Source organism: Ralstonia sp. PBBBR1, assembly GCF_002256165.1.
Lineage (GTDB): Bacteria > Pseudomonadota > Gammaproteobacteria > Burkholderiales > Burkholderiaceae > Ralstonia > Ralstonia thomasii.
The window spans coordinates 114,583-229,925 of the sequence record NZ_NKIL01000005.1; the positions used below are offsets into that span (position 1 = coordinate 114,583).

The 115,343-nt window shown below is 65.1% G+C and carries 92 protein-coding genes, 3 pseudogenes and 1 riboswitch (1 of these 96 running past the window's edge); of the genes and pseudogenes, 50 read left to right on the forward strand and 45 right to left on the reverse strand.

The genetic code is table 11. The annotated features are described in order from the left end of the window. From CFE42_RS09235 to CFE42_RS09255, 5 genes are all read left to right on the forward strand, one after another. On the forward strand, nt 1-91 hold the end of the coding sequence (locus CFE42_RS09235) for a collagen-like triple helix repeat-containing protein (protein ID WP_004627385.1). Its footprint begins 1,268 nt before the window's first position; only the last 91 of its 1,359 coding nucleotides appear in the window; its start codon lies beyond the left edge, outside the window; its stop codon occupies nt 89-91. A gap of 266 nt (nt 92-357) precedes the next feature. Beyond that, complete coding sequence (locus CFE42_RS09240; protein ID WP_004627388.1) at nt 358-2,043, forward strand: ShlB/FhaC/HecB family hemolysin secretion/activation protein; 1,686 nt, start codon at nt 358-360, stop codon at nt 2,041-2,043. Nucleotides 2,044-2,174: 131 nt separating this feature from the next. Further along, the gene (locus CFE42_RS09245; protein ID WP_004627389.1) at nt 2,175-3,428 is read left to right on the forward strand and encodes a helix-turn-helix transcriptional regulator; all 1,254 of its coding nucleotides are present in this window, start codon (nt 2,175-2,177) and stop codon (nt 3,426-3,428) included. Nucleotides 3,429-3,732: 304 nt separating this feature from the next. Further along, on the forward strand, nt 3,733-5,820 hold the full coding sequence (locus CFE42_RS09250; RefSeq protein ID WP_004627392.1) for a bifunctional diguanylate cyclase/phosphodiesterase: 2,088 nt from the start codon (nt 3,733-3,735) through the stop codon (nt 5,818-5,820). Nucleotides 5,821-6,233: 413 nt separating this feature from the next. Next, nucleotides 6,234-6,542 carry an H-NS histone family protein gene (locus tag CFE42_RS09255; protein ID WP_004627393.1) on the forward strand — a complete coding sequence of 103 codons (309 nt, stop codon included), beginning with the start codon at nt 6,234-6,236 and terminating at the stop codon, nt 6,540-6,542. Between the two features lie 120 nt (nt 6,543-6,662). Here CFE42_RS09255 and CFE42_RS09260 read toward each other — a convergent pair whose 3' ends face one another. The 4 genes from CFE42_RS09260 to CFE42_RS09275 form a co-directional block, all read right to left on the reverse strand. Then, on the reverse strand, nt 6,663-8,204 hold the full coding sequence (locus CFE42_RS09260) for a methyl-accepting chemotaxis protein (RefSeq protein WP_004627396.1): 1,542 nt from the start codon (nt 8,202-8,204) through the stop codon (nt 6,663-6,665). 180 nt (nt 8,205-8,384) lie between these two features. Then, nucleotides 8,385-9,812 (reverse strand): PAS domain-containing protein, encoded by a 1,428-nt coding sequence (locus CFE42_RS09265; protein ID WP_004627397.1) that lies wholly within the window; start codon nt 9,810-9,812, stop codon nt 8,385-8,387. A 38-nt stretch (nt 9,813-9,850) separates the two neighbouring features. Then, nucleotides 9,851-10,876 carry a UDP-glucose 4-epimerase GalE gene (galE, locus tag CFE42_RS09270; protein ID WP_004627399.1) on the reverse strand — a complete coding sequence of 342 codons (1,026 nt, stop codon included), beginning with the start codon at nt 10,874-10,876 and terminating at the stop codon, nt 9,851-9,853. Between the two features lie 167 nt (nt 10,877-11,043). Continuing rightward, entirely contained in the window at nt 11,044-12,024 is a 981-nt protein-coding gene (locus CFE42_RS09275) for a tyrosine-type recombinase/integrase (protein ID WP_004627401.1), read from the reverse strand. Between the two features lie 110 nt (nt 12,025-12,134). Between CFE42_RS09275 and CFE42_RS09280 the strand changes: the two genes are divergently transcribed. The 4 genes from CFE42_RS09280 (at nt 12,135) to otsA (ending at nt 16,844) form a co-directional block, all read left to right on the forward strand. Next, nucleotides 12,135-12,296 carry a hypothetical protein gene (locus CFE42_RS09280; protein WP_238563718.1) on the forward strand — a complete coding sequence of 54 codons (162 nt, stop codon included), beginning with the start codon at nt 12,135-12,137 and terminating at the stop codon, nt 12,294-12,296. Nucleotides 12,297-12,403: 107 nt separating this feature from the next. Further along, nucleotides 12,404-14,455 (forward strand): NADPH-dependent 2,4-dienoyl-CoA reductase, encoded by a 2,052-nt coding sequence (locus tag CFE42_RS09285; RefSeq protein WP_004627405.1) that lies wholly within the window; start codon nt 12,404-12,406, stop codon nt 14,453-14,455. A 161-nt stretch (nt 14,456-14,616) separates the two neighbouring features. Next, nucleotides 14,617-15,417 (forward strand): trehalose-phosphatase, encoded by an 801-nt coding sequence (gene otsB, locus CFE42_RS09290; RefSeq protein ID WP_004627408.1) that lies wholly within the window; start codon nt 14,617-14,619, stop codon nt 15,415-15,417. Then, a complete protein-coding gene (gene otsA, locus CFE42_RS09295; RefSeq protein WP_004627410.1) occupies nt 15,414-16,844 on the forward strand; it encodes an alpha,alpha-trehalose-phosphate synthase (UDP-forming) in 1,431 nt (476 codons plus the stop codon). Before otsB ends, otsA begins: the two co-directional genes overlap by 4 nt. Here the strand turns inward: otsA and CFE42_RS09300 are convergent, their stop codons facing one another. The 3 genes from CFE42_RS09300 to CFE42_RS09310 form a co-directional block, all read right to left on the reverse strand. Beyond that, nucleotides 16,845-17,621, reverse strand: coding sequence for a Mut7-C RNAse domain-containing protein (locus CFE42_RS09300; RefSeq protein ID WP_004627413.1), 777 nt, complete (start codon nt 17,619-17,621; stop codon nt 16,845-16,847). Nucleotides 17,622-17,768: 147 nt separating this feature from the next. Continuing rightward, nucleotides 17,769-18,026, reverse strand: coding sequence for a hypothetical protein (locus CFE42_RS09305; RefSeq protein ID WP_004627416.1), 258 nt, complete (start codon nt 18,024-18,026; stop codon nt 17,769-17,771). A gap of 97 nt (nt 18,027-18,123) precedes the next feature. Further along, complete coding sequence (locus tag CFE42_RS09310) at nt 18,124-19,068, reverse strand: LysR family transcriptional regulator (RefSeq protein WP_004627418.1); 945 nt, start codon at nt 19,066-19,068, stop codon at nt 18,124-18,126. A gap of 339 nt (nt 19,069-19,407) precedes the next feature. Here CFE42_RS09310 and CFE42_RS09315 point away from each other — a divergent pair, with 339 nt between their 5' ends. From CFE42_RS09315 to CFE42_RS09340, 6 genes are all read left to right on the forward strand, one after another. Continuing rightward, complete coding sequence (locus CFE42_RS09315) at nt 19,408-20,499, forward strand: alpha/beta hydrolase (protein WP_004627420.1); 1,092 nt, start codon at nt 19,408-19,410, stop codon at nt 20,497-20,499. A 115-nt stretch (nt 20,500-20,614) separates the two neighbouring features. Further along, nucleotides 20,615-21,937, forward strand: coding sequence for an efflux RND transporter periplasmic adaptor subunit (locus CFE42_RS09320; protein WP_004627421.1), 1,323 nt, complete (start codon nt 20,615-20,617; stop codon nt 21,935-21,937). Nucleotides 21,938-21,966: 29 nt separating this feature from the next. Next, nucleotides 21,967-25,173, forward strand: coding sequence for an efflux RND transporter permease subunit (locus CFE42_RS09325; RefSeq protein WP_251471187.1), 3,207 nt, complete (start codon nt 21,967-21,969; stop codon nt 25,171-25,173). A gap of 25 nt (nt 25,174-25,198) precedes the next feature. Next, nucleotides 25,199-26,767 (forward strand): efflux transporter outer membrane subunit, encoded by a 1,569-nt coding sequence (locus CFE42_RS09330; protein WP_274521281.1) that lies wholly within the window; start codon nt 25,199-25,201, stop codon nt 26,765-26,767. A 253-nt stretch (nt 26,768-27,020) separates the two neighbouring features. Beyond that, nucleotides 27,021-27,707, forward strand: a complete 687-nt coding sequence (gene modB / locus CFE42_RS09335; RefSeq protein ID WP_004627431.1) for a molybdate ABC transporter permease subunit — start codon at nt 27,021-27,023, stop codon at nt 27,705-27,707. Next, the gene (locus tag CFE42_RS09340) at nt 27,704-28,447 is read left to right on the forward strand and encodes an ATP-binding cassette domain-containing protein (RefSeq protein ID WP_004627433.1); all 744 of its coding nucleotides are present in this window, start codon (nt 27,704-27,706) and stop codon (nt 28,445-28,447) included. The genes modB and CFE42_RS09340 overlap by 4 nt, the downstream gene beginning before the upstream one ends. A 2-nt stretch (nt 28,448-28,449) precedes the next feature. Here the strand turns inward: CFE42_RS09340 and CFE42_RS09345 are convergent, their stop codons facing one another. From CFE42_RS09345 to CFE42_RS09360, 4 genes are all read right to left on the reverse strand, one after another. Then, on the reverse strand, nt 28,450-28,947 hold the full coding sequence (locus CFE42_RS09345) for an NAD(P)H-dependent oxidoreductase (RefSeq protein WP_004627435.1): 498 nt from the start codon (nt 28,945-28,947) through the stop codon (nt 28,450-28,452). 7 nt (nt 28,948-28,954) lie between these two features. Continuing rightward, complete coding sequence (locus CFE42_RS09350) at nt 28,955-29,767, reverse strand: TOBE domain-containing protein (RefSeq protein ID WP_004627437.1); 813 nt, start codon at nt 29,765-29,767, stop codon at nt 28,955-28,957. Nucleotides 29,768-29,825: 58 nt separating this feature from the next. Continuing rightward, the gene (locus CFE42_RS09355) at nt 29,826-30,329 is read right to left on the reverse strand and encodes a DUF6622 family protein (RefSeq protein WP_004627439.1); all 504 of its coding nucleotides are present in this window, start codon (nt 30,327-30,329) and stop codon (nt 29,826-29,828) included. Nucleotides 30,330-30,452: 123 nt separating this feature from the next. Further along, on the reverse strand, nt 30,453-33,203 hold the full coding sequence (locus tag CFE42_RS09360; RefSeq protein ID WP_004627441.1) for an EAL domain-containing protein: 2,751 nt from the start codon (nt 33,201-33,203) through the stop codon (nt 30,453-30,455). Nucleotides 33,204-33,917: 714 nt separating this feature from the next. Between CFE42_RS09360 and CFE42_RS09365 the strand changes: the two genes are divergently transcribed. From CFE42_RS09365 to CFE42_RS09380, 4 genes are all read left to right on the forward strand, one after another. Beyond that, a complete protein-coding gene (locus tag CFE42_RS09365; RefSeq protein ID WP_004627443.1) occupies nt 33,918-34,316 on the forward strand; it encodes a hypothetical protein in 399 nt (132 codons plus the stop codon). Further along, nucleotides 34,313-34,744 (forward strand): hypothetical protein, encoded by a 432-nt coding sequence (locus CFE42_RS09370; protein WP_004627445.1) that lies wholly within the window; start codon nt 34,313-34,315, stop codon nt 34,742-34,744. Before CFE42_RS09365 ends, CFE42_RS09370 begins: the two co-directional genes overlap by 4 nt. A gap of 52 nt (nt 34,745-34,796) precedes the next feature. After that, nucleotides 34,797-35,714: a helix-turn-helix domain-containing protein gene (locus CFE42_RS09375; RefSeq protein WP_004627447.1), complete on the forward strand. Its 918-nt coding sequence runs from the start codon at nt 34,797-34,799 to the stop codon at nt 35,712-35,714. Nucleotides 35,715-35,868: 154 nt separating this feature from the next. Beyond that, nucleotides 35,869-36,309, forward strand: a complete 441-nt coding sequence (locus CFE42_RS09380) for a universal stress protein (protein WP_004627449.1) — start codon at nt 35,869-35,871, stop codon at nt 36,307-36,309. 59 nt (nt 36,310-36,368) lie between these two features. Here the strand turns inward: CFE42_RS09380 and CFE42_RS09385 are convergent, their stop codons facing one another. From CFE42_RS09385 to CFE42_RS09395, 3 genes are all read right to left on the reverse strand, one after another. Next, nucleotides 36,369-36,944 carry a Spy/CpxP family protein refolding chaperone gene (locus tag CFE42_RS09385; protein WP_004627451.1) on the reverse strand — a complete coding sequence of 192 codons (576 nt, stop codon included), beginning with the start codon at nt 36,942-36,944 and terminating at the stop codon, nt 36,369-36,371. A 105-nt stretch (nt 36,945-37,049) separates the two neighbouring features. Beyond that, nucleotides 37,050-37,709, reverse strand: a complete 660-nt coding sequence (locus CFE42_RS09390) for a response regulator (RefSeq protein ID WP_004627453.1) — start codon at nt 37,707-37,709, stop codon at nt 37,050-37,052. Next, nucleotides 37,693-39,249, reverse strand: coding sequence for an ATP-binding protein (locus CFE42_RS09395; RefSeq protein ID WP_004627455.1), 1,557 nt, complete (start codon nt 39,247-39,249; stop codon nt 37,693-37,695). The genes CFE42_RS09390 and CFE42_RS09395 overlap by 17 nt, the downstream gene beginning before the upstream one ends. A gap of 272 nt (nt 39,250-39,521) precedes the next feature. Here CFE42_RS09395 and CFE42_RS09400 point away from each other — a divergent pair, with 272 nt between their 5' ends. Both CFE42_RS09400 and CFE42_RS09405 read left to right on the forward strand, forming a co-directional pair. Next, nucleotides 39,522-40,301: an AraC family transcriptional regulator gene (locus CFE42_RS09400; RefSeq protein ID WP_004627456.1), complete on the forward strand. Its 780-nt coding sequence runs from the start codon at nt 39,522-39,524 to the stop codon at nt 40,299-40,301. A 94-nt stretch (nt 40,302-40,395) separates the two neighbouring features. Beyond that, nucleotides 40,396-41,313, forward strand: a complete 918-nt coding sequence (locus CFE42_RS09405; protein WP_004627458.1) for a DMT family transporter — start codon at nt 40,396-40,398, stop codon at nt 41,311-41,313. Here CFE42_RS09405 and CFE42_RS09410 read toward each other — a convergent pair. Both CFE42_RS09410 and CFE42_RS09415 read right to left on the reverse strand, forming a co-directional pair. Then, nucleotides 41,310-42,890 carry a TerC family protein gene (locus CFE42_RS09410; RefSeq protein ID WP_004627460.1) on the reverse strand — a complete coding sequence of 527 codons (1,581 nt, stop codon included), beginning with the start codon at nt 42,888-42,890 and terminating at the stop codon, nt 41,310-41,312. The two genes, CFE42_RS09405 and CFE42_RS09410, sit on opposite strands and share 4 nt — an antisense overlap. Before the next feature lie 123 nt (nt 42,891-43,013). Continuing rightward, nucleotides 43,014-44,405, reverse strand: coding sequence for a cytochrome-c peroxidase (locus CFE42_RS09415; protein WP_004627462.1), 1,392 nt, complete (start codon nt 44,403-44,405; stop codon nt 43,014-43,016). Between the two features lie 274 nt (nt 44,406-44,679). On the opposite strand from CFE42_RS09415, the gene acpA reads away from it, so the two are divergent. After that, nucleotides 44,680-46,842, forward strand: a complete 2,163-nt coding sequence (gene acpA / locus CFE42_RS09420; protein WP_004627464.1) for an acid phosphatase — start codon at nt 44,680-44,682, stop codon at nt 46,840-46,842. Between the two features lie 65 nt (nt 46,843-46,907). On the opposite strand, the gene CFE42_RS09425 is transcribed toward acpA, so the two are convergent. Further along, a complete protein-coding gene (locus tag CFE42_RS09425) occupies nt 46,908-47,156 on the reverse strand; it encodes a dodecin (protein WP_004627468.1) in 249 nt (82 codons plus the stop codon). Between the two features lie 352 nt (nt 47,157-47,508). Here CFE42_RS09425 and CFE42_RS09430 point away from each other — a divergent pair, with 352 nt between their 5' ends. Then, nucleotides 47,509-47,787, forward strand: a complete 279-nt coding sequence (locus CFE42_RS09430) for a hypothetical protein (protein WP_004627470.1) — start codon at nt 47,509-47,511, stop codon at nt 47,785-47,787. 18 nt (nt 47,788-47,805) lie between these two features. On the opposite strand, the gene CFE42_RS09435 is transcribed toward CFE42_RS09430, so the two are convergent. Further along, nucleotides 47,806-48,162 carry a DUF3175 domain-containing protein gene (locus CFE42_RS09435; protein WP_004627471.1) on the reverse strand — a complete coding sequence of 119 codons (357 nt, stop codon included), beginning with the start codon at nt 48,160-48,162 and terminating at the stop codon, nt 47,806-47,808. Between the two features lie 152 nt (nt 48,163-48,314). Between CFE42_RS09435 and CFE42_RS09440 the strand changes: the two genes are divergently transcribed. From CFE42_RS09440 to CFE42_RS09450, 3 genes are all read left to right on the forward strand, one after another. Continuing rightward, a complete protein-coding gene (locus tag CFE42_RS09440; RefSeq protein WP_004627473.1) occupies nt 48,315-49,613 on the forward strand; it encodes an MFS transporter in 1,299 nt (432 codons plus the stop codon). 139 nt (nt 49,614-49,752) lie between these two features. Continuing rightward, nucleotides 49,753-51,801, forward strand: coding sequence for an ATP-binding protein (locus CFE42_RS09445; RefSeq protein ID WP_024542573.1), 2,049 nt, complete (start codon nt 49,753-49,755; stop codon nt 51,799-51,801). 267 nt (nt 51,802-52,068) lie between these two features. Next, nucleotides 52,069-54,498 (forward strand): penicillin acylase family protein, encoded by a 2,430-nt coding sequence (locus tag CFE42_RS09450; protein WP_004627477.1) that lies wholly within the window; start codon nt 52,069-52,071, stop codon nt 54,496-54,498. 327 nt (nt 54,499-54,825) lie between these two features. Here CFE42_RS09450 and CFE42_RS09455 read toward each other — a convergent pair whose 3' ends face one another. Beyond that, on the reverse strand, nt 54,826-55,752 hold the full coding sequence (locus CFE42_RS09455) for a sugar kinase (RefSeq protein WP_004627480.1): 927 nt from the start codon (nt 55,750-55,752) through the stop codon (nt 54,826-54,828). 12 nt (nt 55,753-55,764) lie between these two features. After that, nucleotides 55,765-57,042, reverse strand: a complete 1,278-nt coding sequence (locus CFE42_RS09460) for an amino acid deaminase (protein WP_004627481.1) — start codon at nt 57,040-57,042, stop codon at nt 55,765-55,767. Nucleotides 57,043-57,204: 162 nt separating this feature from the next. Between CFE42_RS09460 and CFE42_RS09465 the strand changes: the two genes are divergently transcribed. The 5 genes from CFE42_RS09465 to CFE42_RS09485 all read left to right on the forward strand — a co-directional run bounded on the left by CFE42_RS09465 (nt 57,205) and on the right by CFE42_RS09485 (nt 62,083). Next, nucleotides 57,205-58,074: a MurR/RpiR family transcriptional regulator gene (locus CFE42_RS09465; RefSeq protein ID WP_024542574.1), complete on the forward strand. Its 870-nt coding sequence runs from the start codon at nt 57,205-57,207 to the stop codon at nt 58,072-58,074. Between the two features lies 1 nt (nt 58,075). Beyond that, on the forward strand, nt 58,076-59,560 hold the full coding sequence (locus CFE42_RS09470) for an amidohydrolase family protein (RefSeq protein ID WP_004627485.1): 1,485 nt from the start codon (nt 58,076-58,078) through the stop codon (nt 59,558-59,560). A gap of 42 nt (nt 59,561-59,602) precedes the next feature. Then, on the forward strand, nt 59,603-59,989 hold the full coding sequence (locus CFE42_RS09475) for a RidA family protein (RefSeq protein ID WP_004627486.1): 387 nt from the start codon (nt 59,603-59,605) through the stop codon (nt 59,987-59,989). Between the two features lie 80 nt (nt 59,990-60,069). Continuing rightward, nucleotides 60,070-61,422, forward strand: coding sequence for a gluconate:H+ symporter (locus CFE42_RS09480; RefSeq protein ID WP_004627488.1), 1,353 nt, complete (start codon nt 60,070-60,072; stop codon nt 61,420-61,422). 34 nt (nt 61,423-61,456) lie between these two features. Then, nucleotides 61,457-62,083, forward strand: coding sequence for a bifunctional 4-hydroxy-2-oxoglutarate aldolase/2-dehydro-3-deoxy-phosphogluconate aldolase (locus CFE42_RS09485; protein ID WP_004627491.1), 627 nt, complete (start codon nt 61,457-61,459; stop codon nt 62,081-62,083). Between the two features lie 34 nt (nt 62,084-62,117). On the opposite strand, the gene ribB is transcribed toward CFE42_RS09485, so the two are convergent. Together ribB and CFE42_RS09495 are read right to left on the reverse strand one after the other, a co-directional pair. After that, a complete protein-coding gene (gene ribB / locus CFE42_RS09490) occupies nt 62,118-62,843 on the reverse strand; it encodes a 3,4-dihydroxy-2-butanone-4-phosphate synthase (protein WP_004627492.1) in 726 nt (241 codons plus the stop codon). A 126-nt stretch (nt 62,844-62,969) separates the two neighbouring features. After that, nucleotides 62,970-63,125, reverse strand: a riboswitch (FMN riboswitch). 98 nt (nt 63,126-63,223) lie between these two features. Beyond that, nucleotides 63,224-63,350: pseudogene (locus CFE42_RS09495) on the reverse strand (Zn-dependent hydrolase); the annotation flags it as partial. A gap of 138 nt (nt 63,351-63,488) precedes the next feature. Between CFE42_RS09495 and CFE42_RS09500 the strand changes: the two are divergent. Then, complete coding sequence (locus CFE42_RS09500; protein ID WP_004627496.1) at nt 63,489-65,183, forward strand: glycosyltransferase family 39 protein; 1,695 nt, start codon at nt 63,489-63,491, stop codon at nt 65,181-65,183. Between the two features lie 85 nt (nt 65,184-65,268). On the opposite strand, the gene CFE42_RS09505 is transcribed toward CFE42_RS09500, so the two are convergent. From CFE42_RS09505 to CFE42_RS09515, 3 genes are all read right to left on the reverse strand, one after another. Then, a complete protein-coding gene (locus CFE42_RS09505) occupies nt 65,269-65,694 on the reverse strand; it encodes a DUF333 domain-containing protein (protein ID WP_004627497.1) in 426 nt (141 codons plus the stop codon). Between the two features lie 106 nt (nt 65,695-65,800). Beyond that, on the reverse strand, nt 65,801-67,087 hold the full coding sequence (locus CFE42_RS09510; RefSeq protein WP_004627498.1) for an ATP-binding protein: 1,287 nt from the start codon (nt 67,085-67,087) through the stop codon (nt 65,801-65,803). Next, complete coding sequence (locus CFE42_RS09515; protein ID WP_004627499.1) at nt 67,071-67,802, reverse strand: response regulator; 732 nt, start codon at nt 67,800-67,802, stop codon at nt 67,071-67,073. Before CFE42_RS09515 ends, CFE42_RS09510 begins: the two co-directional genes overlap by 17 nt. 253 nt (nt 67,803-68,055) lie before the next feature. Here CFE42_RS09515 and CFE42_RS09520 point away from each other — a divergent pair, with 253 nt between their 5' ends. The 5 genes from CFE42_RS09520 to CFE42_RS09540 all read left to right on the forward strand — a co-directional run bounded on the left by CFE42_RS09520 (nt 68,056) and on the right by CFE42_RS09540 (nt 78,106). Continuing rightward, nucleotides 68,056-69,444 carry an MdtA/MuxA family multidrug efflux RND transporter periplasmic adaptor subunit gene (locus CFE42_RS09520; RefSeq protein ID WP_004627500.1) on the forward strand — a complete coding sequence of 463 codons (1,389 nt, stop codon included), beginning with the start codon at nt 68,056-68,058 and terminating at the stop codon, nt 69,442-69,444. A 57-nt stretch (nt 69,445-69,501) separates the two neighbouring features. Next, nucleotides 69,502-72,636, forward strand: coding sequence for an MdtB/MuxB family multidrug efflux RND transporter permease subunit (locus CFE42_RS09525; protein ID WP_004627501.1), 3,135 nt, complete (start codon nt 69,502-69,504; stop codon nt 72,634-72,636). Further along, nucleotides 72,633-75,734 carry a multidrug efflux RND transporter permease subunit gene (locus tag CFE42_RS09530; protein ID WP_004627502.1) on the forward strand — a complete coding sequence of 1,034 codons (3,102 nt, stop codon included), beginning with the start codon at nt 72,633-72,635 and terminating at the stop codon, nt 75,732-75,734. Before CFE42_RS09525 ends, CFE42_RS09530 begins: the two co-directional genes overlap by 4 nt. A gap of 2 nt (nt 75,735-75,736) precedes the next feature. Continuing rightward, nucleotides 75,737-77,242, forward strand: coding sequence for an efflux transporter outer membrane subunit (locus CFE42_RS09535; protein WP_004627503.1), 1,506 nt, complete (start codon nt 75,737-75,739; stop codon nt 77,240-77,242). A gap of 300 nt (nt 77,243-77,542) precedes the next feature. Continuing rightward, nucleotides 77,543-78,106, forward strand: a complete 564-nt coding sequence (locus CFE42_RS09540; protein WP_004627504.1) for an acyloxyacyl hydrolase — start codon at nt 77,543-77,545, stop codon at nt 78,104-78,106. 78 nt (nt 78,107-78,184) lie between these two features. Here CFE42_RS09540 and CFE42_RS09545 read toward each other — a convergent pair whose 3' ends face one another. Further along, complete coding sequence (locus CFE42_RS09545; protein WP_004627505.1) at nt 78,185-79,525, reverse strand: sensor domain-containing diguanylate cyclase; 1,341 nt, start codon at nt 79,523-79,525, stop codon at nt 78,185-78,187. Between the two features lie 651 nt (nt 79,526-80,176). Here CFE42_RS09545 and CFE42_RS09550 point away from each other — a divergent pair. Further along, a complete protein-coding gene (locus CFE42_RS09550) occupies nt 80,177-80,659 on the forward strand; it encodes a hypothetical protein (protein WP_004627506.1) in 483 nt (160 codons plus the stop codon). A 16-nt stretch (nt 80,660-80,675) separates the two neighbouring features. On the opposite strand, the gene CFE42_RS09555 is transcribed toward CFE42_RS09550, so the two are convergent. Next, complete coding sequence (locus CFE42_RS09555; protein WP_004627507.1) at nt 80,676-81,188, reverse strand: GtrA family protein; 513 nt, start codon at nt 81,186-81,188, stop codon at nt 80,676-80,678. A gap of 119 nt (nt 81,189-81,307) precedes the next feature. Here CFE42_RS09555 and CFE42_RS09560 point away from each other — a divergent pair, with 119 nt between their 5' ends. Then, a complete protein-coding gene (locus CFE42_RS09560; protein ID WP_004627508.1) occupies nt 81,308-82,213 on the forward strand; it encodes a flagellar brake protein in 906 nt (301 codons plus the stop codon). Nucleotides 82,214-82,437: 224 nt separating this feature from the next. Beyond that, nucleotides 82,438-83,853 carry a bifunctional diguanylate cyclase/phosphodiesterase gene (locus CFE42_RS09565; RefSeq protein WP_004627510.1) on the forward strand — a complete coding sequence of 472 codons (1,416 nt, stop codon included), beginning with the start codon at nt 82,438-82,440 and terminating at the stop codon, nt 83,851-83,853. Nucleotides 83,854-83,909: 56 nt separating this feature from the next. Here CFE42_RS09565 and CFE42_RS09570 read toward each other — a convergent pair whose 3' ends face one another. Next, the gene (locus CFE42_RS09570) at nt 83,910-85,478 is read right to left on the reverse strand and encodes a methyl-accepting chemotaxis protein (RefSeq protein WP_004627512.1); all 1,569 of its coding nucleotides are present in this window, start codon (nt 85,476-85,478) and stop codon (nt 83,910-83,912) included. Nucleotides 85,479-85,769: 291 nt separating this feature from the next. Here CFE42_RS09570 and CFE42_RS09575 point away from each other — a divergent pair, with 291 nt between their 5' ends. After that, entirely contained in the window at nt 85,770-85,910 is a 141-nt protein-coding gene (locus CFE42_RS09575; RefSeq protein WP_004627513.1) for an entericidin A/B family lipoprotein, read from the forward strand. A 76-nt stretch (nt 85,911-85,986) separates the two neighbouring features. Here the strand turns inward: CFE42_RS09575 and CFE42_RS09580 are convergent, their stop codons facing one another. Then, on the reverse strand, nt 85,987-87,678 hold the full coding sequence (locus CFE42_RS09580; RefSeq protein ID WP_004627515.1) for a phospholipase D family protein: 1,692 nt from the start codon (nt 87,676-87,678) through the stop codon (nt 85,987-85,989). 185 nt (nt 87,679-87,863) lie between these two features. Between CFE42_RS09580 and cls the strand changes: the two genes are divergently transcribed. Together cls and CFE42_RS09590 are read left to right on the forward strand one after the other, a co-directional pair. After that, nucleotides 87,864-89,297, forward strand: coding sequence for a cardiolipin synthase (gene cls, locus CFE42_RS09585; RefSeq protein ID WP_004627518.1), 1,434 nt, complete (start codon nt 87,864-87,866; stop codon nt 89,295-89,297). A 92-nt stretch (nt 89,298-89,389) separates the two neighbouring features. Continuing rightward, a complete protein-coding gene (locus tag CFE42_RS09590) occupies nt 89,390-90,652 on the forward strand; it encodes an MFS transporter (protein ID WP_004627521.1) in 1,263 nt (420 codons plus the stop codon). A gap of 56 nt (nt 90,653-90,708) precedes the next feature. Here CFE42_RS09590 and CFE42_RS09595 read toward each other — a convergent pair whose 3' ends face one another. The 9 genes from CFE42_RS09595 to CFE42_RS09635 form a co-directional block, all read right to left on the reverse strand. Further along, entirely contained in the window at nt 90,709-92,079 is a 1,371-nt protein-coding gene (locus CFE42_RS09595) for an MATE family efflux transporter (RefSeq protein ID WP_004627523.1), read from the reverse strand. Then, nucleotides 92,076-92,690, reverse strand: a complete 615-nt coding sequence (locus CFE42_RS09600; protein WP_004627525.1) for a DUF2239 family protein — start codon at nt 92,688-92,690, stop codon at nt 92,076-92,078. The genes CFE42_RS09595 and CFE42_RS09600 overlap by 4 nt, the downstream gene beginning before the upstream one ends. 110 nt (nt 92,691-92,800) lie before the next feature. Next, nucleotides 92,801-95,554: a nitrate reductase gene (locus CFE42_RS09605; RefSeq protein ID WP_037043604.1), complete on the reverse strand. Its 2,754-nt coding sequence runs from the start codon at nt 95,552-95,554 to the stop codon at nt 92,801-92,803. 293 nt (nt 95,555-95,847) lie between these two features. Beyond that, entirely contained in the window at nt 95,848-97,080 is a 1,233-nt protein-coding gene (locus CFE42_RS09610; RefSeq protein WP_004627528.1) for an FAD-dependent oxidoreductase, read from the reverse strand. Between the two features lie 39 nt (nt 97,081-97,119). Continuing rightward, nucleotides 97,120-97,458 (reverse strand): nitrite reductase small subunit NirD, encoded by a 339-nt coding sequence (gene nirD / locus CFE42_RS09615; protein WP_004627531.1) that lies wholly within the window; start codon nt 97,456-97,458, stop codon nt 97,120-97,122. 26 nt (nt 97,459-97,484) lie between these two features. Beyond that, a complete protein-coding gene (nirB, locus tag CFE42_RS09620; protein WP_004627533.1) occupies nt 97,485-100,040 on the reverse strand; it encodes a nitrite reductase large subunit NirB in 2,556 nt (851 codons plus the stop codon). Between the two features lie 14 nt (nt 100,041-100,054). Then, nucleotides 100,055-101,377 carry an MFS transporter gene (locus CFE42_RS09625; protein ID WP_004627536.1) on the reverse strand — a complete coding sequence of 441 codons (1,323 nt, stop codon included), beginning with the start codon at nt 101,375-101,377 and terminating at the stop codon, nt 100,055-100,057. A 384-nt stretch (nt 101,378-101,761) separates the two neighbouring features. Continuing rightward, entirely contained in the window at nt 101,762-102,055 is a 294-nt protein-coding gene (locus CFE42_RS09630; RefSeq protein WP_004627538.1) for a hypothetical protein, read from the reverse strand. Nucleotides 102,056-102,216: 161 nt separating this feature from the next. Beyond that, the gene (locus tag CFE42_RS09635; protein WP_004627540.1) at nt 102,217-102,471 is read right to left on the reverse strand and encodes a GlsB/YeaQ/YmgE family stress response membrane protein; all 255 of its coding nucleotides are present in this window, start codon (nt 102,469-102,471) and stop codon (nt 102,217-102,219) included. A gap of 208 nt (nt 102,472-102,679) precedes the next feature. On the opposite strand from CFE42_RS09635, the gene CFE42_RS09640 reads away from it, so the two are divergent. From CFE42_RS09640 to CFE42_RS09655, 4 genes are all read left to right on the forward strand, one after another. Further along, nucleotides 102,680-103,240, forward strand: coding sequence for a GbsR/MarR family transcriptional regulator (locus tag CFE42_RS09640; protein ID WP_004627541.1), 561 nt, complete (start codon nt 102,680-102,682; stop codon nt 103,238-103,240). 15 nt (nt 103,241-103,255) lie between these two features. Continuing rightward, nucleotides 103,256-104,629 carry a cytochrome ubiquinol oxidase subunit I gene (locus tag CFE42_RS09645; protein ID WP_004627544.1) on the forward strand — a complete coding sequence of 458 codons (1,374 nt, stop codon included), beginning with the start codon at nt 103,256-103,258 and terminating at the stop codon, nt 104,627-104,629. Next, entirely contained in the window at nt 104,626-105,657 is a 1,032-nt protein-coding gene (locus tag CFE42_RS09650) for a cytochrome d ubiquinol oxidase subunit II (RefSeq protein WP_004627546.1), read from the forward strand. The genes CFE42_RS09645 and CFE42_RS09650 overlap by 4 nt, the downstream gene beginning before the upstream one ends. Before the next feature lie 260 nt (nt 105,658-105,917). Continuing rightward, the gene (locus tag CFE42_RS09655; RefSeq protein WP_004627548.1) at nt 105,918-106,349 is read left to right on the forward strand and encodes a PGDYG domain-containing protein; all 432 of its coding nucleotides are present in this window, start codon (nt 105,918-105,920) and stop codon (nt 106,347-106,349) included. Between the two features lie 4 nt (nt 106,350-106,353). Here the strand turns inward: CFE42_RS09655 and CFE42_RS09660 are convergent, their stop codons facing one another. Further along, nucleotides 106,354-107,283, reverse strand: coding sequence for a hypothetical protein (locus tag CFE42_RS09660; protein WP_004627549.1), 930 nt, complete (start codon nt 107,281-107,283; stop codon nt 106,354-106,356). A gap of 184 nt (nt 107,284-107,467) precedes the next feature. Between CFE42_RS09660 and CFE42_RS09665 the strand changes: the two genes are divergently transcribed. Further along, nucleotides 107,468-108,364 carry an oxygenase MpaB family protein gene (locus tag CFE42_RS09665; RefSeq protein ID WP_004627552.1) on the forward strand — a complete coding sequence of 299 codons (897 nt, stop codon included), beginning with the start codon at nt 107,468-107,470 and terminating at the stop codon, nt 108,362-108,364. Nucleotides 108,365-108,375: 11 nt separating this feature from the next. Here CFE42_RS09665 and CFE42_RS09670 read toward each other — a convergent pair whose 3' ends face one another. Together CFE42_RS09670 and CFE42_RS09675 are read right to left on the reverse strand one after the other, a co-directional pair. Beyond that, complete coding sequence (locus CFE42_RS09670; protein WP_004627553.1) at nt 108,376-109,956, reverse strand: MDR family MFS transporter; 1,581 nt, start codon at nt 109,954-109,956, stop codon at nt 108,376-108,378. A 90-nt stretch (nt 109,957-110,046) separates the two neighbouring features. After that, entirely contained in the window at nt 110,047-110,994 is a 948-nt protein-coding gene (locus tag CFE42_RS09675; protein ID WP_009240557.1) for a LysR family transcriptional regulator, read from the reverse strand. Between the two features lie 127 nt (nt 110,995-111,121). Here CFE42_RS09675 and CFE42_RS09680 point away from each other — a divergent pair, with 127 nt between their 5' ends. After that, on the forward strand, nt 111,122-111,748 hold the full coding sequence (locus CFE42_RS09680) for an FMN-dependent NADH-azoreductase (protein ID WP_004627558.1): 627 nt from the start codon (nt 111,122-111,124) through the stop codon (nt 111,746-111,748). Nucleotides 111,749-111,891: 143 nt separating this feature from the next. On the opposite strand, the gene CFE42_RS09685 is transcribed toward CFE42_RS09680, so the two are convergent. Then, nucleotides 111,892-112,038, reverse strand: a complete 147-nt coding sequence (locus tag CFE42_RS09685) for a hypothetical protein (RefSeq protein WP_004627561.1) — start codon at nt 112,036-112,038, stop codon at nt 111,892-111,894. A 425-nt stretch (nt 112,039-112,463) separates the two neighbouring features. On the opposite strand from CFE42_RS09685, the gene CFE42_RS09690 reads away from it, so the two are divergent. Then, nucleotides 112,464-112,595, forward strand: a complete 132-nt coding sequence (locus CFE42_RS09690) for a hypothetical protein (protein WP_004627564.1) — start codon at nt 112,464-112,466, stop codon at nt 112,593-112,595. Nucleotides 112,596-112,632: 37 nt separating this feature from the next. Here the strand turns inward: CFE42_RS09690 and CFE42_RS09695 are convergent. The 3 genes and pseudogenes from CFE42_RS09695 to CFE42_RS09705 all read right to left on the reverse strand — a co-directional run. After that, nucleotides 112,633-112,989, reverse strand: a pseudogene (locus tag CFE42_RS09695) (peptidase S1); the annotation flags it as partial. Between the two features lie 688 nt (nt 112,990-113,677). Then, nucleotides 113,678-114,133: pseudogene (locus CFE42_RS09700) on the reverse strand (protease pro-enzyme activation domain-containing protein); the annotation flags it as partial. Nucleotides 114,134-114,265: 132 nt separating this feature from the next. Further along, complete coding sequence (locus CFE42_RS09705) at nt 114,266-115,324, reverse strand: hypothetical protein (RefSeq protein ID WP_004627570.1); 1,059 nt, start codon at nt 115,322-115,324, stop codon at nt 114,266-114,268. Between the last annotated feature and the right edge of the window lie 19 nt (nt 115,325-115,343).

Genomic DNA, 115,343 nt, shown 5'->3' on the forward strand with positions numbered 1-115,343 from the left:
AGGTGCGGCAACACCGCTGTCTCCGGTCACCGGCGCGGTGGGCGGTCTGCTGGGTACGGTGGGCACCACACTAGGCGGCACGCGCCACTGATCCGCGGTCCACGCTTCGGCGGACCGGCTAACACGCCAGTCCGCCGCTGTCGCGTTTCAAACGCATCGATGCCGCGCAATGCGGCATCGTCATTGGGCTGGCTGCCACGCACCTATCACCCCAGTATCTACTTGGGCCGTTGCGTCGCGTGAACGCTCGCTCAATGTGTTTTGTTGTAAAGCACCATGTCTCGCGGTTATCGTTTGATGGAACGCGCGGCTGCACGGCTTCGCGACACTACAAACGAAATCACGGAGGAGACAGGCGTGCGGACCACCACCATGCGGTTGGCCCTGGCCACAGGCGTAGCACTGACCGGCCCGGCACTGAGCTGGGCCCAGAGCAGCCCCACTCAAGGCAACCCGATCGACACGCTTCCCAAGGTCGATACCTCCCGTCCGCCCCAGCAGAAGATCCAGGTGGAAGTGCAGCGGCCGAATCCGGCACTGGAAAACCTGCTCGCCACGCATCTCACACCGACCAAGTTCCAGATCGAAGGCGTCAAGACGCTGCCGTTTCCCGAGGTCGCTGCGCATTTCGCGCCGCTGGCCGGGCACGACGTGACCGTCGCGCAACTGCTGCAGGCCGCCAACGATGTCACCAAGCTGTATGCCGACCGCGGTTTCCCGCTCTCATTTGCTTTCGTGCCGGCACAAACGTTTGAAGGCGGTGTCGTACGCGTCACCGTGGTCGAAGGCTATGTGGCGCGCATGCGTATCGAGGGCACACCCGGGCCACTGGAAGACCGCCTGCGAGAAATCTCGCAGCGCCTGATGAATGAGAAGCCCCTGCGCCGCGAAACGTTCGAGCGCGTCACCGGCGTGCTGGCGCTGCAACCCGGCGTGCAGATCACCGCGACTGTGCAGCCGCCCACCACCACCGATGGTGCGAGCGAACTCGTGTTGAACGTGAAGCGCCAGCCGTACACGATCGGCACGGGCATCGAATACCGTTCGCCGGGTGTGCGGGCCATCATTACGGGCACGCTCAATAGCGTGACGCCGCTGGGCGAGCAGATCACCGTCTCGACGCTGCAACCGCGCGGGTCGGATCATGAGACGTTCTACTCGGCCTCGTGGGCTCAGCCAATCGGCACCGACGGGCTGCTGGCCAAGCTCACGTGGTCGCACTATCGCGGCATGCCCGAGAATCTGCCGCTGGAGCAACTGGGCTATCAATCGCGCTACCTGACCGACACGCAACGGCTCGGGTTGTCATTGAGCTATCCGGTACTGCTGTCGAACACGCGCAACCTGATGGTGACGGGCACCTTCTACGGCAACGACGACAAGCAGCGCTACAACCCGCAAGTCACCACGCTCCCGCAAACTGAGCTGGATACCAAAGTCCGCGTGGCCGGCGCCGAGGTGCTCTATACCGAAATCAACCCGGGCGAGACTCGACGTGTGTCGTTGGGCTTATACCAAGGCATCAATAGCTTGGGCGCCGGCAAGGCCGCCTCGTCCAACGCCAAAAACGATGTTGACCTGAGCTTCCTGCGCACGCGCGTCACCGCCAGCGAAGCCCACGACTTGCCCCTGGGCTTTGGCGTGGTGGTGTCGGGGGCAGCGCAGTACAGCGGCGCGGTGCTTCCATCGTCGGAGCAGATCAGCTTTGGCGGACGCTTCTTCGGTCTCGCCTATCCGGCCGGTGAAGTGGCAGGTGATCGCGGCTGGGGCGCATCGGTGGAAATCAACCGCGCATTCCAGGTATCGATGGACTATCTGAAGACCGTGCAACCTTACCTGCTGTACGACACCGCAAAGGTCTATTCGAACGCAGGCACGCTGGTGCATGATCAGCTCGGCTCGATTGCCCTGGGCGTGCGCTTCTCCGATCGGAAGTACTACACGCTGGACTTGGCCATCGCGCGTCCTGTGGGAGACAAGCCGATCAACTCAAGCTCGCGCAGCCTGCGGTTCAACGCCGCCTACACGTACCAGTTCAACTGACGCACGCCGGTATCGTGAACATGTGCACGAATTTTTTATATTTTTTATATTTTCAGCGCTGAAAGTCGCCCATACTCCCCTCTCAAGGGGGGGATACATCGCCGCCGGAATTTGGGAGCATCGAAAGCGGAATGTTAAGTTTGTCCAAAGAGTTGCCGATTACCACAGAAGTCGCGCAGAACAACAATAATCATGACAGCGACGGCGGCATCACGCCGCAACACGCCGACAGCAAGGGATTGCACTCTGAGCTGTCGCAATACGCACCGGGGGCCATCATGCTGCAACGTCTATCGGATGACGCAGAATTCCATCGACTCGTCGATACCATCTACGAGGCGGTACTCGAGCCTGCGCAGATGCCGATCGCCCTGGCCCTGCTTTCTGTGTATGCCGGCGCCGAAAGCGCACACTATTTCGTCTGGGACAAGCACACCGACACGCCGCGCCACGGCGTTTCGTCGGGCTGGTGCCAGCACTGCCCGCAGCCGGGCCACTGCAACAGCTTCTGTCACGATCCGCAACTGCTGAGCGCCGCGCCGCCCGAAGAGACGCCTTCGGCAGGCATGACACTGATCGATACGCCCGACATGCGCGTCACGATGCGCCTGCGCACGCGCGACGACGATGCATCGGAAGTCAGCACCATCGAACGCGAAACCCGCCTGCAGCGCGTGCTGCCGCACCTGCAACGGGCTGCGCGCATGCAGCAGCGCAATCTTGAGCTGAACGAACTCGCCGCACTCGGCATGGCCGGGCTGGATACGCTCGACTTCGGCGTGATGGTCATCGAGCGCACCATGCGCGTGAAATACGCCAACGCCTGGGCGCGCACGATGACGACGGAAGACGACCGCTTGTCGCTCGATGGCAGCCTGTTGCATTCGGCTGATCACACACACGACGCGGCGCTTCGCAACCTCATCGAACATGCTGCCGGGTCACTCGGCGTACAAGGCGCGGCCGGTTCGTGGATGTACCTGGCGCGCGATGGCCGCCCGGTACCGTTCATTGCCACGCCGCTCACGCCTTCCGATGCGATGCGTTCGGCCTGGGCCTCGCCGCTGGCGCTGGTGCTCGTCGGCAACTCCGAGGCACGGTCCGTCATGGACGCCGGCGTGCTCGCCTCGCTCTTCGGGCTGACCAACAAGGAATGCATCGTCGCTGCACGGCTGGCCGCAGGCGAAACCCTGCAGGAAATTGCCGAGCGCGAATTTCTCTCGCTGCACACGGTGCGCGTGCATATCCGCGACATCCTGCGCAAGACCGGCACGCATCGCCAGTCTGAGCTTGTGCGCCTGCTGCATCTGTTGCCCAGCGTCGATCTGGAACGTGCTGGCGCTGCCACTCCGGCTGCGCGCCGGCGGGGCCGCCTCAACGCCTGAGTACGTGCGCGATTTTCCTCCCCACTTCGCCTGACTTCCAACGCCCAATCACGAGCGGCGAGCCATCCGCGTATACCCGGCTCACGTTTCGGCGGTTTCTGCCGATCCCCCAAGACAGGCGTGGCGCCGTCATGCTTGCTTGATGCGAAGCGGTAACGGCGAATGATCCCGACGCATTCTGTGAATAACGCGCAACAAACGCGCCTTTTCGCGGCCTGAAACGACAGGTTTTTGCGCTATCCTCGCCGCAAAACACAGACTAGGCGCTGGTCGTAGATCGGGGGGCCGCGCCGGATGCGCTCGCATGCATAACGATTTCCATATTGCGCTGCTGCTGTTTGCGTGGGTCAGCACTGGGCTGACCACGTTTGCCGCACTGGACGCTGCGACACGTCTGCCGGGGGGCTCGACGATCGCAAAACGCCGCAACTGGCGCATCGCCTGTGCGGTCATTCTTGGCATTGGGCTGTGGGCGGGGCTTTGGCTCGGCCAGCTCGGCCTGCATCGGCAGGTCGGTGCGGCCGTATCCGCGCCCATTGTGGCGACACTCGTGACAGCGCTGGCGGCCTCGCTGGCGGCTTTCTCCATCGTGTTGCCGGACACTTCGGCTTCCAATGGCGCACAGGCTCCGCAACGACGCAGCATTGCCATGGGCGCCGTGGCGCTTGGCATCGGTCTGTTGACGATGGAGCTGTATCTGACACGCCCCTGGGTGCATGACCAGGCATTGTCGCTGCGCCGCGCCGTGCTTGGCTGGGGCGGCGGCACGCTGGTGCTTGGTGCAGGCGTGTGCTTGGCGATGTGCATGGCATTTCATATGCCGCCCGCGCAGCGCCGCGCCGCCGTGGGTCTGCGCGCACGTGCCGCAGCCGTGCTGGCGACAACTGCGGTGCTATCGCTCGTGCTGTGGCCGTGCGCCGCCGCTTGGCCGGCCGATGAATCAACGATGCATATCGTGCCCGTCATCATGCTCAGCGCCGGCGGCGTGTTGATCGCACTGGGCCTGCACGCGGTGCTGATGATGCTCGAGACCCGTGTCGACTCGGCGCAGGCGCACCTGGAAGCCTCGCTGGCGCGCGTGGCAAACCAGACGCCCCGGCCCCAACTCCACGACGCGCTGACCGGCCTGCCGAACCGCCTGCATCTGCGCGAAGCGCTGGAGGCGGCAATCCTGTCGTCCACGCGACGCGGGCGTCCGTTTGCTCTCTTCTATCTGGATCTCGACAATTTCGGGCAGATCAACGACCAATACGGCCGCAACGCCGGTGACCGTGTGCTGCAAATCATTGCCGAGCGCCTGCGCCAGGCGATTCGCGGCGAAGACACCGTGGCACGCCTTGGCGGCGACGAATTCGGCATCCTCGTTGAAGGTCTGGCGCTGCCCGAGTCTGCCGCCACCATTGGCGACAAGCTGCTGTTCCGCCTGCGTGAATCGGTGGAAGTGGAAGGCCGGCGCCTGCGCGCGACCGCCAGCATTGGCGTAGTCGTTCATCCTCACAACGGCGCGACGGCAGACACGCTGCTTGAACATGCCGACACGGCCATGTTCGATTGCAAGCAATCCACCGGCAACGCGTACCGCTTCTTCGAGCCGCGCCTGAACACCACGGCACACCGCGTGCTGCAGATCCAACGTGCGCTCTCGCATGCGGCCCTCAACGGGCAGCTCTCCGTGTACTACCAGCCAAAGTACGACGCGCGCACGCAGGCCATGGCCGGCGCCGAAGCACTTCTGCGCTGGAACCACCCGGAGCTTGGCCCGGTGTCGCCAGCGGAGTTCATCCCGTTGGCCGAACGCACCGGCACCATCGTCGAACTGGGCGACTGGGTGGTCGAAGAAGTCTGTCGCCAGATCATGCACTGGGATGCCATCGGCATGGCGCCGCAGCGCATTGCCGTCAACCTCTCGCCAAGGCAATTCCAGCAACCTGATCTCGTGCAGCGTCTGTCGCAGATCCTGCATCGCTATCAGGTTGCCGCACATCGGTTGATGTTCGAGATCACCGAGACCGCGGCCATGCGCGATGCGAGCCAAAGCATCGCGGTCATCCGTCAGATCCAGTCGCTCGGCTTCGAGGTGGCCATTGACGATTTCGGGACCGGTTATTCCAGCCTCAGTTATCTGCAGCGATTTCGCGCCCAGCAGATCAAGATCGATCGCGCATTCGTCTCCGCGCTCGATGACAATCCGCCCGAGGCAGCCGCCATCATTCGCGCCATTTGCGCGATGGCGCACTCGCTGGACATGACCGTGGTGGCGGAAGGCGTGGAAACCGAAGCGCAAATGCAGGCCCTGGTGAATCTGCAATGCGACCAGGTTCAGGGCTATCTGCTGGCGCGTCCGATGCCGGCCAAGGATTTTCAAGGGTTGCTTGGAGTCGAGTACGCCTGAACAGGCGGCATCGAATAGGCGGCACAGAAAATGCGCCATTTTGATGCATTCGGCATCGCGCTTCAGCAACCTTTCATCTTCATATTCGCCGATATTAGGCCAAGACCACCGGCAATTGCCGAAGCAATGAAGCAGTCACATAAGAAAAGAATTGAGTAGGGATTGCGTAGTTGGTGCGTTGCATCGATTGCAATACGGCCCAATGGTTTTGTAATGGTTCATATGTTTATGATTTCGACACATCGCGCAAACGCCCATCCCATGCAGGTTAGCGCAAAGAACAGTGCGGCAGAAAATCCACGTCGTTGACATGAGGTCTTAACGAAATTCAATTCTCAATGGCAAAGTCGTTATAATGCGCTGGGCTACGGGGAGCGTGCCCGCGTTTCAATTGCAAAGTTGAGGAATCCATAATGCCGACTTACAAGGAAATCGTTCAGAAGATCTCTGAACTGCAGCGCCAAGCCGATGAACTTCGGGCAAATGAACAAGCGACGGTGATCGCTGAAATCAAGCACAAGATCGTGGAATACGGCCTGACCGCCGAAGACCTCGGTTTTGGCGCCAAGGGTGCCGTGGCCTCGAAGAAGGCTGGCCGTAAGGTGCCGGTGCGTTACCGCGACAACAACGGCAATACCTGGACGGGCCGTGGCAAGCGCCCGGGCTGGCTGGTAAAGGAGCTGTCGTCGGGCCGGAAGATGGAGGATTTTCTGGTCGCCTGAGCAGCGCTTCCAGCGCAGCATTCCGAGCCCGCACAAAGAGGCGCGCCGGAAACCACAAAAGAGAAAGGCCGGCGAATTTGCCGGCCTTTTGCATGTCGGCCTGACAGTGGTCAGGCGCAGTTATACCTGGAAGCGCCCCACAGCCGTACGCAGCAATTGCGCCTGCTCTTCCAGCGACAGCGCAGCGGCCGCCGCCTGCTCCACGAGCGCAGCGTTCTGCTGCGTCACTTCGTCCATCTGGTTCACGGCCTGGTTGACCTGCTCGATGCCGGAACTCTGCTCGTCGGACGCCGCAGAAATCTCGCCCATGATGTCCGTTACGCGCTTCACGGCAGTCACCACGTCCTGGATCACCACGCCAGCCTCTTCCACCAGCGCCGAGCCGTTCTGCACCCGGCCCACCGAATCGCCGATCAGGTCCTTGATTTCCTTGGCAGCGCTCGCCGAGCGCTGCGCCAGGCTGCGCACTTCGCCCGCCACCACGGCAAAGCCTCGGCCCTGCTCGCCCGCGCGGGCGGCCTCCACGGCAGCGTTCAGCGCCAGGATGTTGGTTTGGAAAGCGATGCCCTCGATCACACCGATGATGTCGGCAATCTTCTTGCTGCTTTCGTTGATGCCGGACATGGTCTCGACCACGCGCCCGACCACCTCTCCGCCCTTGACCGCAATATCCGACGCATTGACGGCCAGCGTGCTCGCCTGACGCGCATTGTCGGCGTTCTGCTTCACGATGCTCGTCAGTTCCTCCATGCTCGACGCCGTTTCTTCCAGCGACGAGGCCTGCTGCTCCGTACGCTGCGACAGGTCGGCATTGCCGGCAGCGATCTGCTTGGTGGCGCTGGCAATGGAATCCGCCGAGCTCTTGATGTTGCCGATCGTGCCCGTCAGCTCACGCTGCATCTGCGCCATGGCGTAGAGCATGCTGTCGCGATCCCCCGAGCGGGTTTCAACCGGCACAGCCAGATCACCCGCAGCGATGCGGCCGGCAATGCGGGCGGCATAAGCGGGCTCGCCACCCAACTGGCGCTGCAGGCTGCGCGTAACGGCCACGACCACCACAGTCATCAGCAAGCCGACACCAAACAGCAGCCCCAGCGCCTTGATTAGCGACGCGTGGAATGCGGTCTCGATGTCGTCCATATACGTGCCCGTGACGAGGCACCAGTCCCAAGGCTGGTAATACAGCACGTAGCTCTTCTTCGGCTGCGGCGCTTCCGCGCCGGGCTTGGGCCATAGGTAATCGACAAAGCCGCCGCCGCTCTTGCCCACGCGAGAGATTTCCTCGAACAGATGATTCCCTGCCGGGTCGGTAAAACCCGACATGTCCTTGCCGTTCATTTCGGCTTTGATCGGATGCATCACCATCACCGAGTTGGTCTGGTTGATGCTGAAGTAGCCATCCTTGCCGTAGCGGATCATCTTGATGCGCGCGAGGGCCTGGGCGCGCGCCTCGTCGGCGGCGAGCTTACCGTCTTGCGCCATCTGTCCGTAGTCTTTGATGATGCTGAATACGGATTCACTGATGTTCTGCAAGTCGCGCTGGCGTTCTTCCAGGCGCAGGGTGCGGGTCTCCCAAGTGCTCCACAATGTGATCAACAACAGACAAAGCCAACTCAGGACAAGTGGCAGCCACAGCTTCTGACGAAGCGTGAGTCGATTCATCTTCCTTCCTCCAAGCGTTTTCTCTTTGTCCGCTAGGCACAGGTACCGATCGCGGCGCTCCCCTGGCGCGATTACACGCGCTCTGCTTGAGCTATCGAACACATATGCGAAAAACTTGAGTAGGACATCTACCCAAGTGCCAAGTCACCGCGGAGGAAAGGGGACACAGAGAAAGACGCCTCAACGCAAGGCGTCGGGATTGATGCTGGGAAGCGCGCCGCCTGTGGACGTCGTAGTGGGCCCAGGCGGTGATGTCGATTCTGTCTGCGGTGCGACAGCTTCTGCGGCGGGATGATCGGCAGGCGACCAGGATTCCCACAAGCCATGGCGACGCAGCGTTTCCGGTGCCTCGGCAACGATCGAAGCGGCTGAGCCGGCAACCCCCGCCGAGGCTGCTTTTGCAGCCACCTCGATATGCGACCCTGCCATGCGCACGGCATTACCACCGGCGTCGCGCACTGCCACGCCGTGCGCGGCAATCTGGCGATAGCTGCCGTCCTTGTGCCGCATGCGGAATTCCGCCACGTAAGCCGGCGTATTGCCGTCAACATGCGCCTGGATGCGATTGAGCACCATGGGCAGATCATCCGGGTACACCAGACGGAGATACTCGCTCGTGCTTGGACCGATCTCCTTGAGCGTGTAGCCCAGCATGGCGGCAAAGCGCGCGGAGAACTGCGCAGCGCGGGTGACCAGATCGAACTCCCACAGACCGACATCTGCGCCGTCGAGCAGCAGTTGATGGCGGGCAACGAGTTCGGCCTCGCGGCGGCGGTAGCTCTGCTCCAGGTCGTTGAGCGCCTGCACCGTCTCCTTGCGCAGACGGATTTCGCGTGTGGCAACGGCGGCGGCGGTGTCGCCTGTTGCACGATCCCGATAGCCCAGCAGCAAAGCAGCGAGCGCTGTTGCAGCCGCGCCCATCACGAGCAGCAACCGCAACCCTGCCGGCGCATTGCCGGGCATGTCGGAAAGCGTCGAAAACGAGCCTGCGAGCGACGCCGTGTACACCGCATCCGCCGTCAACGCAACGCCAAACAGCACGCTGACAAACAGACTCACGCCCGGACGGCGTACCGCTACCCCGGTCGCCCCCGACCGCGCCGAGAGCGCAAATTGCAGCGCCGCCGCACACGCCATCGCCGACAGAGCCATGACGATACCGAGCAGCCCGGCGTCTTCCCAGGCGGTGGCGCTGAAGCTGGTCACGCCCGCCAGCAGCAACACCGCCACGGGGCCGCTTACGCTCAGCAACACGCCGAGCAACAGGGCGCGCATCAGGCCCGCACGGCCGCCCAGCACACACCACAGCGCCGCCACGGCCAGGCTCCAGCAGAACGACGCGAGCGTCATCACAAGCACCGCGGGACCTTCGTGCAGCGGCCAATGCGCAAGCAGCGGCAGCAGCGGCACTGCCCACAGCCCGACCGCCGAGAACAACGCTGTCATGACCAGCGGCACGCGCGTGCGCGGGGCCGTCGCACTGCGCAAGTCATCAAGCAGACGCAGCAGCAGACTGCCCGCGCCGCAGGCCACGACAAACGGCAGCAACGCAGGCAACAACGCGTGCGCCAGCGTATTGACCAGGTGAGCGATGAACGGCTCATCCACGACGGGGCGTCTCCTTTGGGTTCGAGTAGTTCAATGAATCAGCCACGGGTTTGAAAGCCGTCCGGATTCATGCTTTGCCAACGCCACGAGTCTTCACACATGCGCTCGATGCCGTATTGCGCGCGCCACCCCAGCAGCGAGGCCGCCAGTGCCGGATCGGCATAGCACGCTGCAATATCGCCGGGGCGGCGATCCACGATCTGGTACGGAACCGGCTTGCCGCTGGCGCGCTTGTAGGCCTCCACCACTTCCAGAACCGAATACCCGCGGCCCGTGCCGAGGTTGACGGTAAAGCCACGACCATCGCGACGCAGCGTGTCGAGCGCCGCGAGGTGCCCGCGCGCAAGGTCCACCACGTGGATGTAGTCGCGCACGCCGGTGCCGTCAGGCGTGGGCCAGTCGCCGCCGTAAATGGAAAGCTTCTCGCGCTTGCCCACCGCCACCTGCGCCACATACGGCATCAGATTGTTGGGGATGCCGCGCGGGTCTTCGCCGATCAGGCCGCTGTGGTGCGCGCCCACCGGATTGAAATAGCGCAGGTAGGCGATTTGCCACGCCGCATTGGAAATCTCCAGATCGCGCAGCACCTGTTCGCCCATCACCTTGGTCTGGCCATACGGGTTGGTGGCCGACAGCGGAAACGATTCGGTGATCGGCACGGTGTGCGGATTGCCATACACCGTTGCCGACGAGCTGAAAACGAGCTGGCGCACATTCGCATGCGCCATGGCCGCGCATAGCGTGACCAGCCCGCCCATGTTGTTGTCGTAGTAGGCCAGCGGCTTCTGCACCGATTCGCCCACCGACTTGAGCGCCGCAAAGTGGATGACAGCTGAGATGCGCGAACTGGCAAACAGGTCATCTAGCAGGCGGCGGTCACGCACGTCGCCCTGCACGAACTTAGGCGTCTTGGCGGTGATCTGCTCGATGCGGGAGAGCACGGTCGAGCTGCTGTTGCAGAGGTTGTCGAGTCCGATCACCTGGTAGCCCGCATCCAGCAATTCAACCCAGGTGTGCGAGGCGATGTAGCCGGTAGCGCCGGTCAGCAGAATCGTTTCTGTCATGGGGTGCGAGGTATCGAGGAAGGAGAGAGCCAGCGTGCCGGTTTGAGCCCGGCATCATCGTTCTACGCTGCGCCGACCTGCTCCGCAGCGCGCAAAACAGCGCGATCATAGCAAAGCCAGCCAACGGCTAGCGGCCAGTTTGAAGCCTCGGTTGTCCAAAAAATGCACTACGGCTGGCCATCTGGATGGGCGGCCGCCTGCCACTCAGCATAGGCTGCGCGCAGACGCCATGCCGAAGTCGCATCGCGCAGGCCCAGTGCGTACCCCACCTCGGCAGGGTTTGCGCCTGCGTCGAACAGCGCGGCGGTGTAGCCATTGCGCAGCGTCTGCGGCGACAGCCGCTCGCTGCGGTGCAACAACGCCGGCAGCGCAGCCAGCCAGGCCTCCACGCGCCGGTACACCGACGCTGCGTGCATGACACGCCCGCCGGCATCGGCAACGAACACGCGCTCGCCCGGCACCTCTGCGTGTGCGCGCACCGCCAGCCAGGCCGCCATCGCGGGGCGTGCAGCTTCAAGCATGGGCGCCTTGTACGACGGGCCGCGCGGGCGCTCGACGACGATCGCCTCAAGCGCCGCATCCACCTGGCGGAGCAGCAACGATTGCACCTGCGCGACCTTCAACCCCGCGCCATGGCAAACCGCAACGAGTGCGCGGTCGCGCGCCAGCTTGAACGCGCTGGCATTGGCGGCGGCCTCGCTGGCCTGCGCGTCCACCTCGAGGGAAGCCTCGATCGCCGCGCGCTCGGCAAAGGAGAGAAACGTGGTCGGATCGTTTTCGCCTTCCGCCAACTTCTGCTGCACCGCCGAGCTTGCAGGGTTGTGCGTGCCCGTGCGTTGTTGCTCGATCTGATGGAAGACGCGTTCGATCAGGCGCGCGTAGCGGTAGCGATGCAGCTTGGTCAGACCCGATTCATCAAGAAAGGCGGCGATGTCGCCCGCGCTCCAGTTGGCCAAGGCGCGTTGATGCGACTCGGCCCAGCGCAGCCATTTGCGCCACATCGCGCGATACACCGTCGCCGACGATTCGCGATAGCCTCGCGCGGCCAGCCAATGTTCGAAGGCTTGCGCGGGCCGCTCGGCCCAGTCTTGCAGGCTGGGCTCAAACAGGTCCGGAACGGGCGTGGCGGGCGGCGTGAATGAGGTCAAAGCGGTAGCGGAAATGCTGAAAAACGGGCGTGGGCGGACCGAGGGTGTGGCAATTCGCGTATCCTGCCGAGCGTAACACGCAGCTCATGTATCCCATTGCGGACCCCATCGTGAAGAAAACCGACCTCGAAAAACTCAAGGGCCTGAAAATCGCCAACAACCTCAAGCGCAACAGCCAGGGCACCGGCAAGGCGATTCCCCAGAACAAGCTGCTGAAAGCGCTGCTCGGCAAGCCAGCTGAAGATGACGCGAAAAAGTCGGAAAAATCCTGACGCGCAGTCCACACATCTAGAACCCCGCCCTGTTGTTCCAACGGGCGCTTGGGTGCTACCGTCCGGCGCGTTTCCACATCATCGCAGCGCCTCTCCCTGCGCCGGACATGCCAGCCTCCACGCCCTCCTCGCCGTACCCCCACCTACTGAGCCCGCTCGACCTTGGCTTCACCACGCTCAAGAACCGCGTGCTGATGGGGTCGATGCATACCGGGCTGGAAGATGGCAACCACTTCGACCGGCTCGCCGCCTACTTTGCCGAGCGCGCACGCGGCGATGTCGGGCTGATGGTCACGGGCGGATTCGCGCCCAATATTGCCGGTTGGACCAAGCCCTTTGCCGGGCGCCTGGCCACGCATGGTGCGGCCCGCCGCCACCGCGCGGTCACCAACGCCGTGCATGAAGAAGGCGGCAAGATCGCCCTGCAGATCCTGCACACCGGCCGCTATGGCTATCACCCGTTTGCGGTCGCGCCCACGGCGCTGCGCTCACCCATCAGCCCGTTCACGCCGCGCGAGTTGTCGGTGCGCGGTATCGAGCGGCAGATTCGCGCCTTCGTGCATTGCGCCCAGTTGGCCCGCGAAGCCGGCTACGACGGCGTCGAGATCATGGGTTCCGAGGGCTACTTCATCAACCAGTTCCTCGTCACCCACACCAACAAGCGCACGGACGACTGGGGCGGCAGCTATGCCAACCGCATGCGCCTGCCCGTGGAAATCGTCCAGCGCACGCGCGAGGCGGTCGGCAAGGATTTCATCATCATCTATCGCCTGTCGATGATCGACCTGATTCCCGACGGCAGCTCGTGGGAAGAAGTCGTGCAGCTTGGCAAGGCCGTGGAGCGCGCGGGTGCCACCATCATCAACACGGGCATCGGCTGGCACGAGGCGCGCATCCCGACCATTGCGACGAGCGTGCCGCGTGCGGCGTTTGCGTGGGTCACGAAGAAGATGAAGGGCGAGGTCGGCATTCCGCTGGTGACTTCCAACCGCATCAACACGCCCGAGGTGGCGGAGGCCGTGCTGGCCGACGGGTGCGCCGACATGGTTTCGATGGCCCGGCCGCTGCTGGCCGATGCCGACTTCGTACGCAAGGCCGCCACGAACCGCGCGCAGGACATCAACACCTGCATCGCCTGCAACCAGGCCTGCCTGGACCACGCGTTCAAGGCCAAGATTGCGAGCTGCCTCGTCAACCCGCGCGCGTGCCATGAGACGGAACTCGTCATTCGACCGACGCCCGCCAAGCGTCGCTTTGCAGTGGTGGGCGCCGGGCCTGCGGGGCTATCCGCGGCGATCACACTGGCCGAGCGTGGGCACGCCGTGGACCTGTTCGACGCGGCACCGGAACTCGGCGGCCAGTTGAACATGGCCAAGACGATCCCGGGTAAAGAAGAGTTTCACGAGATGCTGCGTTACTTCACCCGTCGCGTCGCCACGACGGGCGTGACGCTGCGCCTCGGTACACGCGTGGATGCGCAGCAGCTTCTTGCGGCCAAGTACGACGAGATCATCATCGCGACGGGCGTGTCGCCGCGCAATCCGAAGATCCCGGGGCAGGATCATCCGAGCGTGCTGTCGTACATCGATGTGCTGCGCCATCGCAAACCGGTGGGCAAGCGCGTGGCGATTGTCGGAGCGGGTGGCATCGGCTTTGACGTGGCGGAATTCCTCGCGCTGGACGGCCACTCGCCCACGCTCGATCTGCAAACGTGGCGCGCCGAATGGGGCGTGGGAGATCCGACCGAAGTGCGTGGCGGTGTGGATGGCATCCGCCCTGAACCCCAAACACCCGCGCGCGACATCGTCCTGCTGCAGCGGCGTGCCGGCAAACTCGGCGGCGGTCTCGGCAAGACCACGGGCTGGATTCATCGGACCAGCCTGAAGAACCTGGGCGTGCGCATGGTGGGCGGCGTGAACTACGAGCGCATCGGCGACGAAGGCCTGCTCGTGAGCTACGGCGAAAAACGCGAGGCCGCCGAATGGCTGCCGGTCGATTCCGTCGTGCTGTGCGCCGGGCAAGAGCCGTTGCGCGAACTCGTTGCGCCGCTGCAGGCGGGCGGAGCAAAGGTGCACGTCATCGGTGGTGCAGACGAGGCGCTCGAACTGGACGCCAAACGCGCGATCGACCAGGGAACGCGTCTGGCTGCATCGCTGTGACGTCTTGGGTACGCGGGATGTGAAGGTTTTGCATCACGTGCCCATTTTTACAATCTCGCCACCCTCTCCCGCCCGTTGCGAATGCCGAAATGACAACGGCTGGCGTGGCCGGCCCGGTTCTTGCGTGAACAGGCGCATCACGCACATTCACAAGAACCGGTTTGTCCAAGAACGTCTCTCCCCAGTCTTCTGCCAACGCGGCGCCCCTGCCCTCGCTCGACCTGGGCCGAACGGCCTTCCTGCTCGACTTTGACGGCACCCTCGTCGATATCGCGCCGCAACCCGAAGCGGTGCATGTTTCTGCGCCGCTGCGCGAAACGCTGGCCGCGCTGCATGCCGCCAGCGGGGGCGCGTTGGCGATCATTAGCGGGCGCACGGTGCATGACGTGGAGTCGCGCCTGTCTCTGCCCGGCCTCGTCATCGCCGGTGTGCACGGCGCCGAACGCCGCTATGCAGACGGCGGCTTCGTCCGCCTGAACGCTGACGCAGATGCACTCGCGCAACTGGAGCGCGAGTTGCGCGCAGAACTCACGCAGTTGTCGACGCAGTTTTCGGGTGTGGTGCTGGAAAGCAAGGGAATTGCGTTTGCCCTGCACTACCGCCACGCGCCTGAAGCCGAGAACGCCGTACTGACGGTAGCGGACCGCCTCGCGCGCCGCTATGCCGACCACGTGCGCCTGCAGGCCGGCAAGATGGTCGTCGAACTCAAGCCGCGCGGCGCCAGCAAGGGCGACGTAGTGCACACGCTGATGACCGAACCGCCCTTCATGGGCCGCACGGCGCTGTTTGCCGGCGACGACCTGACCGATGAAAGCGCCTTCGATGCCGTCAATGCGCTGGAGGGCTGGTCGATCAAGGTGGGGACGGGCCCAAGCCAGGCGCGTTGGCGCGTGCAAGACGCGGCGGCATTGCGGGCCTGGCTGGCAACGCTCACGGCCCCGTCCAAGCGAGGTGCCGCATGAGCCGACTCATTGTGGTTTCCAACCGCGTTGCGCCCGTTGCCGAAGGCCAGGGAACGGCCGGCGGCCTGGCCGTGGGTGTGTTCGATGCGCTGCGCGAAACCGGCGGCATCTGGTTTGGCTGGAGCGGCGAAAGCGCAGCCACTGTTTCACACGAGCCGACCATCGTCACCAAGGGCAATATCACCTATGCCACCGTCGGCCTGAACCGCAAGGACTACGACCAGTACTACCGCGGTTTTGCCAACGCGACGCTGTGGCCAATCTTCCATTACCGCGTGGATCTGTCGCGCTACGAGCGCCAGGAGTACCACGGTTACCGGCGCGTCAATGCGCAGTTTGCGCATCAGCTCAAGGCGCTGGTGCAACCCGACGACATCCTTTGGGTGCACGACTATCACCTGATCCCGTTTGCCGCAGAGTGCCGCGCGCTGGGGCTGACCAACCGCATCGGGTTCTTCCTGCACATTCCGTTTCCGTCGCCGGAAATCCTGACGACGATTCCGCCGCATGAAGACCTCATGCGCGCGCTGTGTGCGTACGACCTGGTCGGTTTCCAGACAGAGACCGACCGCGTGGCCTTCTACGACTACATCGAGCGCGAGGCGCGCGGCTACATCGAGCAGAAAGAGCAGAACGGCCCGGTACACGCCTATGGCCACACGCTGCGCGCGGAGGTCTACCCGATCGGCGTGCATCCGGACGAGATCGCGCAGCAAGCCAAGGCGTCGCTGGCACGGCGCAATCCGTTCATGCGGCATGCGGGCGCGCGCGGCGAGCGCATTGCGCCGCAGGGGCAAGGCCAAGGCCAGCCGCCCACGAAACTCATCATGAGCGTCGATCGGCTCGACTATTCCAAGGGCCTGCCCGAGCGCTTCCGCGCGTTCGAGCAATTGCTGGACGATTTTCCGGACCATCGCCGGCACGTGACCTTCATCCAGATTGCGCCCACGTCGCGCCAGGACGTGCAGAGCTATCAGCAGATCCGGCAGCGGCTGGAGGCTGAATCGGGCCGCATCAACGGCAAGCATTCGGAACTGGACTGGACGCCCATCCGCTACATCAACAAGCAGTACGAACGGCGCGTGCTGATGGCGCTTTTCCGCAGCTCGCAGATCAGTTATGTCACGCCCCTGCGTGACGGCATGAACCTCGTCGCCAAGGAATACGTGGCCGCACAAGACCCGGAAAACCCGGGCGTGCTCGTGCTGTCGCGCTTTGCCGGCGCGGCGCGCGAGTTGGATGCCGCACTGATCGTCAACCCGTATGACACGCGCGGCATGGCCGAGGCACTGAACCGCGCGTTGACGATGCCGCTCGAAGAACGCAAGGCGCGCTATGCCCACATGATGGATCGGCTGCGGTCGGCCAACCTCACCATCTGGCGCGAGCGGTTCGTGGCAGACCTGCGCGGCGCGCCGTCGCGATAGTCAGGCGCCCGCGCTGCCGGTGCGCGGCATACGCTCGGCAGCTTCTGCTATGTCTGTGGATGCGTCGGCCTCGGGCGAAAGCATGTCGGCCAACACGGCATTCATGCGCGCCCAGTGCGAACCGGGCCAATAGACGCGGCGGCAGACATCACAGGTGCTAAAGAGCCGCTGGCGCTCACGCACGCGGGGCGGCACGCTGGCGGAAGCCTCTTCCGGGCTCAGCATCCGCAACGGCACATTGCATTCGAGACAGCGAGAGAACGGCCTGGCCACATCGGCGAGCCGGAGGCGCATGACGATTTCGCGCATCTGCGCTTGCGGCTCACGCGCACGGATGAACGCGCCACGACGGATGCCACGTCGCTTGAGGAGTTCACGATCACGCGAGAGCACGATCCAGTCTTCTCCGTTCGCGAGAGCTTCGATGGCCGCGTCGGCGTAGTTGTTGTCGTAGGCGGTATCGAAGCCGGCCATGCGCAGCAAGCGCGCCGTTGCGCCCAGGTGGGCGTCGCACAGAAAGTGCAGCGGCGCGGTGGGCAACAGGGGCTCCGCCGCTGAAACGGCAATGTAGCCCCGGGCGGGCAACATGGCCTCCAGCGCCATGGGCCGGCCGTCCACCAGGACTTGCCCAACTTCCGTATGCGGCACGCCAAGTGCCTCGATAGCGAGCTTGAGCGTGGCGCCGTCTGCCCACGCGCGTGCAACGGGATGCCCGCGCAACGCCTGCGGAAGAAGCGGCGTCAGATTGGAATCGAACGTGAGGACGACGGTTTGCATGCCTGCCACGATACTCCCAACCCAACATGGGTGCCTTGGCACGGTCGCGCCGCAAGGGTTTTGCCGGGCGCCTGAATAATAAAAATGCGGCGTGACCGCTCAAGCCACGCCGCAAACAGGGAGGAAAAAATTCAGTCGATGCGCGGTTTATGCGCGCGATGCAGCGCCGCCGTTCGGATAGCTCGCATCTCCGTTCCACGACAGGTAGCCATACGTGTCGGCCTGGCGGTCAGCGCCTTGCGTGTACGGATCAAAGCGACCAGCCTGCGTTGCGGCCGGAGCGTCAAAGTTGGGCTGGATGGACGCCGTTGCGGGCTGCGACAGCAGCGTGGCGGAAGCCGACACGGTGGCCACCATGGCCAGGACAGCGCGGCGGGAGAAGGCGGAGAAGAGGCGGGAGTTCATGATCTGATCCTTGTTCGTTTGCGCTCGTTGTTGCGCTCGGAGGGCAGAATAGATCGTTGCTCCCGTCTAATAAATGCGACTTTGCAGAAATAACTGTTCAGGCGGCGCTAACAATGTGCAGTCGCGGATTTTCCTTGAGCTGCAGGCACGGGTGGTCGGCAAACAGCGTCGCAACCCAGTCCACAAACACCCGCACCTTGGGCGACAGATGCCGGTTGTGCGGATACACCACCGATACGGGCACCGCTTCGGAAATATGATCCGGCAGCACTTCCACCAGCGCGCCCGACATCAGGTGCTCATACACCAGGAAGCGTGAAGTCTGTAGCAGCCCCAGGCCATGCAGGCCACACGCCACCGCCGATTCGGCATCGTTGACGGACACCATGCTGCGCACCTTGTGAATCTGCTTCTGCCCGTCGATTACGAAATCCCAATCCATGCGGCGGCCGTTGCGCGCAGAGAAGTAATTCACCGCCGTGTGGTCCTGCAGGTCTTCCAACGTCTTGGGCGTACCGCAGCGGGCCAGATATTCGGGCGACGCGCAATTGACCATCGACAGCTGGCCGATGCGGCGCGCGACAAGGCTGGAGTCCTGCAACTCGCCACCGCGCACGGCGCAATCCACGCCCTCCTGCACGAGGTCGACGGTGCGATCGCTCATGCCGATCTCCAACTGAAGATCGGGGTACGCCTCGTGAAAATCGCGAATGCGCGGCACAAGCAACCGTTTGCCAATCGACGCAGGCACGTCGATGCGCAAGGTGCCGCGTGCGCCCGACGAGCTTTGCGAGAACGCAGCCTCGGTCTCTTCAAGATCGCCGAGCAAGCGTACGCAGCGCTCGTAATACGCAGCGCCATCGGCGGTGACATTCACACGGCGTGTGGTCCGGTGCAGCAGGCGCACGCCAAGGTGTGCCTCAAGGCTTTGCACCAGGTTCGTCACCGTGGCGCGGGGTAACTGAAGGCTGTCGGCAGCCTTGGTGAAACTGCTGGCTTCCACGACGCGCGTGAAAACCTGCATGGCCTGCAAGCGATCCATCTGCGGCTCCTTAGGGACGGACTCCACGGGGCGGGCGCACTGCCCGAACCAAACGGCCAATGCGCCGGACTTGTGGAATCAAGGGGTCTGCTCATGTTCGAGAACACGCACGCGTTCTGAGCAAGAGGCGCGATCAGGAAAGCTGCGACTACGGGTTTTCGCAGTGCAACAAGATCGGCCTTGAGCATGGACACTTTGTAGCACAACCGTAAATTCTGATTGTTCGGCTGCAACTAATAGTGATGTCTGATTATAGGCATTTATCCGCGTTCGTCTAATCACCATCATTCAGCCCATCGATATCCGGGTTATCCGCAAAGGTAAGCCCCGCCTGACATCATGGGTTCTTCTCCACCGCGCCTCGTTGTTTCGGATCGCTCCCTGCCCAGCGATGCGGCATCGGCCGCTGTTCGCCCAGCACAACCGTACGCAACGCCCGCTCCCACAAATGTTGCACTGAATAACAAATTGCGCGGCGCAGCATCGACGCTGCCTGAGCAAGCTCCTGCGTGCAAGGAAACGGCCGGCGCGGCGCCGTTGCCGCGCGAGGTCACGGCCGAAGACTATTGGACGCAGGGCTACGCGGGCCGTATCCGCCTGCGTGTGTTCCGCCCAGGAATGCACGCCGACGATGCCGCCGCACCGCTGCACCGCCCTGGCGTGCTGTACCTGCATGGTGGCGGTTTCGTGCGCGGCTCCATTGATGATGCCGATGCGCCGGGACGCCACCTGGCCGCCACATTGCCCGCCGTGGTGGTCACGGTCGGCTATTCGCTGGCGCCCGCCGCGCCCTTCCCCGCCGCGCCGGAAGATGTGTACGCCGCACTGTGCTGCATGGCCGACCATGCCGACGCATGGGGTATCGACCGCCGCCGCATCGCAGTGGCCGGGCACGACGCCGGCGGCAACCTGTCGGCCGCGCTGACGATGATTGCGCGCGACCGCGGCGGCCCAAACCTGCGTGCGCAGGTCCTGATCGCGCCGATGCTCGATCCGACCATGGCACGCGTGATCCCCGACCACCTGGCCAACGCAGACAACTCGGCTGAAGTCTGTGCCGATTGCTATCGCCAGTACCTACCCCGCCCGACCGAGCGCGTGCATCCCTACGCCGCGCCGGTGGAATCGCGCCGCCTGCAGGGCCTGCCCCCCGCCCTGCTGCTCACTGCGCCGCAAGACCTGCTGCGCACCGAAGCCGAGCGCTATGCCGCGTGCCTTATTGAAGCTGGCGTGGTCACGCAGGTCGTGCGCGTGAACGAGGCCTGCCATGACTCGATCGCCATGAGCGCCGTGGCGCAAGACGAGATGACGTGCTTCCTGCGCTGGCACCTTGGCATGACGCGCCAGACGGCGGCACCACGCAAACGCCGTCCACGTGCGGATCGGAAGGACCGCACTTCCATTGACCCGACCGGGGAGACGCCTGGCTGAACCCAGACAACAAGAAACGGAGTGCAAGGCCGCCCGCGTATTTCTACGCTGCGGCCAAAGCGCTTTTACCCAGTCTTTTTCTCTTTGCTTACCCAACAAAATCGAGAGAGTCATCATGAGCCTGTCCAAACGCACACTCGCCATTTCGGTTGCCGCCGTGCTCGGCGTTGCAGCTGTGGGCACCTACGGTCTGGTCTCCAGCGCCGGCGCATCGCAACAGCCGGCAGCCGCCCCCGCCGCCACGCCGGTGGATGTGGCGCCGGTGCTGGCCAAGAACGTTTCCGAATGGGATGAATTTTCCGGCCGAATCGAAGCCGTTCAACGCGTAGAAGTCCGCCCACTGGTGAGCGGCACCGTCACCGCCGTCCACTTCAAGGACGGCAGCATCGTCAAGAAGGGCGACGCGCTGTTCACCATCGACCCGCGCCCCTACGCGGCGGAAGTGGCCCGCACGCAAGCCGCACTGACCGCCGCCAAATCGCGCGTGGCCTACACCACGTCGGAGCTGGACCGCGCGCAGAAGCTGGTGGCCGACAACGCCATCGCGCGCCGCGAGTTCGAAGAGAAGGAGAACGCCGCCCGCGAGGCCCAAGCCAACCTGCAAGGCGCCGCCGCCGCGCTGGAAGCCGCCAGGCTGAACCTGGAGTACACGCACATCGTGGCGCCGGTCGCGGGCCGCGTGTCGCGCGCAGAAATCACCGTCGGCAACGTCGTCTCGGCGGGGGGTGCTGCGCCGGTATTGACGACGCTGGTGTCGGTCTCGCCGATGTACGTGGCGTTCGATGCGGACGAGCAAAGCTACCTGCGCTACTCCGCCAAGGCTGCCCAGGGCGCGAAGACGCCGGTCTACATCGGGCTGGCCAATGAAGACGGCTACACGCGCGAAGGCGCCATCCAGTCCGTCGACAACCGGCTCGATGTGCGCTCGGGCACGATCCGCGTGCGGGCCACGCTGGACAACGCCGACGGCCGCCTCACGCCGGGCCTCTACGCCCGCGTGCGCATGAGCACCGGCGCACCGCACGACGCCATCCTCATCACCGACAAGGCCATCGGTACGGACCAGGACAAGAAGTTCGTCCTAGTGGTGGATGCGGCCAACAAGACGAGCTATCGGCCGGTGGTGCTGGGCGCCTCCATTGACGGCCTGCGCGTGGTGAAGTCGGGCCTGAAGGCGGGTGAACGGATCGTCGTCAATGGCATCCAGCGCGTGCGCCCCGGCGACGCCGTGGCACCCAACACGGTGACCATGGATAGCCTGGTCACCAAGCGCGTGGTGCTGCCCGGTGCACAACCCGAAGCGCCCGCAGCACCGGCCGAAGCCAAAGCCGACACAACGACTGCACCTGCTGCCAAGGCCGAAGCCAAGGCCGAAGCCAAGGCCGCCAACGCCCAGACCGCCGCTACCGCGCAACGCCTGCCGGCCGACCGCGCTTGATTTGCGACTGAACCTCATCGCTCACAGCCATGAACTTCTCTAAATTTTTCGTGGACCGCCCGATCTTTGCGGGCGTGCTTTCCACGCTGATCCTGCTGATCGGGATCATCTCGATCTGGCGATTGCCGATCTCGGAGTATCCCGAGGTCGTGCCGCCTTCGGTGGTGGTGCGCGCGCAGTTCCCGGGCGCCAACCCGAAGGTGATTGCCGAGACCGTCGCCTCGCCGCTCGAAGAACAGATCAACGGCGTCGAGAACATGCTCTACATGCAGTCGCAAGCCAACAGCGACGGCAACCTGACCACGACGGTCACCTTCAAGCTGGGCACCGACCCGGACAAGGCACAGCAGCTCGTGCAGAACCGCGTGTCGCAGGCGCTGCCGCGTCTGCCCGACGTGGTGCAGCGCCTGGGCGTGACGACCATCAAGAGCAGCCCCGACCTGACGATGGTGGTGCACTTGCTGTCGCCCAACGACCGCTACGACATGACGTACCTGCGCAACTACGCCGTGCTGAACGTCAAGGACCGCCTTGCACGGATCAGCGGCGTGGGCCAGGTGCAGCTGTTCGGCTCGGGTGACTACTCGATGCGCGTGTGGCTCGACCCGAACAAGGTGGCCGAACGCGGCCTCACGGCCAACGAAGTGGTCAAGGCCATCCGCGACCAGAACGTGCAGGTGGCAGCCGGTGTGATCGGCGGTTCGCCGTCGGTGCCGGGCACGGACCTGCAACTGTCCGTCAACGCCCAGGGCCGCTTGAAGACCGAGCAGGAATTCGGCGACATCATCCTGAAGAGTTCGCCCGATGGCGCCGTCACGACCCTGCGTGACGTAGCCCGCATCGAACTGGCTGCGTCGGAATACGGCCTGCGTTCGCTGCTGGACAACAAGCAGGCGGTGGCCATTCCGATCTTCCAGGCGCCGGGTTCCAACGCGCTGCAGATTTCGGATGACGTGCGCAAGACAATGGCGGAGCTGAAGGAAGACTTTCCCGAAGGCGTCGACTACCGCATCGTCTATGACCCGACGCAGTTCGTCCGCTCGAGCATCGAAGCCGTCACGCACACGCTGCTGGAAGCGGTGGCGCTTGTGGTGCTGGTGGTGATCCTGTTCCTGCAGACGTGGCGTGCGTCGATCATTCCGTTGCTGGCGGTGCCGGTGTCCATCATCGGTACGTTTGGCCTGATGCTGATGTTCGGCTTCTCGATCAACGCGCTGTCATTGTTCGGGCTGGTGCTGGCCATCGGGATCGTGGTGGACGATGCCATCGTGGTGGTGGAAAACGTCGAGCGGAACATCGCCGAAGGGTTATCGCCACGCGAGGCCACGTACAAGGCCATGCGCGAAGTGAGCGGCCCGATCATCGCCATTGCCCTGACGCTGATTGCCGTGTTCGTGCCGCTGGCTTTCATGACGGGCCTGACCGGTCAGTTCTACAAGCAGTTCGCGCTGACGATCTCGATCTCGACCGTCATCTCGGCCTTCAACTCGCTCACGCTGTCGCCCGCGCTGGCCGCCCTGCTGCTCAAGAGCCACGACGCGCCGAAGGATTGGCTGGCGCGTGCAATGGACAAGGGCCTGGGCTGGATCTTCCGTCCGTTCAACCGCGTGTTTGGTGCGGCGTCGGAATCGTATGGCCGCAGCACGTCGCGCGTGATCGGCCGCAAGGCCGTGATGCTGGGCATCTACCTGGCGCTGATCGGCGCGACCGCGCTGCTGTTCAACAAGGTGCCGGGCGGCTTCGTGCCGATGCAGGACAAGCAGTACCTGGTGAGCTTCGCGCAGTTGCCGGACGGTGCCTCGCTGGACCGCACGGAAGACGTCATCCGCCGCATGTCGGACATCGCCCTCAAGCACCCCGGCGTGGAAAGCGCCGTGGCGTTCCCGGGCCTGTCGATCAACGGCTTCACCAACAGCCCGAGCGCGGGCATCGTGTTCGTCACGCTCAAGCCGTTTGACGAGCGCAAGACCCCCAACCTGTCGGGCGGTGCCATCGCGGGGCAACTGAACCAGCAGTACGGTGCGATCAAGGACGCGTTCATCGCTGTGTTCCCGCCGCCGCCGGTGCAAGGCCTCGGCACGGTGGGTGGCTTCAAGCTGCAACTGGAAGACCGCGGCTCGGTCGGCTACGAACAGCTCTTTGCCGCCACGCAAGCCTTCATGGCGAAGGCACGCAAGACGCCTGAGCTGGGCCCGTCGTTCTCGAGTTACCAGATCAACGTGCCGCAGTTGAATGCCGACCTGGACCGCGTGAAGGCCAAGCAGCTTGGCGTGCCGGTGACGGATGTGTTCGACACCATGCAGGTGTATTTGGGCTCGCTGTACGTGAACGACTTCAACCGCTTCGGCCGCACGTATCAGGTGAAGGTGCAGGCAGACGCGCCGTTCCGCGCGCATGCAGAAGACATCCTGCAATTGAAGACGCGCAACACCGCGGGCGAGATGGTGCCGCTGTCTTCGCTGCTGCGCGTGTCGCAAGGCTTTGGGCCTGACATGGTCGTGCGCTACAACGGCTACACCGCTGCCGATATCAACGGTGGCCCGGCCCCGGGCTTCTCGTCGGGCCAGGCGCAGGCGGCCGTGGAACGCATCGCGCATGAAACGCTGCCCAAGGGCGTGCGCTTCGAGTGGACGGATCTGACGTATCAGCAGATCCTGGCCGGCAACTCGGCCGTGTGGATCTTCCCGATCTGCGTGCTGCTGGTGTTCCTGGTGCTCGCCGCGCAGTACGAAAGCCTGACGCTGCCGCTGGCCGTGATCCTGATCGTGCCGATGAGCCTGTTTGCCGCCATGCTGGGCGTGTGGGTCTCGCATGGAGACAACAACATCTTCACGCAGATCGGTCTGGTGGTGCTGGTGGGGCTGGCGTGTAAGAACGCCATCCTGATCGTGGAGTTTGCGCGCGAGCTGGAGCTGCAAGGACGCACCATCGTGGAAGCCGCCATCGAGGCCTGCCGCCTGCGTCTGCGCCCGATCCTGATGACGTCGATCGCTTTCATCATGGGCGTGGTGCCCCTGGTGGTATCGACCGGCGCCGGTGCGGAAATGCGTCATGCCATGGGCGTGGCCGTGTTCGCGGGGATGTTGGGTGTGACGCTGTTCGGCCTGTTCCTCACGCCCGTGTTCTACGTGCTGCTGCGCACGCTGGCGGCACGCCGCGGCCAGCGCTCGGAAGACGCCCCCGATCGTGATCTGGACCTGGATGGCACGCTGCCTGTGCCGTCGACACAGCACTAAGGTCAATACTCATCAAGACATCGCTATGAACGCGTCGACACAACAACAAACAGGTCCGGCCATGCGCGCGGGCCGCTGGACTCCGCTGGCGCTGGCCGCCGCGCTGTTCCTCGCGGCCTGCTCGCTCGCCCCGACCTACGAGAAGCCGGACGTTGGCACACCCAACGCCTTCAAGGAAGCAGCGCAACCAGCACAAGCGACCGATGCACCGCTGGCGGCAAACGAGCAAGGCAAGTGGAAGACCGCCGAGCCCGCCCTGCCCGCCGACGGCGCGTGGTGGAAGATCTTCAACGATCCGACGCTCGACAAGCTCGAAGCGCAGGCCGCTGAAGCCAGCCCCACGCTGGCCGCCGCAGCCGCGCGTGTGAACCAGGCGCGCGCCTTCGTGCAGGCCAACCGTGCATCGCTGTTCCCGGAACTGGATGCGGGCTTCGGCCCGACGCGCCAGCGGGCTTCGGCGGCATCGGCGGGCCTGCCGGTCGGCGCGCCCGTGCAACCGCAGACGTACTGGCGCGCGCAATCCACCGTGGCGTATGAAGTCGACTTGTTCGGCCGCGTGCGCAACAACATCGATGCCGCCGGCGCCGACGCCGAGCGTGTCGAAGCGCTGTACCGCGCCGCCCGCCTGTCATTGCAGGCCGACGTGGCGCAGACGTACTTCAGCCTGCGCACGCTGGATGCGGAAGAAGCCTTGCTGTCCCGCACGCTGGTCGGCCGTGAAGAGGCGCTCAAGCTCGTGCAGCGCCGCTTCAACACCGGCGACATTGGCGAGCTGGACGTCGCCCGCGCTGATGCCGAACTGGCCACGGCACGCTCCGACCACATCGGCGTACAGCGCCGTCGCGCGGTGCTCGAGCACGCACTGGCAACGCTGCTGGGCAAGGCACCGGCCGATTTCACGATGGGCACCGACCCGCTGCAATCGGCCGACGTGCGCGTACCGGCGGGCCTGCCCTCCGCCCTGCTGGAACGCCGCCCCGACGTGGCCGCTGCCGAACGCTCTATGGCGGCTGCAAACGCACGCATTGGCGTGGCGCGCGCGGCGTTCTTCCCGCAACTGCAGCTCACGGGCGGCTTCGGCTACGAGTCGCACGACATCGGCGACCTGCTCAAGTGGGGCAGCCGCACGTGGATTCTCGGCCCGCTGGTCGGCACCGCGCTGTCGCTGCCGATCTTCGACGGTGGCGCCCGCAGCGCCGGCGTGAAGCAGGCGCGTGCCGCGTATGAAGAGAACGTCGCCAACTACCGCGAAAGCGTGCTCGTCGCCTTCCGCGAGGTGGAAGACAACCTCTCGGAACTGCGCCTGCTGGCCGATCAGGCCAAGGCACAGGACGACGCCGTGCGCGCGTCCACGCGCGCCGCGCAACTCTCGCGCACGCGCTACAACGCGGGGTCGGTCAACTACCTGGACGTGATCGATGCCGAGCGCAACATGCTGTCCGCCGAACGCATCGGCGTGCAACTGGCCGGCAGCCGCGTGAACTCCACGGTGGGGCTCATCAAGGCGCTTGGTGGTGGCTGGGGGGATCTGCCGCCGGCTGCACCGGCTAACGCAGCCACCGCGGCCCAGCCCGCAACGGTGGCGCAGCAGTAAGAATTTCTCTCCTCTCTCTCTGGAAAGCGAGATCTGCGCGGCTTCGGCCGCGTTTTTTTTTTTGCTGTGGACTGCCTGCGACCTACGGCCATGCGACTTTCGCGCAGTGCTGCGTAACATGCCAGGATTGACCTGGCGTTATATCCAACCCTATATTTCGGATAACTCACCCAATCTGTCGCCGGCACCCAACGCACCGCGCCGTTCGCGGGCATGACCCGGCCGGCCGATGGCACCTTCCCAACGTATCCGCATGTCCGCTTCCATCTGGACGCCTCTGCTGCTCTCACTCAAGGTGGCGGGCTGGGCGACCGTCCTCAACCTCGTGCTGGGCGTGGGCGCGGCCTACGCGCTCGCACGCACGCGCAGCCGCCTGCGCGAGGTCATCGATTCGGTCTTGACGCTGCCCCTGGTGCTGCCGCCGACGGTGCTCGGCTATTACCTGCTGGTGCTGCTGGGCCGGCGCGGCACGATCGGCGGGTGGCTCGACAGCATGGGCATCCAGCTCGTCTTTACCTGGCAGGGTGCGGTGATCGCCTCCACCGTGGTGGCGTTTCCGCTGGTCATGAAGTCGGCACGCGCCGCCTTTGAGGGCGTCGATCATCAACTGGAAAACGCGGCGCGTGTGCTGGGCCTGCCCGAAGCCGCCGTGTTCTTTCGCGTCACGCTGCCGCTGGCTGCACGCGGCATTGCCGCCGGTGTGCTGCTGGCCTTTGCCCGTGCCCTGGGCGAATTTGGTGCCACCCTCATGATTGCCGGCAACCTGCCCGGCCGCACGCAGACGCTCTCCGTGGCCATCTACGAAGCCGTGCAGGCCGGCGACGACGCCACGGCCAATACGCTGGTGCTGATCACCTCGGTCACCTGCATCGTGGTGCTGGTCGTGGCCAGCCGCCTGCTGCAAGGGCGCGCACCGAGCCTGCAGGAGCAGCTGGCATGAGCGGCGGCATGATCGATCTCGTCGTGCAAAAAACGCTTACGAGCGCGGCGCGCGTGTTCTCGCTCGATATTGCTGTGCGCTCGGACAGCCGGCGCGTGGTGCTGTACGGACCGTCTGGCGCCGGCAAGAGCCTTACGCTGCGCGCCATTGCCGGCCTGATGACACCCCAACGCGGCCGCATCGTGCTGAACGGCCGCACGCTATTCGACCACGCCGACAATATCAACCTGAGCGCGCAGGAACGCCGCGTCGGCTATCTGTTCCAGGACTACGCGCTCTTCAACCACCTGACGGTGGCGCAGAACATCGCGTTCGGGCTCAAGCGCGGGTGGTTCAACCCGCCGCGCCGCGCACGTGACCCGCGCGTTCAACAGTGGATCGACTCGTTCGAGTTGGGCGCCGTTGCCGCCAATTACCCGTCACAGATTTCCGGCGGCCAGCGCCAGCGTGTGGCACTGGCCCGCGCGCTCATCGCCGAGCCGTCCATGCTGCTGCTCGACGAGCCCTTTGCCGCGCTGGACCCGGCGTTGCGCACGCGCATGCGCTCCGAACTGTCTGCCCTGCAAGCGCGGCTGCAGGTGCCGATGCTGATGATTACGCACGACCCGGCCGATGTGGAGATCTTCGGGGACCACGTATTCGAGCTGCGCGATGGCCGCGTCGTAGCCGATGCCGTGCGGGCGCCCGATGCGCCGCCACTCTCGCCGTATCCGCATCTGACGGCGGTGGTGAACCGCTAGCGTCAGAACACGCCCAACGCGAGCCCCGTTGCCAAGGCCTGCCCGAGGGCACGGCAGCGCTCCAGAGCCTCTGCGCCAATCTGCTTTGGCGCCAGGATGGCCTCGGGCGTCTGCGCATGCGTGCAGACGATGATCGGCTCGGCCACGGGCTTGAGCCGCCAGCCGGTGGCAATGCGTTCAATCTGACGCACCGCATTCTGGCCATCGCTGCCCGCGCAGATCAGGCACGCGTATGGACGACCGTTGATGCGGTCGAGCGCAGGGTAATAGCAGCGATCGAAGAAATCCTTGAGCTGGCCGCTGATGGCGGCGAGGTTTTCGGGTGTCGCGAAGAGATAGCCGTCTGCGGCGAGCACATCGTCGGGACCCGCCTGCGCGGCGTGCAGCAAGCGCACAGTCACGCCGCCCTCTTCTGCCGCGCCGGCCTGCGCGGCCTCGGCCATCTGGCGCGTGCCGCCCGTCATCGAGTGGTAGACGATCAGCAGGGTTTTCGGCGTCATGAGGGCGTCAGGCCAATCCCAGGATCACGCTCGACGCCTCGAACACGGCCACGGCTTCCACGCCTTCAGCCAGCGCCAGCGTTTGAACCGCCGTGCGCGAGAGCATGGCCACCAGCACGGTTTCCGCCGCCGACGGGTCGCTTACATCCAGCAGGCGCAGCCGCACTTCGGCCTGCACCGCACCATCGCGGATTTCCGTGACCACGCACGGCAATTGGTTTTCTGCCGAGACGCGCCACTCGCCGGCGCCGCGCATCAGCATCACGGCAGGCGCCTTGATGAGCGCGACGGCCTGCACACCCGGCGCCAGCCCCAGCACGCGCGTGCTCTCCTGGGTGATGGTGGCAGCGACAGCCTGCCCGCCGGGCAGGCGCAGCGTCACCACATCGTTGACGGCGCCCGGCGCGACCGATTCGACCGTGCCGAACAGCGTATTGCGCGCGCTCGTGCGCAACATCAGGCGGCGCAGCAGGTTGACGTCTTCGCTAGCGGCTTGCGCGGCCGCATCCAGGCGCTCGACAAAGCGGCGGTGCTCGGCTTCCAGCACGCGAAAGCTCTCGATCAGCCGTTGCGCACGCGGCGTCAGCACACTGCCGCCACCACCCTTGCCGCCCGTGGTGCGCACCACCAACGGCTCGCCGGCCAGGTTGTTCATGGTGTCGATGGCGTCCCAGGCGGCCTTGTAGGAAAGGCCCACGGCTTTGGCGCCTGCCGTGATGGAGCCGGTCTGCCCGATGGCAGCCAACAGTTCGATCCGGCCACGCCCGCCCCAGTTGTCTTCACCGGCGCGCAGCCAGATGGTGCCATCGAGTTCCAGCATGTCGTCCCGTCTTGAATGGAGATTGCAACATGCCGGATGTTAACGCCGATTTGCTGGTTCAAGCCGCCGCCAGGCGCGGCGTACGCACATGCAGCAGCACCGAGCGCGAGAGCAGCAGCCCGCCCAGGAAGCCGAACAGCGCACTGAACAGCGCCGTGAAGCTGCCGGAGTGCGAGACTTCCGGGCGAATCGCCAGCATCACGTTGTAGGCATAGCGGGCGGCGAACAGGCCCACGATCACGACCATCGGCACCCAGCTGCCCGGCACACGCACAGTGCGGGCCGTTTCAGAGACGGCGCCGTTGGGCGGCGACATATACGTCACCAGGAACGCCACGACAACCGCGACCAGCCACATCGTGAGCGCAAGCGGGCTGCCATGGCTTGCCATCGACACGCCGTAAAGCGAATACGCGGCCACCACGAGCGGCAGCACGATCAGGCGGCGGCGCGACACGATGCGGGGCTGCATCTGACGCACCCCAATGGCAATCAGCACGGCAAACACGACGAACACCCAGGCGGGCGTATGCGAGACGATGGAGGCGATCGATTCGAGCATGGCGGTCTCCCTGTTGGAATGACGCCAGCGTAGGTGCCGGCCCCCCGCACGCGGGAGCGGATTGCGACGAACGGCAGAAACGCCGGTGTGAACGGTGGGAAAAGCGCGATTCGGGTCGGGCGGTCAGCCCAGCGCGGCGCGCACGCCGGCATCCACAACCGACAGGTGCGCCCGCAGCAAACGGTCGAAACCTTCGGCCGTGACCGGCTTACCGATGTAGTAACCCTGGATTTCCTGGCAGCCCGCCTTGGCGAGGAACTCCACCTGGTCTGCGTCTTCCACGCCCTCGGCTGTGACCGTCATGCCCAGGGCGCGGGCCATGGCGACGATGGCCTCGGTCAGCGCCACCGAATCCGGGTCGTGCGGAATGCCGGTGATGAACGAGCGGTCGATCTTCACGTTGCTGATCGGGAAGCGCTGCAGATACGACAGCGATGAATATCCGGTACCGAAATCGTCGATGGAGATCCGGATGCCCTGCGCGGTGAGCGCATCGAACATGGGGCGGACTTCATCCGCACCACCCATCAGCAGGCTTTCGGTAATTTCGACTTCGAGCGCGGTGGGCGGCAGGCCAGAGTCGGCCAGCGTCTGCTCGATCATCGGCACCACATCGCCGGCCTGGAACTGGCGCGCCGACAGGTTGACCGCCATGCGGAAGTCGTAGCCCAGTGCTTCGTACCAGATCACGGCCTGCTCGCAGGCACGGCGCAGGACCCATGCGCCAATCGGCACGATCAGCCCCGTCTCTTCCGCCACCGGAATGAACTCCACCGGCGAGATCGCTCCGAGCTTGGCGCTGTTCCAGCGCAGCAGCGCCTCGGCGCCAACGATGCGATGGCTGGCCAGGTCGTACTTGGGTTGATAGACGAGCTGCAGCTCGTTGTTCTCGCGCGCGTCACGCAGCGCGTTTTCCAGCATGTAGCGGCGTTGCAGGCGGGCGTTCAGTTCAGCCGTGTAGAACTGTGCACGGTTACGGCCGTTCTGCTTGGCCCGGTACATGGCGGCGTCAGCCGAACGCAGCAGGTCGGACCCCGAAATGCCGTCGTGCGGATACAGCGCCACGCCAATCGACACGCCCAGGTAATACCGCCCGTTGACGGTATCGAACGGCTCGCGCATGGCCTGCAGCAAGCGCTCAGCCAGCAAGGCAATCCGCTTTCCCTCGACACGCTGGTCGATGAGGATGACGAACTCGTCGCCGCCCAGACGGGCGATCACGTCGCCGGGGCCGATGCAGTCGGTCAGGCGTGCGGCCGCGCTCTGCAGCAGCGTGTCGCCGCAGGCATGGCCCGCGGTGTCGTTCACGCTCTTGAAGCGGTCAAGGTCGAGGAAGAAGAGCGCCAGTTCGCGGCTCTCGTCGCGCGCGCTCTCAATGGCGCTTTCCAGGTGCGCGATGAAGAAGCTGCGGTTGGTCAGCCCCGTGAGCGCGTCGTGCGCGGCCAGATGGCGCAGGCGCTGCTCGGCGCGCTTGATGTCGGTGATATCGGCAAAAGACAGCATCACGCTGCTGGGTGTGGGCTCGGCGTGACGACGGATCGGAATGATGTTCTGCCGCACCCACATCAGTTCACCGGTCTTGAGCAACAGCCCGTACACGCGGCCGAAGATGGCTTCGCCAGTGCGCAGCACCTGCCCGGACGGCATCATGGTCGAACCGACTTCCTTGCCGTATTCGTCCACCACGCGTTGAATCGGGTCGAGCCGGTTACGCCCGACAAGCTGCCCCGGGCGGACGCGCAAGATTCGCTCGGCGCTGGCGTTGGCGGCCTGCACCACACCGTCCGGCGATATGATGACGACGCCTTCGTGCAGGTTCGAAATCGCCAGCCGGTAGCGCTCTTCGCTTTCGGCCAGACCACGTTCGACGTTGTCTTTCTGGATGGCAACGCCCGCCAGGTGCGTGACGTCGTCAAGGAAATGCTGTTCTTCTTCCACGGGCATGCACGGCTGTCGATAGAACAGCGCGAGCACACCAAGCTTGTCCCCGCGCGATGAACGGATCGGCAACGCCCAGGCGGAAGCAAAACCCGCCGCCAGTGCCGCCGTGCGCTCCCGCTGCCAGCGCGGGTCGGTCGCAATGCTGTCGATGAACACGGTGTCGCCCAGGTACATGGCACAACCGCATGCGCCCGCCTCGGGACCGACAGGCGAGTTTTCCAGCGTGGCGGCATAGGCCGCAGGCAACGTGGGTGCAGCGGCCACACGCAGGGTCTGCGAGCCTGCATCCAGCAACAACAGCGCCGACATGGCATTCGGGTAGACCTGCTCGACGTACAGGCACAGGTGGCGCAGCACGGTCGACAGTGTCGCGTTGGAGGCAAGTTGCGCAAGCACGGCATTCTCCGAAGCGAGCAGGCGGCGCGCATGCAGCGCCTCGGCGCGCGCCTGAACGGCGTGTCGCTCCAACGCATGGCGCGACACGGCTTCGCGCAGCACGAGCATGACGGCGGGCTGGCCTTCGTGCTCGCACGCGGCGGCTTCGCTGGCAACCAGAACATGCGTGTAGTCGGCACGCACGAGACGGTGCTCGACGGGCTGGGCAGACACGCCGCTGCTCACCATGCCCGCCAGGCGCGGCACCACCTGGGCAACGTCATCGGGATGAATCAGGCCGGCGAGTTGCAGGCCTGCCAATTGCGCTGGATCCTGCGCGCCCAGCAGACGGGCAGCGGCCGGGTTGGCTTGCACCAGGCGCCCATCCACGGTCAGCAATACCGCGTCGGACGACAGCCGCGACAGCGCGTCGAAATCGGTATTACGCCCTTCGGCCATCGCCCCGGCCGTAACCGCCACCGGACGTTGGGCGGCCTCGGGGCTGGGCGCAACGTCTGCAGGAGAGGCTCCGGCCTGAGCCGGAAGGAACTGGGTCATGGGCAATGCGATGGCGTGAGCGATAACGGCAACAGCGACGGCAATGAGAAAGCGAGTCGCGAGACTACACGTGTCTCGACCCTAACCACAACGGCGCGCTGATGGAAAACTGAAGGGTGTCGCCTGCGATACCCCTGACGCGCATGTGGTGGCCACCCTACGTTTGCATTGCCCAAGAAAAAACCCGCGCTCAGTTGACGAGGCGCGGGTTGAAATCTCTGGACCGTGTCGATCTGTTCCAGAGAGGAGAACCGACCCATGGGGCAATCGACGCAGTAACGCGTTGCATCGCCATGTTGTAAATCATAGTGGCCCCCTTGAAAAAACAAAGGGCGGAAAAGACCGGGTATTCCATCCCATTTTCATTTCCGCCGACCCCTTTGTTTTGGCACTGCACGAACCCCGTTGCTGCTTGTCCCGCCTGCTTGCATCGTCGGCATGTGCGAACTCATGTGCGGCCCGTTTCGCGATACAAACGACGCCGGAGAAAATCCCCCCGACTTATTAGTTGGTCGCTACATGGGTGAGAATGTTCCGACCTGCCCGATTATGTCGTTCACGTGAAGTCGCTTTGCGCAGGCAAAATCACGCGAGAGTGACCCATGAGGCAGATTGCCGCGTCAAGTTCGCGCGCGGCGTGCCGTTATTGGTCGAAAGAGCGCGTCTGCCCCGTGACCTAGCAGGCGCAATTTAGATGCCCGTGCCTGGACTGTCATGCCGTCTCTGTCCTCCCCCAATCGATCGCTTTCACGGCGCACCACGCGGTTGCTGATTGCCGTGAGCGTGCTGGCCGCACTGGTTGCGTTGCCGCGCGCGCACGCTTCCACGCCGCCTGCGGCTGCGGCAGTGGCCGCCCCCGGCCGGCCACCTGTAGCTGCGGCCGCACCCGCCCCAATTCCGGCCGCTAAGACCCAGAAGGCCACTACCGTTGCCTCTACGGCCCCGACCTGCCAAGCGATCATGCAGCGCCTGTCGGGCAGTCTGGCCGCCACGCCCAGCACGGCCGACAAGCCCGGTACCGTGATGATTGACGTCGACAAGGCGGGCGTGATGATGGCCTGCAGCCACTCCGACTCGATTGCCATCCCCGTACCGGGCGGCAAGCCCCGATGACACCCGTCGCCTTCGCGCACCGAGTCATGGCGGGCATGCTGGCAGCGCTGGCGGCGCTGTCCATGCCGGTGGCCGGCGCGGAGCGCTGGATCCCGCTGCCCAATCAGCCGGACAGCTACGCGTCGCTCGACGTCGGCAGCATCCAGCGCATGCCCAGTGGCCCAGTCAGCGCATGGGTGCGTGTGGAAGCGTCGAACCGCGCGGGCATGCGTTCGCTGCAGCGCATGTTCGGCGCCTTTCGCGGCGATATGGCCGATTTCTTGTACACCGTCGATTGCCGCAGCCGGCAGTTTTCGGTCTCGCAAGCCAAGCTGTACCAAGGCGCGCTGACCGTCAGCGAAAGGCAACTCGCCAACGACGCCGGCTGGCAACGCGTGGATGGCATCGGCCTGGCGGGCGAAGTCGCGCGCCAACTCTGCGGCGGATAGCACCCCGACGCGTTGCGTCGCATCGCGGTGCCATCGTTGGTAACATCGACGCGTGCGCCGCGCCCCCACGTCCCCATCGACCCAACCTGCTGATCCTCGCGTAACCGCAGACGCGAGCGTCTTCGGCACGCTTGCACGCGGCTCGCGCGCATCGCTCGAGCGCGTCACCAACCTGGGCGACGGCGTAACCGCCGCCATCTGGCGCAACGAGCACGACGAGGCGCGCTACATCCAGCCCGGGCACCACACGCTGTCGGTCTATCTGCAAGGCGGCTACACCACGCACCGGCAAGATCTGCCGCACCTGTTCGGCGCGCCGGGGCGCGTGTGCATGCTGCCGGCCGAACACCAGTCGAGCTGGGTGATCGAGCAACCGATGCGCTTCGTTCATCTGTATTTCGCGCCCGACGCGCTGGCCGGGCACGCCGTGCGTCTGCTCGACGCGGAGCCTCGCCTGTTCACGCTGCACGACCGCACCTTCATCGAAGACGCGCATCTCGCACAAGCCTGCGCGAACATCGCCCAGCTCGATTGGACCGACCTGGACGACCGCATGCGCGCCAACGCGCTGGCCAACGACACGCTGTCGTATCTGGTCCAGACACAGGGCCGCACGCGGGCGCTCGCCGTGCGTGGCGGGTTGGCGCCGCACGTGTGCCGGCGCATTGCCACGCGCATCGATGCCGAACTGCATCTGCCCCTGTCGCTCGGACAACTGGCAGCAGAAGCAAACCTGTCGGAATTCCATTTCGCGCGGATGTTTCGCGCGTCGTTCGGGGCCGCGCCGCATGAGTGGGTGATGCAGCAGCGCATGGCGCGTGCACAAATGCTGCTGCGCACCACCACCCTTGCGCTGGCGACGATTGCCGAGCGCTGCGGCTTTGCCAGCCCGAGCCATTTCAGCCGGCGATTTGCACTCCAGCTTGGCGCGTCGCCATCACGCTACCGGCAGGCCTGGCAACGGGGGTAGGCCGCAAGCTGCCACGTCAATATCCGAACGACCGTGCACCGCGATCGACCGGTCGTCATATCGGCCGAAATGCTGTGCTGCACTAGCGTTTTCCACGATAGAGGCGCATTGGCCGGCGCAGTAACGTGGAGATGGGTTCCCCATGGAGACCGCCATGTTTACCCATATCCTCCTGCCGACCGACGGCTCCGAGCAGTGCCGCAAGGCCATCGACGGCGCACTCGAGCTGGCGCGAGCCACCGGCTGCCGCCTCACCGCCTACACGTGCATTGAAGAATTTCCCAACATGGCCTATTCGGCAGGCGTGGGGGAGTGTCCGCATGCGTACTACATGGAAACGGTGCAGGGCTACGCCAAGGACTGCATCGAGCGCATTGCAGAGCGGGCGCGAGAAGAAGGCGTGCAGTTCGACAGCGATGTGTCGCAGTTTGCCGAGCCTTACCTGGGCATTCTTGACGCGGCCAAGCGGCACGCGTGCGACGTCATCTTTATGGCATCGCACGGGCATCGCAGCCTGATGGGCCGACTGCTGATCGGCAACGAGACGCGCAAGGTCCTGACCTACGCGCACGTGCCAGTGGTGGTCTACCGCTAGGAATCCGTTCACGGGCCGCTCGCCGTCGACCGAGAGCGGTTCCAACGCTGATCGCGCTTTTATTTCATCGCAGCCAGTTCCGGCGGCGGAGCGCTTTCGTCATGTTCCAGTGGGCGTTCGGCAACACGCTGGGCCTCACGATCGGCAACCTGCTTGCGCTGCTCAGGGGTGAGCACCTGCATGACCTTGGCGCCGGCCTGCGCACGCAGTTGCGCTTCGCGGGCCACGGCGCGGCCCAGCGATTCGGTCAGACCGCGTGCCCGCGCTTCGTCGTATTGGCCCGATGCCACCATCTGATGCAGATCGCGGCGGGCATGCTCGATGGCCTTGTGCTGCTCGCGTGCTTCCGGCATCTGCGCATATTCGATGGCGAAGATCTTGTCGCGCTGCGCTTCAGTCAGGGTGAGGCCGCGCAGGAAAGGCGCGCCACCATGATGCGGGCCCATGGCGTGCGGACCGCCTGGGCCGAACGCGGGGCCCGGCCCTCGCCCCACCATGCCGGGGCCGTGCGGCGGCACTGGCTGCATCGGCGAGAGCGGAGCCGCGCCCGGTGCGGCAGTCTGGGCCACCGCGGCACATGAGAAAACAAGCCCGGCAACAACGGCGACCAGGCGGCGGGAAGTCACAGCGATCATGATGAGGCTCCTGATGAGATCGTCGGCCGGACACGCCGACCATGCGCTCACTGTAGCCATCGACACTGCACCGAAGGTGTGCAAACGGAGGAGTTTTCTTGAACCTCAGGCGTCGAGCCGGTAACCCACGCCATAGACGGAATGGATCATCTCGGTGCCCGGGCTCACCTGCTCCATCTTGCGGCGCAGATTCTTGATGTGCGTATCGACCGTGCGGTCGGTCACGATGCGGTGGTCGTCGTAGATCTGCTCGAGCAGATTCGAGCGTGAGAGGATGCGGCCCGGTGCGCCCGCAAGCGCGGCCAGCAGGCGAAATTCCACCGGCGTGAGGTCGAGGCGCTGGCCGCGCAGCGTGGCGGCATAGGCAGCAGCATCGATGTGCAACGCGCTCTCCGGCACGCCGCCACCGCGCTGTACGCGCCGCAGGATGGTCTTGATGCGCGCCACCAGTTCGCGCGGGCTGAAGGGCTTGCAGACGTAGTCGTCGGCGCCCAGCTCAAGGCCGAGCAGGCGGTCGATTTCTTCCACGCGCGCCGTCACCATGACGATGGGCACCTCGCTGAAGGCGCGCACCTCCCGGCAGATCTCCAGGCCGTCCTTGCCGGGCAGCATGAGGTCGAGCAGCACGAGTTCGGGTGCCGTCTCGCGAATGCGCTGCGCTGCGTGCGTGCCATCGGCCAGCCACTCGGTCTCGTAGTGGGCGGCGCGCAGATAGTCGGTCATCAATGCGGCCAGCTTGGGTTCGTCTTCAATGATCAGAATCATGGTCGGCTAGCGGGTCAAGCACATCAAGAACAGGCAGGCGGATGGCGATCCACAGCCCGCCCAAAGGCGAATGTCTGGCTTCAATGGTGCCGCCGTGTGCGGCGACGATGGTCTGGCACAGGCTCAGGCCGAGGCCCGCGCCGCCTTGTGCCCGGCTGCGCGACGCATCCACCCGGAAGAGGCGGTCGAAGATGCGCGGCAGCATTGCCTCGGGCACCCCCGGCGCGCTGTCCTGCACGTCGATCTGCTGCCAGTCATCTTCCTGATGGACATGCACGCGCAGCGTGCCGCCGGCATCGGTATAGCGCAGGGTGTTTTCCAGCAGGTTCTGCATGACCTGCCGCAGGCGCTGCGCATCGCCTTTGACCATCGTGGCATGCGACGGCGCTGCCGACACATCCAGCTGCAGCGCGATGCCCTTTTCCATCAGGCGTGGCGTGAAGCCTTGCACGGCGCCGCACACGGTATCGGCCAGGTCGAGCGGCTCCATGTGGAAAGCAAGCGCCCCCACATCGGCCAGCGAGAGTTCGTACAAGTCGTCGATGAGCTTGCTGAGCGTCGACACCTCGGCCTGCAATGACGCGAGCGAGGTGGCCGTCAACGGGCGCACGCCGTCTTCCAGTGCTTCCAGTTCGCCGCGCAGCACGGCCAGGGGCGTGCGCAGCTCGTGCGAGATATCGGCCGTGAGCTGACGGCGCATCTTCTGGTTGGCCTCCAGCGACGCGGCAAGGTGGTTGAAATCCGCCGCGAGCCCGCCAAGTTCATCGCGCGAATGCACGTCGACACGAGTGGCGTAGTCGCCGTCGGCCATGCGGCGCGCGGCATCCGTCAGCCGGCGCATCGGGGCCAGCAGACCGCGTGCGAGCAGCACCGCCATGAACGCCGCCAGCAGGACCGACAGCCCCGCGATGATCCACGTGGCGCGCAACTGCTGCACCTGGAATGCCTGGTCGGCGCCTTCGGGCACCCGTACGCGCGGCGGCATGGCCAGCCAGCCGACGGTCTGGCCGTTGTGGTGCAGTTCCTGCCATCGCGCGTTTGGGCCCAGCGGCAGCCCGTCGCCAATGATGACGTTGCGCTGGGCATCAAACAGCCAGATCGGCGAGTGCGGCATCGGCGGCTCGTCGGCCGGGTGCGGCGGCATGCTGCCTGCGGGAGGCGGGCCGGGCGGCGGCGGCATGTCTCTGTCCATGCCACGGTCGGCGCCGGGTGGGAGCGGCTCGAAGCGATGGCCCGGTGGCAGGTCGAAGCGGTCGCCGCCCATGCCGTTGGCGCGGGCCCGGCCGCCTTCGCGGCGCAGCAGGCGGAACCACGCCATGCGATCGTCGCGCAGGAAATCCCAGCCGCCGTGCTGCGTGTAGGCGGCCTCCACGCTTTGCGCGAGCACGGTCATGCGCTCGGATTCGCGCGCGTTCACGTAGTCGAGAAAGTTGGCGTCAAACCGCCAGCGCACCGCCGTGCCCATGGCGAGCGCAACAACGATGCTCAGCATGAACAACGCAACGAACAGCTTGGGGGTGATACCGAAAGACGGTCGCATGGATCAGTCAGGGGCGGTCGGGCGCCGTTGGCGGTCGCGATTCCCGCGCTGCCCGGCTGCCGGCATGGCGTGATCTTACCGGGCGCATTGCCGCAGAAAGCCGCAGAAAGCCGCAGCATACCAACCGCCTGTGGGCAAAAAATGAGCGAAATGCGAAGAAAGCGTATGCTGCGGCCACGCTGCACACCCACAGATTCGCGTATTCCCCTCACAAGGAACCGCCTTTGCCCAACCGGCCGGCCAACCTCGCGTTTTCAATGCATCGCTGCGCCATGCGCGGTGTGGAAGCCGTCGCCGCAGATTCCGGTCACACCTTCCCGCGCCACACGCATGGCCAGTTTGGCATCGGCATCGTTGATCGCGGGGCGCAGAAATCATTCAGCGGACGCGGCACCGTAGAAGCCGGCGCGGGTGACGTCATCACCGTCAATCCGCTTGAAGTGCACGATGGCACACCCATCGGCGATGCCGGGCGCGCGTGGCGCATGCTTTACCTCGACCCGGGCGTGGTCGCCGACTTGGCGACGGATCTGCACCCCGGCCACGACGGCGACGCTGAGTTTGACCGCCCGGTCATCCGCGACTCCAATCTCGCACCGCGCGTCCGTCTCCTGTTTGCGCAGATGACGATGCCCGCCACCCGAAACGACTCGCTGCTGCGCGAGCAACTGCTCCTGTCCGTACTGGCAGACGCGCTGCATGCCGCAAACCGACCGGCCAACCACCACATCGACGCAGTCCCCGATGCCATCCGGCTCGCCCGCACCCGCATCGATGATGACCCGGCCGCGGCCATCTCCCTGCTCGACCTCGCGCACGAGACCGGCCTGAGCCGCTTCCAGGTATTGCGCGGCTTTGCCCGCGTCACGGGCCTCACGCCCCACGCCTATCAGGTGCAGCGTCGCGTGGCCCTGGCGCGTCGGCTGATCGCCCAAGGCCAGCCGTTGGCGGAAGTGGCGGCCGCCTGCGGCTTTGCCGATCAAAGCCACATGACGCGCCAGTTCGTGCGCAAGTACGGCGTATCGCCGGGCATGGTGGCGGCGGCGCGCTAGCCGCATCTGTCGCCCCCTCCCCCGCTGCAATTTCGTTCAAGACGCACGCATCGCGTGGGCCCATCCTGCGGCTTCCACACACGCGGGATGCGATATGTCAAAACTGTCCAATCGACTCGAAGGCTGCCTCTACCTTGCGCTGGCGATGGTGCTGGTGGGCAGCACCGTGGCCGCCAGCAAGATCATCGCGGCGGGCTTGCCGCCCTTTACGGCGACAGCGTTGCGCTTTGCGATGGCGCTGCCGATGTTCCTCGTCATCATGCGCATGACCCGCACGCGCTGGCCCGTGCTTGCACGCCGCGATTGGGTACTGCTCTTCCTGCAGGCAGCCGCCGGCAGCGTGGGCTATACGACGCTGCTCATTTCGGGCCTGCGGCACACGTCAGCGGCAGATGCAGGCGTCATCGTCGGCACGCTGCCGGTCATGTCGGCGCTCATCGCGATCGTGCTGCTGGGCGAACGACCCGGCCGCGCGGTGCTGGGGGCGATTGGGCTGGCCACCGCCGGCGTGTTGGCCATCGCCCTGCAGCCGCGCGGCGACGCGACACATCCGCTGCTCGGCAACCTGCTGGTGATGGGCGCCGTGGTGTGCGAGGGGCTCTTCATCCTGCTCAACAAGCGGCTGCGCACGCCGGTGCCGCCGCTTGCGCTGTCGGCATTGATGAGTGCGTTCGGTTTGCTGACGGCGCTGGTGCCCGCGCTGTGGGAAGCGCCTTGGCAGTTGCACGCATCGGTGCAGACAACGCACGCGCTGATGGCGGTGGCCTACTACGCCATCGTGCCGACAGTCGGTGGTTTCATGCTCTGGTATGCCGGGGCTGCGCGCGTCAGCGGTGCGGAGGCATCGCTGTTCACCGCGCTGGCACCCGTGGCAGCCGTGCTGTTCGCAGCAACGCTGCTCGGCGAGGCCGTCAGCACGCGTCAGGTAGGCGGCATTGCGTGCGTGCTGGCAGGTGTGCTCAGCCTTGGTTTGGCGCGCGCACCAAGGCCGCTTTCATCGACGACGTCTTAGGCTTCCGCCTCGGGTGCCGTCACATCTTCCATGCGCTCGATGCGCACGCGCACGATGCGGCGGCTGCCGGCTTCGAGGATCTGGAAACGCAGATCGTGGCGCACCAGCGTGTCGCCCACTTCAGGCAGGCGGTCCCATTGGTTGAAGAGATAGCCGCCCAGGCTCGTGGCGCCGCCGCCTTCGTCGAGCAGCCACTCGACGTGCAGCACGTCTTCGAGCTGGCGCAGGTCCGCCTCGCCGGCGACTTCCCAGCAGCCATCGCTGACTTCCACTACGCCAAGGCGTTCGTCTTCATCGGGGAATTCACCCGCAATGGCTTCGAGCACGTCGATGGGCGTCACCACACCTTGCACCACGTCCAGCGGATCGGTCACCACCAGCATGCGCCCGCGCGCACGCTTGAGCTGATCCATCAGGCGCAGGATGCCGATGTTGTCGGACACCTTGAGCGCGGGCTTCACGCTGCGGTCCACGTCGATGGAGCCGCGCGTGTCGAGATCGCCCATCAGGTCTTTGGCGCGCGCCACGCCCAGCAGGTCATCCAGCCCGCCGCGGCACACCGGAAACTGGTTGTGCGGCACCGCCAGCAGCAACTTGCGCGTGACGGCCACGTCGGCATCCAGATCCACCCACGAAATATCGTGGCGCGGCGTCATGATCGAGCGCACCGAGCGCTCGGCCAGGTCGAGCACGCCGCTGACCATGCTCCGCTCTTCCGGACGGAACACGGTCTCGGGCACGGACTGGCCAGCCGCGTGCGAAACCGCTTCGTGCGATTCGGACTCCGCCGGCGCGCCACGGCGGTCGCCCAGCAGGCTCAGCACCGCATCGGCGGTGCGCTCGCGCAGTGGGCGGCGGCGCTCGTAGCGCACGGTATTGCGCTGGGCCATCTGGTTGAAGAACTCGATCAGGATCGAGAAACCGATGGCCGCATACAGATAGCCCTTGGGAATATGAAAGCCCAGGCCCTCGGCCACCAGCGAGAAGCCGATCATCAGCAGGAAGCTCAGGCACAGCACCACCACCGTGCGATGCGCGTTGACGAACTCCGTCAGCGGGCGCGAGGCAAACAGCATGGCGCCCATGGCGACCACCACGGCCGCCATCATCACCGGCAGGTCGTTGACCATGCCCACGGCAGTGATGACGGAGTCGATGGAGAACACCGCATCGAGAATCACCACCTGCACAATGACATTCCAGAACTTGCCGTGGCCGCTGCCATGGCTTTCGTCTTGCGGTTGGCCGTCCAGGCGTTCGTGCAGTTCGGACGTGGCCTTGAACAGCAGGAAGAAGCCGCCCAGCAGCAGGATGATCGATCGGCCCGACAGATCGACCGGCCCAAGCGTGAGCAACGGCCTGGTGAGCCCGATCAGCCAAGACATGGCGGCCAGCAGCACCATGCGCATCAGCAAGGCCAGCCCCAGCCCGATCACGCGGGCGCGGTCGCGCAGCGCCGGCGGCAGCTTGTTGACCAGGATGGCGATGAAAACGAGGTTGTCGATGCCGAGAACGATCTCGAGCACCACCAGGGTAAACAGGCCAATCCAGACGGACGGGTCAGCAAGCCAGGTCATAGCGGGAAGTAGAAGACAGCAGAAAGACGATCCGCCGATGATAACCGCAGCGCAAGCACGGCTTTGCGCGAATCCGTCGCAAGGTGTTGCAACAAACGGGCCGCAGGGCTTGGATTGCGAGGCTTAGCGCTGTGCGACGCGGCTGCCGCCTTGGCTGCCGGATTGCGTCGCCCGCACGGGGCGATAGCCGTCGGTGAGCGACTTGAGAAACGCAACGATGTCGCGCACGTCGGCCTCGGACAGCACAGGCTTGTCGCCGGGCTTGCCCCCGAACGGCGGCTCCATGTTGACGTTGGCGCGGTATTGGGCCGGCAGATCGTCGAACTTGTCGACCGTGCCGTCAGCCTTGCGCGGGTACCACTTCTGCGGCTGCGTGTCGCGCTGGGCGTAGAAGCGCACCGCGTCTTCCAGCGAGTGGATGGCGCCGTTGTGGAAGAAGGTCTTGCGCAGCGCCACGTTGCGCAGCGACGGCGTGCGGAAGCGGCCGCAATAGTCCGTGCGGTCTTTGAGATCGGTCCGGTCGGGGCCGCACAGGCCCAGGTCGAAGAACTTCGGATCCGCATTGGCGGCCAGCGAGCGATTGCGTGGCACCCCCACGGCGATGTGACCGAAATCGGTGAAGGCCGGGAACGCCCCGTCCTGCTTGATGGCGCTCACGTGGCACGACGCGCAGTTGCCCTTGGCCGGATCGGCAAACGCCTTCAGCCCGCGCAACTCCTGCGGCGACAGCTTCACCTGCTTGCGCAAGAACGCGTCGTACTTGCTGTCATACGGATAGAACTCGGACGGTGTTTCCTGGAAGACCTCGAGCACCATCAGTGCCGCGCGGAAGGCGGTGTCTTCGTTGTCGAGGATGTCGTTGCCGAACACCTGGCGGAACGTCTGCGCGTGGCGGCCATTGCGCAGCTTGGCCACGACGCTGGCCTGCGTGCCGTTGGCCATCTCGTGCCCCGACAGCAGCGGGATGCGCGCCTGGTCGTGCGTGGACGACACGCGGCCATCCCACGTGTAGCCGCCGGTCGGGCCCTGGTCTTCCGAGTCGTTGCCGTCGCTCTCGTAAAAGTGTTCGGAGAACGGCGGCACCTTCTGCAGATAGCGCAGCGATGGTGCTGCGCGCACGCCCGTCTTGTTCATGCCCGTGCCGCCAAGCTGGACCGACAGATCGTTCGGTGGGCCATAGGCATGTGTCGGGCTATGGCAGCTGGCGCAGGCCTGCTTGCCCGAGGCAGACAGGGCAGGATCGAAGAACAGCGCCTTGCCAAGCGCCGCCATTGCAGGCACCGACGGGCGGCGCGTAGCCATCATCGTGTAGAAGGCTTTCTCGTAGGCAGGGGCCGCTGCGGGCTTTACGCCCGCCGCCGTCGATGGCGCCACCGCTGCTGGTGCCGAAGCCGCCACGGTTGCGGCATGGGCCGCAGGATCGCCCCGCCCGCACCCGCACAACACGACGACCACGCCGGCAAGCGCCGATACGGCGATCACGCGAAACGTTGCAGCGCGCAGCACACGGGACATTTTCGACAGGCGGGATTTTGCGAACCTTGCAACTTAGCACGGCGGCCATGACACTTTGATGTCGTCAAACGTCTGTCACGTCAGCCCTTGGAGATGACCCGTGGTGGCAAATGTCTTCAAACGATCGGTGGTACCCCTGCTCATCCTGACGATGGTCATCACGCTCAACTGGGGCGAAATCAGCTCCACGCCAGCGTTCTCATCATCAACTTGTCACACACGAAGCACAGACTCCGGCTCGCTTTCGTCCCCCACACAACAATCCAGGGAAATCATGAGCCGAGCGCTTCGTCTTTTGCCGCTGACCGCGTTGGTTGCTGCCAGCATGTCTGCCTGTGGTGGCAGTGATTCGAACAGCAGTGCCTCCGCGTCCACCTCTGGCGTGGTGACCGGCAGCTACTTCGAACATGCCAAAGTTTGTATCGACGCCAACAACAACGGCAAGTGCGATTCGGGTGAAGCCAGCACCTATACCGATGCCAACGGCGCGTACTCGCTGTCGGGCACGGGCGCCATCACCGTGGAAATCGGCACGGACGCTTTCCGCAACGACCCGGACAAGGGCACGCATACGGCCATCACGCAGCCGCTGGTGTTCCGCGCACCGGCCGGTGCCAATGCTGTTGTCAGCGCCATCTCGACCGAACTGGCGGTGCTGATGGACAGCAACGGCGGTGACATCAACGCTGCCAAGACGGCACTGGCCGCTCGCCTTGGCGTGACGATCGACAAGCTGCTGGAAGACCACAACAAGGAAACCGACGCTGACACCAAAACTGCGCTGCAGGCTGAGATCGACCAGGCCATCGATCTGATCGCTGACGCCGTTGCCAATGGTGGCGACATCGACAAGCGCCTGCACGACGGGGTGACCAAGCGCATGGCGCTGGCAAACAACGTCAAAACGATCGTGGTCATCTACGCAGAAAACCGCGGTTTCGACAACCTGTACGGCCTGTTCCCGGGCGCCAACGGCATCCCCGGTGTGAACCCGACCTCGACGGGCACTGCCGTTGCGCAGAAAGACTTCGACGGCTCCGTGCTGCCGACGCTGCCGCCCACCTGGGGTGGCGTGACCGCCGCCGGCCAAAGCGTGCAGATCACGCAGGCTTCCACCGCCAACATGCCGAACCAGATGTTCCAGATCGACAGCCCGTCGGGCTTCGGCAGCACGGGCACGGTGGTCGGCCAGAACGTCATCACGCGTGACCTCTGGCACCGCTTCTATCAGAACCAGATGCAGATCAACGGCGGCAAGAACGACAAGTTCGCCGCCTTTGCCGATGCCGGCGGCCTGACCATGGGCTACTACGACGGCAGCAAGATGGCCATGTGGAACATCGCCAAGCAATACACGCTGGCGGACAACTTCTTCATGGGCGCCTTCGGCGGTTCGTTCCTGAACCACCAGTACCTGGTCTGCGCGTGCGCACCGATCTACCCGAACGCAAAGGCGTCGCCGGCGGTCAACAGCATTGCCAACGTCAAGACGAATGCAGACGGCAGCCCGACGCTCATCCCGGCTGCAAGCTCGGTGATGGCCGGTGCCCCGACCTCATACGCAGGCGCTGGCGACGATGGCAATCCCACGAAGGACGGCAGCCTGACGCCGGTCGACAGCAACGGCAACTCGTACGCCGTCAACACGATGCAGCCGCCGTACCAGCCCTCGGGCAACGCCGTAGCCAGCGGCAACGCAGCCTATGCTGATCCGACCAAGGCGTCGACGATGCCGAAGCAGTCGACCACCAACATCGGTGACCTGCTGACCGCCCGTGGCGTGGACTGGGCCTGGTACGCCGGCGCCTGGAACGCGGCCATCGCCGACGCTCCGAACACCACGCGCAGCGTGATCTACAGCGGCGCGATCCAGTTCCAGCCGCACCACCAGCCGTTCAACTACTTCAGCCGCTTCGACCCGGCCACGACCACCGGCGCCGCCGAGCGTGCGGCCCACCTGCGCGACTACGACGCCGCCTTCCTGCAAGACGCAGCCGCAGGCAAGCTGCCCGCCGTCACGTTCTACAAGCCGCAAGGCAACCTGAACCAGCACCCGGGCTACGCCAATGTGGCTGACGGCGACGCGCACATCGCCAACGTGATCGCCCAGCTGCAGAAGAGCCCGCAGTGGAAGAACATGGTGATCGTCGTGACGTATGACGAAAACGGTGGCTTCTACGACCACGCCACGGTGCCGAAGGCCGACCGCTGGGGCCCGGGCACGCGTATCCCGGCGATCATCATCTCGCCGTTCGCCAAGAAGGGTTTCGTTGACCACACCCAGTACGACACGGCTTCGGTCCTGCGCCTGATCACGCACCGCTTCGACCTGCCGACGCTGCCGGGTATCAAGCAACGTGACGACGCGCTCGTCTCCAACGGCAACAAGCCGATGGGCGACCTGACCAACGCGCTGGATTTCACGCAGGCTCAATAACGCTGCAACGCAGTCATCGTGAAAAAGGCGGCCGGAGCAATCCGGGCCGCCTTTTTCTTCACCCGCTATTTGCCCTTCTTCTTGCCGGCGGGCTTTTCGCTTTCCAGCGTCTCCAGCCGCATCCCGACCTTGAGCGTCACCTGCCAATGCGCGATCTTGCCGTCGACGAGATGGCCACGCGTTTCCAGGACTTCAAACCAATCCAGATGGTTGAGCGTTTCGCTTGCCCGTGCGATGGCATTGCGTACCGCCGCATCGCTGGACTCGGGAGAAGAGCCGACCAGCTCGATCAACTTGTAGGTATGGGAACCCATATTGCCTCCTTATTGGCATGGTTGGAACGTCGGCAGGGGTGCCTGCAAGGCGCGATGTGCATGTGGTTGGTTCGATGCGCGCGGCATGGCACTTACCAGAATGGCACCTGTCCCCCCGCCTTGATAGCCCGGATTTACACGGGCCTAAAATTTTGGCGGTTAATTGCGTTTACAAATCTGACAAATATCGTCAACGGACCGACGCGTGACGTCAAACCCGCGCGCATGTCGAGCGCCCCACTGCAGTTGATGTGCCACTTTTCGGGCGGCCACTCGGCATGTCCGCGCCCAACGGGGCTGGTACGGAACCTGCGTTGGAGTGCCTATCCGTTTCCCCCGAAGAGGAGGCGCCATGCGCCACCCCGAACAACAAGCACTCGCCTCATACCCGCCGCTGTCGGCCGTGCCGCCCTCACCGGCCACGCAAGAAACCGCACGGCTGATCGCTGAGACCATCCCCTTCAATCTCGAGCGCGGCGGCCGGACCATCGAAGCCACCTATTCAACCCGCAACGGCATCGTGACCGTCAAATACCGGGGCAAGACACTGTCCACGTATTCGCCGCAGAGTGACAACGCCGACTACAAGGCGGTGGCTCGCCAACTGCTCAGCGTCATGCTGACCATCTGAGCGGCGTCGCCCCTTCCATCAATGCCGGGCCTTGGCCGTGCTTTGGGCACGGCGGCCAAATTCGGCTCGCAGAGCATCCTTGGCACGTTCCAGAATCCGGCGACGCCCGCCGCTGAGGTTGTGCCCCGCCCGATTGATATAGAACGTCAGCATTGACATGGCCGACTGGAATGCCGTCCCCTTGCGCCGCCGGCTATGCTCGGCCGATGCCTTGAGCGACGCCGCAATCCGCGCGGGGCTGCGCGACTTGAAGATATCGGGTTCGATGTCCAGCGCGTCGCTGGTCTCCATGACGTGGCGCGACCAACGGTGGTTCTTCGGCTTGGCCGTCGATCTGGGCGGCGCCGGCTTTGACCGGGCGTTGTGCGTGGCCATGATGAAATCTCCTGTAATGATGTGCCAGCAGTTTCGCAAGCCGCGTACCCGCGCGGGCGGCTACAAGGGGGCGACTTCCGCTACGATGACGGACGCTTCACGCCTCCTTTCCGCCTCCTTCATTGATCGCCGGATACCGGCGCACATCCAACGTGTCTGGCGACGCCGGTCTTTCCCCCGCTTCCTCTTCCGCATCTGCGCAAACGCTGTCGCATGCGCCGTTTTCCTATCCCGCGTTCAGGCTGTTCTGGTTCGCCAGGCTGTCCACCACCTTCGCGTATCAGATGTTCGGGGTGGCCGTCGGCTGGCAGATCTACGACCTGACGCGCAGTGCCTACGTGCTCGGGCTGGTCGGGCTGGCGCAGTTCCTGCCCTCGGTGGTGCTGGTGCTGGCCTCCGGCCATATTGCGGACCGCTACGACCGGCGGTACGTCGTGCGCGCCTGCCAGGCCATCGAAGCCCTGGTGGCGCTCGCGCTGGCCGTCATGGCAGCCAATGGGCACGCAGGCGTGCAGCCGATCTTCCTGTGCGTGGTGGTGATTGGCGCGATGCGAGCGTTCGAGACGCCGACGCTGCAAGCGCTGTTGCCGACGCTGGTGCCCCTGCAGGCATTGCCGCGCGCGGTGGCGCTGTCCAGTTCGGCCGGGCAGACCGGCGTGATCCTGGGACCGGCGCTGGGCGGCTTTCTCTACGTGGCAGGCGCGCCGGTGGTGTATGCCACGGCAGCAGGGCTGTTCTTGCTCGCGCACGTGTTGCTGGCGCTGGTACGGATGGAGCGGGCGGTGCCCGTCAGCACGCCGGTCAGCCTCGAATCGCTGTTCGCGGGTATTGCGTTCATCAAGGGGCGGCCGGTGGTGCTGGGCGCCATCTCGCTCGACCTGTTTGCGGTACTGCTGGGCGGCGCGACGGCGCTGCTGCCGATCTACGCGCGCGACATCCTTGGCACAGGCGCATGGGGGCTGGGGCTGCTGCGCTCGGCGCCGGCGGTGGGGGCGCTGGGCATGGCGCTTTTCCTGGCGCACCGTCCGCTGGATCGGCACGTCGGCGGGGTGATGTTTGCCGCCGTGGCGGTGTTCGGGCTGGCGACGCTGGTATTTGGGGTGTCGCACTGGCTGCCGCTGTCGATGCTGGCGCTGGTGCTGCTGGGGGCGTCCGACATGATCAGTGTGGTGATCCGCACTTCGCTGGTGCAGCTCGATACGCCCGATGCCATGCGCGGGCGCGTGAGCGCAGTCAATTCCGTGTTCGTGGGCGCGTCCAACCAGTTGGGCGAATTCGAATCGGGCATGCTGGCGGGGCTGCTTGGGCCGGTGGCCTCGGTGGTGATTGGCGGCCTCGGCACGCTGTTGGTGGTGGCAGCCTGGATGCGGCTGTTCCCGGCCCTGGCGCAACGCGACCGCATGCGCGATCCGCACCCGGCGGATGCCGGACACCCCTCTTCAGGGGGATAAACCCGCCAGACCGCGCCACTGCTGGCCTGAGCAAGAATCGGGCGCTGTCTTGCAAGCATGTCAGCGAAACCCCGATGGCATCGGTGGCGGCCAATTCGTATCCTGAGGCACCTTTGGCTGCTTTATTCTCCGCCCGGTATTGCGCCCGACTGTGACGTCCATCCTGCCCTCATCTTCCCGCCCGTCGGACGCGCGCGCTGCTGACCCTGCCCGGTTGCCGGACCCTGGGCCCTTCAGCAAGAGCGGGTTCAACGATGCCCCGGCCATTCGTCCATCGGCATGGCTGGTGGCGATGGGTGCGGCCGCCGTCGGCACGATTGGGCGGTTGCTGCTCGAATCGGCAATGGGCATCCATTTGCCGTTCTACCTGGCCTTTCCGGTGGTAACAATTGCCGCGTGGTATGGCGGCTTCTGGCCGGGGATGCTGGCCATCGTCTGCTATGCGGGGCTGTTCATCGCATTGGCTGCACTGCAAAGCTGGCCTGCCGCTGTGCCGCTCACGCCGATCCAGATGACGGTGTTTGGGGTGGGCGCACTGCTTATCTGCGCCTTGTGCGAGCAGTTGCGTCGTGCCCGCGCCGGGGCTGAACGGCGCGCGCGGGCCGAAACCCAGCAACGCCTGTCGCAGCAACGCCTGCTGGCCGCGCTGCAGGCTTCGCCCATTTCGCTCTACGACGTCGACAACACGATGCACTTCACGTGGGTGCACAACCCCGTGTTCGGCCTGCAGCCCGAGCAGTTGCTGGGACGAACGGTGCGCGAAGTGTTCGGCCGCCGCGCTGCATCGCGCCTGACCGAAGCCGGCCAGCGCGTCATCGCAACGGGCACGCCTACGCGCGTGGAGTTCGCGTTCCGGCGGCGCCACACGCAGCGCGTGGTCTACGACGTGGTGGTCATGCCGCTGCGCGACGACACCGGCGAGATCATCGGCCTGACGAACGCCGTGATCGATATCAGCGAACGCCGCCAGGCCGAGGCCCGCCGCACGCAGTTGCTCGAAGCCGAATCCCGCGCCCGCGAAGAGGCCGAGCGCGCCAGCCGCCTGAAAGACGACTTCCTGGCGACCGTCAGCCACGAGCTGCGCACGCCGCTCAATGCGGTGCTCGGCTGGGCGCAATTGCTGAACATGCGCGCGTACGACGAAGCGATGTTCAAGCGCGGTATTGAAGCCATCGAGCGCAGCGCCCGCACGCAGGTCCACCTCATCGACGACCTGCTCGACATGTCGGCCATCCTTTCGGGCAAGGTTCCACTGGAGATTGGCCCCGTAGATCTGGCCGACGTGCTGGAACGCGCGCGCGAGACCATCGAGCCGATGGCGCGCCAGAAGAACATCACCATCGAGACCGAATTCCTGCCCGTGCCGATGCTGCAAGGTGATGCCGGGCGCCTGAAGCAGGTGTTCTGGAACCTGCTGGCCAATGCCGTCAAGTTCACGCCCGAGGGCGGCCACATCCGGCTCTCGGTGCATCCGGCGCCCGAAGGCGTGGTCGCCACCGTGCGCGACACCGGCATCGGCATCGAGCCCACCTTCCTGCCGCATATTTTTGATCGGTTCCAGCAGGCGGACCTGTCCAGCACGCGTCGGCACGGCGGGCTCGGGCTGGGGTTGGCGATTGCCAAACAACTCGTCGAACTGCACCACGGCCGCATCACGGCAGCCAGCAGCGGTGCGGACCGTGGCACCACCATGGCCGTGTCGTTGCCGCTGCATGCCGCGCAGCCGGGCGAACAGGCCAACCGCACGCCGGGCCTCGTCGCGGGGACGGGCGTGCCGACACTGGACGGCATCCGCGTGCTGGCAGTGGATGACAACCCCGAGTCGCTCGGCGTGATCGCGCTGATGCTCGAGCGCTACGGGGCCGACGTTGTCACCGTATCCAGCGGGGCGGCCGCACTCGATGCGCTGGAACATGCAGTCGCCAACGCCTACCCGTTCGATGCGCTGGTCAGCGACCTCGCCATGCCGGGCATGGACGGCATGCAGTTAGTGCGGGCCGTGCGCGAACGCGGTTGGACCGACCTGCCCGCCATCGCAGTGACGGCATTTGCCGACCCGATCCGCCTGAAGGCGGCGAAGGAGGCCGGGTACCAATCCGTCATCACCAAGCCGATTTTCCCGGGCGAACTGGGCCACGTGCTGGCCGCCAATGTGCATCGCAAGACCGGGCCTGAAACGTTGGTGTGACACATCGGCAACCATGCCGTGACGGAATGGTTGACTGAACAAAAGTCATTGGCGCAAGTAGCGGCGCATCCGCATACTCATAGGTCTGTGCCGATCGGTGGGCATCTCTCCCCTAGCAGTTGCCAGCACCCGCTCACCCGATCGGCCAGCTTGCCCTTCCCATCAGCCGCGCTCGCGGTTGTCTGCTGCATCCATAAGAACGCCTGAACCTAGTTGCCCATCTGGGCTGCGCTGGCATTCCGGGCTCAGAGAGGAGACTGCATCGCCATGCCTATCCGTTCGCTTTCCATTCTGCTGTCTGCCGTTGCACTCGGGTTTTCCGCGCAGGCCGTTGCCAAGGATGCGCATACAGCTGCCGCCCAGACCATCGCCGTGCCCGGCCTGTCAAAGCCCGCCGACATCCTGATCGACCGCTGGGGCGTGCCGCACATCTATGCCAGGAGCGAAGACGACGGCTTTTTCGCGCAAGGCTTCAACGCCGCGCGAGACCGCCTGTTCCAGATCGACCTGTGGCGCCGCCGGGGCCTGGGTCAGCTTTCGGAAGTGTTCGGCCCGGCCTATGTGGAACAGGATCGCGCCACGCGGCTGTTCCTCTATCGCGGTGACATGCAGGTCGAATGGAACCACTACAGCCCCGATGCGCAGCGCATTGCCACGCGCTTCGTGGCCGGCATCAACGCGTATGTCGACTGGCTGGCCAAGCATCCGGAGCAGATGCCGTTCGAGTTCCGCAAGCTCAACTACGCGCCCGCGCATTGGGCACCGGAAGACGTGGTGCGCATCCGCAGCCACGGCCTGACGCGCAATCTACAATCGGAAGTTGCACGTGCCAACGTGGCCTGCAAGGCCAACCTTTCCGACGACACCGTCCGCTTCCGCCTGCAGCCCGCTTGGCAAACCCAGTTGCCCGAAGGCCTGGACCCATGCCTGCCGAAGGATCTGCTGAGGGTCTTCACGCTTGCCACGCAGGGCGCGCGCCTCACGCCCGAATCCCTCAAGGGCGTAGACGTCGACAGCACGCGCGTGGCAGCCGCTGCCAACCTTGAAGAGACCATGGAGGGCAGCAACAACTGGGTGATCGCGCCGGGCAAATCCACCACCGGCCGCGCCGTGATGGCCAACGACCCGCACCGCGCGTATTCGGCACCCAGCCTGCGCTACATCGCCCATGTCAGCACGCCCACGCTCGACATCATCGGCGCCGGCGAGCCCTCGCTGCCGGCCGTGTCGATCGGGCACAACGGGCACGTGGCGTTTGGCCTGACCATCTTCAACATCGACCAGGAAGACCTGTACGTCTACGAACTGAACCCGGCCAACAACGGCGAATACCGCTACAACGGCGGCTGGGAGCCCTTCATCGTGCTGCACGAAACCGTGAAGGTGCGCGGCGGTGAATCCCGCCCCGTCGACCTGACCTTCACGCGCCACGGCCCCGTCATCTACATCGATGCCGAGAAGCACCGCGCGTATGCCGTGCGCTCCGCGTGGCTGTCGCCGGGCATGTCACCCTATTTCGGCTCGGTCGGCTACATGCGCGCACGCACGTTCGCGCAGTTCAGGCAGTCCATGATGAACTGGGGTGCGCCTACGGAAAACCAGGTCTACGCAGACACGAAGGGCAACATCGGCTGGGTGCCGGGCGGCCTCGCCCCGATCCGCCCGAACTGGGACGGCCTGCTGCCAGTGCCCGGGGACGGCCGCTATGAATGGGCCGGCTTCTGGCGCGGCGATCAACTGCCCAGCAGCTACAACCCGAAGTCTGGCTATTTCACCTCGTCCAACGAGATGAACCTGCCGGCGGATTACCCGTACCGCGAACGCAAACTCGGCTTCGAGTGGACCAACGGCTCGCGCCACGCTCGCATTGACGAAGTGCTGGCCAGGCTCGACAAGGTGTCGATCGAAGATTCGATGCGCCTGCAGAACGACATGGTGTCGATCCCGGCGCGCAGGCTGACGGCCCTGCTGGCGCCGCTGTCGTCCGACGACGCCGACACGCAGGCTGCGCTCAATCTGTTCAAGGGCTGGAACGCGACCATGCTGGCGGATTCTCCGCAAGCCGCGCTGCATGAGGTCTGGTTCACGCATCACCTGGGCCGCGCATTCAAGAACGCCGTGCTTTCCAAGGCCAGCGCCGAAGCAATGGCCGCGCCCGACACCGATGTCATGCTCGACACGCTGGAGCACCCGCAAGGCAGCGAACGCAAATTCGGCGAAGACCCGCAGCAAGCCGCCGCCAAACGCGATGCCGTGCTGCTCGACAGCCTGAAGAATGCGTGGACCGACATGGTCAAGCGCCAGGGCCCGAACCCGCAAGCGTGGAACTGGGGCCAGCTGCATCACAACCTGAACGCCCATCCGTTCACCGCCATCGTCGACGAGGCAACGCGCGCCAAGCTCAACGTCGGCCCCACCCCCGAAGGCGGCAGCCCCTACACGCCGAATCAATCCACGTATCGCGCGAGCGATTTCCTGCAGACGAACGGCCCCTCGTTCCGCACGGTGGTGGACGTCGGCAAGTGGGACAACTCGCGCGCCGTCAACCTGCCCGGCCAGTCCGGCAACCCCGACAGCCCGCACTACCGCGACCTGGCACCGCTGTGGCTCAAGGGCAAGTACTTCCCGCTGCTGTATTCGCGCAAGGCGGTGGAAGCGGCGACCGAGTCGCGCGTGCATCTGGTGCCGGGGAAGTAAGCACACGATGCGCAAGAAAAAACGCCACCGCAAATACGCGGTGGCGTTTTTCTTTACCCAACAAGAACACAACTGGGCACCAACACAGGCACACGACGGTTTGGCCGCACCCTGCCCTAGATGGCGCCTTGAATTTCTGTTGCAGAGAGGAGAAAGGGCGCAGGCCTGTTTGAGCGAAGCGAGTTGCCTGCGCTCCCTCTCTGCGACATAAATTCAAGGAGGGGGTCGCCATCTCGGGCGCGCCTTTCTTTGCTTACTTTCTTTGGCAAGACAAAGAAAGTGAGTCAGCCCCGGCAGGGGATGAAATAAGGGACATACCAACAGCGCCTAATCAGCCTGAACTTGACCCAACGCCGCCCGCACCACCTCCGCCCGAGGAATCGGCGCCACAGCGCTATACCCCGTCGTAGAAATCGCAGCCGCCACATTGGCATACCGCGCCGCCTCTACCGGCGAATCTCCGGCAACAATCCGCGCCACAAACGCACCACCAAAACAATCCCCCGCGCCGGTCGCATCGACAGCATTGACCGTATGACGCGGCACCAGCGTACGGGACTCCGGTGTGGCCACATAGCAACCTTCCCCGCCCATCTTGAGCGCCACCAGCTTCACGCCCCAGCCGAGCAGCGTATCGACAATGCCGTCATGGTCATGGCAGTCGAGCAACACCGTCACGTCATCCCAACTCGGCAGGCACAGATCGCACGTTCGCATCGCTTCCTGCATCACGGCGCGGGCACGCGCCAGCGGCCACAGGCGCAAGCGCAGGTTGGTGTCGAACGAGACGAGCACACCCGCCGCCCGCGCATGGGCCATCGCCGCCAAACCGGCGTCGCATGCGGTATCGCTGATCGCCAGGCTGATCCCCGACAGGTGAAACGCCTTGGCCGCCGCTATCGCCTGCAACGGCAACTGCGCCGTCTGGAAGCGGCTCGCTGCGGAGCCCGCGCGCAGGTAGTCAAAGTGGTGACCACGCGCATCGTGCGAAACGAAGTACAGGCCCGTTGGCGCCTGCGTGTCGGTGTGCACGTAGGTGTGGTCCACGCCTTCGTCCTGCCACAGCCCGCGCAGCGCCTGGCCGAAGCGGTCGGCGCCCACCGCGCTGATGTAGCCCGTGCGTGCGCCCTGCCGTGCCGCGGCAATGCAGAAGTTCGACGTATCGCCGCCGAAGCCGAAATTCCACGACGTGCTGCCGGAATCCGCCTGGTTGAATTCGATCAACGCTTCGCCATAGGCGAGGATGTCTGCCATGGGCGGCCCCGCTCAGAAATAGGTCTGCACAACGTCGACCACGTTGTAGGCGTCGTCAACGACAGAAATCTGGCGCCACTTGTCGAAGGTGAGGCACGGGTGCGAGATGTCGAAGGCGATCATGTCGCCGACCTTGATGTCGTCGCCGGGGGCGATCTTCAGGTAGGCATGCTGGTCCATCATGCCGGTGACTTCCCAGTGCGCCGGCGTGGCCGACGGCGTCTTGTCGCCCGGGCGGAAATGCAGCACAGGCAGCGGCAGGCCGGCGTCGAATGCAGCATCACGTTTGCCCATTGCGATGATGGCGCGCTCAGCTTCCGGCACCGATTGCACATAGGCCCAAAGCTGGAGCGCCGGCAGCAGGCTCGAACGCATCTTGTGCGCGATCGGGTTGTTGGCGTCGATACGGGCCTGCGCCGCGCGGTAGATGCCCACGTCGTGCGTCAGGTAGCAGCCCGGGCGCAGCACCACATCCAACGGCTGGCCGATATTGGCCTTGGCGAACTCTTCGGCCACGACGTCGTACCAAGCCGAACCGGCACCGGTCAGCACGGCCGGCGTGCGTTGCAGGCGCCCGCCCTTTGCCAGATCACCCATCACCTTCACGGCGCGCTGCAGGAAGGTGCGGATATCCGCTTCTTCCTTGATCACACCTTCATAGACTTCGACGCCCGCGAGTTTGACGGCGCCATTGGCAAGCGTGAGCGCATCGAGCACCGATTGCGGTTGCGCATCGTCGCGCACGCCCGTGCGGCCGCCCTGCACGCCCAGTTCGATCAACACCTGGATCGGGCGCCCCGCCTTACCGAAGAAGGCAGCAAGCTGATCGACCTGATCCGCTGCATCCACCAGACAGAAAAACTCGAACGTCGGATCGGCCAGCAACTCGGCGAGGATCGCCATGTTGCGCTTGCCCACCAGCTGGTTGGCCATCAGCACGCGACGCACGCCGTGGGCGTACGCAATGCGCGTCTGGTGCGCCGTTGCCAGTGTGATGCCCCACGCACCGCCGGCCAACTGACGTTGGAACAGGCGCGGCGCCATCGTCGTCTTGCCATGCGGCGCGAGTTTGGCGCCGTATTCGCTCACGAAGCGCTGCATCCACGCCAGGTTGTGCTCCACGCGGGATTGCGAGAGCACCGCTGCGGGCAGGTTCAGGTCTTCGTTCAATACATTCCAGCGCTGGGCAGCGATCTGCTCCGGCGCGCATGCGGCTTCCAACGCACCCAAGCCCTTGTCGAGCGGGTTGACGACGGCGTTGGCGTCTCCTTGGTACTTTGTATCACTCATGGGAATCGACTCGTGTTCCTTTGGGGGTAAACATCGGGTTGACACAATGATAGTGGCGAAACTATTCTCCGGGCCAGCCTGTTACAAAGTACCAAAACACTCTCAAAGCCGCTATCCGGACGACTACCGGGGGCCAGAATGCGAGACCCTAAGCCCGACCCCATGCGTGAACCGATGGACATCGTGACCCGACTCTCCCAGCGTGCCGCTGAACTGCGCCCCGCCGAGCAGAAGGTCGCGCAGACCGTCCTGAGCGACATCGCGGAGGCCGCCGCCGGCAGCATCCAAACGCTTGCCGAACGCGCCGGCGTGAGTGAGGCTAGCGTCACCCGTTTTGCCAAGGCGATGGGCTGCCGTGACGTGCGCGAACTCAAGCTCAAGCTAGCGCAGGCAGCCGCAGTCGGCCAGCGCTTTCTGGATGGCGGCGCGGACCGCCCGCCGTCCAGCGCAGACGGCATCCTGGCCGACATCAGCAACGTGCTGGAAGCCAACCGCGCCCTGGTGCAGCCGGAGGCATTCCGCGCCGCGGCCGTCGCACTGGTGGCGGCGCGCATGATTGCCGTGTTCGGCATGGGCGGTGGCTCGACCACCATGGCCGACGAAATGCGCTACCGGCTGGCCCGCCTGGGACGGCCGGTCACCACCTATCATGATTCGATGCTGCAGCGGATGGTCGCGGCCACGCTCAGCCCGGACGATGTGGTGGTCGTGTTTTCCGTGACCGGCCACGTGCCGGAGGTCATCGACAGCGTGACCATCGCGCGCGAGTACGGCGCCAGGATCGTCGCCATCACGGCCATCGGCTCGCCGCTGGCGGCGCTGGCCGATGTCTTGCTGCCGATCCAGGCCATGGAAACCGATTTCATCTTCAAGCCGTCGTCATCGCGCTACGCCATGATGATGATGATCGACTTGCTGGCCACCGAAGTCGCACTGCAGCAAGCCGATCGCAGCAAGGAACTGTTACGGCGCATCAAGTACGTGCTCGATGCGCATCGCGGCGGCGGCAATCGTCAGCCGCTCGGAGATTGACATGCAGCAGTACGACACCGTCATCCGTCAGGTCCGCATTGTGGACGGCAGCGGCCACGACCCCGAGGCCACGCTGTTCGACGTCGCCATCACCGACGGCCGCATCGCCGCCATCGCCACATCGGACTCCACCGCCTGGCTGGGCGATGAGGAAATCGCTGGCGAAGGCCGCGTCCTCGCCCCCGGCTTCATCGACGTGCACACGCACGACGACACCAACGTGATCCGCACGCCCGACATGCTGTGCAAGGTGTCACAGGGCATTACGACGGTCATCGTCGGAAACTGCGGTATCAGCGCGTCGCCGGCCACGCTCAAGGGCGAGCCGCCCGATCCGATGAACCTGCTGGGGCCTACCAGCGCGTTTGCGTACCCGACCTTCGCATCGTACGTGGACGCCGTCGAGCGCGCGCAACCCGCTGTGAACGTTGCCGCGCTGGTCGGGCACACGGCACTGCGCAATAACCATCTGGACCGCCTCGACCGCCCCGCCACCGCTGGCGAGGTTGAAGGCATGCGCGCACAGTTGCGCGAGGCGCTCGACCACGGCGCGCTCGGCCTGTCGACCGGCCTGGCCTACGCCAACGCCTTTGCGTCGACCACCGAAGAAGTGATGGGCCTGGCGGAGCCGCTGGCCGAAGCTGGCGCGATCTACACGACGCATCTGCGTACAGAATTTGCGGCGATTCTCGATGCGATGGACGAGGCGTACCGCGTCGGCAAGCATGCGCGCGTGCCGATCGTGATTTCCCACCTGAAGTGCGCAGGCGCTGCCAATTGGGGCCGCGCAGGCGAGGTACTGGAATCCATCGAAGGCGCGCAGCGCTATCAGCCGGTGGGCTGCGACTGCTATCCGTACACCGCAAGCTCGTCCACGCTGGACCTCAAGCAGGTAACGGACGAGTTCGACATCTTCATCACGTGGTCGGAGCCGGAGCCGGGCATGGCCGGACAGACGCTCAAGGAGATTGCCGCCGCGTGGGGCACCGACCTGATGGACGCCGCGCGCCGCCTGCAGCCGGCGGGCGCCGTGTACCACAACATGTCGGCGCAGGATCTGGACCGCATCATCACCCACCCCGCCACGGTGATTGGCTCCGACGGCCTGCCGAACGATCCGAAGCCGCATCCGCGCCTGTGGGGCGCCTTTCCGCGCGTGCTCGGGTACTACAGCCGCGAGCGCAAGCTCCTCTCGCTCTCGGCCGCCATCCGCAAGATGACGGGCCAGTCCGCCGAGCGTTTCGGCCTGACCGAGCGGGGCCTGGTGCGCGAAGGCTACTGGGCCGATCTCGTGCTGTTCGACCCCGAAACGGTGCGCGATGTCGCCACCTTTACCGACCCGCAGCAACCGGCGGCGGGCATTGCGGCGGTGTGGGTCAACGGCCATCTGTCATATCAGCACGGCGCGGTGCAGCCGCATCGGGCAGGCCGCTTCCTCAAGCGTGGGCCCCGTGCGCAGGCAGCTGTGACCGCGGAAATTCACTGAGATCAGAGTTTTGTTTGAAAGCTTGAAAGAAGGAACGTAGCGATGACGATTACCCGAATTGGCGTTGAAGGCGGCACCGGCACCGGTGGCCAGCACCTCCCCTTTGCCCGCGCAGCCGGCGCAGACGGCTGGCTGTTCGTTTCGGGCCAGACGCCCATGGTGAACGGCGAGGTGGTCGGCAACGGCATCGTCGAGCAATCGCACCAGACCATCAAGAACGTGCTGTCCATCCTGGCCGAAGCGGGCTACGGGCCGGAGCACGTCGTGCGCTGCGGCGTGTGGCTGGATGATCCGCGCGACTTCCAGTCGTTCAACAAGGTGTTCAAGGAGTACTTTGGTGCCAACCCGCCCGCGCGCGCCTGCGTGGTGTCGAGCATGGTCATCGACTGCAAGGTCGAAGTCGATTGCGTGGCCTACAAGAAGCCGTAATCCGCATTTTCATAAAGGCGCCCTGCACGACGGAGCGCCCAGACAACAAGAGCCGTGAATATCCCTGAGGAGGAAACCCGATGGTCCCGATGCAAGGCAACTCGCTGTTGCTGACCGCCGCGCTGGCGGTGGTCGCACTGATCTACCTGATTGCTGTCCAGAAACTGAACCCGTTCGTTACGCTGATCGTCGTCTCGCTTGTGCTGGGCGTGGTGGTTGGCATGCCGATGGGCAATATCGTCAAGGCGTTCGAAACCGGGGTGGGCGGCACGCTCGGCCACATTGCCCTGGTGGTCGGCCTCGGGACGATGCTCGGTAAGATGATGGCGGAATCAGGGGGTGCCGAGCGCATCGCCAAAACGCTCATCAGTGCCTTTGGCGAGAAGAACGCGCACTGGGCCATGATGGTCGTGGCGTTCATCATCGGCTTGCCGGTGTTCTTCGAAGTCGGCTTCGTGCTGCTGATCCCGATTGCCTTCAACGTGGCCAAGCGCACGGGCACGCCGATCCTGCTGGTGGGCCTGCCGATGGTGGCCGGTCTGTCGGTGGTGCATGGCCTGATCCCCCCGCACCCGGCCGCGCTGCTGGCCGTGACGGCTTACCAGGCCGACATCGGCAAGACGATCATGTATGCGCTGATCGTCGGCCTGCCGACTGCCATCCTGGCCGGTCCGCTGTGGGCGATGCTGGTCTCGCGCTACGTCAAGCCGGACGAAAACAACCCGCTGGCCGCCCAATTTGTTGAAGCCGACCAGAAGCGCGAGCTGCCGGGCTTTGGCGTGACGCTGTTCACGATCCTGCTGCCGGTGGTGCTGATGCTGATCGGCAGCTGGGCCGACCTGATCGTCGCGCCCAAGACGCTGGCAAACGACATCCTGAAGCTGGCCGGCAACTCCGTGATGGCCCTGCTGATTGCCGCCATCGTGAGCTTCTACACGTTCGGCAAGGCACGCGGCTTCAACCGCGAGACCATCCTCAAGTTCACCAACGAGTGTCTGGCACCGATCGCCACGATCACGCTGGTGGTGGGTGCGGGCGGCGGCTTCGGCCAGATCCTGCGTGATTCGGGCGTGTCGAAGGCCATCGTGGCCGTCGCCACCGATGCACATCTGTCGCCGCTGCTGCTGGGCTGGGTGGTGGCCGTGCTGATCCGTATCGCTACGGGTTCGGCCACGGTGGCCATGACGACCGCCTGCGGTATCGTCGCCCCGATCGCCGCCGCCTCGGGCGCCGCCGTCAAGCCGGAGCTGATGGTGCTGGCCACCGGCGCGGGGTCGCTAATCCTGTCGCACGTGAACGACGGTGGCTTCTGGCTGGTGAAGGAGTACTTCAACCTGACCGTGCCGCAAACCTTCAAGACGTGGACGGTGCTGGAAACCATCATCTCGATCGTCGCGCTGCTGCTCACGCTGGCGCTGGCGACCGTCGTTTAAGCTTGTTCCGTTGATGTTGATCTAGGAGAACGTTGTGGGTATCGATTCCGTCGTCAAGGCCGGCCCGGTCATCCCGGTGCTGCAGTTCCAATCTGTCGATGAAGGCGTCAAGGTGTGCCGCGCGCTGTACGAGGGCGGTATCCGCACGTTCGAGATCACGATGCGCACGCCGGTAGCGCTGGACGTGATCCGGGCCGTGGTGAAGGACCTGGGCAGCGACGCCATCGTCGGTGCCGGCACGCTCACGCGGCCGGAGCATTTCCAGCAGGCGAAGGATGCCGGTGCGGTGTTTGCGGTATCGCCGGGCATTACGCCCATGCTGGCCGCGGCACAGGGGAAGACTGAACTGGACTGGCTGCCCGGCATCGCCACGCCGTCCGAGCTGATCCTGGCGCTGGAGTTCGGCCTGACGACGCTCAAGTTCTTCCCGGCCGAAGCGGCTGGCGGCATCCCGATGCTCAAGTCGATCTACGGGCCGTTCGGCGATGTGCGTTTCTGCCCGACCGGCGGCATCACGCCGCAAAGCGCGCCCGACTACCTCGCGCTGCCCAACGTGGTGTGTGTGGGCGGCTCATGGATGGTGCCCAAGGACAAGGTCGCTGCCGGCGACTGGGCAGGCATCACGGCGCTCGCCAAGGAAGCGGCCGCGCTCAAGCGGTAACCAGCGTCACCTCTCTCGCGCGGCCGGCTGGTCGTCAGACAAAGCTGACCGCGCGCTCCATCTGCTCCCGATATTGAACGATATCTTCAATGGTCAGCACCGGCAGGTTGTGCTGATCGGCGAAGCGCACCGCGTCGTCACGGCGCGCCATGGTACCGTCGGGCAGCATCAATTCGCATAGCACTGCGGCCGGCGGCAAGCCTGCCAGACGTGCCAGGTCGACCGAGCCTTCGGTGTGACCGCGGCGAGTGAGCACGCCACCCTCCTTTGCCACCAGCGGGAATACGTGCCCCGGGCTGACAACCGATTGCGTATCGGCATCCGGCGCGATGGCCGCGCGGATGGTCGTGATACGGTCCGCCGCCGATACGCCGGTGCTCACGCCGGTGCGGGCTTCGATCGACACCGTGAACGCCGTGCCGTACTGGCTGCGGTTGTCTTCCACCATCGGACGCAAGCCGAGCGACGCGCTCTTCTCCGCCGTCAGGCACAGGCAGACGATGCCGCTGCATTCCCGAATCAGCATGGCCATGCTGGCCTGCGTGAGCTTGTCGGCGGCGACGATGAGGTCAGCCTCGTTTTCGCGATCGGCATCGTCGAGCACGACAACGGGCACGCCAAGCCGAACTGCATCGAGCGCGGCGGCCATGCGCGCAGGCATGTCGGCCGGATCGAAGCGGGCTTCGATGGCATCAAAGGCCACATTCGCGGCAAGCAATGCGGGGGGGTGAACTGCAGGGGATTGCTGAGTGGACAACATGGAAACGCTCCTCGCAAGATTGGCGACAAGACGTTCCAGGGCAAGCAGACAAACACGCGCGAGCCGTGCAGCGGCGCAGCCCGGCACAAAGCCAGGCGTGCTCCTGTAGCACGAGCGTGTTGTTCCGCACATCTTCTTCCATCCGGACTCTGACCGTCGGCCCCGGCATTTCACCGGATCTGCTGACCCCTGCATGCAGGCGCATGCAAGGCGCTCGCGGGCTCACGGACACACGGTCCGCATACCGCCGGTGGGGAATTTCACCCCGCCCTGAAGACGTACTGAACCGGCAGGATCGCCGGCAAGCGCAATGCTACCGCAACAAGTTGCAACGATTCGACCCTACTGACGGGTCGGGCAAAGCGCCATCCCGCGCTCTGTCACCGAGCCAGCATGGCATGCAGCAGCACATCGGCGCCGCGCATCTTCGGCTTCGTTGTGGCTCAGACCATTGACGCACGGGATGAAGATCGTCGCCGTCGGGCCATGCTTGGCAATGTGGATGGCGTAATCGTTGTCGAGCTGGGCTTTGTTCATGCGCGCTACAGGTCAGGGGCAAGACATTTGGCCAGGCTAACCATCCGCTAACCCTGCATCGACTAGAATCCAAGCCTTTCCGACCGTGCTCGCTATCGCCGCCCCCGCATGGAATCCCGCCTAGTCTCTGCCCGCCGCTCGCCATGGATGGCGCTGATCGTTGTCGCTCTCATCGGCGTGTTTCTCGCGCTGTGGACGGACGACCTGTTCCAGCGCTCCACCCTGTTCCGACCCGATGAAGGCCGCTATGCGGAGATCCCGCGCGAGATGGTGGTCTCCGGCGACTGGGTGACGCCGCGCCTGAACGATCTCAAATATTTCGAGAAGCCGCCCCTGCAGTATTGGACGACGGCTGCCACGTTCCAGGCATTCGGCGTCAGCACCTGGGGAGCGCGCCTGTGGCCGGTGCTGTTCGGCCTGGGCGGCATCCTGATGACGGCCTGGACGCTGGCGGTCTATCGCGGTGGGCGGGCGGCGGCAACCGGCGCAGCGATTCTCGCCTCGTCGCTGCTGTATCTGCTGTTCGGGCAGGTCATCACGCTCGACATGGGCGTGGGCTTCTTCCTGACCGTCGGTGCGTGCGGTTTTGCGCTCGCGCAGCGGCCCGGTACATCCCGTGGTGGGCGGCTCGCGTGGATGCTGGTGGTCTGGCTGGCCCTGGCGGGCGCGACGCTCACCAAGGGATTGATCGGGCTGGTCGTCCCCGGGCTGATCGGCGTGGCCTATCTGCTGATGACGCGCGACTGGCCGCTGATCCGCCGCATGCACTGGCTACCTGGCCTTGCGCTGTATCTGATCGCCACGGTGCCGTGGTTCGTGATCGTGCAGCAGCGCAACCCCGAGTTCTTCAACTTCTTCTTCATCCACGAGCATTTCCAACGCTTCCTGACTAACGAGCACCATCGCAGCGGCAAGTGGTGGTACTTCATCGCGGTGGGCGCGGCGGGGCTGCTGCCGTGGACGCCGCTGCTGTTTGCGGCCATCGGCCGGCGCATGGGCCGCGCGGCCGACCTGTTTGTCGGCACGCGGCAGTTTGATCTGATGCGCTGGTCGATTGGGTGGGCGGGGATGATCTTCCTGTTCTTCTCGGCATCGAACTCGAAGCTGCCGGGCTATATCGTGCCGGCCTTCCCCGCGTTGGCGATCGTGCTGGCACTGGCGCTGGAGAAGATGCCGACCCGCGCGGTCGCATGGTCGCTGGGCGTCAATCTGCTGATCGCCATCGGGCTATGGTTTGCCGTGCCGATGATCGGCGCCAAGGCCGGCGCCAAGATGCCCGCCGAACAGGTTGCGCTGGCCATGCCGGCGCTGCGCGAGGTGATGGCCATGCTGGCTGCCGGCACGCTGGCCGCTCTCGTGGCGCTGCGCTGGCAGCGGCGCACAGTGGCCGTGATCGTGCTGTCGGTCTCCGCCCTGTTCTGCTGGGACTGCATTCTCAACGCCAGCGAGATCTTCCGCGACGCGCTGTCTGCCCGCGACGTCATCGAAAAGACGCTGAATGCGACGGGCCCGATTCCCGCCGAGACACCGTTCTACTCAGTCGAGTGGCTGGACCAGACCGCCATCTACTACCTCGGTCGGCCGATGACGCTGGTCTCGGGCTTTGACGAGCTGGAAATGGGCGCCGGCCTGGAGCCAAACAAGGTGGTTGCCACCACGGACGCATGGATCAAGCGCTGGACCGACGGGCCACCCGCCTACGCATTCATGCGCCGCACGACGTGGCAGAAGCTGCAGGAAGCGGGCGTGCCGATGCGGCTGGTAGCTGAATCTGCCGACAAGGTGGTGGTGGCGCGGCGGTAAGCCTCTCCAAACCAATCGCATCCCCCAAACAAGAAGGGCCGCAACATCTGCGGCCCTTTTCATTACCTGCGGCGACTGCCGGCACTCACCACGTACAACTGCCGCGCAGGAACGCCCATTCCTCGCATTCATCGCCGCCGGGGCTGACGCAGGTTCCCACTTCAGCGCCGTTGGCGCGCGTGGAAAACTCAAGCTGACCGCCGCGCTGCAGGCAATACGTGGATGCCGGATTCGCCATGCCGGGCGTTGCGCGTGGCGGTTCGGTGTCGCCGGCAGGCGGGGGCGCGTAGGTCGGCGCTGGCTGCATGGCAGGCGACGGTGGCAGCGGAGTAGGCGGCGCGGGTGCGGGCCTCGGCGGCGGGGGCGCGGGTTGGATGATCGTGCGCGGCGGCTCCCACGGAGGCATCGGCGACGAGCAGGCTGCCAGACCCATCGCCAGCACACACGTGGCAACGGCGGCGGTCATGCGGGCCTGGCCAGCATCCTTGACGAGACAGACAGCGCGATTCATGCGTTTCCTCCCGGAGTTCTGGTGAGCGCACGCAACAAGCGTGCTTGCCTCGCTTAGGATAGCTTACGCAATCGCTCGCCCGTATGTCAGTCGGGCGATCGGGCGGTCAAGCCGCCGCAGTCGAGACAGGAAACCGCATGGTGACCCGGAAACCCGGCGATGGCGCGTCCGTGGCCGTTGGCCCGACGGTGAGATCACCGCCCAGATGACGCACCAGGCGATCGACAATCGCCAAGCCGAGCCCGCAATGCGCATTGCCGCCGCGCGCGGGGTCAAGGCGCACAAAGGGCCGCATGACGCGATCAAAGTCGGCAACGGGGATGCCCGCGCCGTGGTCTTCCACCGTCAGCGTGTAGCCGGTCTCGTCCGCCGACGTGCGCACGTTGACAGGCTCGGCGCCATACGCGAACGCGTTGTCGAGCAGGTTGACGACGATGCGCTCCAGATGGGTCGGTTTGAGGCGGAAGCGGTCCCCCGCATGCAGATCGAGCGCGACATGCTTGCCCTGCTCGGCAAACGGCTGCACCAGGCCGCGCAGATGACGGTCGACCGACACCTCGCGCGCCTCGCTGTCGCCGCTTTGCGCGTAGGCGAGAAACTGCTCGACGATGGCCGACATGGATTCGACGTCGCGTTCGATACCCGCGCCGGCTTTCTGGTCGGCCAGCATTTCGGCACGCAGGCGCAGCCGTGACAGCGGCGTCTTCAGGTCGTGCGCAATGCCGGCCAGCATAGTGTTGCGCTCTTCGTCGGCGGCTGACAGGTCAGCGGCCATATGGTTGAACTGGACGGTCAACTGGCGGAGTTCGTACGGGCCGCGCTCCTTGAGCGGCGCCACATAGCGACGCCGGGCCAGTGCACCGGCAGCATCGGCCAGTTCGCGCACGGGGCGCTGGATCTGCCACGCCGCAAACAGCGAGAACGCAATGGCAATCGCCAGCACCACCATCACGCCCGGCACCACGGCCGAAATGGTGGGCGGCGCGTGCACCCACACCAGCGGCATGGCGATCCACTTGTTGCGCTGCGAAAAGCGCACGAACACGCGCGGCGTGGGGCCTGCTTCCAGCCGCAACTGCGTGTCGGATGGCAAGCGGCGCGCAAGCTGTCGCACCAATTCCGCAGACTTGTCCGATGCCGACGACGCGTCGCCCGACGGCGGCTCATCGGTTTCGGTCACGAGATCCGGCAGCTTCACGTGCAGGTGACCATCCATCGCTGCCTGAAAGGCCTGCAACTGGAACGCCATCTGATCTACCGAGGCCTGGAACTGCCGCTCGCGCCGCTCCGCGCGCAGCACGCCCAGCCACGAGAAATGGCTCAGCACGAGCACCACCACGATCAGCACGGCCAGCCGGCCGAACAGCGTGTCGAATCTAGCCCTGAACTTCATTGACCTCTTCCCGCTCGTCCGGCACGAAGGTGTAGCCGCGGCCGCGCACGGTCTGGATGTAGCGCGGACGCTGGGCGTCTTCTTCCAGCACGCGGCGCAGGCGCCAGATCTGCACGTCGATGCCCCGGTCGGACACGCCGCTGCCGGGCCCGTACATCAGCTCGACGATGTGCTCGCGCGTGAGCACCTGCATCGCATGCCCGATCAGCAGCTTGAGCAACGCGAATTCGGTATCGCTGATGGAGAGTGCGCTGTCGCCGCGAAACAGCGTACGCATGCGGAAGTTGAGCTTGAACGGGCCGAAGCTGAAGCTGTCGCGGTCTTCCGGGGCCGAGGCCGGCACGGTCAGGCGGCGGCGCAGCACGGCGTTGATACGGGCCAGCAGCTCGCGCGGCGAGAACGGCTTGCCGAGATAGTCGTCGGCGCCGATCTCCAGGCCGATGATGCGATCGATCTCGTCACTGCGGGCGGTGAGCAGGATGACGGGCACGTCGTCGTTGCGGGCGCGCAGGTCACGCAGGGCCGACAGGCCATCCACCTTGGGCATCATCAGATCGAGCACGACGAGCGCGGGGCGCTCGCGTTCGAGCCGGGCAGCCAGCCCGTCGCCGTCGTGCAGCACGGAAACGGCAAAGCCCTGCTGGGTCAGGTATTCGCGCAGGAGGTCGCGCAGTTCGACGTCGTCATCGACGACCAGGATCTTGGTGCCGCTCATCTGTCTGGTGGAGTGTCTGGTAGACGCAGGAAGGTGTGCTCATGATAGCGACTGTGGCCACCACGAATGGCGCGCACTTTCACCATATTGTTTCGCGCGGTAACACCGCAATGGGTTTGTAATCTCACGTAATAGAACCCGCTGCGCGACTAATTCAGCCCAAAGACGTTGCCTTTAAGCTGCGGTCTGACTGGAACGGGCGCCCGCTATCATGTGCGCTCGTCCCCATATTGCTAAGAACAGGAACGCCAATATGTCCGATCCCAAGGACCAGAAGCCCGGCCAATTTGACGACGCAGGTCGCCGTACGCATGCTGGGAAAGAGACGCCCAACGAGGTGTCTCCGACGCTGCTGCCGCCCCCGCGCGAGGGTGGCAAGCGCCGCCGCTGGGGCATCTGGGTGGTGATCACTCTTCTGGTGCTGATCGGCTACGCGGTCTATCACGCGAAGTATCGCGACGCAGGCGGCCCGGGTGGGCGAGGAGGCGCTGGCGGGCGCGGCGCAGCGATGGCCGGCAAGCCGATGCCGGTGATGGTCGGCACGGCCATCAAGGGCGACATCAACGTGGTGCTGTCGGCGCTGGGCAATGTCACGCCGGTCAACAACGTGACGGTCAAGACACGAGTGGACGGCCAGCTCGTGCGCCTGGCATTCACGGAGGGGCAGACCGTCAAGGCCGGCGACCTGCTCGCAGAGGTCGACCCGCGCACCTATCAGGCGCAGCTCGCCCAGGCGGAAGGTCAGCTAGCGCGCGATCAGGCGCTGCTGCAGAACGCGAAGCTCGACTTGCAGCGCTATCAGACGCTGCTCTCGCAGGATTCAATCTCCAAGCAGCAGGTGGATACGCAGGCCGCGCTGGTGCGTCAGTACGACGGCACGGTCAAGCTGGACCAGGGCAACGTCGACAATGCACGCGTGCAGCTTTCCTATACGCGCATCACGGCGCCGGTGCCTGGCCGGGTTGGCTTGCGGCAGGTGGACCCGGGCAACATCGTGCACGCATCGGACACCAACGGCATCGTGGTCATCACGCAGATCGACCCGATCACGGTCATCTATTCGATTCCCGAAGACAGCCTGCCCAAGGTCATGCCGCGCCTGCAGTCCGGCGACAAGCTGCCGGTGGAAGCGTGGGACCGCGGCCAGACCACGCAGCTCGCGCGCGGCGTGCTCATGACGGTGGACAACACCATCGACAACACCACGGGCACCGTCAAATTGCGTGCGCAGTTCCCGAACCAGAACGCGATGCTGTTCCCCAATCAGTTCGTGAACGTGCGCATGCGGGTGGATACGCTGCGCGACGTGGTGATCGTGCCGGGTGCCGCCATCCAGCGCGGCACGCAGGGCACCTTCGTCTACGTGGTGGGCGACGACAACAAGGTGGCGCTGCGCCTGGTCAAGCTGGGCGTGACCGAAGGTGATCGTGTGTCGGTGGCGCAAGGCCTGCAGCCCGGCGAGCGCGTGGTGATCGACGGTGCCGACAAGCTGCGCGACGGCTCGCCGGTTGAGGTGATCCAGCCGGGAGCCGCCGCCGCAAGCGCCCCCGCCCCCGGCCAAGCCCATCAGGGCGGGCGACATCGCCGTGGCCAGGGCGGTGCTTCAGCACCCGCCGCGAGTGCCCCGGCCGCCAAACCGTAAGCCCTGAGTCGTGCATTGCGTGCACGCGCCTGACGAAGTCTTCTGTTCCGAGCTGGCATGAATCCCTCCCGAATCTTCATCCTCCGGCCCGTGGCGACCACGCTGTTGATGGTCGCCATCCTGCTCTCGGGCCTGGTGGCTTATCGGATGCTGCCGCTCTCTGCGCTGCCCGAAGTCGATTACCCGACCATCCAGGTCACGACGCTGTACCCGGGTGCCAGCCCCGATGTGATGACGTCGTCCATCACCGCACCGCTCGAACGCCAGTTCGGGCAGATGCCGGGCCTGAAACAGATGACGTCATCCAGCTCGGGCGGCGCCTCGGTCATCACGCTGCAGTTTGATCTGTCGCTCTCGCTCGACATTGCCGAGCAGGAAGTACAGGCGGCCATCAACGCGGCCGGCAACCTGCTGCCGAACGACCTGCCGATGCCGCCGATCTACAGCAAGGTGAACCCGGCCGACGCGCCAATCCTTGCGCTGGCGATCACCTCCAACACGATGCCGCTGCCCAAGCTGGAAGACCTCGTCGACACGCGCATCGCGCAAAAGCTGTCGCAGTTGCCCGGCATTGGCCTGGTCAGCATCAGCGGCGGGCAGCGGCCCGCCGTGCGCATCCAGGCCAATACGTCGGCGCTGGCGGCGCTCGGGCTGTCGATCGACGATATCCGCACCGCCATCGGCACCGCCAACGTCAATGGGGCCAAGGGCAGCTTCGACGGCCCGATGCGCGCCTCCACCATCGACGCCAACGACCAGCTCAAGTCGGCCGCCGAGTACAGCAAGATGATCGTCGCCTACAAGAACGGCGCGCCCATCCGCCTGACCGACGTGGCGCAGATCGTTGACGGCGCCGAAAACAGCAAGCTGGCCGCCTGGTCCAACACCACCCCCGCCATCATCCTGAACGTGCAACGCCAGCCTGGCGCCAACGTGATCGAGGTGGTCAACCGTGCCAAGGCGCTGCTGCCACAGTTGAAGGAAACGCTGCCCGGCAACGTAGAGGTATCGCTGCTGACCGACCGCACCACGACGATCCGCGCCTCGGTATCGGATGTGCAGTTCGAACTGATGCTGGCGGTGGCGCTGGTCGTGATGGTGATCTTCCTGTTCCTGCGCAACGTGCCGGCCACGGTCATTCCGGCGGTGGCGGTGCCGTTGTCGCTGGTCGGTACGTTCGGCGTGATGTACCTGGCAGGCTTTTCGATCAACAACCTCACGCTGATGGCGCTGACCATCGCCACCGGCTTCGTGGTGGACGATGCGATCGTCATGATCGAAAACATCGCGCGCTACATCGAAGAGGGTGACCCGCCGATGGAAGCCGCGCTCAAGGGGTCCAAGCAGATCGGGTTCACCATCATCTCGCTCACGTTCTCGCTCATCGCGGTGCTGATTCCGCTGCTGTTCATGGGCGATGTGGTGGGGCGGCTGTTCCGCGAGTTCGCCATCACGTTGGCGGTATCGATCCTGATCTCGGCCGTGGTGTCGCTCACGCTCACGCCGATGATGTGCGCACGCTTGCTCAAGCACATTCCCGAAGCCGAGCAATCGCGCTTCTATCACGCTGCGGGCGCGTTCTTCGACAACGTCATCGCGCGGTACGGCCGCATGCTGCAATGGGTGCTTGACCGGCAGAAGACGACGCTGCTGGTGGCCATCGGCACGCTGGTGCTGACGGGGCTGCTGTATGTGGTGGTGCCCAAAGGCTTCTTCCCGGTGCAGGATACGGGCGTGATCCAGGGCATTTCGGATGCGTCGCAGTCGATTTCGTTCTCGGCCATGGCGGAGCGGCAGCAGAAGCTGGCCGAGGTGGTGCTGAAAGACCCGGCGGTGGAGAGCCTGTCGTCGTTCATCGGCGTGGATGGCGTGAACACGACGCTCAACAGCGGGCGCATGCTGATCAACCTCAAGCCGAAGGATGAACGCGACGCCGATGCCACCGAGATCATTCAGCGCCTGCAGCCCGAGCTGGCCAAGGTGGCCGGTATCTCGCTGTACATGCAGCCGGTGCAGGATCTGACGATTGAAGACCGCGTCAGCCGCACGCAGTACCAATTCACGGTGGAAGACCCGGACCCGAACAACCTATCGAAGTGGGTGCCCAAACTGGTTGAACGCCTGCAGCAGACCCGCAAGCTGCGCGACGTGGCGAGCGACCTGCAGGACAACGGCCTGCGCGCCTACGTGCAGGTCGACCGCGACAAGGCGGCCGTGTACGGCATCACGATGGCGGCGGTCGACAGCGTGCTGTACAGCGCCTACGGCCAGCGCCTGATTTCGACCATCTTCACGCAATCGAACCAGTACCGCGTGGTGCTCGAAACGGACCCGAAGATGCAGTTGGGGCCGCAATCGCTGTATGACCTGCACGTGGCATCGAGCAGCGGCCAGCAGATTCCCTTGGGCGCGTTTGCCACGGTGGTGGAACAGCCGGGCTCGCTCGTGGTGAACCATCAGGGCCAATTTCCGGCGGCAACCATCTCGTTCAACCTGGCGCCGCGTGCCTCGCTGGGCGCGGCGGTCGACACCATCAATGCGGTCGAAGAGGAAATCGGCCTGCCGGCCAGCATGCAGACCAGTTTCCAGGGCGCAGCGCTGGCGTTCCGAGCGTCGCTTTCGAACCAGTTGTGGCTGATCCTTGCGGCCGTCATCACGATGTACATCGTGCTGGGCGTGTTGTATGAAAGCACGATCCACCCGGTGACGATCCTGTCTACGCTGCCGTCGGCCGGCGTGGGCGCCCTGCTCTCGCTGCTGGTGTCGGGCAAGGACATGGGCATCATCGCCATCATCGGGATCATCCTGCTGATCGGTATCGTCAAAAAGAACGCGATCATGATGATCGACTTCGCGCTGGAGGCCGAGCGTGAGCAGGGCATGGTTCCGCGCGACGCCATCTACCAGGCGTGTCTGCTGCGCTTCCGCCCGATTCTGATGACGACCATGGCCGCCCTGCTGGGTGCGCTGCCGCTGATGCTGGGCACAGGCGTGGGCTCCGAGCTGCGCCAGCCGCTAGGGATCACGATGGTGGGTGGCCTGCTGGTCAGCCAGGTGCTGACGCTGTTCACCACGCCGGTCATCTATCTGGCCTTCGACAGCCTGGGCGGACGCCTGCGTGACTGGCGCGCGCGCCGCGCCGCCCGACGCCACGGTGCCGCCGGCGCCAACCAATCTGGCGGGCAACGATGAACCTGTCCGCCACCTTCATCGCGCGGCCGGTCGCCACGGCGCTGCTGACCATTGGCGTGGCGTTGGCCGGTATCGCGGCGTTCCGCCTGCTGCCGGTGTCCCCGCTGCCGCAGGTCGATTTTCCGACCATCTCGGTCAACGCTTCGCTGCCGGGCGCCAGCCCCGAGACCATGGCGGCTACCGTCGCGACGCCGCTGGAGCGCTCGCTCGGCCGCATCGCGGGCATTACCGAGATGACCTCGTCCAGCTCGCTCGGCTCGTCGCGGATCACGCTGCAGTTCGATCTGTCGCGCGACATCGACGGCGCCGCGCGCGACGTGCAGGCTGCCATCAATGCTTCGCGCAGCCTGCTGCCTTCGGGCCTGCCGAGCAACCCGACGTATCGCAAGGTCAATCCGGCCGATGCGCCGATCATGATCGTGGGGCTGACGTCCGACACCAAGTCGCGCGGCGAGTTGTACGACGCGGCCTCAACCATCCTTGCGCAGAAGCTGTCGCAGATCAACGGCGTGGGCCAGGTCTCCATCGGCGGAGCTTCGCTGCCGGCAGTGCGGGTCGAGCTGAACCCGATGGCGCTGAACAAGTACGGCATCTCGATGGAGACCGTGCGCACCGTCATCACCAGCACGAACGCGAACAAGCCCAAGGGCATGATGGAATCGGGCGACCGCGTCTGGACCATTTACGCCAACGACCAGGCAAAGAAGGCCGTCGAATACCAGTCGCTCATCATCGCCTGGCGCAAAGGGTCGCCGGTGCGGCTGGCCGACGTGGCAGAAGTGACTGACAGCGTGCAGGACATCCGCAACTACGGCTCGGCCAACGGCAAGCCCTCGGTGCTGCTCATCATCAGCCGGCAACCGGGCGCCAACATCATCGACACGGTCGACCGCATCAACGACGTGCTGCCGTACCTGCGCAACACCATTCCCGCGCAGATCAACCTCGATGTGATGATGGACCGCACGCCCACCATCCGCGCCTCGCTCAAGGATGTAGAGCGCACGCTGGTGCTGTCGATCGCGCTGGTGATCATGGTGGTGTTCCTGTTCCTGCGCAACGTGCGGGCGACGCTCATTCCGAGCGTGGCGGTGCCGGTCTCGCTGATCGGCACATTCGGGGTGATGTACCTGTGCGGCTACAGCCTCGACAACCTCTCGCTGATGGCGTTGACGGTGGCGACAGGCTTTGTCGTGGACGACGCCATCGTGGTGCTCGAGAACGTTTCGCGCCACATCGAGAACGGCATGCGGCCCATGCAGGCGGCGCTCAAGGGTGCGCGCGAGGTCGGCTTCACGGTGGTGTCGATGAGCTTTTCGCTGATCGCCGTGTTCATTCCGCTACTGATGATGGGCGGCATCGTGGGCCGGCTGTTCCGGGAGTTTGCGGTGACGCTGTCGGTGGCTATCCTGGTATCGCTGGTGGTATCCCTCACCACCACGCCGATGATGTGCGCGCGCTTGCTCAAGCCCGCCGCCGAGGAAGAACACGGCTGGTTTCACCGCAAGACCGAAGGCTTCTTCACCTTCCTGCTCGACCTCTACCGCAACTCGCTGGCATGGGCGCTGCGGCACAGTTGGTTGACGCTGCTGATCCTGCTGGCCACGGTGTGCCTGAACGTCTACCTGTACATCATCGTGCCCAAGGGGTTCTTCCCGCAGCAGGACACCGGCCGGGTGATCGGTTTCATCCAGGCGGACCAGTCGATCTCGTTCCAGGCGATGCGCACCAAGCTGACCGACTTCATCACCATCGTTCGGCAAGACCCTGCGGTGGAGAACGTGGTGGGCTTTACGGGCGGCAGTCAGCGCAATACCGGGCAGATGTTCATTCAGCTCAAGCCGCTGGCCGAGCGCAGGATGTCCGCCGACCAGATCATCAACCGGCTGCGCGGCAAGCTGGCGGGTGAACCCGGCGCGAGCCTGTTCCTGCAATCGGTGCAGGACATCCGGGTCGGCGGTCGGGCCAGCAACGCGCAGTACCAATACACACTGCAGGCCGACGACCTGAACGAGCTGCGCGCGTGGGACCCGAAGATCAAGCAGGCGCTCACGCAGGTGAAATCGCTGACGGACGTCAACACTGATACGCAGGACAAGGGCCTGCAGACGTCGCTCGTCATCGACCGCGACAAGGCCAAATCGCTCGGCATCAACCCGAGCGATATCGACAACGCCCTGAACAACGCGTTCGGGCAGCGCCAGGTATCGACCATCTACAACCCGCTCAACCAATACCGCGTTGTGATGGAAGCGGCGCCGCAGTACTGGCAGAACCCCGACGGTCTGCGTGACATTTACATCATCACCTCGACGGGTGCGCAGGTACCGCTGTCGACCTTCTCGCACTACGAGCCCACCAACACGGCGCTGGCGGTCAACCACCAGGGGCAGTTTGCGGCAAGCACGATCTCGTTCAACCTCGCGCCGGGGGCATCGCTGTCCGGTGCAACGCAGGACATCCAGGACGCGATGAACCGCATCGGCGTGCCGTCCTCCGTGCATGGAAGCTTCCAGGGCACCGCGAAGGCGTTCCAGGATTCGCTCTCGAGTCAGCCGGTGCTGATCCTGTTTGCGCTCATCACCATCTACATCGTGCTGGGCGTGCTGTATGAGAGCTACGTCCACCCGATCACGATTCTCTCTACGCTGCCCTCGGCCGGTGTGGGGGCGCTGCTGGCACTGATCATTACCGACACGGACTTTTCGATCATCGCGCTGATCGGCGTGATTCTGCTCATCGGCATCGTCAAGAAGAACGCCATCATGATGATCGACTTCGCGCTGGAGGCGGAGCGCAGCCAGGGCATGAGCCCGGCGGATGCAATCTTCCACGCCTGCGTGCTGCGCTTCCGGCCGATCTTGATGACGACGATGGCGGCGCTGCTGGGCGCCCTGCCCCTGGCGCTGGGCCACGGCGACGGCGCGGAGCTGCGTACGCCGCTGGGCATCTCCATTGTCGGCGGGCTGCTGGTCAGCCAGATCCTTACGCTCTACACCACGCCGGTGGTCTACCTGGCGCTCGACCGGCTGCGCCTGCGCCGCGCCGGCCGCAGCAAGGACGCACCGCTGCCCGCATTGGATTCGCAAGGAAGCTGAACATGACAAGAGGCACTCAAGCCCTCCGTACCTCGTTGCTCGCGCTGGCCGCGTGCGCACTCGTCTCCGCCTGCGCGGTCGGGCCCGATTACAAGCGCCCCGATGCCGAAGTGCCGCAGCAATACAAGGAAGCCGGCGACTGGAAAGTCGCCGATCCGAGCGACGCCATTGCCCGCGGCAAGTGGTGGGAGATCTTCAACGACCCGCAACTGAACGCGCTGGAAGAACAAGTGGCCGCCGCCAATCAGAACATCCTGGTGGCCGAGGCGCAGTACCGCCAGGCCCAGGCGCTGGTGCAATCGGCACAGGCTTCGTTCTTCCCGACGCTGGGTGCCAATGCGTCAGCCACGCGCAGCCGTTCAGTGCGCACGTCGGTCAACCCGGATGGCAGCCTGTCGACCGGCAACCCAAGCCTGCTCAATTCGCAGAGCCTGTCGCTCAACGCCAGTTGGGAACTGGACCTGTGGGGCCGCATCCGCCGGACGGTTGAGTCGAACAAGGCGAGCGCGCAAGCCAGCGCAGGCGACTTATCGTCCGCTTTGCTGTCGGCACAGGCGACGCTTGCGCAGAATTATTTTCAATTGCGTGTCACGGATACCCAGAAAGCCGTCTTGCAACGCACGGTGGCGAACTACGAGCGCTTCCTGAAACTCACGCAAAACCAGTACGCCGTGGGCGTGGCGCAGCGTTCCGACGTGCTGACCGCGCAGACGCAACTCAAGCAGTCGCAGGCGCTGCTGCTGGATACCGAAGTCACGCGGGCGCAGCTTGAGCACGCCATTGCGGTGCTGATCGGCAAACCGCCGGCGGAGTTCTCGCTGGCCCCAGCCACTGCTGCGAGCGCCGCCGACCTGCCGGCCCTGCCTGCCATTCCGCTGGAAGTGCCATCGGCCGTGCTGGAGCGCCGTCCCGACATCGCCGCCGCCGAGCGCCGCATGGCCGCTGCCAACGCGCAGATCGGCGTGGCCAAGGCCGCGTACTTCCCGACGCTTACGCTGGGTGCCTCGGCCGGCCTGGCGGCCAACACGCTCACGCGCCTGGCAACACTGCCCAGCCGCGTCTGGTCGATCGGCCCAACCCTGGCAGCCACGCTGTTTGATGGCGGCGCGCGTGCAGCCGCCGTCGACAAGGCCGGCGCTGCTTACGATGCATCGGTCGCAACGTACCGCCAGACCGTGCTCGGTGCATTCCAGGATGTCGAAGACAACCTCGCCGCGCTGCGCTGGCAAACGCAGGAATTTGGTACACAGGCCGATGCCGTCAAGGCCGCGCAGGAAGCCGCGCAGCTCAACCTGAACCGCTATCGCGCAGGCACGGTGAGCTTCCTGGAAGTCATCACTGCACAAGCCACGGCCTACAGCGCCGAGCGCACGCTGCTCACGCTGCAGGGCAAGCAGTATTCGGCAGCGGTGCTGCTGGTGAAGGCGCTGGGCGGTGGCTGGCACGGCGAAGTACCGGTGGTCGGCAAGGCAGCGCTGCAGCCGGCATCCACGCCAGCCGCGCAATAACCCTTCTCTTAGTGCCGGTGGCCGCCAACGTTTCGCCACCGGCAATGTCCCCTTGTGCGTAAGGCCGCACGCAGTCGGATAGTTCCCCCTATAATCGACAGAATTTATTTCAGACCGCCCCGATCATCAGGGCCGGCTGATGCAGCACCAGGCGCGCAAATTGCGTCGCCCGATGCCTTGCAAGCCCGCTCGGTGCCATCCAGACGGTCTGTTTGCCTGCCACCACGTCCGCCGCGCGCGTGGTTGCCGACGCAGTTGCCCCGATTCACGCGCGCCGCTCAACTGATTCTGCTCTCTCTGATGATCCGATCCGCGCTTCCCCGTTCCGCCAAGCTGCTGGCCGCCGCCCTGGGCGCCGCCACGCTGTTTGCTGCCCTGCCCGCTCAGGCTGACCCGTCCGTGCGCGCCATCTACGGCAAAGACAACAAGCACGGCATCGAGAAATACGGCGTCGACCTGGATTTCGACTCGGGCTTCCACTGGGGCAACCCGGAAGGCTGGTTCGTGAATCTGGATTGGGAAGTCGCGCTGGGCCAATGGCGCTCGACCAAGGGCACCAACCGCCAAAACATCACCGAATTCGGCGTGACGCCGCTATTCCGCCTTGAAAAGCGCGGCGGTTCGTGGGTACCGTTCATCGAAGCTGGTGTCGGCCCGCGCTTGCTGTCGCACGTCAGCACGTCCAATGAACACTATTTCAGCACGGCCTTCCAGTTCTCCGACATGATTGGCGTGGGCGTGGCCTTTGGCAGCAAGCAGCAATTCCAGATGGGCTACCGCTTCGAACACCTGTCGAACGCGTCGATCAAGCGCCCGAACCCCGGCACCGATCTGAACGAGCTGTACTTGCGGTACACGTTCTAAGACCTGAGCGTTTGCAACGCTTGAAGAAAGACGGCCTGCCTTGCGGCGGGCCGTTTTGTTTTAGCGCGCAGTAATGGACTAGCGGGCGTCGGCTTCGCCGTCGAGATCGCGATCGCGCGATCGCATGCCCATCAGCCGCTCGTAGTTGAGCGATGCATGGAAACCCAGGCCGTTGCCACCGGCACGCTTGACTTCATACATCGCCGCGTCGGCATTGCGGATGAGCGTCTGCGCATCACGCCCGTCGGTTGGGTACAACGCCACGCCAGCACTCACGCCCATCGACAGCACGTGGCCTTCCACACGGAAGGGCGTCTGCAATTGTTCGATCAGACGCTCCACAGTTTGCGTCACATCGTCGCGCGTGGCGCAATGCGTGAGGACGGCGACAAATTCATCGCCGCCCAGGCGCGCCACCGTGTCGGAAGCGCGCAGCCCGCTACGCAACCGCATCGCCGTGGCCTTCAGGACGAGATCACCCACCGCGTGGCCGTACTCATCGTTGACGGGCTTGAAGCGATCGAGATCAATGAACACCACGGCAACCTGCCCGCGCGCGCGACGCGCCGCCTGAATGGCAACGAACAGGCGATCGCGAAGCAAACGTGCATTGGGCAAGTCCGTCAGCGGATCATGCAACGCGAGGTGGTGCGCCTGGTCCAGCGCCGTGCGCCGCTTTGTCACGTCGAGCAGCGTGCCGCTCACGCGCGTGGCCATGCCGCGGGCATCACGCTCGGTCACGCGCCCGCGCGCAGCCACCCAGATCCATTGGCCATGGCGCGCGCGCATGCGCTGCTCGATTTCAAAGCTGTCGGCATCACCGCGCATATGGCGATAGATGCGCCGCGCGCTCAATGCGGCGTCCTGCGGATGCACCATTGCGAACCACGCATCCGGATCGTTGGACAGATCGGTCGGCTCGTAGCCGAGCATGTCGGCCGTCCGGCGGTTGAACGACACATGCCGTGCACGCGTGGACCAGTCGAACGTACCCAGCCCGGCGCCGTCCAGCACATAGGCCAGCCGTTGCTCCGACGCGCGCAGCGATTCCAGCGCCAGGCGCCGCGCGGTCACATCCTGCATCTGCACGACGAGGTGCTGGTTGCCGTGATCGTGCGCCACCGCCACGTCGGTCTGCACCCAGACGGTGGTGCCGTCTTGACGGACCAGGCGCGTTTCCATCGACAGCGCATCGCGCTGGCCGGTGAGCAGCAACTCGATGCCGTGTCGCGTGCGTTCAGTGTGATCGGGGTGGCACAGGTCGAACAGATCGCGCGTGCGCAGCGCCTGTGCTTCGTGACCGGTCAGCGCGCACAGCGCTCGGTTCACGTCGAGGAAGCGACCCTCCGGCGCGCACAGGCCGATTCCTATCGGCGAATGTTCGATCGCAGCCTTGTACAAGTGGTCGTCCTCAAGCATGGCGATGCTGTTTCGCGAATGCGGCAGTCCCGGGGGTGGTTGATGTGGTGGCCATCGCGCCGCCGGGAACCCTATGACGCAATGGTCGCGTCGGGGCGCGCGGTGGCCGTTGGCGTGATCCCCGTAACCGGTCTCGTGGTCTGCGTGGACCAGTTGGCAGCTGGCACTGACAGACCTTGGTGCGTTGCAAGCGCACGAATCGAGGCGGACTATAGAAGCCGCGAGTTAACGGGGCAATCCCTTCCCGCGAGGGGACATGGACCGCGAGCGCGCTTTGGGTCCCCTCGTGCGCGAGACGACGCGAAGGAAACGCGCCCCGCGTCATTCCCGTCTGCGTTTGTCGACGTCGATTGTCGACTCTTGCCCAGCGTCGCCGGACACCTCACAACTGTACACCGTCCCCCCGCCGCGAAGCAGCTAGCCGTTCGGTTAGGTCGCGCAGACGCCGCCGGCACGCAATCGTTTGCCACACCGGCGGGTCGCAATTTCCACATTGTGAATGTCTTAAGGTGAAAACAAGGCCCCAACCTCATCCGGAAGGACGAAACGCGAAAACGGGCGGCTCCGTTACTATTCTTCAATATCGCTTCAGGGGGGCGAATTCAAACACGGCGAGCCGCGGCAACAACGCACGCGGTTGTGGGAGGTCGTATGGAATTGAGCTTTGTCGCCCCCGGCACGCAGACGCATCGGTATGCGCTCAAGCTAGCGGGCCTGCCCGAAGGTACCGAGCCCGGAACGACGCCAGTCGATCCAGCTTGGGTGGACGATGCCCTTACCGCCGCAGTGCGCGTGTTCGACGCGCACCGCGTGCACTTTGCCGACGCCTATTTCGCCTATCGCGCACGTGAAACGGCGCAGCATCCCAAGCGCACCGCCGGCAAGACCTCAATTGCCCGCGTTGCCGGCGATCTCCACGACGATACGCCGCTGCTCGCGGATACGTTTGCGATTGCGCAATTGGCGGCACTTGTCTCGCTGGAGGCGTCCGGCGTGGCCGATGTGATCGACATTCACCTGGTGGTGGAGCGCCTGCGGGACGATGCCCCCGTCCCGCCCGCTGACGGCATTGGCGACGTGACCTTCGCTACGGAAACTGGCGCCGGCGTGCAGAGCGCGGCCAGCCGGCATTAACGCGCACGGCAGCGCCTCAGGGCCCGTTGTGCGTGGGCCGTGCCGGCACGATGGTCGGTTGCGGCTCCGTTGGCGTGCCGACGGCATCGGCGTCACGAAACGTCCAGTACCGGTGCACCAGGAAGTTGAAGATGGCCGTGATGGACGAGGCGAACACCTGCGCAATCAGGTAATACAAACCGATCCCCAGGCCGACGGCCATGATGCTCGCGTTGCACCCCAACGCTAGAAAGGCCACCAGGCCGAAGCGCACCATCGCGCCGATGTGCCCACGTGTGCTGTTGAAGACGGCCTGCCGGCTGATGAAGTAGTTGAGCGTGGCACCGATCACGCTGCCCGCCACCGACGCCCGCCACGGCGAGACCCCCACCTGCACGAGCCCGAACAGCACCACATAGTGCGCCAGCGTTGCACCGCCGCCGATGACGACATAGCGAGCAAATTGCTCCACCGCCGCCCAGAAATGCCGCCGAGACGTCATGCGCGTGCCCACCCCATCCACTTTGGAACCGACATTGTGCTCGATCATGGCTCCCGGGCTGCAACTCGCGTGCCACCGACCCTGCACAATAAAGTGCGCTTAAAGTTGTGCAACATTTGGCCGTATAGAAACGTGGGGCCCTGCGCGGCTGTTGGCTCCCCATTGCCATGCTCGAACTTCAACCTCTCGACATTCCGCTTGCGATTCCCCTGCCGTGGCCGATGCTTGACGCCGACGGGCAGTTGCTCGTCCCGAAGGGCGACGTCATCCACTCGCCGGAGGAGATCGACCTGCTGTGCACGCTGCACCGCCCGCATCGGCTGGCGGACGGCACGCCCGCGCCTGCACCGGCGTTTGCAAACACGCAGTTCCCGAACACGATGTTCCCGGACATGGGCGACGACCCTGACGGTGAACGCACGATCGCCATGGAACTGCTGGGCCTGCGCCCCGGCGGCATGCTGACCGTGCGCCTGACCGCAGGCGCCGGCCAGACCAAGGGTGCCGCGCGCGTGATGGGCTACAGCCCGCAGCGCCATCTGCTCATCACCATGCCCACCGACAGCGGCCGCACCGTCATGCCGGTCAAGGACGAACTGGTGGAAGTCCACGCTTTCTCGGGCGAGGGCATCGCCAGCTTCGAATGCACGGTGATGGCGGTGTGCCGCATCCCGTTCGAATACGTCGTGTTGTCGCCGCCGCGGCGGATCAAGAACCGCGCGTTGCGCAAATCGCTGCGCGTGCGCGCCAACGTGGTCGGCAAGATGCTGGTGAGCGGCGACCCGCCACGCATGATCCATATCTCCGACATCAGCACCACGGGCGCGTCGTTCCGCTCGGCGCATCGGCTGGAAGTGAGCGGCGCACCGGCGCGTCTGCGCTTCCGGGTGAAAACGCGCGACTACCATTCCGAACTGGTGGCTGCTGCGCTGGTGCGCAGTGAAAAACCGGCCGACCTGCCCAACGTGTATCAATATGGCGTGGAATTCGTCGAGTTGGTCGCCGCCCAAAAGATGCTGCTGCAGTGCTTTATCTATGAACAGTTGCTTTGGGGTGGGCAGCGCATGGTGTAACGTGGAAACAGAACTGATATTCGTATCTTTTTTATCAGAATTAATTACCGTTAAACGTTAAAGGCGTTCGCCTGATCCACGCGAAAAGATGCTGGGAAACGGCCATCATGGCTGCCTTTAGGCTTATGATGCCGCAGGCTTACCTGTGACAAAGCATTACAATTGACGGCGCCCCGAGCGCACGCATTTCCGTTTTAAAGGTATTTGCAGGACGATCCCCATTTATGAGCCGCGCAAGGTCTGCCGCGCCATCGAGTCTGGATCCCATCTCCGGATTGCCCGACCGCGGGCGATTCGTCCAACTGCTGGCTGCCATGCCTCAGCCCGCACGCCAGGATGCAATCGGCGCCCTGCTGCTGATCGGCTTCGACCATTTTGCCGAGGCGACCAACACGCTCGGGCCCTTGGCAGCACGGGAGGTCATCGCCGAATGTGCATCGCGGCTTGAGGCGCTGAGCGTGCCCGCCGCGGATGGCAACGCACCCATCGTCGGGCGCATCGGCCCCGAGACTTTTGCCGTTGCCTGCGCAGACTTCGTCTCGGCACAGGATGTACACGATCTGGCGCGGCGGATTTCTGCGGCACTCACGCGACCTTTCATCACGCATGGTTACGAGCTGGTCTGCTCTTGCAGCATCGGCATGACGCTTTTCGAGGGCATGCCCTCCGATGCGGCACGGCTGATTGAACAGGCCGACCGGGCGCTCTATGGTGTTCAGCACGGTGCCGAACCCAGCCCCGCGCTGTATGCCCCGGCGGCCATGCCCCCAGGCACGGGCACCAACGTCGCCCGCGCCGACGGATACGACGCCATCGCCGAGCACCCGCGCCTGGCCGCCCAACTGCGCCACGCGCTTGCACGCCGCCAGTTCAGCCTGAACCTGCAGCCACAACTGAGCCTGACCGACGGACGGATCGTCGGCTACGAATTCTTGCTGCGCTGGAGCTCACCCGAGCTGGGGGGCGTGGCACCGGCGGATTTTCTGCCGATCCTGGAGCAGACCGGCGACATTCGCGAGGTGGGCCACTGGGTGCTCGACAGCGCCGCCCAGATGCTGGCCGGACTGCTGCGCGAAGAATCCGAGCGCGCAGGACGCAACAGCCGGCATCAGCCGGGCGTGCATGCAGCCGTCAACCTGTCGGTTGCGCAGCTGCTCGATCCGCAATTGAGCGACGTCGTGCGCGACATTGCCGCGCGCCACGCGGTGCCGACCACCCGGCTTGTCTTCGAGATATCGGAACACACGCTGCACCGTGCCAACGGCTCGGCGCAGAAAGCGGTGGAAGCCCTGCACGCGTGCGGCGCGCGCGTGGCGGTGGAAGACTTTGGAGCCACCGCGCACAGCCTCGATTGCCTGGCAACGTTCCGGCCCGATCAGGTCAAGCTCGACCAGGCGATCGTCAACGCAGTGACCAACGCGAGCGATCACGCGGTGCTGCAACGCCTGGTGACTGCCGCGCATGGTGCGGGCGTGCCCGTCATCGCCACGCGCGTGGAAACCGCCGCACAGCTCCATGCCTTGCGGGCCTGCCGGTGCGACGTGATCCAGGGCTATTTGCTCTCGCAACCGTTTCCTGCCCGCTGGATCGACGACACACAAGACGTGATTGCCGAGCGCGCGCGCGATCTGATGCCGTAAAGGAAAACGCCCTCCCGCCTGTCAGGCGGAAGGGCATTGGTGTTGGCGCGTGCTTCTTATGCGTGCTCGACGCGGAAGACCGCCACCGCGCTGCGCAGCGCCTCCGCCTGTTCTTCCAGCGATTCCGCCGCCGCAGCGGCCTGTTCGACCAACGCCGCATTCTGCTGCGTCACCTGATCCATCTGCGTGACGGCCTGGTTGACCTGCTCGATGCCGCTGCTCTGTTCTTCCGACGCAGCGCTGATCTCGCCCATGATGTCGGTCACGCGGCGCACGGCCACCACCACCTCGTCGATCACCGTGCCGGCTTCGGCCACCAGGGTCGACCCGTTCTGCACGCGGCCCACCGAATCGCCGATCAGCTCCTTGATCTCCTTGGCCGCCGTGGCGCTGCGCTGTGCCAGGCTGCGCACTTCACCTGCCACCACGGCAAAGCCACGGCCCTGCTCACCTGCACGGGCGGCTTCCACCGCCGCATTCAGCGCCAGGATGTTCGTCTGAAAGGCGATGCCTTCAATCACGCCAATGATGTCCGCAATCTTGCGGCTGCTTTCGTTGATGCCGGCCATCGTGTCCACCACGCGGCCGACGACTTCTCCGCCTTTGACGGCGATGTCCGACGCGCTGACTGCCAGCGTGCTCGCCTGACGCGCGTTGTCGGCGTTCTGCTTCACGATGCTGGTCAGCTCTTCCATGCTCGACGCCGTTTCTTCCAGCGACGAGGCCTGCTGCTCAGTGCGCTGCGAGAGGTCCGCATTGCCGGCTGCAATCTGCTTGGTGGCGCTGGCGATCGAATCCGATCCCGTGCGCACTTGCCCGATAATCTGCTGCAGGCTCGTTTGCATGGACGACACCGCGTGCATGAGGCGAGCGGTCTCGTCGCGCCGGCCAGCGGTGGTCTGGCCTTCCATTCGGGTGGCGAGGTCGCCGGAGGCCATGCGCTCGAACATCTGAATGGCGCGCTCCAGCGGACGCACCACGGTGCGGCCGAGTACGCCACGCGCCACCACCGACAGTACCAGCGCGGCGGCCAGCAAGCCACCCGAGATCCAGATGCTCATCGCATAGCGCGATTGGGAATGGTCAAAGCGTTGCTGGCCGTACTTGAAGCGCGCCCCGACCAGCGGCCCGAGCGCCGTGTCGTAATCGACGAAGAGCTTCGGCACCAGGTTCGTGTTCAGCTCACGGTACGTGGTGAGGTCGCTGCGCTCCAGCGCGGCAATGGCCGGCTCCAGCGCGGTCTTGACGAACTTGGTGCGGGCGGCGTCGGCGGCTTGCAGCTGGGCGCGGTCGGCCTCCGGAATGGGCAGCTTCATGAACTGGGCCCAGGCGTCGTTGGCCGAGTTGACCATGGTGTGCGCATCGGCCAGCAGCTTCTTGAGTTCTTCCGGCGACGAGACCGAATCGAAATTGGTCAGGTGGATGCGCGCCCACAGCAGGTTGATGGTGTCTTTGGCCAGCAGGTCCAACCCCTTGGCGTCTTCCAGATACACCGCGCGCAAATCGTCATTGGTCGCCCGGCCGGTGGTGATACCCGCGAAGCCCACCAGGGCAATCATCACTGCAAATACCGCGACCAGAAACGTCAGCCGCGTGCGAATGCTTGTGTCCATCCACTTCCACATGTGTTTTTCTCCTGCATGGTTGGGCCGTGCGGCGCCGAGATCCCGTCCCTGCGCCCCTCTTCAGGCACCCTGTTCACTCCCAAAGGTGCTAACGGCAGCGGACGGCAGAAGTAGAGGGCTGCGCCCCGAATGTCCGGGATGCGCCGCAAGTGATATGCAAGAAGGCAAAAAAGATGCGGCCGACGCACCCCCGGTGCGCGGGGTCGCACTAAAATGCGGATTGCGCCACCGCTGGGGTGGCAATCACGCGAACATCGTGCGGGATACCGCACGGCTCACAAGGGGATCGAGATGAAGAAACTGATCGCACTGCTGGCCCTGGGCTGCGCCGTTCTGGCTGGCTGCAACACGATGGCGGGCATGGGCAAGGACCTCCAGACCGGTGGCCAGAAGCTGGAAAACGCGGCTGACAACACCAAGCAGAAGATGTAATGAAGCGAGGGCCGGGAAAACCCTGGCCTGAGTCAGGAAACGCCGCAACTTCGCGGCGTTTTTCTTTTGGAGCCGCTTACAGCAGTTCTTCCGGAGTCAATGGCGCCAGCATCTGGATCCACGTCCGGCGGCCCAGGCCCACCTCCGGCTCGTGATCGACGACGACCTCCTTGCCGTTCTCGTGCGTGGTCCAGCGCAAGTGGCCATCATCCTTGGTCACCCGGTAGGCACTGTCGCGCACCGAGTCGTCAAACAGCCGGGCTACCGCCTCCGACAGCACCGGACTGCGGATGATCAACCCGGTTTCCGTGTTCAGTCCGATAGAGCGCGGGTCGATGTTCATCGAGCCGACAAACAGCGTGCTGCGGTCCACCACGATCGATTTCACATGCAGGCTCGCCTGCGACGAACGAAAAGTGCCGATCATCTTCGGGCGATCGCCCAGGGTCGGGCGCAGCTCGTACAGTTCAACACCGTCGTCGACCAGCTCGCCACGATATTTCGCATAGCCCACATGCACGATGGGTGCGTCGGTCGCCGCCAGCGAGTTGGTCAGCACACGCAGGCGCACGCCGCGATCCTGCATGCGCTTGGCCACCTCGACGCCGCGCTTGCCGGGCACGAAGTACGGCGAGATCAGCACCACCTCGCGCTCGGCCTCGTCAATCAGACGCAGGAGCGTCTGGGCAAGGCGCTCGCCACCAGGTTCCACGTCATCACCCGACACCTTGGCCGGACGATCGACGATCACCTGCGCGGGCGCCCACTCCAGGCGCAGGCGGCCACGGGCGATCTGGTCGGCCAGGAACCAGTCGCGCGGGGCAGGCTTGAGCGGCAGGCGCTGCTCCGGCGCCGGGCTGGCGAGATCGGTCTGGTCGGATGCCGGCTTGGCAGAACCGGACCCCATGTCGACCGGCCGGGTCGGCACGTCGATCTGCTGCGGCGGCCCTTCCGGCCGATGCGGCATCGTCACCGGCGGCGGATAGTTGCCGTCCTTCGGCTCGGGTGGATGCGCCGTGCTCGGCTCGGGCGCCAGCGCCTGCACCGGATAGGCGAATTCGCTGTTCCAGTACGCATCGAATGCCGACGATAACTGGCGCACCGCCGGCCCGGCAGCCAGCACGTCCAGATCGACGAAGTTGGTGGTCTGGTTCTGCGTGAAATACTCGGCGCCCAGATTGCGCCCGCCCGTCACGGCCAGCGCGTTGTCGGCAATGAAGGCCTTGTTGTGCATGCGCCGGTTGACGCGGCGGAACTCAGCCGCACCGCTCAGGTACCGTGTAACGTTCGACATGCGCCCGCCAGGAAAGGGGTTGAACAGCCGTACGTCGATGTTCTTGTGCGACGAAAACTTGAGAAATGCCAGATCGCGCCCGTCGCTGTGCAGATCGTCCACCAGCATGCGTACGCGCACGCCCCGGTCGGCAGCGGCGCGCACATGGCGCATCAGTTCGCGCACGCTGTTGTCGCTCGCAATGATGAAGTACTGCAAGTCCAGCGTCCGCTCGGCCCCGTCGGCCAGCGTGAGCAACGTGGCATAGGCTTCTTCGCCCGAGGGGATCAACCGGAAGCCGGACACATCGGCCGACGGCGCGTTCGTCTGCGCGAGACGCCCCAGCAAGGTGGCCGATTCAGCATTGGGCAGCGCCGTCGTCACGGGCCGATCGACGTGCTCGGGCAGGCTTGCGCAGCCCGTCAGCAGCGCAATGACCAGCCAGGCAAACCAGGCGCGCAGATATGTCGGGAGGTTCCTCGGGTGCCCTTGCATGTTCGATGTCGTGTTGGGTACGGCAAGTCGAGAGGACGTCCACTTCACACCAGCATGCGGCGTGCCTGGACAGGCTGCACGGTCAGACTACGCGAGATATCAGCCGAGGCAGTATCCGTGTTTGTCCGACGCCACCTGGAGCGTGTCAAAATGGCCCACGGTGCGCCCTCTTCCCGCTGCGTTCGATGCTGACCAACACCACCGCATTTGCCGCCTTTCTCTTTCTTGTGCACTCCGTGGGCGTGCTCGCGGCCATGCATGCCGTGCTGACCGTGCGTACGTCCCAGGGCGCCATCGCCTGGGCCATCTCACTGGTCACGCTGCCGGAATTCACGCTGATCCCGTATCTGATCTTCGGGCGAAGCACCTTTGCGGGCTATGTGGATGCGCGGCGCTTTCACAACGCCCGCCTGCGCGAAATCACCCTGTCCGACGACTGGCGCCGCCTGCGCGACCATGAATCGAGCGTGGTCGCGCCGCAGCACACCTGCATGCAGGCTTTGCCGCGCCTAACCGGCACACCGTGCCTGGCACGCAACCGCGTACGGTTGCTCGTCAACGGCGCGGAAACCTTCGAGGCCATCTTTGCGGCCATTGCGCAGGCGCGCCGGGTGCTGATCGTGCAGTTCTTCATCGTGCACGACGACACGCTCGGCCGCCAGCTGGCCGAGCTGCTGCTCGATCGCGCGCGGGCCGGGGTGCGCGTCTACTTTCTTTTCGACAGCATCGGCTGCCACGCGCTGCCTCGCCGCTATGTGCAGCGGCTCATTGACGGCGGCGTACACGCCAAGCCGTTCTCCACCCATGCCGGGTTCGTCAACCGCTTCCAGCTCAATTTCCGCAACCACCGCAAGCTCGTGGTGGTGGACGGCGAGCGCGCTTACGTGGGCGGCCACAACGTCGGCAACGAATACATGGGCGAAAAGCCGCCGCTTGCACCGTGGCGCGACACGCATATCGAGATCGTCGGTGCCGCCGTGATGGACCTGCAGCTCACCTTTGCCGAAGACTGGTACTGGGCTGCCCGCGAAGTGCCGCAGCTGATCGTGCCCGAACTGCGGCCGGAAGAAGACATGGTCTGCCAGGTGGTCGCCAGCGGCCCAGCCGACAAGCAGGAAACCTGCTCGCTGTTCTTCATGGAGGCCATTCAGTCGGCGCGCAAGCGGCTGTGGATCACGTCGCCGTACTTCATCCCGGACGAAGCCGTGTTTGCCGCGCTGCGCCTGGCCGTGCTGCGCGGGGTGGACGTGCGCATCCTGATCCCATCGCGGCCGGACCACCACATGGTGTTCCTGGCCTCCACGTTGTATGCGTATCAGGCGATCCGCGCGGGCGTGAAGATCTACCGCTACCTGCCCGGCTTCCTGCACCAGAAGGTCGTGCTGATCGACGACGAGGCCGCCGCCGTGGGCAGTGCCAACCTCGACAACCGTTCGTTCCGCCTGAACTTCGAACTGATGATCATGACCGCCGACTCGCGCTTCGCCAACGACGTCGCGCAGATGCTCGAAGTCGATTTTGCCGAAGCCGCCCGCGTTGGCCGTGACGAATACGAACATGCACACCCGCTGCGCCGCGTGATCATGCACGTGGCCAAGCTGTTCGCGCCCATCCTGTAGACACGGTCGCGCTCCGAATTTGCCCGCAAGAAGCGGAGCGCATCCAGAGATCGCCATCCCTACCCTGAAGCGGACCTCTTCAGGAGTGTGCGATGTCCGATCCCCATGACCCTGCTGTCGACCATCTGCCGCCGGGCTTCAACCGGCTGGCGGGTTCCAACCTGGCCGCGCAGTCTGCCGAACAGATTGCGCTGGCCGCCATGCCAATGGTGGCGGTGCTCACCCTGCATGCCGACGCCAGCACAGCGAGCTGGCTACAAGTGGCGCTCACGCTGCCGTTCGTGCTGTTTGCCATTCCCATCGGCATGCTGGCGGACCGTTGGCCCAAGCGCGCATTGATGGCCGGCGCGGAGGCCGTGCGCGCGCTGGCCTTGTTTGTTGTAGCGGGCCTGTTGGCGGCCGGGCGGCTGAACCTGGCTGCGCTGGGCGTGTTGGGCTTCGTTGCGGTGTGCGGCACGGTGGTGTTCAGCGTGGCGGCGCCCGCGCTGGTGCCGTCGCTCGTGCCGGCAGCAATGCTCGCGCGCGCAAACGGCCGCATCGAGTTGGCGCGCACGGTTGCATTTGCCTGCGGGCCGGCCATCGGCGGCGCGTTGATCGGCTGGACAGGCGCGATGGCGGCGTTCGTGCTGGCGGCGGCGTTGTCCACCATGGCTTCGGCAATGTTGGCTGGCGTGACCGCTCAGGAGCCCGTGGCACGGCGTGCGGCGCACCCGCTGCGAGACATTGCCGAAGGCGCGCGCTTCGTGTTTCAGCATCCGCTGCTGCGGCCGGTGTTCATCACGCAGTTTGTCTTCACCATGGCCTTCTTCATGGTGTCGGCCATCTTCGTCCCGTATGCGGCGCAGCGGTTGAACCTCTCTGCGCAGGCGATCGGGCTGACGCTCGGCATGTACGGCGCGGGCATGGTGGTCGGCGCGCTGCTGGCCGCGCGGATTCTCGCGCGCTGGCGCTTCGGCCTTGTGGTGGCGACGGGCCCCGTGTGCGGACTGGCCGGCGGTGTGCTGCTTGCGGCCACGCTGTGGCAGCCCTGGCCCGCACTGGCACAAGCCGGCTTCTTTCTGCTCGGTTGCGGGCCGATTCTTTGGGTGGTGAGCACAACAACGCTGCGGCAGACGGTGACGCCGCCCGCGCTGCTGGCACGCGTATCCGCAGTCAATGTGATGTCGTATGGCGCTCGGCCGGTCGGCGCGGCAATGGCGGCGTGGCTCGCCGCACACGCCGGTGTGGGGGCGTGCCTGGTGGTGGCGGTGGCGGGCTTTGCCCTGCAGTTGCTGTGCATCGTGCAATCGCCCGCAGTGCGGTTGGTGCGTCAACCGCGCGCGGACGATGCGTCGGCCGGGCTTGAACCTGCCTGAGCCGCATCGGCATCGCGACCACCGCGCCGCGCCTTGGGCAGCCGGCGGCGGTATCGTCAAACCATGCGGCGGATGCCGAACCGCTGCGCGCGGCGGCGCCACACAAACGCGTAGTACAGCCCCTGCATCACGAACATGGCAAGGAAGGCGGCCGGGTATGCAGCCCAGATGCCGTCGGTGCCGATGTGTCGGCTCAGCACCCAGGCCACCGGCACTTCCACCGCCGCGATGGCCAGGATGGAAATGGCCGTGGGCGCCATCACCGTGCCGCTTGAGCGCATCACGCCCGAGAAGACGCTCGCCATGCCAAAGATGACCGAACTCCACAGCGAGATATGCAGCAGGCTCTGGGCAAGGCTCATCACTTCTGCGCTGGTGGTGAACCAGCCGATGACCGCGCGCGAAAACAGCAACGCCATCAGCACCAGCACACCGGTAATCGCAACGTTGAGGCACAGCCCGGTGCGCGTGATGGCATCGAGCCGCTCCGTATTGCCCGAGCCGATGGCTTGCGCACCGAGGATGGACGCCGTGATCGCAATCGACATGGCGGGAAACTGCACGTAGCTGATGATCTGCGTGCCGGCGCCGTAGGCGGCCGTCGCGTCGGAGCCGAAGCCGTTGACGAATGACAGCAGCGCCAGCTCGGCAATCGAGATGACCACAAGCTGCACGCCCGTCGGCACACCGATCTTCAGCACGGTCTTGAGCACACCAAAATCGACCCACAAGTGCCGGGCCAGCACGGCATCGGGCGCGAGCGGATGGTTGCGGCGGCGCAGGAAGAATGCGAGCCACACCAGCGCGATCGTGAACGAAATGATGGTCGCCGCGGCGCCGCTTGCCACGCCCAGTTGCGGCAGGCCGAACCAGCCGCGAATGAAGGTCGGCGTCAGCACCAGCCCGATCGCCGTCGACAGCGCGAGGGTGCGCAGCGGCGTGCGCGTATCGCCCACGCCGCGCATCATCGCCGTGGCAAGCAGGTAGACGAACAGGCCCGGCATGGCATAGAGCATGACGCTGGCGTAGAGCGTGGCGTCCTGCAGGATATCGGCTGGCGTGCTGAGCCAACCCAGCAGCGCGTTTGCGAACGGGCCGCCCAGCAGCGCCACCGCCAGGCCCACGATGAAACCCACGGAGAGCGTGGTGCCCGCAACGGTCTTGACCGCCTCGGGCTTCTTGGCGCCCCACGCCTGCCCGATCAACACCGCCGCTCCCGACCCCAACCCAATGATGAAGGCGATGAAGAAGAACAGGATCGGGAAGAACGCCGATACCGCGGCCAGCGCCTTCACGCCCAGCATGTGGCCCACATAGACGTTGTTGAGCGTGCCCGACAACGATTGCAGGATGTTGGCCAGGATCAGCGGGCCGAGGAATGCAATGAATGTTCGCCACAACGGGGGGCGAGCAGCAGGCGCTGTCATGCAGCCTCCTGTTGGGGATTGAAGGCCCGGCTCGCCAGTTCACGCGCAAAGTCGCGCACGTCGGCAGGCCAGGATTGGGTGAGGGATTCGAACGCGACGGCGTCTGCGGCGAACAGGGCGCGCGTGGCCTCTTCAAAGCCCGCGGCGTTACCGGCCATGGCAGACATGAAACGGTATGCCGCCTCCTGCGCAACGCGGCGGCGGTCGGCGCCTTCGGCAGCGCGGCGCGCGTCTTCCACGAGCTTGCGCAGCGTAACCGACGCCCCGCCCGGCTGCGCGGCCAGCCAATCCCAGTGGCGCGGCAGCAAGGTGACCTCGCGGGCAATCACGCCCAGCTTGGGGCGGCCAGGGCCACGCGGGCGACTTTCCGACTCAGCGGGTTGCGTGGCAGACGGCGCGGTTGGATCGAGACGGGCAAGCACGTCTCCCACCGTGCCGCGCAAGTCGAATTCCACCGGCTGTGCGGTGGTGTGGTCGAACACCAGCACCTGCGATTCAGGGTGTGCATCGACGTGGATCTTGACGGCCCGGGCGACGTCGCGGACGGGCCCTGCGGCCAGGCGCCGGGTGCCGGCAAATGCCGTGCACGCGTGGATTGCTGCGGCAACCATGAGAAACGCTCCTGCTGAAGTTTCAACAGGAACACATTCTACCCGGGTTTAATTGAGTGTCAATATTACCCGGGCAGAAAGCAACTGTCGCGCGCAACTTGACGCAAGCGTCATGCCGCCTGCTGAACGCGCGCCTCCACCAGCAACCGCTTGAGTTCCGGCACGCACGAGCCGCAATTGCCGCCCGCCTTCAGGCAGGCCGTGATCTCGCCGGTGGATTGCAGGCCCTTGGTGCGGATGGCATCGCAGATGGTGTTACGGCCCACGCCAAAGCACGAGCAAACGGTTGGCCCCACGTCGACGCCGGCTTCGATCGGCTGGCCAAGCAGCACGCCCGCACGATCGAGGTCTTCCAGGCGCTCTTGTGCGAACAGGCCCGCGAGCCAGTTGCGCGACGGCAGATCAGGGCGCGGTGAGAGAAACACGCAGGCTTCGATGCGATCGTCCACCACGTGCACGGCCCGATAGACGTGCGCGGTCGCGTCTTCGTATTCGAGCCAGTCGGCGTGCGGGTCGGTCACGCCGAGCAGCGTGCGCGCCCAATCGTGTACGGAGCCAAGGTGCTGGCGACCGGCCAGCTCATAGCGCAGGAACTGCTTGCCCTGAATCCGCGTCCACCAGGTTGCATCGTCGGTGTCCAGTGCGCGCCGCGAGAGCACAAAACCGTGCCACGCCACATCAAACGGCTCGACCATCACCGGCGTGTGCTTGAACTCCGGCTCGCCGGACACCGGGTCGACCACCGGATTGACGACCGCACCCACGCGCGCATCGGAAGCAAACTGGCCGTTCCAGTGGATCGGTACGAACACGCTGCCGCGCGCGATACCACCCGTCATCCGCACACGTGCGACCACACTGCCCCAGCGTGACGACACGCGCGCCAGGCCGCCTTCGCGCACGCCGGCCAGCAGGGCATCGTGCGGGTGCAGATCGACAAACGGTTCGGGCACGTGGTCCGCCAGCTTGGGCGCGCGCCCAGTGCGCGTCATGGTGTGCCATTGGTCGCGCACGCGGCCGGTGTTGAGAATGAGCGGATATTCGCCGTCCGCCGCATGCGCGGGCGCGCGGGCCGGCGTCGGTACGAAACGCGCGCGGCCATCGGCGTGGGCGAAGCGGCCATCGCTGAAGAGCCGCGCTTCGCCGTTGCCCGACGTTACGATGGGCCATTGCACCGGCGACATGCCGTCGTATGCCCCGGCGTCGAGCCCGGCCAGGCCGCCGAGGTGGAAGGCGCGGCGGACGCCGCTCGCATCGTTGGCGTAAGCGGACAGGCGCGCGTGCTCGTCGAACACATCGCGCGGGCTCTTGAAGTCAAAGCCGTCGTAACCCATGCGGCGGGCAACGTCGGCGATGATGTCCCAGTCGGCGCGTGCCTCGCCGGGGGCCGGCAGAAAGGCGCGCTGGCGCGAGATGCGGCGCTCGGAGTTCGTCACCGTGCCGTCTTTCTCGCCCCAGCCGAGCGCGGGCAGCAGGATGTCGGCCAGCACGGTGGTGTCGGTGGCTTCAACGATGTCTGAAACGACGACGAGTCTGCACTTGGCCAGCGCACGGCGCGCCTGGTCAGCATCCGGCAGGCTGACCACGGGATTGGTGCCGATGATCCACACGGCCTTGACGCGCCCGTCTTCAATGGCCTTGAACAGGTCGACCGCCTTGAGGCCCATCTTGTCGGCCATGCGCGGCGACGCCCAGAACGTTTGCACGAGGTCGCGATGCGACGGCTCGTTCAGCTCCATGTGCGCGGCCAGCATGTTGGCCAGGCCGCCCACTTCGCGGCCGCCCATCGCATTCGGCTGGCCGGTAATCGAAAACGGCCCCATGCCCGCGCGGCCGATACGGCCGGTGAGCAAGTGGCAGTTGATGATGCTGTTGACCTTGTCCGTGCCCGCCGTCGACTGATTGACGCCCATCGAGAAGGCGGTGATGGTGCGCTCGGTATCGGCAAACCAGCTGTAGAAGGTGAGCAGATCGTCGAGCTTGAGCTTGCAGGCCTTGGCGACGGCTTCGACGTCGTCGCTCTCGGTGCCGGCGGCTTCCAGAGCGGCGTCCGGGCCGTTGGTGTGCAGCGTGACGAAGTTCCTGTCCACCACGCCGCGCCGCGAGAGAAACGACAGCAGGCCGTTGAACAGCGACACATCGGTGCCGGGCTTGATGGGCAGATGCAGATCGGCCAGCTCGCACGTGGCCGTGTGGCGCGGGTCAACCACCGCCACTTTCATCTCGGGCCGCGCTTCCTTGGCGCGCATGATGCGCTGGAACAGGATCGGGTGACACCACGCCGTGTTCGAGCCCACCAGCACGATGAGGTTCGCCGTTTCCAGATCGTCATAGCAGACGGGCACGAGGTCTTCGCCAAACGCGCGCTTATGCCCCGCCACGGCCGACGACATGCATAGTCGAGAGTTCGTATCGATGTTGGCGGTGCCGATGAAGCCCTTCATCAGCTTGTTGGCGACGTAGTAGTCCTCGGTCAGCAACTGGCCGGAAACGTAGAGCGCGACGGAATCCGGACCGTGCTCTTCGGCGATGCGGCGAAAGCCTTGCGCGACGGCGTCGAGCGCGGTGTCCCACGAGACGCGCTGTAATGGCGCCGGCTTGGTGAACTCCGGAGCGTCCACGTCACGCGAGCGCTCGCGCATGGCCGGGTAAAGCAACCGGCCGTCCAGGCTCACGGTCTCGCCCAGCGCGGAGCCCTTTACGCACAGGCGCCCTGCGTTGGCTGGGTGCGTCGGATCGCCTTGAATGCTGACACTGCCATCCGCTTGCGGGGTCGCGAGCACGCCGCAGCCGACGCCGCAGTATGGGCAGGTGGTGCGCACGGCGTCCGTTACTGGGTGAATGGGGATGGTCGTCATCGTCATCTCTGTATTGCTGTGCGTATGGAGTACATCCCTTGTTTCATCCCCTGCCGGGGCTGACTCACTTTTCTTTGTCTTGCCAAAGAAAAGTAAGCAAAAGAAAGGCGCGCCCGAGATGGCGACTTCCCCTTGGATTTTTGTAACCGGGCGGGGAAGGAGGCAAACTCGCTTCGCTCAGACAAGCCTCCTTCCTTTTTCCGCCCGCTGACAAAAATCCAAGGCGCCATCTAGGGCAGGAACGGCCAAACCGGTGGTCTGCAAGAGTCCTAAGTCGTTTTGTCTGTCCCCTTTGTTCATTACGCTGCCTCCGCTTCGCACAGCGCGCGGCCAAACAGCAGGCGCTGGCGAATCGGTGTGATGGGGGTCTGGCGCTGGATCATGTCGAAATACCACGGGCCGTCGGCCACGTCGCCATACAGCACCGCGCCGACGATGCGGTCTTCCTTCAGGACGAGGCGCTTGTAGACGCCGCGGCGCGGGTCGCGCAGCACGATGTCTTCGGTGCCGTCGCCGCCGATGAAATCACCGGCGGAATACAAGTCCACGCCCGTGACCTTCAGCTTGGTCGCCGTGGCCTGCTGGACATAGCGGCGGTGCCCTGCGCCGGCCAAATGTGCGGCACACACGCGGGCCTGGTCCCAGATGGGCGCGACGAGCCCGAACGTTGCGCTGCGGTGCTGCACGCATTCGCCCACGGCGTAGATGCGCGGGTCGTAGGTCTGCAGCGTGTCGTCGACGACGATGGCGCGCTCGCAATGCAGGCCGGCGGCCTTGGCAAGCTCAATGTTGGGGCGGACGCCGGCAGTCATGACCACGAGGTCGGCGGGAATCTCGGTGCCGTCCTTGAAGCGCACGGCGCTCACGCGGTCGGTACCAAGCAGCTCCGCCGTGTGGGCGCCCAGCAGGAAGCGCAGGCCCTTGGCCTCCAGCGCCTTCTGCAACAGAAGGGCGGCCGGCTTGTCGAGCTGGCGCTCCATCAGGCTGTCGGGCAGGTGCACCACGGTCACGTCCATGCCCTGGCGCATGAGGCCATTGGCGGCTTCGAGCCCCAGCAGCCCACCGCCGATGACGACTGCATGCCGATGATTGCGCGCGGCTTCCAGCATCGTCTCCACGTCCTGGATGTCGCGGAAGGCGATCACGCCGGGCAGCAGGTGCCCCGGCACCGGCAGGATGAACGGACGCGAGCCGGTGGCGATCAGCAGGCGGTCGTAGCGCATCTCCACGCCGTCTCGCGAGCGCAGCGTGCGGCGGGGGCGGTCGATGGCGACGACCGGGTCGCCGGCGTGCAGCGTGATGTGGTTCTGGTCGTACCACTCGCGCGTGTTGAGCATGATGTCGTCAACCTGCTTTTCGCCGGCCAGCACAGGCGAGAGCAGGATGCGGTTGTAGTTGCCGTACGGCTCTTCGCCAAACACGGTGACGTCGTACAGGTCCGGCGCGAGCTTGAGCAATTCTTCGACCGTGCGCATGCCGGCCATGCCATTGCCGATCACGACCAGCTTGGGGCGTACGGTCTTGGCGTTCATGCTGCCCTCTCCTGAAGGTTGTCGGTCATTGAAATCGGCTCATGCCGCTACCCACACCTTGCCGTCTTCCACCTTGGTCGCGTAGGCGTGCACGGAGTTGGCCGGCGCTTCCAGGCACTCGCCCGTGGTCAGATCGAAATGCTGCTTGTAGATCGGCGATGCGACCACGATGCGTTCGCCCAGGTTGCCGACCAGCCCGCGCGAGAGCACGGCGGCGTCGGAGTTCGGATCGTAGTTGCCGATGGCGTACACGCCTTGCGACGTGTTGCTGCCGACACGGAACACGGCAACCTGGTCACCTTCCACCAGCGCGCAGACGCCGGTGTTGGGAACGATGTCGTCCAGGGCACAGATCGGGGTCCAACGGGATGCTTGCATGGCGTCCTCCACTTCCTCTATCGGGCTCAAGCGGCTTCAGCAACAACAGGAATACGCACGGGCCGCGTCTTGGCACGCTCCTCGACCGTGGCAGGGCGGATCTGGCCACGCTCCTCGACGAAGACGACATTCGCATCCTTTGCTTCGCTGTTGACGAAGTGACGGAAGCGCTTGCGCACCTCTGGGTTGGTCACGGCGGTCTTCCATTCGTCCTGATAGGTGTCGACCACGTGCTGCATCTCGGCTTCGAGTTCGGCCACGATGCCCAGCTTGTCGTTGATCACCACATCCTTCAGATAGTCGAGACCGCCTTCGAGGTTGTCGCGCCATGTGCTGGTGCGTTGCAGGCGGTCGGCCATGCGCACGTAGAACATCAGGAAGCGGTCGACATACTTGATGAGCGTTTCCTGATCGAGGTCGGCCGCCAGCAGTTCGGCATGGCGGGGTTTCATGCCGCCGTTGCCGCACACATACAGGTTCCAGCCTTTCTCGGTGGCGATGATGCCGACGTCCTTGCCCTGCGCTTCGGCGCATTCCCGCGTGCAGCCGGAGACGCCAAACTTGATCTTGTGCGGCGAGCGCAGGCCCTTGTAGCGGTTCTCCAGCGCAATCGCAAAACCCACCGAATCGCCCACGCCATAGCGGCACCACGTCGAGCCCACGCACGACTTCACCGTGCGCAGCGATTTGCCGTACGCGTGACCCGACTCGAAGCCGGCCGCGATCAGCTCTTCCCAGATCAGCGGCAACTGCTCCAGCCGCGCCCCGAACAGATCGACACGCTGGCCGCCCGTGATCTTGGTGTACAGGTCGTATTTCTTGGCGACCTGGCCCACGGCGATCAGGCCGTCTGCCGTCACCTCGCCGCCGGGCATGCGCGGCACCACGGAGTACGTCCCGTCCTTCTGGATGTTGGCGAGAAAGTAGTCGTTGGAATCCTGCAGGCTGGCGTGCTCTTTCTTGAGGACGAATTCGTTCCAGCACGAAGCAAGGATGCTCGCGACGGCGGGCTTGCAAATGTCGCAGCCCATGCCGCTGCCATGCGCTTCCAGCAGCGCCTCGAACGACTGGATGCGGCCCACGCGTACCAGGTGATACAGCTCCTGACGCGAATACGGAAAATGCTCGCAGATGTGGTTGTTGACGGCCAGGCCTTGCTTCTTCATCTCGGCCTTCATCACCTGCGTCATGAGCGGCACACATCCGCCACACGAGGTGCCGGCCTTGGTGGCGTCCTTGAGCGCGCCCACGGTCGTGGCGCCAGCACACACGGCCTGGCACAGCGCGCCCTTCGACACGTCGTTGCACGAGCAGATCTGCGCGCTATCGGGCAGAGCATCCACACCGAGCGCGGGGCGTGCTTTGCCATCGGCCTGCGGCAGGATCAGGAATTCCGGTGCTTCCGGCAATTCGATGCGGTTGAGCATCATCTGCAGCAGCGTGCCGTATTCGGCCGCATCGCCCACCAGCACGCCGCCCAGCAGGTACTTGCCGTCTTCCGACACCACCAGCTTCTTGTAGATCTGCTTGCGCTCATCGGTGAACTGCACGCTGCGGCTGCCCGGCGTCACGCCCTGCGCATCGCCCAGGCTGGCGACATCCACGCCCATCAGCTTGAGCTTGGTGCTCATGTCGGCGCCGCTGAACTCCGACGCATCGTCCGCCGCCAGAATCTGCTTGGCGGTGATGCGCGCCATCTCGTAGCCGGGCGCAACCAGGCCGTAGACCTTGCCGCCCCACAGCGCGCATTCGCCAATCGCGTAAACATCCGGCGCGGAGGTGCGGCACTCGGAGTCGATCACGATGCCGCCGCGCTCGCCCACTTCCAGCCCGCAAGCGCGCGCCAGTTCGTCGCGCGGGCGGATGCCGGCCGAGAAGACGACCATGTCGGCTTCCAGGTGCGTGCCGTCGGCAAAGTTCAGGCGGTGCGTCGCGGTTTCGCCATCGACGATCTCCGAGGTGTTCTTCTGCGTGTGGACGGTCACGCCCAGGTCTTCGATCTTCCGGCGCAGCATGCGGCCGCCGCCGTCGTCCACCTGCATCGCCATCAGGCGGCCGGCAAATTCGACCACGTGCGTTTGCAGGTTCATGTCGCGCAGCGCCTTGGCGCATTCCAGCCCCAGCAGGCCGCCGCCGATGACGACGCCCGTCTTGGCACGCTGGCCGCATTCGGCCATCGCTTCGAGGTCTTCAATGGTGCGATAGACGAAGCAGTCTTTGCGGTCGCGGCCCGGTACGGGCGGCACGAACGGCGACGAGCCCGAAGCGAGGACAAGCTTGTCGTACGGCAGCACCTCGCCGGTCGAGGCCGTCACCGTTTTGGCGGTGATGTCGATGGCCGTGGCGCGTGCGTTGAGCTTGAGCACCACGTCGTCGCGGTCAAAGAAGCCCGGTGCCACGAGCGATAGCTCTTCCGCCGTCTTGCCCGTGAAGAATTCCGACAGGTGCACGCGGTCGTAGGCGGGGCGCGGCTCTTCGCACAGCACCGTCACTTGCAGGTGATGGCCGGGCGCATGCAGCAGGCTTTCCAGAAACTTGTGGCCCACCATTCCGTGGCCAATGACGACGATCTTCATGGTCATGGTGATGTCCTCTTTCAGGCGTTGCCGGCGGCGGCCAGCGTGTTGTCGTACAGCGCTTGTTCGCGTGCCTTGTGTTCTGCCGAGAAACGCACGGCAATCGCGCAGATGGCTGACAGCGCCACCAGCACGCCGAGGATGGACAGCGTGGCCTGCGTATCGGCCATGCCCTTGAGCAGGAAGCCCGCCGCCACCGCGCCGGCGTTGCCGCCCGCACCGATGATGCCGGCCACACCGCCGAGCGCACGGCGGTCAATGAACGGCACCAGCGCATACGTGGCACCGCATGCCATATGCGTGAACAGGCCGAAGCCCAGCATCGCGAGAATGGCCACCGGCACGCTGCCTGCATGGGCAAAGCCGAACAGGCCCAGGCCCTCGCCCATCATCAGCACGCACAGCAGTTGGGTGCGCGCATCCAGGCCTCGCTTGGCGGCCACGCGGTCCGACACGATGCCGCCCAGCGCGCGGGCAAACAGCGCCAGCAGGCCGAAGCTGGCCGCGGCCATGCCGGCAGCCGAGAGCGACAGGCCGAAGTGATCGACGTAGTAGGTGGCGGCGATGTTATGGATGAAGATCTCCACGCCAAAGCACGCGCCGTAGGTAATGAACAGCAGCCACACCCGGTAGTTGCCGGCGGCGGCCACAAAGCTGCCCCAGCCGCCCTTCTTGCCGCCTTCGATGGTCTTGCCGGCGGCGCGCAGTGCGCTGAAGTTGCCTTCCGGGCAGTCCTGCGTATAGCGCCAGTACAGCGCCGCAACGATCAGCATCGCCACGCCCGGCACCACCATGGCCAGGCGCCAGCCCATGCTCTGCGTCACGCCCATCATCACGATGGCGGTCAGCAGCAGCGGCATCGTGCCTTGCGCCACACCGCCGCCTGCGTTGCCCCAGCCGGCCGCCGCCGCGTTGGCGGTGCCCACCACGTTTGGCGCGAACATGACCGACGTGTGGTACTGCGTGATGACGAAGCTCGCGCCAATCGCGCCGATCGCCAGGCGGAAGAACAGGAAGGTCTCGTAGCTTTGCGCGAGTGCCACGCCCAGCACCGGGATGGCCCCCAGCAGCAGCAAACCGGTATAGGTCTTGCGCGGGCCGAAGCGGTCGCACAGCGGGCCGACGATCAGCCGCACCAGGATCGTCACCGCCACCGCCGCGATGTTGATGTTGGCGATCTGCCCCGGCGTGAGGTGGAACTCGCCTTTGAGCACCGGCATGAGCGGCGCGCAGGCGAACCAAGCGTAGAAACACACGAAGAACGCGAGCCACGTCAGATGGAAGGCGCGCATCTGCGGCGTACGCAGGCTGAACAGGTCGATTCGGGTGGCTTTGCCGGTCATGTTGAATCCCAATCAGGGGCCAAAAAAAAGAAAGGCGTCCGAGAGCCCGGCTGCACTAGCCAGGGTCTGGGACGCCGTTGTCCAAGTAGCCCTGAGCACCAGGGCCTTCACCACGAAGAGCACGGATCGCCTTTGATTCGCGCAATGGTGCTACGCAACAGGTATGCCAGGCTCACAAAGCCTTGTCCTATCGCGGTTTACAGGAAATTGGCCAGACACCGGCCAGGGCGCGTGCCTCACACACGGGCACCGCACCGCACGCTTTCGGTGCAGACACGATTCGGGATGGTGCGGCACAGCAAATGCGTCGGCCGCCGCCAAGGGCGACCGACGCATCTCGTGCATGACCGATAGGAAGGGAAGCTGCCGGATCAGGTTTCGGCGTCAGTAGCCGTGCGTCACGATCGACAGCACCGAGAGATCCGGATGCGTGCCGTCGACAATGCTGCGCGCCACGTGTACGGCTTCCTCCATGGCCTCTTCGGGGCTGCGGAAGGTATCGTCGCCATCTGCGTGAAAGGGCACGACATGACCGGGCAACTGTGGATCGGCGCCGGGGTGGCACACGTAGCCGGTGTAGGTGTAGCGCGAGGAGTTTGCCCGTGTCGGGCTTGGAACAACGTGAATTTCGAACCCTTCGTAGAGTTCTTGCGGTGCGGTGGTGAGCTGGTCAGACATGGTGGCCTCGCCGGGTTAGCGTGTACCGGCCCCGCCGGCGCTTGTGGCGCGGCGCGGCTGCCCTTGGTTCAACCAGTCTAGGTGATGCGGTGCATGTTGAAATCCGGCGGTTGGATGACATGCGCATCCACCGCCGTTCTTGGCGCCGGTGCCGGCTCGCGCTATGCGCGCTTGATTAGCCGGATGATGAACAGCAGGATCACCGCGCCGATCACCGCCGTGATGATCGAGCCGATCCACCCGCCGCCCAGCGAGATGCCGAGCACCCCCGCCAGCCATCCGCCGATGAACGCACCGACGATGCCGACCACGATGTCGACGAAGATGCCGAAACCGCCGCCCTTGACCAGGATGCCGGCCAGCCAGCCCGCCACCGCGCCAATGATCAACCAGGCAATCAAACCGTGTGAGGCCATGTTTGCGCTCCAGAGAATGTGCGTTTTGAGGGACGTTACCGCATAGGCATAGTAGGCGAAGACAGCACAATCGCGATGTGCGTTCGACGGGGTTTTTGCAATTGCGTCGGGCTCAATCTGAGCATCCCGCGACAGCGCGTCACATTGCACTGCGGGGCAGGACGCCTAAAATTTCAGAAATTTCTGAAAATTGAGAAAGATCAAAACAATGCAACTCTCCCCCTTGAAACAGCGCTTCGTCCTGCATTTCGGCGAGATGGGCAGCCGCTGGGGCATCAACCGCACCGTCGGGCAGATCTACGCGCTGCTCTACGCCGCGCGCGAGCCGATCAACGCGGACGAGATCGCCGAGGCGCTGGGCTTCTCCCGCTCCAACGTGAGCATTGGGCTCAAGGAGCTGGAGTCGTGGAAGCTGGTGCGGCTGTCGCACAAACCGGGCGACCGGCGCGAATACTTTTCGGCCCCTGACGACATCTGGACCATCTTCCGCACGCTGGCGGAAGAACGCCGCAAGCGGGAGATCGACCCCACGCTTTCGCTGCTGCGCGACGTGATGCTGGAATCCCCCACCGATCCCGACGACCGCCACGCCCAGGCGCGCATGAAGGAGATGTACCAGCTCATCACGCTCATGACCAACTGGTTTGACGACGTGCAGAAGCTCGACGCCGAATCGCTGCAGCAACTCATGAAGATGGGCGCCAAGGTGCATAAGTTGCTGGAAATGAAGAACAAGCTTGCCGTTGTCGTTGGCGGCAAGTCCAAGTAGCCCCCAAGAAAGCCCATGTCACTCGATCCCGTTGTCCTGGCGCGCATCCAGTTTGGCGCCAACATCACCTTCCACATCCTCTTTCCCACCATCAGCATCGCGCTTGCGTGGGTGCTTCTGTTCTTCAAGCTGCGCTATCGCAAGACCGGTGACGAGGCCTGGATGGCCGCCTATCGCCTTTGGGTGAAGGTCTTCGCATTGACGTTCGCGCTGGGCGTGGTATCCGGCGTGACGATGAGCTTTCAGTTCGGCACGAACTGGCCTGGCTATATGAATACCGTCGGCAATATCGCCGGACCGCTGCTGGCGTATGAGGTGCTGACCGCGTTCTTTCTGGAAGCCAGCTTTCTCGGGATCATGCTGTTCGGCACCGGCCGCGTGAGCCCGCGCATCCACACATTCGCGACGTTCCTTGTCGCGTTGGGCACGACCATCTCTGTCTTCTGGATCATCGCGCTCAATTCGTGGATGCAGACACCCGCCGGCTACGTGATGATCGACGGCCGCGCGCATCCGCAAAGCTGGCTGGCGATCATCTTCAACCCGTCGTTTCCCTACCGGTTCACGCACATGCTGCTGGCTTCGGGGCTGACGGTGTCGTTCCTGCTGGCGGGGTTGTCCGCTTACCGCTGGCTGCGCAACGACCGCGATGGCGACGTGCGTGCGGCGCTCAAGACCGGCGTGGTGCTTGCCGCCATGCTCATCCCGTTGCAGATTGCCGCCGGAGATGCGCACGGCCTGAATACGCTGGAGCATCAGCCTGCCAAGCTGGCCGCGATGGAAGGCATCTGGCAAACCGAACGCGGTGTGCCGGCCGTGCTGTTCGGCATTCCCGATGCAGCAACGCGCAGCAATCGCCACGAGATCGCGGTGCCGAAGGTGGCATCGCTGTATCTCACGCACTCGCTCGACGGCGAAGTGCGGGGGCTCGATCAGTTCGATCAGCATCCGCCCGTGCTGCCCGTGTTCTTCGCCTTCCGCCTGATGGTGGGCGTTGGCTTGCTGATGCTGGCGGTGTCGTGGACCAGCGCCTGGCGCCTTCGCCGCAATGGTGAACTGCCGCGCTGGCTGGCGCGCACCCTCGTCGCCATGACGTTCTCCGGCTGGGTAGCGGTGGTGGCAGGCTGGTACGTGACCGAGATCGGCCGGCAACCGTGGCTTGTCTACGGCGTGCTGACCACTGCGCAGGCCGCCTCATCCGTGCCCGCGCGGATGATCGGCAGCACGCTGGCGATGTATCTCGCGCTGTACGCGTTCCTCATCGCCTCCTACATTGGCGTGGTGTTCTATCTGGCCCGCAAGGCCGGCGGCGCCATCGACCCGACCGATGCCGACATCCCCGGCAAGCACACCTCTGAACTTTCCGCGCCCGTCGCGAGCCACGCATGAGCACCATTCCTGACCTCACCCAACCCGCCGGCTGGCTGCCGGTGGTCTTCATGGCCCTGATGGGGATCGCCGTGCTGGCCTACGTCGTCCTGGACGGCTACGACCTGGGCGTCGGCATCCTGCTGCGCCGCGCCGACGACGCCGAGAAGGACACCATGATCGCCTCCATCGGCCCGTTCTGGGACGCCAACGAAACCTGGCTCGTGCTCGGGGTCGGGCTGTTGCTGGTGGCGTTTCCGGCCGCGCATGGCGAGATCCTGGGCGCGCTGTATCTGCCGGTGGCGCTGATGCTGTTCGGGCTCATCCTGCGTGGCGTGGCATTCGACTTTCGCGTCAAGGCACGCGCGCACCACAAGCCGTGGTGGAATCGCGCGTTCTATGCCGGCTCTGTCATTGCCACCGCAGCGCAGGGCCTGATGCTCGGGCTGTACATCACCGGCTTCCAGTACGACGCGGCCAACGTCATCTTTGCGATCTGCACGGCAGGCGGCCTGATTGCCGGCTACCTGCTGCTGGGCGCCACGTGGCTCATCATGAAGACGGAAGGCGCGCTGCAGCTGCGCGCGGTGCTGTGGGCACGCGGCAGCCTGTGGTTTACCGCGTTGGGCGTGGCCGCCGTGTCGCTGGCGACGCCGTGGGTCAGCACTCGCGTATTCGACAAATGGTTTGCGCTGCCGAACATCATCCTGCTGGCGCCCGTGCCGCTGGTGACCATCGTGCTGTTCCTGCTGATCGACTGGGTACTGCGCCGCCTGCCGCAACAGATTGCGAAGGGCGATGAACACCTCGTCTGGGCGCCGTTCGTCGGCACCGGCGCCATCTTTCTGCTGGCCTTCAACGGCCTGGCCTACAGCCTCTTCCCGTACCTCGTGGTGGACAGGCTCGACATCTGGCAGGCGGCCAGCGCGCCGGAATCGCTCGAGTTCATGCTGGTGGGCGTGGCCATCGTGCTGCCGACCATCGTGGGCTACACGATCTACTCGTACAAGGTGTTTCACGGCAAGGCGACGGAGTTGCGGTACTACTGAGTCAGCTACGATCGCAGATACGTCCGCCCGGTGCTGTCTTGACGCTCGACTAGCCTTGCGGCCGGCGCTGCGACAGCACCCACAACATCGCGCCCACGGCTTCCGCCTGCGAGCGCGTGCAAGTCTTTTCAAACATGGCCCGCAGTTGCGAGCGTACGGTCGACCGAAACAGTAGATCATCGACTGCCGATAGGCGACCATTTGCGCTACGCTTACAACATTTCGCCCGACCTCGCCTTCATCGCCTTCTGCGTCACCTCATGCCTACCCTGCAACACGTCGACCTGCGCACGGACCCCGCCGCCCGCCCTTTTGTGAAGGACGAGACCGTCCACGTCGACTTTGCCGCCCAAGCCGGCGAGTTGATGAGCCTGGAAGGCCCCAACCGCTACGCCCCTGGCGATGCACTGATCACCGGCTCAACCGGCGACCGCTGGGTCGTTTCGCGCGAGCGTTTCGATGCGAAGTACGTTCCCGCCGATGCATCGTTCGCGCATGGTCAGGCTGGCGCTTACCGCAACCGCCCCAGCGTGGTGCTGGCCAAGCAGATGCGTGAAGCGTTCTCGTTGGCGCGGTCCGAAGCCGGTGACGTACTGCATGGCCAGCCCGGCGACTGGGTGCTCCAGTACGCCCCCGGCGACTACGGCGTCGTGCAGGCGCAGCGCTTCGCCAAGGTCTACCGCCCGGCCTGAAGCGTTACTGCGCCGCCTGCTGCTGGCGCTCGACTTCGTGGTGCTTCATCTGCAGGTAGTCCTGCCGCTCCACTTCGTGCAACTGGCGTGCGTACTGCTCGGTGGCGTTGAACCACGTGTTCAGCCGCTGCTGCAAACGCTTGTCCGGCGGCGCAGACAGCGACTTCAGATACGCATCGATGGCGAGGTAGTAGCGCATCGTGTTGCGCTCAAGCAGGCCGCGCACGCCGCCCACGAATTCGGGCTCCGCACCCGGCGACGATTCCGCCGTCTTGGTGAACCCGACCTTGCCGCTGCCCACGGTTGCAAGGTACGTGCGCATCGCCAGTCGACCGGCCGCGCCGTAACCATAAGCGTAGGTCAGGTGCAGAAACGTGTGGTTGCCAGTGCCCGGCGCGGGAATGGCCTCCAGCATGATGTGGTAGTCGCGGGTGCTGAGCGGGCCGGAAGCCGCGCTGAGTTCAACGCGAAAGTAATCCGCACTGCTGACAACAGGGTGATAACCAAACTCAAGGCGATAGCTGGCGGAAAGCGAGTCTTCTACCTTGCGGCCGAGGTTCACGTTGAGCACGCTGCTGTCTGCGCCGTGCGTGGCGTGGCAGTACTTGATATTCAGATGCAGGATGAGCACGTCGCACCAATTGGCAGCACCGTGCTCCGGGTCGCCCAACGCGCCCTTGACGGTGGCAAACGGGTAGTCGAGCACGCTATAGATGTCGCTCTTGAGCCGGTCGGGGGCTTCGGTGGATTCCAGTACCAGCGGGCGATGGAACACGTTATCGGCCAACTGTGGCGCCACGCTCTGGTATTTGTCGCGCAAACCTTGCGCGTTGTCTGCCGCGCGCCCGGGGAGGCTCAGGCATAAGCCGACCAGCAGCGCACTCAGGACAAGCCAGTCCAACCAGGTGGTATGTCGGTGGGGGGTCATAGGCATCGCGTTCTCGTGGGACTGTTCTCCATTCTAGGAGGGGCGGATAAACATGCCGTCGCAACAAATGGTCCTGCGCACGCACATCGGCCATGCGGCGTTCTGTCATCACGGCGGGCACCGTGTGCTCCGGTGCGGGTCGGTAGAATAAATACTTCTTCGCCTCGTGCTTCCCAGCACTTTCGGCACCATGCCCTCGCCACTCGTCGCCATTCGCGAACGCATCGCCAACCAGGTCCGCGGACTGACACGCGCCACCGGCAGCCTCACCCTCGACATTGCCTCGCCGCCGGGCGACCCGGGCCTGTTCGGGCCCGACGCGGTCTGCTGGAAGGTGCATGCCGATTTTCCGGCGATGATGGCCGGCGGGATCAGCGCGCTGTTGTTGCAAGCGCTGCACCCGCGCGCGCTGGCCGGCGTGTGGGACCACTCCAACTTCCGCGAAGACCTGCAAGGGCGCCTGGGCCGGACCGCACAGTTTGTGGCCGGCACCACGTACGGCAGCCGGCATGACGCGCTGGCACTGATCGACCGCGTAAAGACCATCCACGACCGCGTGCAAGGCATCGCGCCCGATGGCCGGCCGTACTCGGCCAACGATCCCGACCTGCTCACCTGGGTACACGTGGCCGAGATGTCGAGCTTCCTGGCGGGCTATCTGCGCTACGTGGATGCCAGCCTGAGCGGCGCGCAACAGGATCGTTACTTTGAAGAGACCGCGCTGGTGGCCGAGATGCTCGGCGCGCGCGACGTGCCGAAATCGCGGGCGGCGGTCCAGACCTATCTGCATGCGATGCGCGCCGAGCTGGTGGCCAGCGATCGTACGCGCACGGTGGTGGAAGTCTTGATGACGTGGCAGGCGCCGCGCCCGGGGTTGCGCCCGGCGGTCCGCCTCTTCCTGGATGCGGGCATCCAGTTGCTGCCGCCGTGGGCAATACAAATGCTTGATCTCAAGCGGCCGCCGCTGCAGGCGGCGTTTGCGTCGGCGGCCATGCGCACCGTGGCGCCGACGCTGCGTTGGGCACTCTACGAGGGCAGCGTGGCGCGCCGCGCTCGACGGCGGGCGCTGACGCCTGCCACAAGCTAGCGCGGCCAGCCTTACTCGACAGCCTCGGCAAGCGACACCTTGCCGCGCAGCGCCTTCTCTTCCAGCCGCATGACCAACAGCGGCGAAATAACCGACACCGCAGCGGCAAAGAAGAACAGATGCCGGAACGCGCTCTCGCCTGCGCGCTGCAGGGCCTGGGCATCGACACCGCTGCTGGCAAGCGCGGCATGGAAAAGGTCCATCAGCACGTCGCCACCGGCCGCTACCTGCGCTTCGGGCGCAGCCTGACGCAGCAGCGCAATCAGCACGGACGTCAGCACCGCCACACCCACCGCGCCACCCAGCAGGCGCGAGAAGGCGGTCAGTGCCGTGGCCAGACCCACCGTCTGCGGCGACACCGCATTTTGCGTGGCCACCAGGCCGGTCGGGAACTGCACGCCAATCGACAGGCCAAGCACGATCATCGCCAGGGTCAGCGCCAACACGCTGTGCGGGTCCAGCAGACCCAGCGATGCCACGGCAAACGGCACCACGCATGCGCCACCCAGCATCAGGGGCTTGTAGCGACCGCTGTGCGTCATCCATTTGCCGGCAATGAAGGCGCCAAGCGGAATCGACAGCGTGAGCGGCACGAGGCGCAGCGCGGCGGCATCGGGGCTGGCACCCGCCACCATCTGGAAGCGCAGGGGCATCAGCACCGACGTGGCGATCAGCTGGAAGAAGCACAGGAACAGCGCCAGGCAGCAGATCGTGACGGTACGGACCCGGAACATCGACAGCGGAATGATCGGCTCGACGGCGCGGTTCTCTTGCCAGACAAACGCGCCCAGCAGCACCACCGCCGCCGCCAGCAGGCCAAGGTTTTCGGGCTGCGTGAGCGGCGTGCCCTGCCCCACACGGGTGATCATCAGCAACAGCGCGGTCAGGCCTCCGGCAAACAGCACCACGCCGGGCACGTCGATGGGGCGGCGCTGATGCGCCACCGGCAGATGCCGAAGCGTGCGGCGCACGACGAACAGCGCGACGATGCCCAGGGGCAGGTTGATCCAGAAAATCCAGCGCCACGAGAGGTAATGCGTCAGATAGCCACCGATCACCGGTCCGGCGAGGCTGGCCATGGCCCACATGCCGCTCACGTAGCCCTGGTAGCGGCCACGCTCGCGCAGCGGCACCACATCGGCGATCGTGGCCTGCGATACCGAGATCAGACCGCCGCCGCCCAGCCCCTGCAGCACGCGTGCAAACAACAGCATCGGCATGCTGGTCGCCAGCGCACACGCCACCGACGCCAGCACGAACAGCACGATGGCCGTCGTCAGCATGGCGCGGCGGCCGTAGAGGTCACTCAATTTGCCGTAGATGGGCGTCACCACCGTGGACGCCACCAGATACGCCGACACCAACCAGGCCATCAGCGCAAAGCCGTTGAATTCGCCCGCGATCACGGGCAAGGCCACCGCAACGATGGTTTGCTCCAGCGCGCCCAGCAAGATGGCGAGCATCAGCCCGCCCATCACTGCCATCACCGGAATTTCAGGCACGGGTAGCGCATCCAGCGGGCTGGATGCCGACGCGATGGGCGCAGTGGGCGTGTCTGGCTTGGGCGGTTCGATGCTCGGGCGGGAGGACATGGGAACGTGCGCGCATGCCGCTCAAGGCACCCGCGCCAATGGGAGAAGCGAAGCCGCTGATGATACTGCCGATTCGCAATCGTTGCAGAGTCAACGATCGGGCTGCCGAACGATGTCCTCATAGCAGCGACTGACATTTGCCGTCATGCCGGGCAACTCTTCTGCCAGGAATTCGATAAACGCGCGCACCGCCGGTACCAAGCCCCGGCGTGACGGAAACACCGCGTGAAACTGGTGCACCGGCAACCGGTATCCCGGCAACAGCACGACAAGCCGGCCATCACGAACCGGCTCCGCGCAGAGGTTGAACGGCAGTTGCGCAACGCCAATGCCGGCCAGCGCCGTCTGCCCCATCAGATACAGGTCGTCCGTCACCAGCGCGGGGGTGTATTCGATATCGACCGCACCGCCTTCGGGAGCGGTCAGGCGCCAGCGCGTCCGCTCACCGGCCGCGCCGTCGACGCCCACGCCCATCACGCCGCGCATCGACTCCGGCGTCTCGAAGGGCCCATGCTCGGCGACAAACGACGGGCTGGCCACCAGCACCTGGTCGCTCACGCCAAAGCTGCGTACGACCAGGTTGGAATCGTCCAGCGTCGAGCGCACGCGCAGCGCCACGTCGTAGCCGTCGCCGATCACGTCGACACGGCGGTTTGTCACGTCCAGCTCAAGGCGCACATCGGGCTGCGCGCGCAGGAATTTCGACAGCACGGGCGCGATGAACACATGCGCCACGCCCACCGGACAGCTCACGCGCAGGCGGCCGGAAGGTTTTTCGCCGGCGTGCTCGGCCACCTCGAAGGCAGCGCGGGCGGCCTGGGTCATCGATTCGCAATGCGTAAAGAACGCCGAGCCCACGTCCGTGACATGCACGGCACGCGTTGAGCGCTGCAGGAGCCGCACCCCCAGACGTGTTTCCAGATCCGCCACGCGGCGGCTCACGCGCGATTTCGGAATCCCCAGCGCCCTGGCGGCGCCGGAAAAACTGCCGTGCGTCACCACGCTGGCAAACAGGACGAGGTCGTTCAGGTCTTCCATGGCGGGTCTCCAAAGCACCCGCGCATTGTCCCACTCATAGAACGATGTGTGTCGATTGGACCCACTACTGGAACTCGCTGCATCGCACTATCTTTGCAGCAACCCACCTTTTTCCTGGAGAGACACCATGCAAGTCCTTCACATTGATTCCAGCATCCTCGGTGACGCCTCGGCTTCGCGCCTGCTGAGCGCCGCCATTGTTGACGAGCTGCGACGCGAAAACCCCAGCGCCACCGTCGTCCACCGTGATCTGTCGGTCGAAGCCATTCCGCACCTGGACGGCGCCATTGCCGCCGGCTTCCGCGCCACGGGCGCCGATGATTTTGACGACGCGACCCGCGCAGAGCATGCACGCTCGGAAACGCTCGTGAATGAACTGCTCGCCAGCGACGTGATCGTGGTCGGCGCGCCGATGTATAACTTTTCGGTGCCCAGCCAGCTCAAGGCCTGGATTGACCGCGTGGCGCAAGCCGGCCGTACGTTCAAGTACACGGAAACGGGCCCGGTCGGCCTGGCCGGTGGCAAGAAGGTGATCGTTGCGTCGACGCGCGGCGGCATGTACTCCGCCGGCCCGGCCGCCGCCATGGATTTCCAAGAGGCCTATCTGAAGACCGTGTTCGGCTTCTTCGGTATCACCGATGTGCAGTTCGTGCGTGCAGAACGCCTGGCGATGGGCCCGGACGCCCGCGCACAAGCCCTGGAAGCCGCACACGCCGCCATGCGCGACGTTGTGAGCCAGGCCGTGGCAGCCTGAGCGAACACGGTTGCGGCGCAACGGGACGCGCCGCAACCGGCCTCGCACAATGCCAAACGGGCGCCAGCAGCAATGCGGCGCCCGTTTTCGTTTTTACTGGCGTGGCAAGAAGGTTGGATCGGCGCAGATGGCCGATCGGCAAATCACTCGTCGCGGTGTTCGCGTGCCTGGTGCATGGCTTCGAGCACACGGCGCGTACGCAGCTTGTTCCACATGACCGGCACGACGATCGCAGTGGCGATCAGGCACGGAGCAGCCCAAGCGATGGTGGATTCCAGAACATTGGTCATGATGCGCCCCCCGATGTGTTGCCGATGCGCGCTGTTGGGTGGCGCGCATCGCATGGTCCCCGCAGGGCTTTGGCCCTGACATCTATATGGACGGCTATCGGCGCTGTGCGTTCAAACCTGAAGCCCAACGTTTGCCGTTTGGTGTATTTCCCGCCAGTCTCGACGATCTGTCAATAGTGGGGCGATAAGTTCGTGGAACATTGTGGCGCTGCACTGACAGTGCCCGAGCGCGCCGATGCTGCTCCACAGTCTGATCGCAAAGGTAACGGCAAATTACGGTGGCCCCGGCACACCCGTGGCCAACGTGGGGCGGGCCGTCGACTACCGGCCTTGGCGTCACAGTTTTTCTTACAAACGGTAAAGCGCGGTTGCGAAGCGTTTCCATACAGTGAGGCCAAGTCCAACGATCACCACGGAGCCTCATCATGAAACGCACCATCGCCCTGCTCATCCTTGCTGCTGCCGCTACCTCTGCGCTGAGTGCGTGTGTGGTGGTGCCGGCCGGCGGTTATTACGATCGCCCGCATTACTACCACCCGTACTACCGCGGCTATTGATCCGCAAACTGCGTGGCGCGGCCGGCATGTCCGCCCCTCAGGCCTTGCGCGCCTGCAGCATGCGGATGCGCGCGACGGCTTGGTGGTCGGTCGTGGCGGCGTCATAAAGGCGCGCCAGGTCGGCCTTCAGTGCCGTGCGCGAACCGCCGTCCAGGTACACCATGTGCCCCGACGGATAGAACCCCGCCGACAGGTTCTTCCGCACATCGGCATCCAGCAAGGGCATCGCCTTCAGGTCAAGCATGGTCTGGTAGAACGGCGTGACGAAGTCGTAGTAGCCGTTGGCGGAGAAGACTTTCAGATCCATGTTCAGGCTCATCGTGGCGGCCAGGTCGCCGGCCGTGTAGAGCGCGACGTTGCCGTTGGCATCGAGCCCGTTCTGCGCGCCGGTCGGCGCTGGCGCGCACGCTGGTGCCGCCGCATGCATGCGCGTACGGGCTGGAGGCAAGGAAGTCCACGTGGTCTGCGCGATCGGGCTGACCGTCGGTGGAACCGCTGTCGCCCGACGCAGTACACACCGTCACACCCATCGTTGCGGCGCTTTGCAGCGCGGCGTTCACAGCTTGCATGGCCTGCGGCGTCCAGGCGCTTTCGGGGGCGCCCCAACTGATGGACACCACCGAAGGCCGCAGCTTGGTGTCATGGATGGCGGCGTTGATGGCCTGCACGAAACCGGCGTCGGTATTGACCGTGAAGTACACGGCCAGTGTGGCGCCCGGCGCCGCTGCGCCCCCCAGCTCCAGGTCGAGCATGACTTCGCCGTCGGGCCCGCTCGGGTCGGCGGTTGGGCGGTTTGCGCCCTGCCCGACGGGCACGGCTGTCACCGTCGGCACGGGCATGCCCAGTTCCTGGAAGTACGCACGCAGATCGTCTTGCCGGTAGCCGCCGCCGAGTTCGATAAACGCAATGCACTGGCCCGCGCCGTCGCCCTGCGGAAAGCCGTAGAGCTGCGCGAGCTGCATCGGTGTGTACGACGCGGTGGGGACCGCACGCGCGGGCCGGATGCCTCCCGGCTCAGTCGACCCGGCAGGCAGCGGCACGAAGCGGCAATGCGGCTGCGCCTGTGGGCGCGAGTCGAGCCCCAGTGCGGCAACAACCACGTCCTGCAATGACTCCGGCAACCGCAGCGGGCCGGAACGCCCGCGGTATTCGCAATCGCCATGTGCCACGCGGTGCAGGTGCGTATCGAACGCGCGGCAGAACTGTTCGACGGAGCCCTCGAGCGTGACGGTGGCGGCGACCACGTTCACTTCAACCACTTGCAGACTGTGTTCGCGAGCAAAGGTGCGGACGGCATCGATGTCGTCCGAAGTGGCGCCAAACTGAGCAGCCCATTCTTCGCGGGCCAGCGGTGTGGGCGGCGGCGTCCCGGCGGCATGCGCGTGAACAAAGCCCGACAGGCGCGCATCGAGTTCAGCCTCGTTCGGCCGGCGCAATTGCACAAGCGCCCGGATCTGCTCCGCCGGGTGCGCATCGCCGAGGATGCGTTCGTCTTCAGAAATCGTGCGCTCGCTGCCGCGCAGGGGGTGCCGGACCATGGGCCATCTCCATGTAGGTAGATGGCCCGTGCGTCGCAACCGGCGTGCCGCGGCGCTGAGGGTGCCGGCAGGATGCGGCGCCACCTCCCACCACGTTAGGCGATGGCTTGGCCGCTTGATCTGCGGGGTTCGTCAGTCGGCGAAATCGGCGCTGCCAGCGCCTTCTGCGGAATGCTGCGGCTTGCCTTCGGCAAAGGCACGGCGAATCAGCGCGCCGCATGCCGCGCTGCGCACATAGGCGCGTGGGCCAAGGGTCTCGCGCACGAGCATGCCGTAGTACCGCTTGTCAGCGGTGATCCACGGATAGAAGCCGAACGCCCCGGCCGAACTGAACGCGCCGTCGCCGCCGGGCTGATCCTCGATCCAGTAATTGAGCGCGTAATGCCATGGCAGCGCGGCGGGCGTGCTGACGGCAGTTGGGCATGTGCCGGGCTCGGTGCAGACGGCATGCTGGCCGAGCATCCTGCCGAGCTGATATTCACCGCGGATGAGACGACGCAGGAACTGGCCGTAAGCAGCCGGCGTGGCGATCATTCCGCCACCCGGTTCGGGCGCGAGATAACGGATGCCGAGCGGCTTGCCGGCATCGCGCAGGCCCGGTGCATTGGCAAGCTGGTGGTCGAGGTCATTGTTGAGCGCTTCGGCATCGGCGCGGCCCAGGCCGAGATCGATCAGCAGCTTCTGGTCATGACCGCCGTTGTAGCTGAAACGCCCGACATGCCCGGGCGTGAAGGTCGCGTTGCGACCGCGCGCAAAGCAGCTTTGCACGGTGTCATTGCGATTGCACAGCAATGGATTGAGCCCGTCGTAGCCCGAGCGCATGGTGAGCGCGTCGATTTCGGCGGGTGTGGGCTTGCCTTGCGCACGCTCGACCACGTAGGCGCCAAATATCCATTTGGAGGCCGATGCCAACCGCACCGTCTTGTTGGCGCCGATGCGCTGGCCCTGCTGCCCGTGAATCAGCTCGCCGTGGGCGTCACCAATTTCCCAGTAGTAATCGCCTAGACGCTGACAACTGCCGGCATGCGCCAGTGTTGATTGCACCGCGGCACGGCGCGCTGCCAGGCTCGGCGCAGCGGCGTGGGCGGCGGCCCCTGCCACCAATGCAGCCCATGCCACCAGAACGGCACGCCCCCCTTGCCCGAACCCTGCGAACGCCCTGTTGCTCCGGGCGCGTCTTGCTTGCGTCATGTCGATGTCCTGCTCTTTC

Excerpts from the sequence above, each read along its gene's own strand:
- CFE42_RS09245 (WP_004627389.1), top strand. The coding sequence starts at position 2,175 with ATGTTAAGTTTGTCCAAAGAGTTGCCGATTACCACAGAAGTCGCGCAG.
- CFE42_RS09250 (WP_004627392.1), top strand. The coding sequence starts at position 3,733 with ATGCATAACGATTTCCATATTGCGCTGCTGCTGTTTGCGTGGGTCAGC.
- CFE42_RS09255 (WP_004627393.1), top strand. The coding sequence starts at position 6,234 with ATGCCGACTTACAAGGAAATCGTTCAGAAGATCTCTGAACTGCAGCGC.
- CFE42_RS09260 (WP_004627396.1), bottom strand. The coding sequence starts at position 8,204 with ATGAATCGACTCACGCTTCGTCAGAAGCTGTGGCTGCCACTTGTCCTG.
- galE (WP_004627399.1), bottom strand. The coding sequence starts at position 10,876 with ATGACAGAAACGATTCTGCTGACCGGCGCTACCGGCTACATCGCCTCG.
- CFE42_RS09285 (WP_004627405.1), top strand. The coding sequence starts at position 12,404 with ATGCCAGCCTCCACGCCCTCCTCGCCGTACCCCCACCTACTGAGCCCG.
- otsA (WP_004627410.1), top strand. The coding sequence starts at position 15,414 with ATGAGCCGACTCATTGTGGTTTCCAACCGCGTTGCGCCCGTTGCCGAA.
- CFE42_RS09300 (WP_004627413.1), bottom strand. The coding sequence starts at position 17,621 with ATGCAAACCGTCGTCCTCACGTTCGATTCCAATCTGACGCCGCTTCTT.
- CFE42_RS09305 (WP_004627416.1), bottom strand. The coding sequence starts at position 18,026 with ATGAACTCCCGCCTCTTCTCCGCCTTCTCCCGCCGCGCTGTCCTGGCC.
- CFE42_RS09310 (WP_004627418.1), bottom strand. The coding sequence starts at position 19,068 with ATGGATCGCTTGCAGGCCATGCAGGTTTTCACGCGCGTCGTGGAAGCC.
- CFE42_RS09315 (WP_004627420.1), top strand. The coding sequence starts at position 19,408 with ATGGGTTCTTCTCCACCGCGCCTCGTTGTTTCGGATCGCTCCCTGCCC.
- CFE42_RS09320 (WP_004627421.1), top strand. The coding sequence starts at position 20,615 with ATGAGCCTGTCCAAACGCACACTCGCCATTTCGGTTGCCGCCGTGCTC.
- CFE42_RS09325 (WP_251471187.1), top strand. The coding sequence starts at position 21,967 with ATGAACTTCTCTAAATTTTTCGTGGACCGCCCGATCTTTGCGGGCGTG.
- CFE42_RS09330 (WP_274521281.1), top strand. The coding sequence starts at position 25,199 with ATGAACGCGTCGACACAACAACAAACAGGTCCGGCCATGCGCGCGGGC.
- modB (WP_004627431.1), top strand. The coding sequence starts at position 27,021 with ATGTCCGCTTCCATCTGGACGCCTCTGCTGCTCTCACTCAAGGTGGCG.
- CFE42_RS09340 (WP_004627433.1), top strand. The coding sequence starts at position 27,704 with ATGAGCGGCGGCATGATCGATCTCGTCGTGCAAAAAACGCTTACGAGC.
- CFE42_RS09345 (WP_004627435.1), bottom strand. The coding sequence starts at position 28,947 with ATGACGCCGAAAACCCTGCTGATCGTCTACCACTCGATGACGGGCGGC.
- CFE42_RS09350 (WP_004627437.1), bottom strand. The coding sequence starts at position 29,767 with ATGCTGGAACTCGATGGCACCATCTGGCTGCGCGCCGGTGAAGACAAC.
- CFE42_RS09355 (WP_004627439.1), bottom strand. The coding sequence starts at position 30,329 with ATGCTCGAATCGATCGCCTCCATCGTCTCGCATACGCCCGCCTGGGTG.
- CFE42_RS09360 (WP_004627441.1), bottom strand. The coding sequence starts at position 33,203 with ATGACCCAGTTCCTTCCGGCTCAGGCCGGAGCCTCTCCTGCAGACGTT.
- CFE42_RS09365 (WP_004627443.1), top strand. The coding sequence starts at position 33,918 with ATGCCGTCTCTGTCCTCCCCCAATCGATCGCTTTCACGGCGCACCACG.
- CFE42_RS09370 (WP_004627445.1), top strand. The coding sequence starts at position 34,313 with ATGACACCCGTCGCCTTCGCGCACCGAGTCATGGCGGGCATGCTGGCA.
- CFE42_RS09380 (WP_004627449.1), top strand. The coding sequence starts at position 35,869 with ATGTTTACCCATATCCTCCTGCCGACCGACGGCTCCGAGCAGTGCCGC.
- CFE42_RS09385 (WP_004627451.1), bottom strand. The coding sequence starts at position 36,944 with ATGATCGCTGTGACTTCCCGCCGCCTGGTCGCCGTTGTTGCCGGGCTT.
- CFE42_RS09390 (WP_004627453.1), bottom strand. The coding sequence starts at position 37,709 with ATGATTCTGATCATTGAAGACGAACCCAAGCTGGCCGCATTGATGACC.
- CFE42_RS09395 (WP_004627455.1), bottom strand. The coding sequence starts at position 39,249 with ATGCGACCGTCTTTCGGTATCACCCCCAAGCTGTTCGTTGCGTTGTTC.
- CFE42_RS09400 (WP_004627456.1), top strand. The coding sequence starts at position 39,522 with ATGCGCGGTGTGGAAGCCGTCGCCGCAGATTCCGGTCACACCTTCCCG.
- CFE42_RS09405 (WP_004627458.1), top strand. The coding sequence starts at position 40,396 with ATGTCAAAACTGTCCAATCGACTCGAAGGCTGCCTCTACCTTGCGCTG.
- CFE42_RS09410 (WP_004627460.1), bottom strand. The coding sequence starts at position 42,890 with ATGACCTGGCTTGCTGACCCGTCCGTCTGGATTGGCCTGTTTACCCTG.
- CFE42_RS09415 (WP_004627462.1), bottom strand. The coding sequence starts at position 44,405 with ATGTCCCGTGTGCTGCGCGCTGCAACGTTTCGCGTGATCGCCGTATCG.
- acpA (WP_004627464.1), top strand. The coding sequence starts at position 44,680 with ATGAGCCGAGCGCTTCGTCTTTTGCCGCTGACCGCGTTGGTTGCTGCC.
- CFE42_RS09425 (WP_004627468.1), bottom strand. The coding sequence starts at position 47,156 with ATGGGTTCCCATACCTACAAGTTGATCGAGCTGGTCGGCTCTTCTCCC.
- CFE42_RS09430 (WP_004627470.1), top strand. The coding sequence starts at position 47,509 with ATGCGCCACCCCGAACAACAAGCACTCGCCTCATACCCGCCGCTGTCG.
- CFE42_RS09435 (WP_004627471.1), bottom strand. The coding sequence starts at position 48,162 with ATGGCCACGCACAACGCCCGGTCAAAGCCGGCGCCGCCCAGATCGACG.
- CFE42_RS09450 (WP_004627477.1), top strand. The coding sequence starts at position 52,069 with ATGCCTATCCGTTCGCTTTCCATTCTGCTGTCTGCCGTTGCACTCGGG.
- CFE42_RS09455 (WP_004627480.1), bottom strand. The coding sequence starts at position 55,752 with ATGGCAGACATCCTCGCCTATGGCGAAGCGTTGATCGAATTCAACCAG.
- CFE42_RS09460 (WP_004627481.1), bottom strand. The coding sequence starts at position 57,042 with ATGAGTGATACAAAGTACCAAGGAGACGCCAACGCCGTCGTCAACCCG.
- CFE42_RS09465 (WP_024542574.1), top strand. The coding sequence starts at position 57,205 with ATGCGTGAACCGATGGACATCGTGACCCGACTCTCCCAGCGTGCCGCT.
- CFE42_RS09470 (WP_004627485.1), top strand. The coding sequence starts at position 58,076 with ATGCAGCAGTACGACACCGTCATCCGTCAGGTCCGCATTGTGGACGGC.
- CFE42_RS09475 (WP_004627486.1), top strand. The coding sequence starts at position 59,603 with ATGACGATTACCCGAATTGGCGTTGAAGGCGGCACCGGCACCGGTGGC.
- CFE42_RS09480 (WP_004627488.1), top strand. The coding sequence starts at position 60,070 with ATGGTCCCGATGCAAGGCAACTCGCTGTTGCTGACCGCCGCGCTGGCG.
- ribB (WP_004627492.1), bottom strand. The coding sequence starts at position 62,843 with ATGTTGTCCACTCAGCAATCCCCTGCAGTTCACCCCCCCGCATTGCTT.
- CFE42_RS09500 (WP_004627496.1), top strand. The coding sequence starts at position 63,489 with ATGGAATCCCGCCTAGTCTCTGCCCGCCGCTCGCCATGGATGGCGCTG.
- CFE42_RS09505 (WP_004627497.1), bottom strand. The coding sequence starts at position 65,694 with ATGAATCGCGCTGTCTGTCTCGTCAAGGATGCTGGCCAGGCCCGCATG.
- CFE42_RS09510 (WP_004627498.1), bottom strand. The coding sequence starts at position 67,087 with ATGAAGTTCAGGGCTAGATTCGACACGCTGTTCGGCCGGCTGGCCGTG.
- CFE42_RS09515 (WP_004627499.1), bottom strand. The coding sequence starts at position 67,802 with ATGAGCGGCACCAAGATCCTGGTCGTCGATGACGACGTCGAACTGCGC.
- CFE42_RS09520 (WP_004627500.1), top strand. The coding sequence starts at position 68,056 with ATGTCCGATCCCAAGGACCAGAAGCCCGGCCAATTTGACGACGCAGGT.
- CFE42_RS09525 (WP_004627501.1), top strand. The coding sequence starts at position 69,502 with ATGAATCCCTCCCGAATCTTCATCCTCCGGCCCGTGGCGACCACGCTG.
- CFE42_RS09530 (WP_004627502.1), top strand. The coding sequence starts at position 72,633 with ATGAACCTGTCCGCCACCTTCATCGCGCGGCCGGTCGCCACGGCGCTG.
- CFE42_RS09535 (WP_004627503.1), top strand. The coding sequence starts at position 75,737 with ATGACAAGAGGCACTCAAGCCCTCCGTACCTCGTTGCTCGCGCTGGCC.
- CFE42_RS09540 (WP_004627504.1), top strand. The coding sequence starts at position 77,543 with ATGATCCGATCCGCGCTTCCCCGTTCCGCCAAGCTGCTGGCCGCCGCC.
- CFE42_RS09545 (WP_004627505.1), bottom strand. The coding sequence starts at position 79,525 with ATGCTTGAGGACGACCACTTGTACAAGGCTGCGATCGAACATTCGCCG.
- CFE42_RS09550 (WP_004627506.1), top strand. The coding sequence starts at position 80,177 with ATGGAATTGAGCTTTGTCGCCCCCGGCACGCAGACGCATCGGTATGCG.
- CFE42_RS09555 (WP_004627507.1), bottom strand. The coding sequence starts at position 81,188 with ATGATCGAGCACAATGTCGGTTCCAAAGTGGATGGGGTGGGCACGCGC.
- CFE42_RS09560 (WP_004627508.1), top strand. The coding sequence starts at position 81,308 with ATGCTCGAACTTCAACCTCTCGACATTCCGCTTGCGATTCCCCTGCCG.
- CFE42_RS09565 (WP_004627510.1), top strand. The coding sequence starts at position 82,438 with ATGAGCCGCGCAAGGTCTGCCGCGCCATCGAGTCTGGATCCCATCTCC.
- CFE42_RS09570 (WP_004627512.1), bottom strand. The coding sequence starts at position 85,478 with ATGTGGAAGTGGATGGACACAAGCATTCGCACGCGGCTGACGTTTCTG.
- CFE42_RS09575 (WP_004627513.1), top strand. The coding sequence starts at position 85,770 with ATGAAGAAACTGATCGCACTGCTGGCCCTGGGCTGCGCCGTTCTGGCT.
- CFE42_RS09580 (WP_004627515.1), bottom strand. The coding sequence starts at position 87,678 with ATGCAAGGGCACCCGAGGAACCTCCCGACATATCTGCGCGCCTGGTTT.
- cls (WP_004627518.1), top strand. The coding sequence starts at position 87,864 with ATGCTGACCAACACCACCGCATTTGCCGCCTTTCTCTTTCTTGTGCAC.
- CFE42_RS09590 (WP_004627521.1), top strand. The coding sequence starts at position 89,390 with ATGTCCGATCCCCATGACCCTGCTGTCGACCATCTGCCGCCGGGCTTC.
- CFE42_RS09595 (WP_004627523.1), bottom strand. The coding sequence starts at position 92,079 with ATGACAGCGCCTGCTGCTCGCCCCCCGTTGTGGCGAACATTCATTGCA.
- CFE42_RS09600 (WP_004627525.1), bottom strand. The coding sequence starts at position 92,690 with ATGGTTGCCGCAGCAATCCACGCGTGCACGGCATTTGCCGGCACCCGG.
- CFE42_RS09605 (WP_037043604.1), bottom strand. The coding sequence starts at position 95,554 with ATGACGATGACGACCATCCCCATTCACCCAGTAACGGACGCCGTGCGC.
- CFE42_RS09610 (WP_004627528.1), bottom strand. The coding sequence starts at position 97,080 with ATGAACGCCAAGACCGTACGCCCCAAGCTGGTCGTGATCGGCAATGGC.
- nirD (WP_004627531.1), bottom strand. The coding sequence starts at position 97,458 with ATGCAAGCATCCCGTTGGACCCCGATCTGTGCCCTGGACGACATCGTT.
- nirB (WP_004627533.1), bottom strand. The coding sequence starts at position 100,040 with ATGACCATGAAGATCGTCGTCATTGGCCACGGAATGGTGGGCCACAAG.
- CFE42_RS09625 (WP_004627536.1), bottom strand. The coding sequence starts at position 101,377 with ATGACCGGCAAAGCCACCCGAATCGACCTGTTCAGCCTGCGTACGCCG.
- CFE42_RS09630 (WP_004627538.1), bottom strand. The coding sequence starts at position 102,055 with ATGTCTGACCAGCTCACCACCGCACCGCAAGAACTCTACGAAGGGTTC.
- CFE42_RS09635 (WP_004627540.1), bottom strand. The coding sequence starts at position 102,471 with ATGGCCTCACACGGTTTGATTGCCTGGTTGATCATTGGCGCGGTGGCG.
- CFE42_RS09640 (WP_004627541.1), top strand. The coding sequence starts at position 102,680 with ATGCAACTCTCCCCCTTGAAACAGCGCTTCGTCCTGCATTTCGGCGAG.
- CFE42_RS09645 (WP_004627544.1), top strand. The coding sequence starts at position 103,256 with ATGTCACTCGATCCCGTTGTCCTGGCGCGCATCCAGTTTGGCGCCAAC.
- CFE42_RS09650 (WP_004627546.1), top strand. The coding sequence starts at position 104,626 with ATGAGCACCATTCCTGACCTCACCCAACCCGCCGGCTGGCTGCCGGTG.
- CFE42_RS09655 (WP_004627548.1), top strand. The coding sequence starts at position 105,918 with ATGCCTACCCTGCAACACGTCGACCTGCGCACGGACCCCGCCGCCCGC.
- CFE42_RS09660 (WP_004627549.1), bottom strand. The coding sequence starts at position 107,283 with ATGCCTATGACCCCCCACCGACATACCACCTGGTTGGACTGGCTTGTC.
- CFE42_RS09665 (WP_004627552.1), top strand. The coding sequence starts at position 107,468 with ATGCCCTCGCCACTCGTCGCCATTCGCGAACGCATCGCCAACCAGGTC.
- CFE42_RS09670 (WP_004627553.1), bottom strand. The coding sequence starts at position 109,956 with ATGTCCTCCCGCCCGAGCATCGAACCGCCCAAGCCAGACACGCCCACT.
- CFE42_RS09675 (WP_009240557.1), bottom strand. The coding sequence starts at position 110,994 with ATGGAAGACCTGAACGACCTCGTCCTGTTTGCCAGCGTGGTGACGCAC.
- CFE42_RS09680 (WP_004627558.1), top strand. The coding sequence starts at position 111,122 with ATGCAAGTCCTTCACATTGATTCCAGCATCCTCGGTGACGCCTCGGCT.
- CFE42_RS09685 (WP_004627561.1), bottom strand. The coding sequence starts at position 112,038 with ATGACCAATGTTCTGGAATCCACCATCGCTTGGGCTGCTCCGTGCCTG.
- CFE42_RS09690 (WP_004627564.1), top strand. The coding sequence starts at position 112,464 with ATGAAACGCACCATCGCCCTGCTCATCCTTGCTGCTGCCGCTACCTCT.
- CFE42_RS09705 (WP_004627570.1), bottom strand. The coding sequence starts at position 115,324 with ATGACGCAAGCAAGACGCGCCCGGAGCAACAGGGCGTTCGCAGGGTTC.